Source organism: Psychrobacter sp. NPDC078929, from assembly GCF_050267985.1.
Taxonomy (GTDB): Bacteria; Pseudomonadota; Gammaproteobacteria; order Pseudomonadales; family Moraxellaceae; genus Psychrobacter.
This window is the reverse complement of record NZ_JBNNFX010000004.1, coordinates 57,672-173,014: the sequence shown is the minus strand read 5'-3', so window position 1 is coordinate 173,014 and position 115,343 is coordinate 57,672. Positions and strand designations below refer to the sequence as shown.

Genomic DNA, 115,343 nt, shown 5'->3' with positions numbered 1-115,343 from the left:
AAAGCAGTGAGCGCTTTATCACTGATGAGCTAAAGGAAGTTGAGACAGAATATCTAAGTGCCCAGTCCTTAGCATTAGCTCGTGAAAAGCAGCTGTATCAAGAGCTCTTAAATCAATTAAACCAACACTTGGCTGACCTACAACAGCTTAGCGCGGCTATCGCCCAATTAGATGTGCTAAGCAATTGGGCCCAGCTTGCCATGACGTATAACTGGCAGCGCCCAATCATGGGGCTACATACAAAAGACCAAAGCGAATCGGTGGCCAAAAATCAAACCAACATTGATATTAGTCAAGGTCGTCACGTTGTGGTTGAAGCGGCATTGAATCAAACGAATGCGAATAGTAGGAACGGTAATTCGTTAAGTACAAACCACTTTGTCGCCAATGACTGCACATTAGGTAGTGATGAACACCCTGAAAGATTACTTCTGATTACTGGCCCTAATATGGGTGGTAAATCTACCTATATGCGCCAGACCGCGCTGATTGTACTGCTCGCGCATTGCGGCAGCTTTGTGCCAGCTAAGCATGCGCATATCGGCGATATCGACCGCATTTTTACGCGTATTGGTTCAGCTGACGACTTGGCTGGTGGCAAATCGACCTTTATGGTAGAGATGATCGAGACGGCTAATATCTTAAATCAAGCAACCAATAAATCACTGGTATTAATGGACGAAGTCGGTCGCGGTACTGCCACTACTGATGGTCTTGCCATTGCTCATGCCTGTGTCAATCGCCTAGTCGAGATTGGCTGCCTGACATTATTTGCCACTCACTATTTTGAGCTAACCCAATTAACGAATGATATTGGCAATCATCATGCTGATATCCGTAACGTTCATGTAGCAGCCAGTGAAGTCGACGGTCAACTATTGCTATTGCATCAAATTAAAGACGGTGCAGCGAGTTCTAGCTTTGGATTACATGTCGCAAAAATGGCTGGTATTCCCACCCAAGTACTAGAAGATGCTAAGCGCTATTTAGCAGACAACTTACAGCTAGGCCATTCAACCGTAGATAGAGCAAAAACTATTGATGATAAAAATGAATTAGCTAAGTCAGTAAAGGATAAACGAGAAGAGAGTTATAATGATGCCACTCTCAATCAAGAAACAACTCAAGCGGCAGACATAATGGATAATTCAAAACAAAATCAGCTATTTAGCCTACAAGATGAGTTAAGCATGATTGATCCTGATAGCTTAACACCTAAGCAAGCGCATGATTTACTTTATCATCTGAAGAAAATCATTAGTCATTAAAGGGAATTGTCAAAGCGTAGTAAAGGCGCTAAAATACGCTTTATTTTCCAACTATTCTATGTAGCCCTTATAGTTGATTTAATTTAAAAGAGTTACAATGCAGCTGAGCGCAGAGGTATAAGTAATACTTCATGCAAGGCTGACACAACAATTCTCTTGAAAGAAATTGACTATATCAGCCAATCCAATAACAGGTAGACCTCACTATGACCTTTGTCGTTACAGATAACTGCATTCTTTGCAAATACACCGACTGTGTAGAAGTCTGTCCTGTGGACTGCTTTTATGAAGGCCCAAACTTCCTAGTCATCGATCCTGATGAGTGCATCGACTGCGCACTATGCGAGCCTGAATGTCCCGCCAACGCGATTTTCTCAGAAGATGAGGTGCCGAAAGACCAAGAGATGTTCACGCAGCTAAATGAAGAGTTAGCGCAAAAATGGCCAAACATCACTGAGATGAAAGGGCAAATGCCAGAAGCTGAAAAGTGGGATGGCGTGGAAGGTAAGATTCAGTATTTAGAGAGATAGGTAATACGTTAAGATAACTCAATGTACTGAACCAATAAAAAACCACCTAATGGCGATATGCTGTTAGGTGGTTTTTTATTGCTTAGAGAATATGTTAGCTTTTTTATTGAACAAATGATTATAGGCTATTATTGTAGTCACACGAGTTTGGCAGATATAATGCTTCAATATTACTACTACAGCTCCACGATCCGCTACTGGTACGCAACCATTCTATTTTTTTACCAGCCAGTTTTGGGTTAACTTGATTGGATACAATTGCAGTAATACTAGTAGTCAGAGTCAGCGGACTTGTCATCTGTGCCACACCTGTATTATTAGGTAAAACTACGCCCACTTGTGAGCCCCCTATGATTAAATTAGAAGGCGTAGCACGCGGATCACATTCATCATTGCCTAACCCAATAGCAGTTCTGCCCGTCTGCAAACACTCTTCTGCTGATAATCGAAGTTGACTCAATTCATTGATAACTCTCATCGCTTGAGTCTTGCATACATAAATTTGATACTGAGAAATGGCAACCGCAGCCAAAATACCTATGACAGCAACGACAATCATGAGCTCTATAAGAGTAAAGCCAGACTGTGAACGGGATATAGTCATTAAGTATAAGACTCTGTAAAGTTATAACTTTACTAAGCACAATCTATGCCATGCTTAATATCACGCTTTATTTATACGACTTATTGATAGTTATCTCGCTGCTATCATCTGCTCATAAAGCATCATTTTGACATTATGATCGACACCAGTATTTGGTGTACCGTTACTCAATAATGCCAATACGCTGCCTTGCTCATCTACTGCGACGAGCGATGACAGTCCTAACAGATTGCCGTCGCGATAATATACCGTAGCAGACTTGCCAGTGGGCTGATAAGGCAGCATCGCATAGCCGTAGCACTCAGCTATTTGACTGGCATCACAAGATACCTCAGCATCCAGTGACAAGATATTTGGTGCAAGCTGATTTGCCATTGATTTGACTTGCTTGGCAAGCTCTATCGCATTACCAGACAGTCCAGCAGCTGATGCCAGTCCATCATAATCAAAAGCCGTATAGATATCCGCATAACCCGTCAGACCTGTCTCTACATGGTTGTAAAATACCTCATCCGGCATAGCAGTGTTAGATATAAAACGTAAGCTAGTATTGGCAAAGTCATATTGGTGTGCAATGATGTCGGTGTAAGGTTTATGACTATTCGCCCGACTAATTACCTCACCTAGTAGACAATAACCAAGGTTGGAATAGCTAGTCTTGCTATCAGGGTCAAAGCCTAAGGTAATGTCATTCAAGCCTTCAATATGATTGGGGCAAATGTCCTTTCCAATACCGAACATATCTTGACCAAATACGCTATAGCGGTCAAACCCTGCACGGTGAAGTAGCAGCTGACCGATGGTAATGTCATTGATGCGGGTATCTTTTGGGCTATTGATTTCTGTTATGATGTCCGACACCTTGGTGTCTAGCGATAATTTACCGTCTTTAATCAGCGACAATATCGCATCCGACGTCCACAGCTTAGTGACACTGGCAAAGCGAAAGCGCGTCTGTTCAGTCACAGCATTAGAGAGTAACGGATACTTGCCAACATAGCCGTTTTCACAATGATGGAGCTGGCCTTGCGGGTCGATATAGGCGATTTGATTGGAAGGGGCATTATTACGTACTTGATATTTCAAGATATCTATAAGCCATAACGGACTACTGTCACTGCACTTTATATTAGCAAGTGAAAGTTGCGCACGGACAGGATAAGTTTGTAGCCATAAAACATTGCGAGCTGATATGTTCACATGATAGTAAACAATGAATAGGACTATTATTATTATAGAAAAAAGTTGGATAAAGGAATTAGTATACACTGATTTTATATCAATTTTATTTAAGAACATGACAAAGCTACTTATATTATATCCACAACAAACTTATAAAAAAAGGTAAGCTAAGATTTCTCTCAGCTTACCCATTACTACCATAATATCGTCAGATGATTAACCTAATTTTATGCTACTTATTAAGCTCCAGCTCCAGCAGCTGTCACTGTAGTGCCTTCGCAGCCTGATGGCTTATATTTTGCTTTATCTGTACCAAAGTCAGTATGACAACTCCAAGTACCAGCAGCATCACGTTGCCATGCAATTTTATTACCTTTCAAGTCTGCAGAAGCATTTTGACCAAAAGTAGCGATGATAGAAGCTGTACCTGTAGTGTTAATAAGTACGCTTGGTAAGCCTCCGCTACCTCCAACAGCAGCAGCCGTTGAAGCAGCTCCTGCTTGAATGTTAGATGCTGTTAGACCTAAATCAGCAGCAGTACATGCATCAGCAGCAGCAGTACCACTACTAACCTTTCCTGATAATACACAGTCCTCAACAGCTGTTTTGATAGATGAAGTTTCACCCATCACACGACTTGCTTGTGACTTGGCAATATAAGTCTGATACTGAGGAATAGCGATAGCAGCTAGGATACCGATGATCGCAACGACGATCATGAGTTCGATTAAGGTAAAACCTTTTTGAGCAGTGTTCATAAGAACTCCTTTAGGGGTATATAAAGATAAGTGGCTGTTGTTAACACAGTCGCATTTTATCTTTAGGGATATAATAAATTTCTTTCTTACTATAATTATTGCAGGTATCGTGCCAAAATCATGAAATTATTATTTTCATAACTAAAATAAGGCTATGGTTCCTGATATTGACATTAAAAAGACAATTATTATCTAAACTACCCTAAAACTTATGGTCAATGTTTCTATTAACCTACTAAAAATTGTCATTTAACATTACAACGGTAAGTATATGGTAACCTTAACTGACATTTTTTGTCATTATCTATGATGATGAATATAGTAGTCACAAAAAATGTTACTGATTCCATTCATCGCCTGTACCGCAAATACTATCTCGACACTTCACGTTCTGATAACTCAACGTCAGTGTGCCATCGTTGATGACCTGAGTATTGGCTTGAGGTGTTGCTGTAATGACCCACTCGGATGTCAGTGGATTCGGGCTAAAGGTAATAACATAGAGTGTCGGCCCCTGCCTAGGAAAGTTACCGCCTAATCCTGTAATCAATGCATTACTATAAGTGCCTTGTGCTAACTTACGACTTTCGAGCTGCGATGCTATGTTCTGCATTTCGCTCATAGCGTCCGTGCGCTTTGTCTTTATGACATATTGCTGATAATTAGGAAAGGCGATGGCTGCGAGAATAGCAATGATAGCAACGACTATCATTATCTCTACGAGTGTAAAGCCTGACTGACTGGTAGAAGCTGATAGTGATTGTTTACGATATTTATTCATTACCACTCCTCTTGACCTGTATCGCAGTCAGCATTGGTCTCATCGAAAGTACTCTTGCTAGTGTTTTTACAACGTAGACCTGCACTATTCATCATCATTCTACTGGCGTAAGTAGTTATACCTGAATCTTCGGGTTCGGCAATCATCTTCCATGTGCGCCCTGTAGCATTTACTGCTGTATTTACTAGTGAGTTAGCGGGAGTATCGCCATCGACGAGCGTAATCTTGTATCGATAATTACTGGCATCACTACCATCTGGTACATAGATAGTCTTGTTTGTTGCAGGGCTATCTGCATAACCATAAGTCACTGTATTGTTAGAGCTATTTATGATTCGTGGTTGGAACCCTTGATAAGTTAACGACTTAGCTCGCCAGCGCTCTAGTTCTATCTCTAACTGTAGCATTTTCGCTTGTACCTCATTTTCAGCATTGCGTACAGCGTACTGACGATAGCTTGGTATGGCGATTGCGACCAATATAGATAGAATAATGAGTACAACTAACATTTCTATTAGCGTAAAACCATGCATATCGTTACGCACTGTCGCATTTTCTGCTTTCTTTATATGCAACTTAGTCATGTTTACTGTCTCATTATCAATGTAGGTTAAGTTATTTTTCATTATTAAATACTGATATTAAACAGTTAGAACATCACAGTTACTGTTTTTTTCGTTCATACCAAGCTTTTGGTTGCAAGGTATAGCGTTCATTGAATAAAAATTCAACAGCGGATCCATCACCATTATTTTGTGTGGCACTGTTGTTTTCACCAGGATAAAGATCTTTAATATTACTGTTATCTTTAAATCCATCTGTACCATATTTTGCACGTTTAGCCGCATCTATTCGATCGGCGATTGTTGTCGTACCAATCAGTACTTTTATATCTGTATTATCTGCGTTATAGGCACCAATAGCCAACTCCTGAATACCTTGACCTGCAGGTGTAAATCCGCCTGTACCAGTTATTGAGCTTTCATCCATACATACACCATAAGGTAAACAATATAGTTGACGTTCAGATCCACCCATTATTTTCGCTGAACAGCTTGCCGTATTTCCATATACTTTGTCAGGGTTATATACAGTGGTATAAAGCAAATTATTAATGACTGTACTTTCGCCCACACCTTTGTTATATCTGACATTACTGTAGCCATCAAAGCGAGTTAGTGGATAATACCAGCCATGTTTGGTTGCTGGAACAGCTGGTGTCGAGCCATTCTTTGCGGCCCCTATCATCAACTTAATCGCTTCGTCTTTATTGGTTTCACGTACTGCATCAGTGCCGGAAGCCGATATAGTAGATATTGCAGCACCTAAATCAACCAATTGATTTTCTTTTAGATCTTTAATATTCTTGGTAAAGCCAGTGGTAAACAGATCCTTATTGGTCACATCATTATCAATGATGCCGTACAATCGGTTGGCATAATTATTGTTATTACGCAATGTCGATAGAGGCGCGCTGCGATTACCTGAAATAACGTTGACCATAGCAAAGAGCTTACCGGTATCTGGACCTTTCTCTCTACGATAGAAACTTACGACTGGGCTTTCATAGAAACGATATGCGAGTTTCTTATCTGTAGGAGCTGCATCTAGTATGCGTGTCACGCCTTTATTAGAGAAGCTATTCACAGCTGCAAAGCCAAACTGAGCAATGCGTGCATTCTCAAAGTCTGCACGGAATACTTGCCCACCTAAGTCGGCAGCATAGAGGTGATCCATCAGACCATCATTATCTCTATCAAGCACAGTAATTCCACCAGTGATACTATTAATCATCGTATCTGTTTTGACATTGACACCTGAAGCGCCTTCGCTACTAGTTGACCATATCAGCTTACCTGTTTTGGCATTAATCATATAGATAGCATTGCCTTTGGCAGGGGCGCTAGTAGTGGCTACATAGCCATCAGTTTCATACTGCATGTCGTAACCACCACCGAATATAAGCACGTCTGTTGGCGCAGCATTCTTCTTAGGATCAGAGCCTTTGGTTAGGCGTATTTTTGCAGCAACTGGTTTGTTCCAAATCTGTCCTAAACGAGTAAAACCCTCTGTTGAGGACACACCTGGAATAGTCGAGCTAATACCTTGTGGTGTAATCGTAAATAATATTTTAGGGTCAGTCCTTTGAGTGATATTCATACCATAGAACGCTTTACCACCCATGCGTAGACCACCGTAAGCAAACATACCCTTACCTGATGCTTGATCAACTGTTACCTTTCCTCCTGATAAATCATAAGCGTAATCAGTTTTGACTAACCAGGGAGCATCCACACCAAAATAAGGTTGACCAATTTTAGATATTTCTTTTTTAGAGTTTTCTACTAGAGCTTCTGGTTGATTTATTAACATTTCTCTAGGGATGATAGCAAACTCTTCTTTACCTACTTTTGCATCGACTAAATGCAAAGCTCCATCCATAGAACCAAAGAGTAGATAATCCTCTCGAGGATCGACAATACTACCTTTATCATTTAATTTTGAACCATAAGAAACAGCTTCAGGCTTGGAATGCACAACACCACCTAACAATTTTACTTCATTGGTCGGCTTGGTTAAGCTTAAGTTATTAGTCTCAGTCGTAAGCGGGGTCGTTGGTTGTCCATCATTGGTTAGCACACCACCAAAACCTAAAAAACTCAGCAAACGACGTTGATTTAACTGACTATAAGCATCAGTATCTTTGAGATTATCGAACCCAAATGGTTTGCCGCTACTATCAACACCAATTTTACGCAACATTGGTGTTTTATCAGTAGCCGTCGTGTAATCCTCGACATAGAGAGTACGCACACTACCCAAACCTGCACTTGGTGCTTGTAATTGAGCGTATACACCGCCAGCCGCAATATTATTATTAGCCGCTTTGCCCTCTACTACAAAATTGGCAGTTTGCCATTCATCTTGTGTATTTTCGTCTAGATTGCCAGCGATATCTTTATAAAGTTTATTGCTGCCTCTTCCGAACAATGTCCCTTGATCCAAATTATATTTTTTAAGATTACCTTTCCATATACTTGCTGTGGAAACAATATCAGGATCTAGCATAGGTAAATAGGCATAAGGAAGTTGATTTGCCGCTCGGTAAGGGTCCTCTGGAATAGTAATTGTACCTGAAGGTGCTGTATTAATAATCTGTACAAGGCTAGCTGAGAAGTCAACTATGCTGGCAGCAATTTCCTCAGAGTTCTCAGTATAATAGAAGCCTCCATCGCCATAAGTTTTGACTTCACCATCACCTTTTTGCTCACCTAATTTACATAGATTACGAGTATCATCATTAACATTACCACTATCGCAATCAACGACTGCCTTTACTTCACCATTTACTGTGATGGAGCGTGTCCCTGTCAACCCAGCAAAAGCACTACCAAAGCCAACTGTCGCCGTTTTAATCGGCAATCCTTTTGAGTTGCTAGCATTATTTCGCAATAGGGCAGCATAGCTTGCCATACAGCCCCATGACCTACCGCTGGAATCCCCTTGCAAATTAGTGCAACTGTTGATTGACAATGCTGGACTTGAGCCAGATAAAGAAGTATTCATTAAACTTGTAGCTCTACTAGTGCTACTACCATTTGGCTGACCGTCCGTTAATAGATAAATACCATTACCGCTACACTCTTTATCACTTAAAGGAGATATATAACTATTATCTTTCTTAGAGGTGCTGACAGAGTCATCAAACCCACTATAGTTTCTATAAGTATAACTATAAGTATTTGTACCCATCATGTAGGCACCCGCCTCAGCGAAAGCGTGGGCAGTAGGGGTATTACCTTCTGCCCTTAAATCTATAATCTTCTCAATTAGCTTTACTCGTTGTCCAGCAGTTAGTTCAGCCGTAGGTACTAAAACTACCCCTGACCTACCGTCGCCATCATAACTATAGTTACCCATACCTACGGCATAATCATCTGGAAGCGAGCCAGTATCTTTTACACTACCACTTTCAAAAACTTCATCCGACAATAGTTCTATAAGTGCTACTTGTAAACGAGCTAGCAGTGTACGGGCGATAATCTTACCGCTGCTATCTTTACAGGTAGAATAAGTAATTTCTTGGTTTATAGCAGGTGTTGCTGTCTTATCTATGATGGTATTTCCATCTTCATCTCGCAATAAACCATCAAGAGCATTAGCATCAAGCTTTCGCGGATATACTTTTATACGGGATGTTATGTTGGAGCTACTATAATTAGAGCAGCCACTGCGATCACTCATACTCCCTGAAGTATCCAGCATCATAAAAATAGAGGCCGTACCTGGCTTAGCCGCCTTATATATCTCAAGATCACCGATAGGCTTTCTGTCACTCGTCACTGTAGCACCATTGGCAGGCACTAGACTTGTTATAGCGATTGTCACCGCTGCCGTTAGCGCTTTAATAGGCCATGTTTGTCGTTTAGACCTTTGACTCAATAACTGTTTCATGACCTATTCCTTAATATAAATGATAGCAGAGTAGCGATAACACTATTCAATATGGCAAATAACAAAATATGGTACTTGTTAGCTAGATGGTAAGGTACACAGCAACCCTGCGCCTTCACCAAAATCGACACATTTGGTACGTAACGACTGGTTCTCAACATCGGCCATTTCATAAATGATCTTATTGGGTACACCAGCTTCTGCCATACAACCGCCAATCGTATCTGTATAGTCAGCAGCAGACGCTGTATGCAATCTACTGGTCTGCTTGAAGCAGTCTATATTACCTAGCTTAGTATTTCCGTAAGCGGGTAATACAGCTGTACTGTTGATATCGAACATAAATGCCTTGCTTGATATCAAACTACTTCCTTGCCCTATACTGTAACTACCGAATGCTTCGTTCTCTGCATTTGGTGGTGTTAGCGATACGTTAACCTGCGTCATACTAGTATTACGACTGCTAATATAGTCATTTGATTCAGTAGAATCGCAATAGCCCGTACTTGTTAACGAACCATCTGGCGTTATGATTGAAGTTTTATTGACATTGAATAACTGATCACGTGGACGGAAGCAAAAGACATATTCATTTTCGACACTATAATCAGACAAGATAAAATGACCAAAAGGGCCACCACGCGATATCATAGCATCGTAAGCATCTGCATCACTGCTGCCATTAATACTTTGCTCTATATTTTGGTTAGCATTATCTGCTGACTGTAGTAGTAGTGCATTAATTTGGTCACTAGTGGCGAGCTTCAGGTCCGTGCTACTTTGCTTTACCGCAATAACGCCCCCCAATATAATCAAAACCAAAAACAATAGAACTACGATAAGTACTGCACCTTGTTGGCTAGATGGTGGCACTATGGAGCACTGATATCGCTGATATCGCTGATAATTTGACATATCGCCTCTTTTTTATGACGTGACATTAGATTTTAGACCAGTAACAGACATGACACGGGCACTTCGCAAAGTAATAGTAGATTCATAACTACGACGATAATGATTTTCATTCATACTAGCAGTGTTTAGCTTCTGTTCCGCTCCCAGCACCACAAACTTCCCTTTATCCTCAGTTGCCAATTCACTTTCAGGATCTTCTATTAACGGAGTAATACTACGAACAATTACTCCAAGTTTGATAGTGGTGATTGCAGGTTTTTCTGTGAGCGTTAAATAAGTACTAGCTGGTAAATAGCTAAGCTGATTTACATCAGTAATGGTTCCTAACAATACTTTAAACTGCTCTATTGCAGGTATGATAATTTCACCATTACCAGTAAATGCTGTGACTATTACCCCTTCTTCATCAACTCGACCAGCAGAGCAAGCCAATACTAAATCAGTAGCACTACCACCTGTAGCCTGACGTATAAAATAGCGTTCAACCACCCAATCACTGCTACCTGATGCGATCTCTGTTCCTTCACAATCATATAACGATGCTGAAGTTATGTTTTTATATTGAATAGTTAATTGGTCACTTTCAATACCAACTATATTTGATAAGCCTGTCCAACCGTCACTATCAGCACTTACAGTTAAGTATTTTTCATCAGTAGCATTGCTATTACCTAAATTATTTGTAGTTAGCACAATACCACTATGAGGAGTTGTACTCGTAATATTACTTATTGGGTTCCCTAAGTTCGCTAAGCGAATATGGTCATCAACTGCTTGCAGTGCAAATATTGTAGTATCTTGTACCTCAGAGGCGCTTTGCTGCACCACACTCGTACGAGCACTAATAATATAAACTTGTATTACAGCCGCTGAAACTAGTAGGCCTAATACTAAGGAAATAATCAGCTCAATCAGAGTAAAACCTGAAGAGCTATTATTGAAATAGCTTACCTGGTTATTATTCATTAGTATGCCTCCGAGATAAGGCATTGACTGCCGATATGATAGGTACCATTTACCTTTCCACAAGCATCTACCTCTGTATCGTCTAATATTGGCTTAGTACCATTCCATGCGGTAATAATACACATTTGTTGTTGTATAGCATTCGCAGAGCTTCCAGGACAGGTAGCAATACCGACAGCAATATTTTCATCAGCTGCCATTTTTTTGATCATAAGCCCATCACGAGCAGCAAGCTCATTAATAGTACAAGATTGTTTTGGTACAACTTTGCCACCTATATTGCTAGTAGTAGTAGATAAGCAGTTTTCACCACTAGCTAAAATACTTACTGTTTTACTGACGGTGGTCTTGGTACCATCGTTATTAGTTTTAACATATGAGATAACCACTGTATCAGTAGCCGAACTATTTATTACAGCCTGTATAGTTGGAGTTACTTTTGCTCGTTCAGCTAAGGATAACTCAGAAAACTCTGTCGAGAGTATGCTTTCAAAAGGAGGTGCGCTACTATCTTTAATATATGCCTCTGGATAGCCACGCATCACTTCAGCTAAATTGCGAACCACTGTTAAAGATTTGGTTCTAACTAAACTCTCGTCAGTGGCTGTAATTGCACGCATTTGTAGCGCACTAAAGCCCAATATCGCAATGGATAGTAGTAAAACAGCCACTAATACCTCTACTAAACCAACACCTCGTTGAAAGCTTGACCCATTCATTGACAGCTACCTCCTACTTGGTCAGTAATATTAGCAACTCTACTCACTGAAATTACTCTTGGTTGCACTGAAGTATTGCTATCACAGACAGTGTAAGTGACTGTAGCAGTGACTCGTTTGCTAGGTTCAAAGGTTATAGTTTCTGGTGCTGATACAATTTCACTTTCATCATTATAGCTATAGTTAGCAATAGGATCTGCTTCTGATCCTGAAATGGTAATGACTTTAGGATTACTATCATTATCATAGCTTAAAGTAATGTTTTGACGACGAATAATACTTTCAGCTTTGGCTTCTTTCAGTGCATTAACTAAAGTAGCTGTTGTCGACTTCACGCGCTGGTTTGCAAGTTGGGTGCTAATATTAGGCGCCGCAATACCTGCAATAATGGCAAGAACAGCAATGGTTACCATTAATTCAATTAAGGTAAAACCTAAGCTTACGTTCTTCAGCTTAGGTAGTGGAGTGTTCAAAGATGCATTCACATCGTGTTCCTATTTAAAACTGCGATTATCTGTCTTTTACTTATAGCATATTGATTATGAGTATCTTATATTGTTGCCTTACTACCATGATTTTCTACATATATTTATTTAATAACATGCAATTTTCATTCCACGATATCTAATAAATACCATCTAGAAATAACTACAGGCGCTTCCTAGCCTCCTTCACTCATATATTAGTCCGCCAAAAGATAACTTAGACATTTAGTTCAGAACAACAAATTAGTATACATAACTATAATAATATAGCGTTAAGGAAATATATTAGCAATAATTAGATATTGTTGACAAAGATGTATTGAGCTTAGGATTTGCTGCCATGTGCTAATACGTAAGCAGAAATTTGATAGCTACTATGGCTGCTATCCGTTGCTGGCTTTACTTCCGCAGATTGAATGAACGCTCGCGCTAATGCTTGTAAGCTTGCACCTGTGGTAGATACATCGTCGAATAGTAGTAAGCGTTTTGTCGGAGGGCTTTCGATTAGAGCAAAGGCGTTATCTAAGTTACTAAGACGTTCGGCACGAGACAGTCCCTGCTGACTAACTGTATCGTCAATACGCTTGATGCCTTGCCATAAAGGAATTTGCCAATGTTTAGACAATTGGGCAGATAGAATACTGACAGGATCGAACCCACGTTTGACTAATCGTTGACTTGTCGTTGGCATAGCAACAATCACGCTGTTATTGCGATGACAACCGTGTGGACGCGGTAATTGACGTATGGCATGTAATAGTAACGGCAATTTCGTCATATCTTCTTGATGCTTAAATGCTCGGATAGCTTGACGTATTGGATACTCGTAGTAAGTAGAGGCTTGGATAGATAGAGATACGCTAGGAGCGATATCAACTTCAAAAGGTCTTGGTAACCAAGTGATATCGTTGTGACAGTGAGCACAAAGTAAACCACTGCTCAAATAGCTGTTTGCTAGATGAATGATATCAGTAAGAAAAGAGTGTTGCTTTAAAGCTGTCCGTGTAGGCGGCGTATCCGTTATATTATGTAGGCTAGATGGCGCTTGATGGTGCAGTAGTTGAGATTGTGGTGTACTACGATAAATACGACATAGTTGGCAGCGCATATCCATATACTCTGCCAACCACAGTCCAGTTTGATAAGGCGCTAAGCGGCGCATAAACTATTATTTGTCATAACTTATCATAAATCTCACCTATGTTAGAGCCTTTCCTAAATTGATGTCCTTTCTAAATTAAAGCCCTTTCCAATCGTTCAGTACGATACCAAAGCCGATAGAGGTATTTTCATGATTATAATCAATGATCGACTCACCATAGCCTTGGAATAGCTGAACCATACCATTAACGTTCTCTGAGATAGGATAGATATAGTCGATTTGCGCAGCACCTTTGTTGGTACCTGGATTGTAGCGCAAGGTACCGCTAATGCTTTGATCAGCCGGCAAGTCATATAAGAATTTGATATCACCGTAGCCCATGTAGTCTTCGATATCTGGATTATCGTCATCGCTACTACTTTCGTTATTTACTCGAGCCCATAAACGCGGTATGACCGAGAGTCTGCCCCACTCTGCGCCCGCCATGAGGTAGGCACGATTCCATGAACGTGATAATGGATCATCTTGTCCATTCGAGTGATGCACAGCACCTGCGCCCAACATACGCAGACGTCCACCAAAAGGCAGATCTGCTGTCACAGGTTGGGTTAAGAATATTTCAGGTTGATAATCGGTAGCACGGAATGGACGTGAGTTGTCTTCGTTATAAACTTGCCAATGTGATTCTTGAGTATAGCCAAACCATAGGTCAGCACTGGTATCAAACAAATCTTCTGCGACTTTTGTTTTTAAGGATAATTGGAACTTTAACTCAGTCTCACGTATATCATTAGAATCAAAAGGATCTGTTTCTTGCGATGGTGTACTTGGATTTAAATTGGGATCGAAGGTATAAAATAATGGCAACAGATATGTCGGTCGATACGGTCTGACCGTCCAAGTACCACGCTCACTGTTTTTATCTAGGTCGTAAGATAGACTGAGTGGCGAGAATTTTTCGATGTCTGTTTGAGTAACACCTATATTTTCTAAAATCTGTTCTTCACTATTTGTCTCAGCATCTATTTCTACGTTGCCATTTGCCTTCAATTTGCTGGCTGCTGTTTGCTGATTGGTCATTAAAATGGTGTCTGCATCTTCAACTGTCGTACCACTCATCGCCGTTTGAGACTCAGCCAATATCACTTTTGGATTACCTGAGACCGTACTTTGAAAGGTTTTTGCCAAATCAATTGGTTGTTTGGTCGAGGTATAGCTTGGTGTCTTACCTTGTTCAGCTACTTTATCAAAACAAGCGAGGCGAGCAGCACTAGACTGAACTTGGGTACATTCAGAAAATAGCTTGGCTTGCTGAGCAATAAATTCTTTGCTAATTATTTTGCCACTTTGTGTACTCATATCAGAAGATATCGCACTGTTATCAAGACTCTGTGATAGGTCAAGATCCTCGTATTCAAACGCAGCTTCGGGCGCTGGCAGTTCGTTATAAGTCTGAGAATCATCAGCAGCTTGTACTTGTATCGCGGTACAACTCAACGCAAGAGCAACTGCAATACGAAGAGGCATATGCGCATTCTGGTAAGACGGCTGTTGGTGACGCTGAGTAATGGTATGGGCAAACATAAGTGTCCTTTATCTAACTAGCATTAGCGCTAGCAGAGTATATGAGGTAATTAATATAGCCATTAGCGTTATCGCTAAAATAGAATTGACTGATACTATCAGCTAATCGCAGATATTAGGAGCGGAAAAAATGACAATTAGTGCCCCTGCTGCATTGTTTCTTTATTGTAATGAAAATATAAGCACGATACTAGCTTTATCGATAGTTAAAATAACCACCTATCAATATAATTGCTTATATAACAAATACTTAATAAATATTCTATAGTATGAATTTAATGGCATCAAAAAAGCCAGCATACTTTCTCAGTATACTGACCTTCTTAACATTCTTAAGAGTTTTCGAAATATTACACTGGTTTCTTAAGTGTTCATTATTAAATGTTAGTTGTTCAACGCCGATAATGTTTGCTCAAACTCTGAGCGACCGATCTCACCAACTTGCTGATTTACTAGCTGACCATCAATATAATACAGTAACGCTGGTGGACCAAAGAGTTGGTAACGAGACAACACGGCTTTTGAGTCTGCTGTTGTTTCAGTTATGTCGAGCTTCACTAATTGCCAACCTTGCATCTGTGCTGGACGATTGTGAAACAGATTCTTGTCCATAATGCGGCACTCAATACACCACTCTGCTGTCAGATCGACAATGACATTCGGATTGGCTGCGACAATGGCATCTAGCTCTGCAAGCGTCGTGATCGTCTTATCAGTGGTGCTACCACTATTCACTGGTTGACCAGACGTTGACTGTACCATCATCGGTGCTGCACCCAATGACGCTAATGGATGTAAGCTATCGTCATTACCCAGTGCAGCGCCAACTATTAGGCAAGCCGCCCAAATACCAGCGATAAGGCTTAATGCTTGGGTCAGCATACGACCTTTACCTAGCCAACTCCATGCCCATGTTGCCACGACCATAAACCATAACGCCCATACCATAAGCATGATTGGTGATATAAACACGCGCTCAATCAATAGCAGTGCCACAGCAAACAGTAGTAAAGCAAAGCCTTGCTTGACCCAATTCATCCACTCGCCTGCCTTTGGCATAATCTTGCCTTGGGTAGCACCGATTAGAATAAGCGGCGCTGATAAACCAAAACCTAGCATAAATAAAGCGGCAAAGCCGAGCAACGGACTACCAATGGTAGAAACCGCTAATAATGCCCCAAATAATGGTGCAGAAACACAAGGTGACACGACTAGCGCTGATAAAAACCCAGCGAGCAAACTGCCGCCTGTACTACCAAGCTTACTGTCACCTGCTTGGCTTAAGCCTTGCATCTTTCGACTGATTGTATGCGGCAAACGTATACTAAAAAGCCCCAACATATATAGCGCGAGCAATATAAAAACGATAGCAAAGCTGATGAGAATGATCGGGTTCTGCAGCCAACCAATAATACCTAAAGACTCACCGAATACTGCAATGACAGCGCCCAAAATACCATAAGCAGTCGCTACCCCAATCGCGTAACTGGTGGTCAAGATGACACCGCGTTTGACCGTTGGGTTTTGTTCGCGGGCTACAATGTTGGCCACGATAGGTAACATCGGTAACACACATGGCGTCAAGGCCAAGCCTAAGCCTGCTAAAAATAATAGTACTAATGCCAGCCAAGGGTGAGAAGCCAAACCAAAAGGATCGGTATCAACAAAACTATTGTTTGATGCGTTTTCGCTATTGGCCGTCTCGCCTGTTACGCTGCTATTTGCTGCAGAAATCGTATTCGTCGCTACATTACTATCTAAAGAATCATACTCTACAGCGCTGTCATCAATGAGATCATAATCAATAGCCCCATCGTCTGTCAGTGCTTGCGCCTCATCAGGCAAAGTATTATCAAGAGCTGTTGAGCTTGCTTCCTCTGACGTCTCAGTAGCATTTATCGCTGAATTGGTCGAGCTCGCACTACTCTCACTATCTGCTGATACCTGCGTCGATGAAGCTGCAATATCGACAGTCGTATTAATCTTTTCAGGTGGATAGCACAGTCCTGCTTTTGCACAGCCTTGCCAGCCGACGACGATAGCGGCGTCTTCTATATTCTTGCCACTATTGTTTGTCAGTGTGGTGGTAGCGACCATATTCGCTTGGTCAAATACCAGTACTTTGCCAAATGTTGGATCATCTATCGAATATGGTGTCTGGCTAAAGGTAAAAGGTGCAGCCGTCACGCCAGCGGGTAGCGTAAGCTTAATTTGCTTTTTATAGACGTAATGTTCAGGAGTGATATCAAAATTAACAGATAACCGCGTACCTGCTTTAACAGGGGTGCTATCTGTACTCACCTGAAACGCTTGATCTACTGGCAAAAACTTTGACTTCGATGAGCTTTCACTACTACCAAAAAGGTCGCCTAACCCTGCCGCTTGTACCGTCGATGTCGCTGATAAACCTGTCAACAATGAGCCACTAGCGATGGCAAGCGCTAAGATATGGGATTTTTTCGAATGGGTAGATACGCTAAATGATAAAGACTTTGGTGATGTCTTGATGGACATGAATGGCTACCTATTATTACCGATATTTTAATCAACCTGCTCGCTATTTATTTGCGCGTCGCAGCAATGTCTATCTTGGTTTTAACTTTTTCTGGTGGATAGCATAGGCCAGCCGTTGCACACCCTTGCCAACCAATAATAACAGGCGCGTTTTTGGCGCCCTTACCATTACTCGTCGTCAGTGTCGTGGTTGCAATGACACTTCTTTGCGTAAACACAGGAACCTGACCAAAGGTCGGATCATTGATTGATACTGGTGCTTGATTAAAAGTGAACGGCGTGGCGCTTATTCCTTTAGGGAAGCTCAACGTAAGCTTATCCTTATAGACATAATGTCCTGGCGTAATTTCAAAACTGATCGACAGCCGTGTGCCTTTGGACGTCGCTTTGGTATTACTTACCACCTGAAAGGCTTCATCCACTGGTAAGAACTTTGATTTTGCCGAGGAGCTATTTTTAAATAAGTCATTTAACCCTGCTGCTTGTACACTGATCGATGTCATTGACAGAACCGTTACTAATGAAGTACTGGCGACGGTTAGAACCAATTTATAAAGGTTTTTAGAAAAATATTTATTAGACTGTTGAATCGACATAGATGATTACCTTTAATTGCAGTTTGCGATGACTATTTTGCTGAGCGCATAGATATATTTATAGCACTGGCTATCAAACTTGTAATGAACAGCAGGCGATTTATCTACTGATAAAAAATATCAACCAATAAGAGAATATTGGTTGATATTTATAAATTGTTGAAAGTGCATGGATGAACGAATGTTTCATTCTACAAAGCTATATCAGTATCAGAATTTGTTCACTATACGTCTGTTATTAAGCCTTATAGCTGAGCATAAAGATCCGCATCTTGACCTTCACCACCTTGTTGACCATCAGCACCTAACGAAAATAAATCGTAAGGTCGCCCTTCACTACCTGGTGCAACATATTGCATCTCATTTTCCCAGCCATCAGTTGGATAACCACCTTTGATATACCCACCTTCAGGATAGTTTTTTGCATCAGCTGGCGGTGTCGTAAGCGCCTCTAACCCTTGAGCGGTCGTTGGATAGCGCGAATTATCAACCTTGTACATATCTAGCGCATTTGAGACAGTAGCAAGCGCCGTTTCAGTTGTTTTAACACGGGCCTTATCACTTTGACCAACTACTTTTGGTACCACTAATCCAGCAAGAATGGCTAGGATCACAATGACGACCATAATTTCGATAAGAGTGAATCCTGATTGACCAGACTTTTTTGTCGCACTGCGCTGCATAGCTGAAGAAGCGGTCTTATGGTCACTTACAATATTTGAATGGGATTGCGTATCCTGAATAGCACTTTTTGGCGTTATATTTACTTGGAATTTGTCAGTCATAGTCATCGCATTGGTCATCACAGTTATGTAAATAGTAAAAGTGGCGTTCTATCGTGGCTCTCATCAATGATATATCAATGAGCTCTGAAACTATTGTCACTATAAACCATGGTTTTATTTTTATCCAGCGCTGTACCTAGTTTGGGTTTGGGTTTGGGTTTGGGTTTGGGTTTGGGTTTGCTATCTTAGCCAAAGCTAAATATTGAATGACACCAACTGTATGACTATTAAACCGTGCTTACTATAGCGCGGCGCTTGTGTTTGCCATAGCAAAAATAGCGTTCGTTCAACAATATACAACAGTAAGCAAACCTTAAGAAAGCTAGTCCAAGGTTTAGCAAGCAAGTTAGGTGATATGAATAGAGTAAAAGAGAACTAAATAGAGGTTTTGGAGATAGGAAGCTGTCTGTATGTGAATAGCATAATGAATCATAGGCTAGCGACTGAACCTAGCCTGCTAAATCGTTCATATTAACGATAGGTAGCATAACCGCCATTACAATAATCATAACTACTACGCCCATCAACACCAGCATTAAAGGCTCAAGTAATGATAATAAGGTGCTGATAAAATTGGTTGCTTCTGCCTCCTGCATATTGGCGGCACGGCTCAGCATATTTTCAAGCTCGCCTGAGTTTTCTCCGCTTTTTATCATCTGTACCATCATCGGTGGAAAGTAAGTAGATTTCTCTAGTTGACTAGACAAGCTGGAGCCTTCTGTGACCCTATCAGCCGCAGTAATAATCGTTTTTTGGATATGTAAATTGGTCGTGACCGCAGCCCCAATATGTAATGCCTCAATCAGTGGCACCCCTGATCGTACTAGTATCGCAAGGGTACTGGCAAACCGCGCGGCATTCAGACCTTTGGACAATCTAGCTAGTATCGGCAATCTAAGCACCACGCTATCGATAGTTAATTTACCTGCTTGCGTTTGGGCAAAACGGTAGAATAAAAATGCGGTACTTGCCAATACCAGTAATATTAACCACCACCACTGAGTAATGATATTCGATAGCGTGAGAACGATTTGAGTAATTAAAGGCAGTGCTTGCTCAGACTGTTCAAAGACTTTGACAATTTTGGGCACGACGAAGCTCATCAGCCCCATAATTACCGCAATTGCCATTACCATCAGGACAATTGGATAGACCATAGCCCCTTGGATTTTCTTTTGGAGGGCAAAACGGTTTTCGGTGTAGTCTGCTAGCTGATTGAGGATAAGGTCAAGATGGCCAGATTTTTCGCCTGCAGCAATCGTAGCGATATATAACGGTGGAAAGCTAGCAGCTTGTTGCAGAGAACGTGCTAAGCTGAGCCCTTCCAAGACATGTGAGCGTACCGCAAGCATTAGGGATTTGATATGAGTCTTTGGAGATTGTTTAGCAACCGCTGCCAAGGTTTCCTCAAGTGGGATACCCGCTGCTAGTAGCACAGATAGCTGACGTGTCAGCAATGCCAGCTCGTATGCAGACGGTTTTTTGTAGCGGTTTTTGCTCTGACTCTGTCTGTCATTGACCGGATTGACTTCAACGGGTGTCCATTGCTTATCACGCAGCTGCTGGCGAATTTGCCGCGCAGAGTCCCCTTCTAGCAAGCCTTTTTGGACAACGCCATGGTCGTCAAGCGCTTTGAAATGATAGGCAGGCATGGCAACAGATATCCTAAGAGGCTTACAGGTAGACAGTTATAATTTATGACTTAATAGAAATTTATTAATTTGACATTCAACGCTTAGAGCAGTGGCGTTGAGTCATTACTATCAGGCATTAAACCTTGTAATAATAAGACATCCAAATGCTGCTGCTGTAGCTTTTTATCAAAGTCATTGACCTCAGCGATTAGCATTCTTTCAATACGTTTATCACTCGCGAAAACACTCAAGCGCGCACAAATAACGGCCAACTGATAAATGCGTTTTTTGCAATAACCGTCAAGACCTTGTAATAGCCTAACCATATGCGGGGTTTCAAGACTGGCGTAATCATAGTCAGCCATGACTTGCTGTCCAAGGGCTGTGACGCCATAAGTGATCGACAAGTGAGCACAATAATAACAGCTGAATAAATAACCAACCACATGACCAATATAATAGCCTCGATCGTAGGTAAAGCTACTCACGCCAAAATGTCCAAGCACATAACTATTGAGGCTACCTTGGTCGCGAATTGGCTTGCCGTGCTTTAACTTACCGACCGTAGCAAAGCACAATGGATTGCGACCATCTTGAGTCGTCAGCTGCCAACCGGCGGGCTGCTGTGCAGGCATATGACGCACGATATCTGCAATAATGTCATCGACCACATGCAGCTGCTGCCAGAGTCTTTCGAGCGTATCCGTATCCATCAACCCACGTTTATCGAGCTGCTGCGCAAGTAAATATTGCTGATATTCTGCGAATTGTGGCTTCAGGGTTTGTACTAAGTAAGTAGGACGCGTATTGGCAGATGCCATATATAACAGTCGAGTACGCTCATGCTGAACACGATAAAGCGCAACACGCTGCGTAGCGACATTGGTTTCTTGCGCCACAGGTTTTGCAGCTACTGTAAGACTATCGGATGACTCAGATATTACTGCTTCAGTTGCTACCGCCTCGATATCTGACAAGGTAAACATCGTCAATAATGCCGCCTTATCAGGTGTATCTACCGGCTCATTTTTCGGCGCCTCTTTGCCGACATGCGGGTTCTCTACAGCATTGTTTTTATCAACATTACTTTCTGTTTTAGCAGGTGCAGCAGCCTCTTGTTGGCCATTGTTTCCTGCATTTAGCTTTGCGGTCGGTTCAGTCATAACATACCATCAGCAGCGAAGATAAACATCGTCTCGATCCTTTTATACACCTAGCATATAAGGACATATAACGCGTTATAACACTAACGCTTTTGTCTCGACGACTCATCAACCCATAGTACCTGAACACAGACTCAATGTCAGCTGCCCTTAACTAAAATAGCCATAGCAAGTTACCAAAGGCCTTATAGATATGAGTGACTCAACATCTACAAATAACAAGTATTCACAAATTAAAAAAGCGCCAAGGACATATAAATGACCTTAGCGCTTATCTTCGAGATTCTACTTAAATAAACAGAAACTGGAACTAGAATTTTAATTGTAAAACTATTCAAGATTGTTCTGTCGATACTGCTGGCGGTATACTTTTGGCGAGACACCATACACACGTTTAAATGCCTGACTAAAAGTCGAATCTGAAGCGTAGCCCACCATCTCACTGATACGGCTAATACTGTTTTGCTGTAAGCGTAAATAGCGAGCCGCCAATCGTAAGCGGTAATCAATCAGATAAGTCAGTGGCGGCATACCAACAGTGTCTTTAAAACGCTGTGCAAAGCTAGAACGCGACATCCCTGCGACTTCGGCAAGCTGATGAATGGTCCAGCTTTCACTCGGTGCCCCATGCATCGCGGCTAGCGCCTTGGTCAAAAACGGATCTTTCATTGCTTTGAGCCAGTTTTCTGTGGCTTCAGGCAAGCTTTCAATATACACGCGCAAACATTCAATCATCATGATGCTTGCCCAATGATTGATTACGGCCGTTTTGCCCATACGCTCACGCTCAGATTCTAGTGTTAGCAGCTTTATCTCTACATCGATCACTTCAAACCGACCGTCAGCAGCATCATTGAGCTCCGGTAATATTGGTGGCAGTACTGACAACAGAGGATTAATCATCTCTTTGTCGTACTTACATTCGATCAGTATCAAAGATGAATTGGGGTCGCCATCGCCATCGATATCAAGTGTACGCTCGGTGCAATTACTCAATAGTTCATCAAGCGACTCAGCAACATCGCCATGGTGATTGAGTGCGTAACTCACATGCTTGTGCGCATTCGGAATCATGATCATGTCGCCAGCGCGAGCTTCTCGTAGACCATTACCAACATCGATGCAAAAACCGCCAGACATCACTAAGTAAAATAAAATGGTGTCTTTTCTAGTAATAGAATAAGACCAATTGCCAGTGCCATTTAGACGATAATACTTAGTCTCAAATAAATGCACGTTTTGTAGCAATACACTTAGTGCGTCCATCAATCAATTCCTCAATAATGCAGATTAATAACGATTCATTCTAAAAAGGTAGTGGTGTTCCTAACATCATGTTCTGGCAAGACAATACCACTGCTTTCTCCAGTAAATATTCTTTAGTCAACAAAGTGGCCAAAATAAGACTTAAATATAATGCACGATTTAGAATTTTATGTCTATTTACTTATTAGAATTACTAAACAGTCATAAATTAGACACAGTCGTACTAAACCTTAGGAAAAGTCAGTATGCAGTTTTAACAAAAGGATAGGAGATTATCTAGCATTGAAAATGCTATCAAATTTGATATATTTAGTTTTATGACAATAAAGAGATATAATTAAATAGACATAAAAAAATCGCCGTCAAGGGCGAGTGCTATTATTTATATATGATAGGGTTTGTATGCAGATAAAGAAAAATATGGGGCGACTGATGGGACTCGAACCCACGACAACCGAGATCACAACCCGGGGCTCTACCAACTGAGCTACAACCGCCATAACTATTGCCAAAGAATAGGCAAGATTTGCAGGCTAAATGGTGCGCCTGGCAGGATTCGAACCTGCGGCCACCTCCTTAGAAGGGAGATGCTCTATCCAGCTGAGCTACAGGCGCTCTTAGAGGACTTTTATATACTAAGCTTACCTTGCGATATATTTTACTATATCAGAAACTAAACCGTTATACATAAAAAAAAGCCTGTAAGGCTCTTAAAATAGATGGTCGGAGTGATAGGATTCGAACCTACGACCCTCTGGTCCCAAACCAGATGCGCTACCAAACTGCGCCACACTCCGAAATTCTCTATTATCACGATAGTTTGTTAGTCAACTCGTTGTTGGCAATGCCGCTAACTTGTTAATGTTCCTCGCTATCGAGGTGCACATATTAAGGGGTAAAGGCGATTGTGTCAACACCTATTTTCGATTAATTTCAAATAATCGCTATTTTTTTTAAAATTACGTCAATTTCGCCAAAATAGTGACAGCCAGACCCTTTATGCATCAGTCATTCACGCTGTCATTGATAACGATATTAAGCTTTGTCCAAATGTGGCAGTACTTCACCGTTGAGTGTACCTGTCAAAACATCAAACGGCATTAACCATAAATGGGCATCGGCTGACTCATTGTTTTTAACATCATCACTACTATCACTATCATAATGATTTTGTTGCTTGAGTACCACTGGCTGTCTATCACTACCTAGCACTGGGTAAACCAACCAGACCTGCCCCGCCAAGTAAGCTTGTGCATAGCTGGTCAATTGATAAGCGTCGCTCGCACTAATTGCAGCGGCATGCGGTAAGTACTTCCATTTAATGTCGATGACATGACTGTAACGACCTTTTGTTTTGTCTGTAGTTTGACTAGCTGCTATATCGTTCTGGTTTTGGCAATCATCAGAGACGGGTTCAAATATCAGCAAATCAGGCCGTATAGACAAGCACGCTAGTCCCTCAGCATCATTTAGCCAGACACTTTGAGTTTGATAAAAAGGACGGTAATTGCTACTAATCTGTTGAAACATCGATGCAATACGCTGACTTGCCCATTGTTCAAAAGCTTGATTCATATCAATCAATAAACACAATCTTAGCTCAGAGCAATTTTGTCTATTTGGATCAATACCGTTACCTGTCGCAGCTGTCGTCTGTTTCAATAACCAGTATGCTAGGTCTACTAACTGCTGCGCGGCGTGCAATTTTTGCTTTGGGAGTGGCTGAACGTCTAGCTGACGCTTTGCTTGAGTATATATTACCGCTATCTGCTGCATTTCACGGTTGTTGAGCACAGAGACCTGCTGCCATGGCTGCAACAGTTTTGAAGAAATAAACTGAGGCAATAAAGGGGTCAAGTAAACCAATGCACTCTTAATCAGCCGATTGGCCAACATATCATGACTTAATACGCTACTTTCACAGATGAACTTATGCGGTTGCATACTATTGTGACGCAGTTGCTCTTTGATGAGTAGTCGACCTTGCAGGGATGCCTGATTGTCAATCTGAGCCTGATAATGCTTGGTTGGTTGATAGTCTATTAAACGCTGCAAAAACTGCTCAATCAGCCAGTTTGATATAGGTAATACTTTTAACGGTAAAGGAGTAGACTGGGAACTAAACTGACCTAAATTTTTCGTATTGGGTAGCTTACGATTGTTACGCGTATCAAGATGAATTAAATCCGATAGCATACCCTGTACCCAATGACGAGTCTGGACGATATCATTGGTCTGAGTAGACTGATTGAGCTTTGGCAGTATCTCAAGCGTCATGCCACTGGGCAGTAGAATAATCCCAATATAGTGCCCAACCTTAAGCTGCCATTGGCCTTGCTTACGCTTGATAGTAAATGCTGCAAACTCTTGCGCTATTAGCCAATCGAAGTCAGACGCTTTCAAAAAATCATGCACGGTCAGACGTTGATGCTCAAACACGGTGATAACATTCATGGTAGCGACACTACTATTAGGGATACGAGTCTGACGACTGTTTGCCCTAATAGCGTGCTCTTTGGCGTAATATAGATTATTCGTTATCACTGAACAGTCACCCTGCTAGTACAAACGCTGGTAGATAGCAGCATCATTAAACTCACCATCCCTAGCAATCAGATCAGCATTGATAGTATAACTATTCACATTCATAGACTGACCAAGAAAAGAACCCTGCCCTGCAAACATTTGGTGTTCAGCGGAAGCATTATTTTGGTTGCCCATCGGATTATACAAGTCGTCATTCATCAATACTTGACTATCCTGTACGAACTGCTTACTCGTCGGTTGCTGCTCATCTCTAAAGATATACTGCAGCACCGTAATTTGACCACCAGCTGCTTGAGCCAATTGAGGAATAATTTGTTCAACGAGAGCCGTTTGTAATTGCTCTAACTGAGTGATTGCGAATAAAAACGCATGACCTAACTGTGCTTCTATTCCCAATGTTTGCACGATACGTCTATTTAAACCTATTAATAATTTACTCAAATCTATCATAGCTGCTTCTGAACCGTCAGACAGTCCAATATCAATGTCATTGCTGTCACGAATTGTCGATAGTAAATTAGGCTGCGGCGGACAGTCAATAAACCGAAAACGTCGGCGTAATGCCATATCAAGTGGCGCTAAAGAATGGTCTTGGGTATTCATAGTGGCATAAATATCGACATTAGCAGGAACACTAAAAGCACGCCCAGAATACGCCAAACTTACTGTCATCGCATTCGGCTTGCCCGCTCGTTTATCAGGCTCTATCAAACTGAGAAGCTCGCCAAACACCCGTGACACGTTAGCACGGTTAATCTCATCAATAAGTATTGCATAACGCTGCTGAGGGTCACGGGCGGCGCGTTGGCACAGCTTCAGGAATGCTCCATCTTGCACCGCGTAACTCATTTGAGCTTGACTAGAAGGGCTGTTATTTGCTGGTGCAGCACCATTCATGACAGGGCGTATACCTTCTACAAACTCTTCATAGCCGTAGGCTTGATGGAAGCTCACCATACTAAAACGTTGCTGAGCAATATTTTGATTTTGATGGGGTTGGTTGTCACGCTGGGCCTGCTGAAACTCTGCTAATTGCTGCGATAAATCTTCTAGTAGCACCATACTTTCAGGTAATAAATACCATGCTCCACTGTTGTCTTTATCAAAATAAGCTTGGCTAGCGCGGTTATCAAAGCTGACTGTTTGAGAGTTCGTAGGACTATGTCTGCGTAGCTCTAACCAAGCTGTACTATCCAAATTTTTATCACGTGAGTTCTGAGCAGCTTTGGTCATAAAAAAAGGATGATCAATAATTTCTCGTACCTTTAACAAATCCTGTTGTTCAGCACGTAAATCTAAAAACACCAGACACAATACTTCGCGCCAGCTTAGACCTTGCAGCAGCTGTTCTAATAAGTCTTCATTTTCAGTCTTGGGTAGATAGTCGGTATATTGCTTCGCGATTTGCAGCAATCTATAGGTTTTACCTGTACCAGCAACGCCCGTATAAATAATATTGGTCGGTTCATGAGCAGACATATCAGGCATAACGTTATCCAGCGATTGAAAACAGATTTAAAATAGACATGCTAACATTTTGTCATTATAACGTGGCTGTCTATTGGCATGGTAACTATAGTCAACCCTCTATAAATTAGATACGGTGTCAGTCTCGCTTAGTCTACTATTCGTAGTACTTTCACTCGGCTTCCTTGTATTTAAGTCATATTGAACTGATTATACCAATCACTTAATAATATTAATGCCCAAATGATGCTGATAGATAAGATGACTAGGCTGCTTTAAGTGGCGATCTAAACTGATGACATAACCTAGCAACATAGCCACGCTACTATTGTTTTGTAAGCGCAGCAGTTCATGCTAATAATAGTAGGAAGGCAATGGTTGATGTACCATAGTATTTGTAGCGACTTTCATAACCTATACTTGTGTCGCTATCATAAAAAGCCATGCTAAGAATGTCATTCAACTCATTTACGTTAAGGAATTTTGTATGTCAGGATTATTAAAAAAACTACCCGCCAAGTTGACCAATAAACTGCCAGCCAAAGTATCTGACAGCACAAAATCTTCAGTTGAAAAACCCAGTAGCACGCTAAAACCAATTAGCAATCAATTTACCAAACTGTTATCCGTCACCAAATATCTGCCTGCTGGTGCACGCTCAAGTATTTTATCTAAAGCTTTTGGCAAGGTCGTTCCCTATGTCGGCACAACTGGTATTTACTATGAGACGGTAGAACCAAACCAAGTCGTTGTTAGTTTAAATAATAATAAAGCCGTCCAAAACCATATCGGCTCTATTCATGCAGTCGCCATCACATTACTGGCTGAGACGGCAACGGGGTTTATTTTGGGTTTAAACTTGCCCTCTGATCGTATCCTACTGATTAAATCTTACTCGGTAAATTTCCATCGTCCGATCAAAAAAGGTCAAATTGCTGCTATTGCAAGCTTGTCTGATGAACAGCGTTTGGATATCCTAAACACGCCAAAAGGTGAGATGATTATCCCTTGTGTCATCAAAGATCGTGAGTCTGATAGTGACCGCGATCCAATTGTGGTTGAGATGACGTGGGCATGGATACCAAAAGCGGAACTAGAGGCACGCCGCCAAGGTAAAGCGTCTGAAAAAGTTGCAGAAGATGACACTGAAACCGAGGCACCAATCGAAGAAAGCGATGCATCATCTACTGAAAATGAGAGTGATGCTCCTAAGTAACTAGTGGTAGCGAATAACTGGTTAAGTCCAATACGATGCGCTATTTACTTTTTTAGCGCATCTAGCATATTGGTAGCCAACAAACCCATTATAAAAATATTAAAACTAAAATAACTGGCTATTCACGCCAGTTATTTTTTGTCTGTTATACCGATATCGAGTCTGCAAATTTATACCAGTATTGTCTCGTCCGTTAATGCGCTCTCTTTCGTCACTCGTAGCACTTCTTCCAATGTCGTACGCCCTTCTATGACCTTACGCAAACCATCTGCACGAATAGATGGTGTTTGCTGGCGAGCATACTCTTCCAGCTCATACTCAGCCGTATTGCTATGAATCATACGGCGCAATGTATCGTCGATTGGCACGACTTCATAGATGGCGGTACGGCCTTTAAACCCTGACTGATTACATTTATCGCAGCCAACTGGCTTGGGCAAACGAATCGACTCACTTGCTATATCTTTGGCATTACTCTTCAGCGTTGACCCAATACCAATTTCGGTAAATAGCTTGGCTTGCTCGGTATCGGCAGCCTGCCAGCTTTGACAATGTGAACACAAGGTACGTACCAAACGCTGCGCTACTACGCCAATAAGTGACGACGACAACAGAAACGGCTCAACACCCATGTCCTGTAAGCGAGTGACCGCGCCGATAGCAGTATTAGTATGCAGCGTCGATAGTACCAAATGCCCTGTCAAAGACGCCTGTACGGCAATCTCTGCTGTCTCTAAATCACGAATTTCACCAACCATCACCACATCAGGATCTTGACGAAGCATTGCACGCAAACTTTTAGCAAATGTCATGTCTACTTTATTGTTGACCTGCGTTTGTCCAATACCATCGAGCTGAAACTCAATCGGGTCTTCAGCAGTCAAGATATTACGGGTTTGATCGTTCAGATCAGTCAGCGCCGAATAGAGCGTGGTAGTTTTACCCGAGCCAGTCGGCCCTGTCACCAAAATAATGCCATGCGGACGATGGATTAAGCGTTTTAGCTCAGTATAGTCATTATCAGACAACCCCAAATACGTCATATTCAAACGACCAGCTTGCTTGTCTAATAAACGCATCACCACGCGCTCGCCAAAGCTCGATGGCAAAGTCGATACACGCACATCGACCTCTCGCCCTGCCAGTCTTAAACTGATACGACCATCTTGCGGCACTCGCTTTTCGGCGATATCTAACTTAGCCATTACCTTAATACGCGAGACTAACAATGGAGCCAGTTGTCGTTTTGGTGTGATGATTTCTTTTAGCTCACCATCGACTCGGAAACGGACGACCAAACGCTTTTCAAAAGTCTCAATATGAATGTCTGAAGCACTTAAGCGAATGGCTTCGGACAACAAGGCGTTGATCAAACGAATGATAGGCGCATCATCCTGTTGATCCATCAAGTCTTCAGTTTCAGGAACGCTATCTGCCAAGCTATCGAGATCAGGATGGTCCTCAAGTCCAGCAGCAATATGCTGAGACTCTCCTGTATTGCCAGCATAAGCTGCGTTCATACGTTTTTCAAAATCATCTGCGCTAACACTTTCGTAAGTGGGTACACCGCGAACACCTTGCTGCTGTAAAAACCGTACCGCTTCGTTGATCGCTGACAACGGAGTCGCTTTGGTGAGTACCAATGTTGGCGGCAATTCAGGGTCTATCGCAAGTATGGCCAAAATCTGATGGCGTTTCGCAAAGCTGTATGGCAACTGCATCATAAAGACGGCCCAATAGGTGAGGAGAGGATAAGAAGTACGCACGCCAAGACATGATGGATGCCTTGTCCTTAACAGTTCGAATCAAAAAAGACTGCCAGTAAGGTTGCATGAGTTTGTTATAATAGCATTTTGTTTTAGACGGGTATTATTTTATGTGACTGGCGCTTTATACCTATCGCCCAGCACATATTATTACTATCAGAGTTAGCATATCATGCCTTTTTTTGCAGACCGCTTGCCATTGTCTATTACACCTTTTAGATTACTTAAATTACCCATCATATTTTGTCTGTCCCTTCTCCCGCTCGATATTAGGATTTTCCATTATGTCAGAGAACGTTAGCACTACTCATCCAACACCACTTTTACAAGATACCTTTACTGTCGGTAGCCGTACCTTTTCTTCGCGTCTGCTGGTTGGTACTGGCAAGTATAAAGACATGACAGAGACTGGAGAAGCTATTGCCGCTTCAGCAGCCGAAATCGTGACCGTTGCTATTCGCCGTGTCAATATTGGACAAAATAGTGATGAACCTAACTTATTAGATGTGATTTCACCTGATAAATATACAATATTACCGAATACTGCTGGCTGCTTTGACGCCGAAACAGCCATTCGCACTTGTAAGCTTGCTCGCGAGTTATTGGGTGGGCATAATTTGGTTAAGCTTGAGGTATTGGGTGATGAGAAAACCTTATATCCAAACGTTATGGAAACTTTAAAAGCCGCCAAAGTATTAATCGATGATGGTTTTGAAGTGATGGTTTATACGTCAGATGACCCTATCGTTGCACAAGAATTAGAAAGCATGGGCTGTGTCGCTATTATGCCGCTTGGCAGCTTGATTGGTTCAGGGCTTGGTCTACTCAATCGTCATACGCTTAGCTTGATAATCGAAAACGCTAAAGTACCCGTATTGGTTGACGCTGGTGTCGGCACTGCGTCTGATGCTGCACTTGCAATGGAGCTTGGCTGTGATGGCGTACTGATGAACTCAGCCATTGCCAATGCACAAAACCCGGTAATGATGGCACACGCAATGAAACATGCTATGTGGGCAGGCCGCGCTGCGTTTTTGGCAGGTCGTATGCCTATGCGTAAGATGGCTACTGCCAGCTCACCACAAACTGGGTATTTCTTCCAATAAATTGAAGTATAGATGACATATCATAATAGAGCATGTTGAGTATTTACGTATAGTGCTGTCAGTGCTATGGTTGATTGCTTAACACGCTCTCTAAAATAATAAAAAATGTTATTTGATTGAATATCTACTTATTATAATTTTCACATAACACTTATCGTCATAAAAGGATTTATTATGCGACTTCTCACAGCAGTCGACCAGTTGTTTCTACTTCTTGAGTCGCGTAAACAGCCCATGCACGTTGGTGGACTGTTTGTATTTGAATTACCAGACAATGCGGATAGCGATTTTGTCTATCAATTGGTAAAACAAATGCAAGAGTCTGATGTGCCGCCTAGCTTTCCTTTTAATCAAGTACTTGAGCATTTAGCCTTTTGGAAAAAAGACAAAGACTTTGATGTTGAGCATCATTTGCATCATGTCGCGCTACCAAGTCCTGGACGCGTACGTGAACTATTGATGTACGTCTCAAGAGAACATGGGCGTTTATTAGATCGTGCCATGCCTTTGTGGGAGTGTCATGTCATCGAAGGTATCCAGCCAGAAGTCGAAGGTGGACCTGAACGTTTTGCATGGTATTTTAAGATTCATCATTCTTTGGTTGATGGCATCGCAGCAATGCGTTTGGTTCAAAAATCCTTATCACAATCGCCAGCCGAACCAGTTACTCTCCCTGTCTGGTCGTTGATGGCGCGCCATCGCAACCAAGTAAACGCTATATTACCTGCCGAACGATCTATCAGAGGCATCATAAAAGAGCAGATATCTACCATCAAACCTGTATTTACAGAACTGCTAGATAATGTGAAAAACTACGGTGATGAAGGGTACGTCGGTACTTTTGACGCCCCAATGAGTATCTTGAATAAACGTATATCAGCCTCACGGCGTATAGCCGCACAGTCTTATGATATAAAACGGTTTAACGATATTGCTGAGAGGCTCAAAATTAGCAGGAACGATGTGGTACTGGCGGTCTGTGCAGGTGCTATTCGTCGTTATCTAATATCAATGGATGCGTTACCAAGCAAACCCTTGATTGCTTTTGTACCGATGTCCCTGCGTACAGACAACAGTATCTCGGGCAACCAACTGTCATTTGTATTGGCAAACTTGGGTACGCATTTGGACAATCCACTGCGCAGGATAGAGCTTATTCACCGTAGTATGAATAACGGCAAACGTCGCTTTCGCCGCATGAACCAAGCGCAGGTCATTAACTACAGTATTGTCTCATACGCGTGGCAAGGCATTAATTTGGCGACAGGACTGTTTCCTAGAAAGCAAGCATTTAACCTGATTATCTCTAACGTCCCTGGCTCTGAAAAACCACTGTACTGGAATGGCGCACGTCTGCAATCGTTATATCCCGCTTCTATTGTCTTTAATGGTCAAGCGATGAATATCACCTTAGCCAGTTATTTAGATAAGATTGAATTTGGTATCACCGCTTGTAGCAAGGCGCTGCCTCGCGTACAAGATATGCTGATGCTGATAGAAGAAGAGTTGCAGCTGCTAGAAACTACCAGTAAAGAGTTAGCATTCAAAGGTATTACCGTCGAAGATAAAGCAGGCAATCAGGGTAATAATAAAACAAAAAAGCTGGCTCCATAACGGAACCAGCTTTTTTTCATTCATACTCAATCTAGATATTAACTATATCTAGGCGCTAAACGTTAATACCATTAAGGTTAACGTTTAGATTGCGTCACCCCAAATTGGTACAACTGTTTGCATCAATGGCTTAAGCAATTTCACATTACAAGCGAAGATAGAGCCTGATGTCATAGAGTTGTGCGCGCCAGTGTGATCAACCACCACACCGCGTGCTTCAGTTACGATAAGCTCGCCCGCAGCGATGTCCCAAGGCTTGATAGACATCTCAAAATAACCGTCAAAACGACCAGCGGCAACATAGCACAAATCAAGCGCAGCTGAACCTAAGCGACGAACTTGACCGCCTTCTTCAGAGATTTTTTGTAAACTTTCAAAGTGCTGCTTGGCATAAGAGATGACTTCACCATTGCGTTTACGCTCAAGCGGATGACCGGTGGTAAATAAACCACCGTCAATTGTTTTACGCTCACTGACATTGATACGGCGTTGGTTTAAACGCGCGCCTTTACCACGGCTCGCTGAGAACATCTCATCACGTACTGGATCATAGACCACACCATGTTGGGTAACACCTTTATGCTGTACAGCGATAGATACGCAGAACTGCGGTACACCATGAACGAAGTTCTTAGTGCCGTCTAGTGGATCGATAATCCAGCACCAGTCAGCATCTTCGCCGCGGCCTTCTTGCATACCAAACTCTTCACCCAAAAATGAATGATTAGGATAGCTGGCTTTTAGCGTCTCAATAGTGAGCTCTTCGCTAAAGCGATCAATGCGGGTAACCAGACCATCAAGTCCTTTAGACTCAATATCTAACTCGATTTTGTGGCGGTTTTGATGCGCATATAAAATCTCTTTACCAACTTTTTCAGCAGTACGCGCTGCGATGACTACCATGGGTTCCATAAATAACCTATTTGCTTGATGAATGAATATAAAAAATAACACTAACTTTGTGCCCACAACATGCCAAACAGCCGCCGCATCACACCACATCTATGCGATTAAAAACGTGTCTCTTATAAACGAAAACTTATAAAAGACACCCGCATTATACTAAAATTGTTCGATAAAAACGAAAAAACCGTCACGCTGATCAAGCCGGTACCTTGGCGATCATCTAAACTGCGCAAGTTGTAAAAAAGTTAGCACCTACGGCTAGCAGGCGTCTGCTCTGTTTAAGGAGCTTATATCGGTTTTAATTAACACATTTTTAGTGCATTAATTTCTTAAAATAATATTGTAATGCTTACGATAAAAGAATTTTAAGCTGTTTAATTACGCCTTCGACATCTAAACCACAGTCAGCCAATTGTTCTGCTTGGGAGCCATGAGCGATAAAACGATCAGGAATACCGATATTAGCAATAGCTGGACGACTTTGCTTAAAGGCTGCCGACTCATTGAGTAAATATTCATTCACTGCACTACCCGCGCCGCCCATAATCATGTGCTCTTCTAGGGTTGCTATATGAGTGACCCTTTGCGCTAATAACATCTTAAGCATGGCTGTATCTAGCGGTTTTACCCAGCGCATATTGACCACCTGTATTTGGCAATCTAACACTGCATCGTTATTTATTAAGCTTTCTGCGGCTTGCTGAGCAGTGGCTACCATCGTACCAAAGGCCAATAGCGCCAATTTGTAAGGCGCATCAGTTTTACCTAATACTGACTCGACAACTGCTTCGCCAACTTTATAAGTTTGGGCTGGCTGCTCAATATCAGCACCTGTGCCTGTACCACGCGGATAACGTACCGCCGTGCAACCTGGATACTCATAGCAAGTATTGAGCAAATGGTAGCATTCGTTCTCATCTTTTGGCGCTGCAATCACTATATTAGGCACACAACGCAAGAATCCGAAATCAAACACGCCAGCATGCGTGGCACCGTCTTCACCGACTAGGCCCGCTCGATCTATGGCAAACATTACATCGAGATTCTGTAAAGCCACGTCATGAATCAGCTGATCATATCCACGCTGCAAGAACGTCGAGTAAATTGCGACAATAGGTTTGACGCCTTGAGTTGCCATTCCAGCCGCTAGCGTGACAGCATGTTGCTCAGCGATGGCCACATCAAAGAAACGCTGTGGAAAGTGACGAGCAAAGTCCGTCATCCCTGAGCCTTCTTCCATAGCAGGGGTGACAGCTAGTAGCTTATCGTCTTCAGCCGCTTTATCACATAAGAACTGGCCAAACACTTGCGAATATTTTAACGCTGGCTTTGTACTTGGTTGTTTTTTTAGCTGCTCTATAGAGTTAGCTTTAGACGCTTCATGCTCTTTATGATTTTCGACTGGCAACTTACTAATTGCGTGATAGCCCACTGGATCTAATTCTGCTGGTGCAAACCCTTTACCCTTAGTGGTATAGATATGTACCAATACTGGGCCTTTTACTTGCTTCGCCAGTGACAGTACGCGCTGTAGCTCAGGGATATTATGCCCATCAAATGGACCAAAATAGGTAAAACCAATCGCTTTGAATAAGTTATCTTCTAGCTGCGGAACATCACGCATCTCTTTATGACGCTTGCGGCGATCGAACGCCTGCATATCAGGACGGTGGCAGAGTACTGGCTCACCTAACTCAGAGATATCAACTTGATAACCTGATTCCCAAAGCATCGCTAAATGTCGTGAAAATCCGCCAATAGAGCAAGATATCGACATATCATTATCGTTTAGAATGACCAGCAAATCAGCATCTTGCTGTACTGCATCATTCATGGCTTCAAATGCCATACCGCCTGTCATTGCACCATCGCCGATGACGCAAGCAACCGTTTGCTCGCGGCCTTGATAACGCAGGGCAAGGCTCATGCCCAGACCAGCTGAAATAGAGGTCGATGAATGACCAACGCCAAATGTATCATAGACAGACTCTGCGCGCTCAGGGAACGCTGTCAAACCGTCTTTAGATCTGATAGTACCTAGCTGCTCACGGCGACCTGTCAGCACTTTATGAGCATAGGCTTGATGACCCACGTCCCAGACGATTTGGTCTTGCGGCGTATCTAACAAATAGTGCAATACTATAGTCAGCTCAACCACGCCCAAATTGGCACCAAAATGCCCACCACTCTGACCAGCTGAATATAATAGAAAAAGGCGCAATTCATCAGCCAGCGTAATAAGCTTGGCAGTCGAAAGCGTGCTGAGGTCAGCGGGTGTATCAATTGCATCAAGCAATGGCGTATGAGGACGCACACGTGGAATCACAGTATAGGTCTGCTGTAAGCTCGATAACTGAGCAGCAGAATCCAGCACTGATGTAGATAGGGACTGAGACTTTGGAGAATGAGGTGACTGCTGCATAAACCGTACGATACCTACCAATCTGCTGACAAGACGTGTCTTTAAAATATAGCGTTGACTATAATCAAAAGACGTCAATAATACCTACATCATTATTGATGTAATCGACCATATAATTATTCATGCAACTTTCGTATTTGTATAGCTGCGCTACTTACGACAGTAGACACGCTAGCTCAATAGACTGCGCGTCAATACCAACGTTTTGATATCAAAATATTGATGCTTTTATACTATTGACGACTGAGGGATGACATTATGCCCTATTATTTTGCATCAATAGCGGATGTTAGTGACGACATAGTAATGTAAGGGTAAAGACTTGTCACTGTATCCGTCAAAATAGTATGGCATAATAGCATTTTTTTTTAATTGTCGCTTTAATCATCGTGCGTCGTCTGTGAACTTTGTGTGTTTTTATAAAAAATACAATGAGTACGCTGTCTTTATGAACAGGTTATACTGGTATCATCTCAGTCTTAGCAGTAAAGTTTAGATGATATGCTCATCTCAACTAATATTTATTTCGAAAACAGTAGTTATCTTTAACAGTAACCGGCTCAAACAGCCCTCATCTCGAACAGCAACAACACCCTTTTCACCGCCACGACTTTAGGCTTATGTAGGACAGCAATGTCATATCAATTTATCACTAGTGCCAAATTACCCACTCGTCACGGCGAGTTTGATATTCATATCTTTGAAAATAGCGAAGGTCAAGAGCATGTCATGCTGACCGTTGGTCTAGCTGTGGTCGATCAACAGACAGATGTCATGGCTAGCCAATCCTCAAACGACACGATATTGAACCAAAAGAACGAATCGATAGCGAAGCAAGTACCGCTCATTCGCATTCATTCTGAATGTCTGACAGGCGATGCGTTTAGCTCATTGAAATGTGACTGTGGTCCACAGCTCAATACTGCCATGCAAGCCATCCAAGAGTCAGGGTGCGGTGCGATTTTGTATTTGCGTCAAGAAGGCCGCGGTATTGGTTTGACCAATAAGATTCGTGCGTACGCCCTCCAAGATCAAGGGCATGATACGCTGGATGCTAATCTCATGTTAGGCTTGCCTGCCGATGCGCGTATCTATGATATGTGTGGTCCGATGCTTGCCCATGTCGGTGTTGACGCTGTCAGGCTCATCACCAACAATCCAAACAAAGTCGCTTATCTGACTGAACATGGTATTGATGTTATCGAACGAGTGCCATTGTTAGTCGGTGTTAATGATATGAATGCGGAATATCTAGCAACCAAACGTGATCGCATGGGCCACTTGTTTGATAAAAATATCAATCTTGATATAGATGCTTCTCTCGATACAGACCTTAATACCGCCATACACCTGAATAAATAGATATCTTATGAGTATTACAAATAACGAAACGGACTTATCAACGGTAGCGTCCGTGACGACGCCAACCAATAACGACATCATGCGAGTGCGTGAATTTTTGGTTGATTTACAGGCACGTATCTGTGAATCGCTAGAAGCACAAGAGCGTGACGGCAGCACTAATGACAATGAGCATGCGACCTTTGTACCTGATGACTGGGAACGTCCTGAAGGCGGCGGCGGACGGTCGTGCGTATTGGCAGATGGCGAGGTCATCGAAAAAGCAGGCGTCATGTTTAGCCATATTCATGTACATAACCTCCCTGCTTCTGCGACTGCGCGTCACCCCAATATCGCTGGACGTAAAGCTCAAGCAATGGGCGTATCACTGGTTGTCCATCCCAGAAATCCAAACGTGCCTACGAGCCATGCCAATGTGCGTTTATTCGTAGCAGAAGCGGAAGGCGAAGCTCCTATCTGGTGGTTTGGCGGTGGTTTTGACTTAACGCCATTCTATCCAGTACTCGCTGATTGTGTACACTGGCATCAAGTTTGTCATGACTTGTGTGCGCCTTTTGGGGACAATATCTACGCTGATTTCAAACAGTGGTGTGATGAGTATTTCCATCTACGCCATCGTGATGAGCAGCGCGGTATTGGTGGTCTGTTTTATGATGACGTCAGTGCTGAGAGTCGCGGCTGGGACTTCGAGACCTGCTTTAACTTTATGAAAGCAGTTGGCAACGGTTATCTTGACGGCATTATGCCGATTTTTGAACAACGTAAAAATACGCCTTATACTGAAGCGCAGCGCGAGTTTCAGCTCTATCGCCGTGGCCGCTACGTCGAATACAATCTGGTCTACGATCGTGGAACGCTATTTGGGCTACAGAGTAATGGACGTATCGAATCCATCCTAGTCAGTATGCCACCACTTGCCAGCTGGCATTATCGCTTTGAGCCTGCTGAAGGAACGCCTGAATTTGAGTTGACCGATTATTATCTAAAACCACGTGATTGGTTAGCACTATAAGTTTCGTAAATATCACAGCATTCATATTTTTGGAAAATATTAAAAAGGTCAGCCTCTATTCGCTGGCCTTTTTTATTGTCAGTACCATCCAAACGACCCACTCTCACATTGTTATCGTACAAAAATACGTTGTGTAGCTACTATACGATCATCGCAACCAACTATAAGCAGTAATAACCAAGTTAAGGTATGCTTATCTAAAATATTACGAGGATATAACAACTATATAATTCCCAACGCACAGATAACCGTTACAATAGAAGACGTTCTTTATTAGCAACTGTGCTCAGAAGAATTTTAGGCAGTATTTTGTATAACTATATTTTAAGTCAAAGCGAGCGTTTTCAATCGCGCTTACTATTAGCCAAGTTTAAAGGAGTAAGTCATATGGCACAGGTTCATACCAACAAATCTTTCAAATCTCTGTTTAGCATTACTTTGATGGCGGCTGCACTGGGTTTAACGGCCTGTAGTACCTCAACAGGGTCTAACCCTGACGTGCAAGCGCGTCAAGACACCATGAAAAACTGGGGCGATGCAATGGGCGTCATGGGTGATATGGCAAAAGCACCTGACACATTTGATGCGGACGTATTTAAAGAGCAAGCTGCGTTCTTAGCAGAAGATGCCGCCAAGCCTTGGAGTCATTTTGAAGACCCTGAAGCAGTAGGCAATGCTACTGAAGCAGTTTGGTCTAATGCTGATGGATTCAGTGCTGAAGCGGAAAACTTTCAAAAAGTCACTGCTGAGCTAAACGCCGCCGCCCAAAACGCCACTAGCATGGACGATGTTAAGCCTGCGTTTGGACAAGTTGGTGCAAGCTGTAAATCATGCCATACCGACTTTAGAGCGAAAGACGAATAAGCCTTTATACTTATAGCACGTAGACACGTATAAAAAAACCGCCATATCAATTGATGTGGCGGTTTTTTAGTTTTCTGAATAATGTGGAAATCAAAGTTTTAACACTAATTAAATATTTCACCGAGCGCCCTACTCTGCTACTGTTTTATTCACATCCACAACGTCTTGCTGCTCGTTCATTTTATTAACGATTGCACTCACTGAAGGATCACTCAAATCGATCGTACGTATTGGGAATGGAATATTTACGCCCGCTGCATCCAACGAGTTTTTGATACCTACAATTACTTGATGAATCGAGGCAACCTTATTGGCTTGCGTACCATCTTCGATAAACCAGCGTACCATTAGATCAATGGACGAACCACCAAAACCAGTAGCAATCACGCTTGGCGTTGCTTTCTTCGAGACGCTCTCTATCTTATCTAACGCCTTGATAATCTCAGCTTTGGCCGCTTCGATATCATCTTCATAACCGATACCAACTGCGACTTGCAGACGGCGCTGCTTATAAGCGGTATTGACGGTCAATGCTGAGGTATAGAGATCTGAATTTGGAATCACCACTTGACGGCCATCATAAGTCCTGATGGTAGTTGCGCGAATTTTGATATCTTCGACTGTTCCTTCATAGTCGCCTGAGACAATCTGATCACCGATACGAAACGGCTCTGAAATTAGCAGCAAGATACCAGAGAGTAAGTTTTGGAAGATATCCTTAAAAGCAAAACCGATAGCAACGGAACCAATACCGAGCGCGCCAATCAGCTTAGCAGGGGTGAATCCTGGCACTGCAATAACCATCGCTATCATAAAACCAATAAAGAAAATAAGCGCCCCACCTACTCGCTGAAACACTTTGACCAAGTTCTGATGCCGACTACGGCTACCTAATAATTTGTGAACGATTTTTTTGAAGACAATCGATAAGAACCAAAAAATTAGGATAACGATAATTGATGCGACAAAGTATGGGATGCGTTCAACAAAGCCAACCCATATCTCATTTGCCGAACCAAGGATGCTTTGATAGGTCAATCCATCCGTTGTCGTAGACTGCGCAGCTGTCTCAGCACTCAGTGTCGTTTCTGCCTCAGAGGTAGGCATCTGGGTGATACTCCTTTATTCTATTTATTTTTATTAGCGCACTTATCTTAATAGGTGCTGTCTTTCTGACAACTAGCCCAACAAATCGGCCTGAACAATTTCGATCCAGTAGCCGTCTACATCTTTGATAAAGGCAATGTTTTTCATGCTACCGTCTTCTGGACGCTTTTTAAATTCGACGTCATTTTTATCAAACCAAGCAACCGCTTCATCCAAGCTTGGAACGCTAAAACAAATATGACCAAAACCTTGCGGATCTTGATTGCCGTCATGATAGCTAAAATCAGCCTTGGTTTCGGTGCCGTAGTTATGCGTCAACTCCAAAATACCACGCTGACGGAAAGCAAAGATTTCTAGATCATCGCCAGTTGGCAGGTTTTCGCGCTCGCTCTCGGTCAACTTAGCCAAGAAATATAAATCGAATCCCATGTCAGGGAACTTCTTAACGGCAAGCAAGGTCATACCCAAGACGCCAGTGTAAAACTCAAGCGATTTCACTGGGTCTTTGACACGCAGCATGGTGTGGTTAAAAGTAAAACCGGTCGTCTGTGATGAGATTGGCTGAACACCATCAGTACTGACGCTGCTAGCAGGTTGGTCTATTGCGTCGTTATTGTTGTTAGATGAAGTAGACATAATTATCCTAATATAATTCAGAAAATAAAGGCAAAAACACGCAAATCAAGATTGTCGTAATTTGCGTCGTTCTCTTATCATAATAAAAAATGGCGAAATAACTGATAGGGTTTTGTAAGAATATGAACAAGGTGTGTTCGTCTGTATACCCTAACTAGCTAGTTATCTAAGACTAACTAGCTATCTAAAAAACGCACTTTTCCTGTCTCAAGATCATACTCAGCACCGACTACCAATAGCTGACCACTATTGGTTAAGTCCTCTAATGCACGTGAGCCATGCTTTAGCTGACTGACTGACATACGTACGTTAGCGCGGATAGAACGATCGACCAACTCGTCTGCATCGACGTCTTGACCATTGGCAGTTGCCAGTTCGTGCAAGTTATAAACGCTTGGGCGAATACGATCAACGATAGATTGCAAGTTAGGTGAATAGTTCTGTTCAGGATTAATCAATGTCTCAACGCAAGCCGTGACAGCGCCGCATTTTGAATGTCCAAGTACCACTACCAATTGTGTGCCAAAGGCTTCAGCTGCAAACTCGATTGAACCAATCTGTGATGGTGCAACGACGTTACCCGCGACTCGTATAACAAACAAATCTCCCAAACCTTGATCAAAAACAATCTCAACTGGTACTCGTGCATCTGAACAACCCAAAATAATGGCCAATGGATTTTGATCCTTGACCAACTCTGGACGGCGCTGCATATACTCATCGGTACTGGTGAGGCTATCAACGTAGCGTGCATTACCTGCTTTTAAAAGCTCAAGCGCTTCTTGACCTGTGGTTGGACGTATATCGGTAGGCATGAGAGATCCTTTATCATCAATAATATTAGAGTTATAAGCTTTTTTGCATACATGTATTCAAGCACAGATTGGCTATTTATCGCCAAACTATCAGGCTAATCATGTTTGTCAGCCATAACGTGATTGTATAGCAATAAAAACCAAAAAACGGTAAAAAAATTTGTCTAAATATCTTTAAGTGAATGTAGTCACATCTAAAAATATAGCTGTGCATATCGCTGCTACGATAGTATGACTCGCGTAACTTATAACGAACTTGCACTGACTTATATCAAGGGTTTGTTATAATACGCAGCAATCAGGCAGCAATCAGACCGCGCTTACGTTCATACCAATCCCTATAATGACAGCTAGCTGTATACAGATATTGGACGCTCAGGAACAGATATTATGACCGATTTATCTCAAAATACGTATAACACCTCTGCGTCACCTCATGATGATCAGGTGCTGCTGCAACTGACTGGTCTAAAAAAAACTTATGATCAAACCGAAGTTCTAAAAGACATCAACCTTGATATTAAACATGGTGAGTTTTTGACGCTGCTTGGCCCATCAGGCTGTGGTAAGACGACATTACTACGCTTGATTGCAGGCTTTGAGCAGCCGAACGCTGGGGCGATATATTTGGATGGCGTACAGATGGCAGGCTTATCCGCTGATAAACGTCCAGTCAATACCGTATTTCAGCATTATGCGTTGTTCCCTCATATGAGCGTTGCCCAAAATGTGGCTTATGGCCTAAAGCTAAAGAAAGTCCCAAAAGATGAAATCCAAAGACGTGTCAGTGAGATGCTAGCGATGGTACAGCTAGAGCATTTGGCCAACCGCAAGCCGCAAGATTTGTCTGGTGGTCAGCAGCAGCGAGTTGCGATTGCACGTGCGGTGATTAACCGTCCTAAACTACTATTGCTCGATGAACCATTATCCGCGCTCGATCACAAACTGCGCCTGCAAATGCAGTCTGAGCTGAAGCGTCTGCAACGTGAGTTGGGCATAACCTTTGTCTTTGTCACTCATGACCAAGAAGAAGCGCTCTCAATGTCAGACCGTATTGCCGTAATGAAAGACGGCACGTTCCAGCAAATCGGTACGCCTATCGAAATTTATGAAACCCCTGCCAATTTATTTACTGCTAAATTCATCGGTGAGACCAATTTGTTTAGAGCCGAGGTCAAAGGTGTCCATCCAGACCAGCCAGATCGAGATGGCAAAGTGACCAACGGACGTATCGAGGTCGAAGTCTGTGAAGCGCAAGTGCAAGAAGGGCCGACCACCTTACGCAACTTACGTCGTCCCAATTTTGCCAATGACGTGCAAGTGGGCGATATCGTCAATTTACTACTTCGCCCCGAAGACCTGCGTATCTACGATCCAAAAGACAATGAGCATAGCGGACTGTTGGGCCGTGTCATCGAGAGTAACTATAAAGGTAGCACCTTAGACTCGATTATCGAACTGGCAAATGGTCATATCATTAAAGCCTCTGAATTTTTTGATGAGGATGATCCAAGCTTTGATTACAAACTAAACGAGGGCGTCAAAGTCTCATGGGTAGATGGCTGGGAATGGGTATTGCCAGAAGATCCTGACACTATGAAAAACACGACTGTACAAAAGGATGGTAGCTGATGGCCCGCAACCACTTAGGCAGTAAAAGTCCATTTCGTACCGCTACGCTTTGGCTAATTTGGGGTTGGCTACTGATATTTGCACTATTACCAAATATCCTAGTCATCGCTGTCAGTTTTTTGACCCGCGATAGCAGTGCCTTTATCAGCTTGCCTGTCAGTATCGACAGTTATGTGCGGATGATTGACCCCTTATATTTTGAGGTATTTGTCCACTCATTATGGATGGCAGGTATCACAACGGTTATCTGCCTACTGTTTGGCTACCCTTTTGCATGGCTGGTTTCCAAAGCAAAAGTACGTTGGCAGCCGTTGCTGATGCTACTACTGATACTGCCATTTTGGACCAACTCTTTGGTACGGACGTATGCGCTCAAATTACTATTTGCCAATAACGGTTTGATTAATAAATTACTATTAGCCATCGGTATAATCGATACGCCAATCGATATTTTATATACCCAAGGCGCGGTGATTGCAGGTTTAACCTACTTGTTATTTCCATTTATGGTACTGCCGCTATATGCTGTATTTACTGACTTGCGTAATGACATGCTATTGGCTTCGCAGGATTTGGGTGCAACTAGAACACAGACCTTTTGGCATGTGGTACTGCCATTAACGACACCGGGGATTATTTCTGGTGTACTGCTCGTGCTGTTGCCTGCGATGGGCATGTTTTATGTGGCAGATATCTTGGGTGGTTCTCGTAATTTATTGGTCGGTAATATCATTAAAAACCAATTTTTAGATGCGCGTGACTGGCCATTTGGTGCTGCGGCCAGCGTCTTATTGACACTAGCGATGGCGGTATTATTACTAGCCTACCGTGCCAGTAGCCGCCGCATTGGCAAGACCGACTTCAACGAGGTGGCCTAATGTCTTACAGCTCACCGAATAAAAAAACTCGCCCGCTTAAGATTGGTAGTATCGCTGCCAAAGGCTATCTCGGACTGATTTATACCCTGTTATACCTGCCAATCATTGTCTTGGTGGTGATGTCCTTTAACAAATCAAAAATTGGCTATAACTGGGGCGGTTTTAGCTTAAAGTGGTACGAATCATTATTCAATAACCAAGCAATGCTCGATGCGTTTTGGCACTCTATTGTATTAGGATTGGTGGCAGCCACCGTCTCAACTTTGATAGGTACGCTTACAGCGCTGGCATTACACCGTTATAATTTTCGCGGTAAAGGCTTGCTAAACGGTCTGCTGTTTGTCCTGATGATGTCGCCTGAGATTGTATTGGCTATCTCGTTATTGGCGCTATTCCTACTGATTGGTTTGCAATTGGGCTTTGTCTCACTGCTATTGGCTCATATTACCTTTTGCCTACCCTTTGTTGTCATTACCGTCTTTGCACGATTGAGTAGTTTAGATGAGCGTTTAATGGAAGCGGCACGCGACTTGGGTGCTAACGAATCAACCATGGTGCGCACCGTATTGATTCCCGTTATCTTGCCTGCGGTCATGGCAGGTTGGTTGCTAGCTTTCACTTTATCGCTAGATGATGTAGTGGTGTCGACCTTTGTCACAGGGCCTAGCTATGAGATCTTACCGCTGCGCATTTATTCTATGGTGCGCGTAGGACTCAAACCAGAAGTTAACGCCATTGGTACGTTATTGCTGGTTGCTTCTCTAGTATTGGTCGTTATCTCACAGTTATTATTACGCAAGCGCTAGATGTTGATTGCTGACTAATTGCTTATTAACTGAGCATTAATACCGGACTATGAGTGAAAGTCAGCGCTATATTGACTATAATGAATTTTTCTCACCTTAGCGGTTAGGTTATATTATGCTTGAGCTACGTCATCTTAATACGTTAACCGCGCTACGGGCGCATGGTTCACTTGCAGCAGCGGCGGATGAGCTACACGTTACTGCCTCAGCCGTTTCGCATCAATTAAAAGAGCTTGAGAACTATTACGACATCAGCTTAGTCAATCGTCGGACACGCCCGCTTAGTTTTACGCCCGCAGGTAAAGCAGTATTGGCATTGGCAGACAATATCCTACCGCAAGTTACTCGTACCAAATCTAACCTCAAGCGCTTAGCACACGGTCAAGCAGGCAGATTACGCCTAGCATCAGAGTGCCATAGCTGCTTTGATTGGCTTATGCCGATACTTAACCACTATCGCCGTGAATGGTCGGATGTCGAGCTAGATTTTGCCACAGGGTTTGAGCCTGAGCCGCATCATCTACTCATGGAAGGTGATATTGATCTGCTTATCACTACCAGTGATTTACCGCTCGACGGTATCAGCTATCAGCCATTGTTTGAGTACGAGAGTCGTTTGGTGCTTTCACCAACGCATGATTTAGCTGCTCAAAAATTTATTGACCCTGATGATTTGATTAATGAGACATTAATTGCCTATCCAGTAGAGGCCAAGCGTCTCGACATCATTGCTAATTTTATGACGCCAGCACAAGTAAGCTTTAAGAGTGTTCGTACGACAGAGCTGACCGCAATGCTAATTCAGTTGGTTGCTAGTGAACGCGGCGTAGCAGCATTGCCTGATTGGGTGGTTGCTGAATATGAGAAAAAAGGTTGGGTCGTCTCGCGACCACTAGGTGATGGTGTACATTGTCAGCTGTACGCCGCGACGCGTATTTCTAGTCAAGACATTTCTTATATGCAGGGTTTTGCCAGTTTATTGGAAGCGATTGTAAAACCAGTTTAATACTCCACTGTTTATTACATTTTTTGGTTATAAATATCGTTTGCTTTCTTACGTTATGATAGGCGTTGGGGAAAATGATGGTTCCCTAGTGAGGAATTGAATCTCTGGCTGTAGGTTAATGGTATCAGTATCTTGAGTTACTTAGGTAGTCGCGGTGTACATTGGTAATGTACACGAAGCAAGCTTTTCAAGATTCAATCGAATTACTCTTAATTATCTTAAACAATTTAACAGGTCACTTGTATGAGTGTTTTATTCGATGAAGCTTTAGATGCTCTTAAAGAAGTTAGAATATTAGCCGATGAAGAGTCTAGGAAAGTAATGGATCAGTTTGTTAGCTCATTTCCAATACGAACTAGTGGTAGCGGAGTAATTGACTGGAACAAGGTTGATAAAAAAGTGCTGCTAAACTGTATAGAAGAAACTAAAAATCAAATAAATCTCAGACTGACAGATAGTTGTTTTATTATCTGGAATGATGCAGCATACCCGATTATAGAGACTACTGTTGAAAGTATAGTAAATGCTTTTGACGACGTTACAGCTGTAAGTTTTGATACATGGATATTCATCCCAAAAAATAATAATGTAATTGAAAGTACTCCCTCCAGCTTAAGAATGACTACATTTTTTTAGGGTTTATTTGCATACTCTATTCATGTTCGGTGCGCTATACAGGCATCGATCTGTTGACCTTATAATCAAAGACCAATGGGTGAAAAATAATGTCTATCATAGAAAAAAAATTGACCCAAGCAGAGATTTTTTGCCAAAATTATGAGCCAGAACTTGCTATAAGTATCTTAAATGAAGTAATTACTGATAGTAATTCAACAGATAGTGAAATAGCGGAGGCTTTAAATTTAAAAGGAATAACGGTAGATCTTGCTCCATATCTTTCAGAAGATCAACAAAACTACTCTGCATTAATTTATTTCCAAAGGGCTTTAAAATACGACCCTCACAATATCTATATCCTATTCAACATACTTAGTTCATTTTCTTGTATAGATATGATGCAAGAATATACTCAAAAAAACAAAAGTGCTTTTATATGCGCTTATGATGTCTTGAATAATGACTTGTATGATTCTTTAAACGAAGAATCCAAAAGTAAGTTGCATAAACTTTCTTCTAAATATCATGAATTTCAAGAGGAACGCTTTTAGGGTATATCCCAACGGAACCACCTAAAAAGCCCCTCAAACCTATTAATAGACCACTTAAAACAGACTGTATCTTTGGAACTACTTATAACGGACTATCGCGATTAATATCAACAGCTACAAAACCAGCTTAAAGAAATAGAATCCGATAGCAGTTGCCAATAACGTCAGTCCTACATGCAAACCGATGAGCGCTAAACCTGCTAGCAACCGCCCATCATGAATAAAGCCAAACACCTCTGCACTAAACGTGCTAAACGTAGTCAATCCGCCCAAGAAGCCAGTAATCACAAACACGCGCACGTGATCGGACAAGTTGCTACCCATACGCTCAAACCACACTAGCGCCAACCCTATCAGCAGTCCGCCTAAGATATTGGCGCTCAGGGTACCGAGTGGCACCCAACCGTGCAAGGCATTAAAACGCGATAGCCACGCTCGCAAGCAAGCACCGAATGCTGCGCCCAAACCGATAGCAAGCCACTGCATAGACTGTCCTTAATTCATATAAACGTGTTGGACCAAAGGCTCAATTACACGGCTGGCAACTCTGTCATTGGCCAACGCGGAATACAGCTAACAGCCAAATCATCAGACTGTCCTGCTTGCAAGCGCTCAAAACCTGCATAAGCAATCATCGCGCCATTATCCGTACATAGCGCAGGCGGTGCATAATGAACCGTTGCATTGATCTTAGCCAGTTCAGCCTCTAACATCTCACGCAGATGAGTATTGGCACTGACCCCGCCTGCAATTACTAAGCGGCTCATATCTGCTTGCTTAAGTGCTTTGACACATTTTTTCACTAGCGTGTCGACCACTGCATGCTGAAAACTTGCAGCAATATCAGCACGAATCTGTGGATCGCTGTCAGCGCCATTACCCGACCCTCCTGAGTGTGGCGTATCCTTAATCAGATTATGTACGGCTGTTTTCATGCCACTAAACGAAAAGTCTAGACCCCGATGTAGCATTGGTCTTGGGAGTGCGTAAGCGTCAGGATTACCAGCTTCTGCCAGCTTAGCAATATTAGGACCGCCAGGATAAGGCAGACCCAACATTTTAGCCGCTTTATCAAAGCACTCACCCGCCGCATCATCTATCGACTCACCCAATATCTCATATTGTCCAACACCGTGTGCAGCAATCAGTAACGTATGCCCACCAGACACCAATAGCGAGACAAAAGGAAACGCCGGAGGGTTTGCGCCCATAAGCGGCGCCAAAAGATGCCCTTCCATATGATGAATACCAATCGCTGGGATATCTAAACCATATGCCAAGCTACGTCCAAATAATGCACCTGTCATCAATGCACCAATAAGTCCAGGCCCTTTGGTATAGGCAATCGCATCGATCTCGCTTTTTGTCATATCGCACTGTTCGAGTAGCTCATTAAGTAACGGTACTAGCTTACGAATATGATCGCGGCTAGCAAGCTCAGGCACAACGCCACCATAAAGGGCGTGCAGCTCAATCTGAGAGTACAGTACTTGCCCGACCAAACCTTGGTTGTCGCTATTTATTTGCTCACTATCAAAAATCGCTAGCCCCGTCTCATCACAAGAGGTCTCTAAGCCCAATACTTTCATACTTTTGCCTTTATACTTTCGTTTTCGTGCTATTTTTATCGCACTTTTATCTTACATCATTTTGAGAAACTGGATAACTATAGTCAAAGAACTCTAAAATGAGTACAAGGCAGCCGACTGCAGATTGTACAAGTAGTACATCTAAGGAGGGTAACGCCGTAGCGGTTTAGTAGTTCACCGACTATAATACAATCAGCCACACACTATCTCGAATTCGCTTGATACAGCTGTATATTCTCAGACTGACATGACAAAAAACGTGCATAAAAAAACCGTCATTGTCAGTCACAATGACGGCCAGTTTAGCAAATTTCAATAGCTGACATACTCTAATATAGAGTATCAGCTTACCGACGCTAGCATATAATCAACAGCTGCTTTAACTTGTGCTTCGGTCACACCGTTTACTGCTTGCGCTGGCATTTTATTAAAGCCTTTAGCCGAGTGCATGTACAACGTCTCTTTATCTTTGGTCAGACGAGCTGTCCAAGCCGCTGTATCACCATACTTTGGCGCATCGAGCAAACCTGCAGCATGACACACCTGACAATTTGATTCATACAGTTTGGCACCTGCATCTGCTGCCAACACTTCAGGCTCAGAATCAGTTTCAGGTGTTGCCACTGCGTCATCTACTATGTCGGCAGACTCTGTTGCTGCTTTTGGTTCTGTATCTGTTTCTGGCTCAACCACAGACTCAGGCGTCGTGCCTTCGGTTTCTGCTACAGCTTTCTCTTCTATAGCGGTAACAGGCTCATTGGCTGCTGTAGACTCTTCCGTAGCTGTGTTATCACCGCTACAAGCACTCACAGCAAATACCACACTCATGCTGATCACAGACAATTTCAGCTTGTTCATATACGGTTGTATATCAATCATGGTTTTACCCTTACTTAGTCAGTCTGCAATCAATTAGAGGTGCGTTATATAAGCTTAAAGTACTTACGTATACGACCAACGACTGTTTAATAGTCCATTGAGTTAATAGTCCATTAACCACTAAATTATTCAGCAATGGCTGCAGCTGTATCGTCAGTAGCCGCCATATCAGCGCTGTCAGTAGGAGCAGCGGCTGTATCCATACTATCGGTAGCTGCTGCTTCTGTAGTATCAGCGTCAGCTTCTGTACCCACTGCATCAGCCGCTGGCATTGGTGCTGTCTCTGGGAACTCCATTTCTTCAGCTGGTGGTGCATTTTTGATGGCAAGTTCAGCAGCTTCGTCAACGCGATCGATTGCCATTATTTCTTCATGCTCTTCGCCGCCACTACAAGCGCTCACGCTCATACCTAAAGCTACGATAAGTGCGGTGCTTAATGCCGTGTTAAATACTGTTTTTTTCATTCCAACATCCTCAATAAAATACACACAAGACGGTTCATAGGCTTACTAGGGTCTATTGAACTTTCAAATGGGGTGCTGACAGTCACTATTTTTTAGACAATATGCAGTGAAATTGTTGAAGCCTAGTCATTCTAGGTCAAACTATTTCGCCATATATTGACAAAAAAGAGTACTGCCCTGAAAGGCTGATGCTAAAATTACCCCAACCGTTGTTGAAAACCTAGCTAAGATCTCGACATTATCGTCGGTTTTCGCCTAGTTTAGTGTAACTTTAGCTATCAGCAGTCCTAATATTTGAAAGTTCAATAGACCCTATAATATGGGAATTATCATAGCATAAACTCCAATCAAACCGTTATAGACGGTAGGGATTTTTTATTGATAAAGCGTTGTATATATGTCGAATTCATAGTTTGTGAGCCAAATTCAAATAGCCATCTAATTGAATACCCTATCGGCAATAAATGCTTAAAATCATTGACTTTGTTGGTATTTTTTATTAAAATACCTGCCCTTACGCTAATGCGTGAGAATTGTCCTAGTTTGAGCTGATGCCTGTAATCTTGAGATATTACGGCTAAATACTAATACACAGCCAAACTAATGCCCTTATATCTCATCCTAATCGAGGAGTCTTCATGCCTGCAGTTAAGGTTAAAGAAAACGAACCAGTTGATATCGCTATCCGTCGTTTCAAACGTGCTTGTGAAAAAGCTGGTGTATTGTCAGACGTACGTAAGCGTGAGTTTTATGAAAAACCAACGCAAGTACGTAAGCGTAAAAAAGCTGCTGCCGTAAAGCGTTATAAGAAGAAGTTACAACGCGAAACTATTCGTACCACTCGTATGTACTAATCAGTAATCTGATTAGCTAGGTACAAGCGCTACACTAACGCCACTGTTATCAATCGATATCAGTGGCGTTTTTTATGCTACAATTTTTGTTATTACTGCTGACATAATTTTTTATTAAAACCACTATCAGCAGGTTTGGTTCTAAAAATTTAACAAACGACATCTAACGAATAGCATTTAACAGATCGATAAGGATAATAGCAGTGAGCCAACTTAAACAGACGTTATCAGACAATATCAAAGTTTCAATGAAAGCTCGTGAGCTTGAGCGCGTCAAAGTACTGCGCAATGTACAGTCAGTAGTGAAACAAATCGAGATTGACCGTCAGACAGAACTTGATGACGCCCAAGTATTAGAAGTTTTGCAAAAACAGCTAAAGCAGCGTCAAGAATCACTAACTATCTTTACAGAAAATGGCCGTGATGACTTGGCCACCAAAGAGCAGTTTGAGATTGATATCATCAACGAGTTTATGCCGCAGCAAATGAATCAAGACGAGATCATGGCATTGGTAAATGCTGAAATCGCTGAGCAAGGTGCTACGTCTATGCGTGATATGGGTAGCGTCATGGGTGTCTTAAAGAATAAGACAGCTGGCCGTGCTGATCCTGCTTTGATTTCTAAAATGGTTAAAGACGCGCTACAAGGCTAACACTTGCTATTGATTGGCAGGCTAATCTGTACAACTAACCGCCTAGGGCTTAAAGTCTTTGGCGGTTTTTATTGCTTTAATTTCAGCATTAATATTAGCTAGTAATGGACGAGCACTATTGGCCTGATCTGTGGTTTGCAGATTTTCCGTCAACTGTTTGGCCTGTGTCAGAGAGGTCAGCGCACTCTCATAACGCCCATTCCATAGCTGATCATAACTGCGATAGCGCAATGCATTAATCGTCGCGATATTGGCTAACTGTGGTGATGTGGTGGTCTTAGCAAGTTTTTCATTGGCAAGTTGCAAGCTTTGCCATGCGTAACGGTCGCTTGGCTGCTGTTCTGTTAGTGGCTTCAACAACGCTTGGGCTTTTATCGGTTGATTACTGTTAGTCAGTGCTTCGGCCAGATAAAGACGTAAATCACGGCGCTCAGGATATAGGCGCTGCTGGCTCTCTAAGACATCTACGGTTTGTTGCCACTTACCTTGTTCACTCAATAACTGACTGTGCGTAATCGACAATAGAGGCTCTAAATTTTGACGCTGTGTGCTTGATAACGCATTTATCTCGGCCAATACCTTATTAGCATCTGTAAAGCGCTGCTGCTCTCCATACCAATGCATTAGCGCAAGTTTAGCTCCGAGACTGTTTTTAGCAGCCGTTGTCAGCGTGACTTCAGAGGCATGTTTACCAGTCACTTGCACACGCCAATACAGTAAATCAAACAATGCTTGATGGCGCTGCTGTTGGCTCAATGAGAGCGTTGGATATTGCTGAGCGCGACTTTGTGACTCGCTCAACCGCTCATTACTCAGAGGATGTGAACGTACAAAACTCGGTAAAAATTGATTCTCAACTTGGTTCAACTGACTCTGTTGATTCATCGTGGCAAAGAACCGTGGCATCGCCCGAGGATCATAACCCGCTTGGGTCATAATCTGCATCCCTACTCGGTCAGCCTCACGCTCGTTACTACGGCTAAAGGCCATACTGCTATTCATAGAGGCTGTCTGACTGCCCATCATCACAGCCGCAGCGGCATCACCATCGACAGCTGAGGCGGCAATCGCAGCTAGCATACCGCCTAGCTGCATCAGCAAGGCTTTTTTACGTTCGTCAGCGCCGCTTTCGTAGTGTCGTTGACTGATATGCGCAACTTCATGCGCGACGACGCTCGCCAGCTCATCCATGCTACTAGCTGACAGTATCGTTCCAGTATTGATACCGATTACGCCACCAGGCGCTGCAAAGGCATTGATACTGGGATTATCAATGATAACAACGCCAAGTGGTGCTTGCTGACGAGCTTGGGCATTGAGACGCCACGTCATGTCTTTTATCGTTTCTTGTACCCAAGGATCATGTTCCATTCTGACACGGCCATTGATATTCTGTAATGACCACTCGCCAAGCATTTTATTCTGATATTGCTCAGCAAAGCTCAAGCCTTGCCCGCGCAGATTTGGTAGATCTAGCGTTTGCGGATCTGTGACTTGCCACGAGCTATCAGCAAGTGGCAGCGTTTGACTCTCACGACTATGCGCACCACTAGCCATGGCTAGTAGCATCATTGACAACCCTACTTTGATACTATTTGGCAAAGCTAAACTCATGAAATGACGTTTATCTTTTCGCTTAGATAACATAATTGGTAAGCCTACAGAGTTTTTGGCTACTAAAGAGTTGTTGCTGTCGGGTCGCTTCGTTCTATGAGCATGGTACAAGTGCATATCCTATAAGATAATTGACGACGTCTTTTCGACTATACGAGCTTGTTTATCCAAGGTCAATTCTACAATGCACTTAACTACCAATAACTTAGCCACCCGTCACGATTGCGCAACATGGCTGTGTAATTATTAATTAGGCTACTATTTATGCAGTAAGTCTCAATCGTATAACTATTCATCGGGCAATTGCTAATCGCGCAACTCTTGGTTATATGATTCTAGTGAACCGAACGCAGCGTTGATTATATTCAACTGCAACTATACATTGTCTATTTGGTATAATAAGCAACAATGATAGTAGGTTTAGGTGACTGTGATGACGACCTCATAATTTATGATTGATGGATTATGTTCGTACTCAATAACAAAGCCTATTATTAATAAAGCAAATTAAAATATAGACATCTACAAGGTTTAAGTTATGTCCGCTGCTAGTGAATTAGTCATCGAACGTGTGTCGCATTCTATACAGTTATCAGCGAATTTGACTGATGCACAGCAAAACGACATTGCGAGTCTACTAGAGTTGCTACCGACTGAGAGTCATAATCCAGATGATGTAGCTACAGCGCGATCTGAACTAAATATAAAAGGTTTTGTTGATGGACGCGGTCTTGCATGCCCGATGCCATTGTTAAAAACTAAAGTCGCATTACGTGACGTAACAGTTGGCGAATCGCTGTACGTGGTTGCAACCGACCCTAACTCGCAAGCTGATATCACAGCGTTTTGTCGACAAAGTCAGCAATCACAGGCGGCAGATTGTTTAGAGCTAGTGGTCAATGAAGTTACTGACCACTCGTCAGTTGATGGCACATCATTACAGCGTTTCGCTACAATATATCACTTCATCATTACCAAAACTGATAGCAACTAAGCGCTGCTATCCTTTACAATTAAATCATAAAGATTTTTATCTGACTATTTGCTTAACTATTTAACCAAGGTCAAGAATATGGCTAATACTTCTACTGATGCTGTAAATACAAATAAAAAAGATGGCTCAGCTCCTATAAAAAATGATGCACGCGATGCTGCATTAAAGGCCGCGGCTCAGCGACCACCTTATGATGCGAGTACATTGGGCAATACCAGTACGCGCGACTTAGTACCAGCTATGCCAACTCACCTGTCAGCGCCAGGGGTAAATTTGGGTGCGTATATCAATACTGTCCATCAGATCCCTATTTTGACACCAGTACAAGAGCAAGAGCTGGCGCATCGCTATTATGATGAAGGTGATGTCGAAGCCGCTCGTCTACTGGTGATGTCGCATCTACGTTTTGTGATTCATATCGCGCGTAGTTACTCGGGCTATGGATTGCCGCAAGCAGATTTAATCCAAGAAGGTAACTTAGGATTAATGAAAGCAGTTAAACGTTTTGACCCGAATAAAGGCGTACGTTTGGTATCCTTTGCCGTACATTGGATTAAAGCTGAAATTCATGAGTTTGTGATTCGCAACTGGCGTATTGTGAAAGTTGCGACTACCAAGGCTCATCGTAAACTGTTCTTTAACCTCCGTAGCCTTAAGAAGACCAATAATCAGCTGACACTAGAAGAAGCGGACGCTATCGCTAATGACTTGAATGTCACACGCAAGCAAGTGTTAGAGATGGAATCACGTCTAACTTCTTATGACGCTTCGTTCGAGGCGCAGTCAAGCGACGATGATGATGGTCGCTATGCCCCTCAGCTATTTTTGGAAGACGGTATCGACCCAGCTGAGCAGTTAGAGGAAGCAGATTGGGAAGAAAACAACTCGTCAGCACTTATCGCTGCTATGGGTACCTTAGATGATCGTTCGCGTGATATTGTCGAACAGCGTTGGTTATCTGAGCAAAAATCCACTTTGCATGAGTTAGCTGCGGTTTACTCTATCTCAGCTGAGCGAGTCCGTCAGATTGAGAAAAATGCCATGGACAAGATTCGTGATGCGATGACCATTGATAGTGTGATTTTGCCAGATGATATTCAGTAGCCTTAAGATGATACGAGTTGTTCAATGTTAAATTGGATCGGTATTGCAGCAATTAATATGGCAATTGCTGTTGCTCTGGGCGCGTTTGGTGCTCATGGTCTAGAAGGTCGTGTCAGCACTCAACAACTCGAGTGGTGGCATACGGCAACGCTATATCTTTTTGTACATGCGCTTGGATTATTGCTTGTGGGCTTACTGATTCGTTTGAAATATATTACTCAGACGACCGCTTGGTTACTACAAATTGGCATTATCATTTTTGCTTGTAGTTTGTATGCAATGACGCTTGGTGCACCGCGTTGGTTCGGTGCGATTACGCCTATTGGCGGTGTTCTTATGATTGTAGGTTGGCTATGGCTGGCCGTTTCCGCCTTTCGATTGAAAGACTCAGTTAGCTGAGCTACTCGATAGTAATTGTGATTTTTAGCTCTTTACATTAGCCGCAATGAATTATCAGTAACAAAACAAAAGATACGTAGTGAATAGCGGATACACAGGAATTTTAATTTAGTAGGGAGTATTTAATATGAGCACCATTAGTGTCAATGGTAAAAGCTTGCAAACCACTCATCAGACTGTGCAACTGGTTATCAATGAGCTTGGCCTTAGTCAGGGTCGTTACGCTGTGGAAGTCGACGGCGAGCTGACGCCAAAGAGCGAGCTTGCTCAACTGCGTATCGTAGAAGGTATGAATATCGAAGTAGTACAAGCCGTCGGCGGTGGTTAATAATGTTTAGATAGATAAGCTTGAGCTGATAGCTAGTTCATTTTCATTCTAAGTTTACTAATGCTAAAAAAGACCTCAACGTATTACATGTTAGAGGTCTTTTTTTACGTCAATTACAAACTAATGCAGTAGCTACTTATAAATTTTTTATTCTCTTAGTCTACTTTCACTAGCTTATAACGATAGTGTTCAAAGTTTTAAACCCGAACTATGCTGCTGGTACTGCTTCTGCAGGGGTTAGATCCTGATAGCGACCATCGCGTCCTGCACCCTGAGTCTTTTTGCGCTCTTGACGGGTTTTGTACTTACGTACTTGTCTATCTAGCTTGTCTGCCATCTCGTTAATGGCTTTATACATATCATCTTCATACGCTTGGACAAACATTTCTTGACCCGAGACACGCATAATTGCTTCAGCTTTATGGCTCTTTTTACCGCCAGCGCTAGCACCGCTATTGTCTAACGATAAAATCACTTGAATACTTTGTATCTGATCGAAGTGACGCTCTACTTTTTCAAGCTTCTCGCGTACTGCCGTGTCCATAGCTTCGGTAACGCTGATATGATGACCACTGATAGAAACATTCATATTGTTGTCCTTTTATTTGTAACTTACAATCAACAGATGAGGTAGCATTCTTGCTCTTATCATCCTGCCTTACCACTAACTATCCCAATGCCTCTAGTAATGTGTCGACGTATCCTTTTATCGTCTCCTTTATTAGTTGTAAATAAATACTATAAATCGGCACTTGGTTTTCGTTGTTGGTATGACTCTAATTTGTCATGAAAATCGCCCAGTAGCAAGCCATTAAATTGTAATTAAGTGTAACAATACCTATTATTTCTACTTGGTTTCTATATAATCAAAAAATTTTATTTTTTATATCTGGTTTATACTATACAGACAGGTAGCCATTAACCTTATAGAAAGATGAGCTTAGACAATTAGTATTTCTGTTTGCGCTGAGTAGACGAGCCAATATTCATTGCTTCACGATATTTAGCGACGGTTCTTCTGGCTATATCGATACCATCTGCTAACAGCTCATCTTTGATACGACTATCTGACAATGGTTTTTTGGGATCTTCGTCAGCGATGAGCTTTTTAATCATGGCACTGATAGCGGTCGATGAGATATCTCCATCAGCACTACTTACGTGAGATGAGAAGAAGTGTTTCAAAGAAAACAATCCTTGCGGCGTCAAGATGGTTTTACTGGTGGTAAGGCGTGAGACTGTCGACTCATGCAAGTCAACTTCTTCAGCAATTGCCTTTAATATTAGGGGTTGCATGGCGGTTGCACCATGCTGCAGGAACTCTTGTTGATAGCGTACAATGCTAGTCGCTACTTTGAGTAGGTTTTGATTGCGCTCTTCGATACTACGAATAAACAATCGAGCATCGGTGAGGTTTTCGCGCAGATATTGATTGTCAGGGCTGTCATCGCCACGCTTGACCAAATTGGCATATTCTTGGTTTACGCGTAGTTTTGGTAAGGTGTCTGGATTGAGGCGTACATACCAACCATCCTCTTCAGCTTCAGAGTTACTTGTCGCCTTATTATTCCTAACAGGTGTGACCAACACATCTGGAATATCGTAGCTCTCAGGCGACTGGGCATAGTCAGGCTGGCTAGACTGAAACAGCAGCCCTGGCGAAGCGTTCAAGGTACGTAGTAGCGTAAGTGCAGGTGTGATGTATTCTGGTGCAAGCCCTGTGCGTTCAGTCAGTGCTTTAATATTATTACTGACTAAATGCTCGCTCGCTGATAGCAGCGCTTGGGCTTCTTGTAGGTATTCGGTGCGGGCATCTAACTTAGATAGCTGAATCGATAAGCACTCGCTTAAATGACGCGCCCCCACACCAACTGGATCACAGGACTGGATAATACGTAATACAGTTAAGACTTCTTCTTTTTCAACGCGCTCATCCCATTGATAGAAACTTGCCATCGTATCAAAGCTCTGCAGTAGCTCATCTATATCAATTCGAATAAAGCCCATATCATCCATGGAGTCTATTAAATATTCTGCAATCAGCGTATCGGCCTCTGATAAACGCTTAAAGTTCAGCTGCCAGCGCACATGATCTTGAATGGTAGACGATGTACCGCCTTGGTAACTATCGAAATCTTCATCACCCCTACTATTGCCAGAGCCCGTGGCGGTGGAGGCATAGTTATCCGTTTCAAAGCTACTTATATCAAAGCTATCGGCATCAGAACTGCCGTAGCTATCTACATCTATTGCACTATCATCGATATTAGGCTGTTGTAATTTATCCAAACTATCACTGAAGCTATCGCCACTGTACTCTGTACTGGTAGTAGGTACTGAGTCAAATGAGTCACTGCTACTTTGATTCCAGCTATCAAGCGTCAACGGCTCGCTCCACTCCTCTATTTCATCGTCACCACTGTCGTATTCGTCATCGTTTTCGATACGTTCAAGTAATGGATTACTATCTAGCTTTGCCTGAACCTCTTGTGCGAGCTCAAGACTAGAGAGCTGCAGCAATTTTATGGCTTGCTGCATTTGCGGGGTTAGCTTTTGTGAGTTGCTCAGCGTGGTCGCCAATCCGAACGACATACTCATGGGCGGCTTATTGCACTCCGATCTTAGTGATATTGTGTTTATTCTGTCAGTAAAGGTAACGACATAAATCTTATCAGGACATGACGATAGCATTTTTTGCCACAATTTTGCTATGATAATTTATGTTTTGTCCGGATACGTTTGGTTTGCTATCGCTAGTAAACTAACATCTTGGCAAGGATGAGCAACCCATAAATACGAGCAGTCTGCTCATTACCGCGAAAATATTATAATAAATTACGGTGAATGACCAATACAGCTCACACCCAATAGGAATATTGTCATGAATTCAAGTAACCATCAACTTAACGTCGCTGCTATTCAAATGAACAGTCAGCAGAATGTTGAGGATAATTTAGCAGATATCAAAGCAGCCATCACAGATGCACAAGCTCAAGGTGTTGAGCTTGTTGTATTGCCTGAGAACTGTTGTAGTATGGGACAGCAATCTGCTACTGCCGAGCGTTTTGATGACTTATCAGCGACGATAGCAGATTACGCCCGCATTGCTGGTATCCATGTACTAGCAGGCTCGTTACCCTGCCATTATCGTCCTGATGGTACTGTCGTTCCTGATGGTAGATTGCGCCAAGTGAGCCAGCTGTTTGCACCAGATGGCACTCGCGTCGCACGTTACGACAAGATTCATCTGTTTACCGCAACTGTGGCCGATAAGCATGGCAGCTATAACGAAGCGGCGACCTTTGAGCCGGGTACGCAGACCGTAATTGCACCATTAGCAGTAGGCAATACAGTCTATCAACTCGGCATGATGGTATGTTTTGATTTGCGCTTCCCAGCATTGGCGCAGCGTCTACGACAAGCCGGTGCTGAACTGTTGAGTGCACCTTCTGCCTTTACGTACTTGACTGGGCAAGCGCACTGGTCGTTGTTGTTACGTGCTCGTGCTCTAGACAGTCAATGTATGGTCATTGGCGCAGCACAAGGTGGCGATCATCTCTATAAAGATGGTAGTACCCGTCAGGCATGGGGACATGCAGCCATTACAGCGTTTGATAGTACTGTTATCGCAAGCTATGACGATAGCAAGTTGGATAAACAATATGCCATCGTCATGGCGTCATTAGACAAGCAAGCGCAAGAGCAAGGCCGCCAAAAACTGCCTATCTTTGATTGCCATCGTTTGGCGTAGATTGTGAAATACAGTGGATTTCGTGCCTAATTGCTAGGACAATTCTTCATTTTGAGCATGAGTTGCTCGTGGATGGGCGCGATCATAAACCTGCGTTAATTTTGCAAAATCGACGTGGGTATAAATTTGCGTGGTGCTAATATCACTATGCCCGAGCATCTCTTGTACAGCGCGCAAGTCACCACTGCCTGACAGCATATGTGATGCAAAACAATGACGCAGTAGATGAGGATACATGTTTTGGGCGATACCTGCGCGGGTAGCAGCGACTTTTAAGCGCTGTTGCACTGCCCGTGTTGATAATCTGGTGCCGAGTTTTTCACTGATGAACAATGCGCAATCCATCTGCTCTACCCAAAGGTTACGATGCGGTAGGTAGCGACTAATCGCTTCTGCGGCCTTTATCCCTAATGGTACTAGCCGTGTTTTATTTCCTTTACCTGTGACTCGTACCCGTAAGTCAGACAAATCTACATCTGCCATATCGAGTGCAACCAACTCGCCAACTCGCAAGCCACTACTATAGAGCAATTCGAACATAGCTTTATCACGTAACCATAAGCGCGCTTGCTCTGGTGTATCAGGGATCTCTTGATCGAGTAGCTGAGTCAGCAAATCGACATCAGCGATAGAAGGCAGCGGTCTAGGACTACGCTTCAGCTGATAGCCAGTGGTTGGGTTGATACGTGCTAGCTTTTCTTCAATCATCCAACCATAAAAATGCCGAATCGCAGACAACTCTTGCTGGACACTGGCAAGCGCCAACTTATCTTCATCAAGACGTTGACTGATGTGCTGGGCAAGTTGCCGTTTATCACAGCGTGTCCACGTTAGACGCTTACCACGCAAAAATAACGCCAGTTGATTCAAACCAGCGAAATAAGCGGTCAGAGTATGCGGCGAATGGTTGCGCACAGACAATGTATTGAGCCAACGATGCACAGGTGCGAGCAACTCTCGTAATGCAGCGTCCGACTCTATAGTGGCAGCCAGCTCAGTAGATAGCCAAGGTGCTGAGCTCGCTGCCTGAATGTTTTTATTGGTAGACATAAACATATTAGAACCATCCTTGGCATTTATACGATTGGCCTAACAACAGTTATCAGCCTTCAGCATTGGGTTTAAGACCTGCTTGTGCCATCAGGCCATCTGGACTAAATACGCCTTCATAGACAAAAGCGGTCGGACCCGTCATCGTAACTGAATAGCCTGGCTGCCACTTGATAATCATACTGCCACCATATAGCTGTGCGCGAACTTCCTCACCCTCATCAAGCCAGCCTTCACGTATACCAACGGCTACTGCTGCACACGCGCCGGTACCACAAGCTTGGGTCTCACCCACACCGCGCTCGTACACACGTAGACGAATGTGTCGCTGATTCATCACTTGCATAAAGCCCACATTGACGCGGTCTGGGAAGGCAGGATGCGATTCAATTGCTTTGCCTAAAGTCTCAACCTCAGCATCAAGTACGTCATCGACTTTTATCACAGCGTGCGGGTTACCCATATTGGCAACGTACAGCTGTACCGGTGTACCATTTACATCAAGATGATAGGTGTTTTGGATTTTGGTCGTCGCTCTTGGGCTAAACGGAATCTCATCTGGCTCAAATTTAGGCTTGCCCATATCGACATCTACCCAACCGTAGCGATCAGTGGTCAGAGAAATAATACCGCTAGCCGTCTCAACGCGTAGACGCTGCTTAAATGACAGTTTACGTGCCTGCACAAAACGCGCAAAACAACGCGCGCCATTGCCGCACTGTTCGACTTCGGTACCATCAGTATTAAAAATACGATAACTGAAATCGACATCAGGACGCATCGGTGGCTCGACTACGAGCAGCTGATCAAAACCAATGCCTAGGTGACGGTCGCCCAATAACTGCACCAAACCCTTGGTCAAATCTAAGCGCTGGGTCACTAAATCAATGACCATGAAATCATTACCCAACCCATGCATTTTAGTAAACTCTATTAGCATATCTTTGATGTCCTATCCTATTTTTATGTATGCCTTATATTAGCACGCTGTCAGATACAATCATAATAATACCAATCCCCAAAAATACGATTAGCGGTGTCAAACTTGTTTAGTCTACAGTGAGTAGTACTTGCACTCGTTTTCCTTGCTACTCTAATTTTTGTGAATGGTGTTGCCTTCAACTAAAGGCATGCCTTCAATTAAGAATCAGCTTTAATTAAAAAGCACTTCCCTCAAAATCCAGTCATAAAAAAACCCATTGTCATTATCACAATGGGTTCTCTTCAATCATCAAATACGGCGATAGTTTTGGCTCGTCTTTAATAACCTTACTGCGCCTGCCACAATGTTTCATTTTCATATAATGATTCAATCGTTTCGCGCTTGCGGATTAGCTGATGACTATCACCAGACACCATCACTTCGCTAGCACGTGGGCGTGAGTTGTAATTACTACTCATGGTAAAGCCGTAAGCACCTGCACCCGTGATGGCCAATACATCGCCTGTGGCCAATGACAGTAGGCGGTCTTTTGCCAAGAAGTCACCCGTTTCACAAATAGCGCCAACGATGTCCCATGGCTGCGTGCCATCCGTATCGATACCATCGCTAGGCAATACACTTGGAATCACCGCCATCTCAGCTTGATATAAAGCAGGACGAATCAAGTCATTCATAGCGGCATCAACAATAGCAAAGTTCTTATGCTCAGTCGGCTTGAGTACGTCAACTTGAGTCAATAGCACGCCAGCATTGGCAACGATACTACGACCTGGCTCAAAGAACACGGTCAAACCAAGCTCGCTAAGTTTTGGCAATAATGCTTGGGCAAACTCATCGATAGACACAGGCGTCTCATCAATATAGCGCACACCCAAACCACCGCCCAAATCGATATGCTGTAACTCAATACCAGCGTCACGCAGGCTATGTATCAGCTCAATCACTTTATCTAATGCTGCAACAAATGGCTCTACCTCAGTCAACTGCGAGCCGATATGACAATCAATACCAACGATGTCTATATGTGATAAATCAGCCGCTTGCTGATAAACCGCTAATGCGTCTTCGTGAGTGATACCGAACTTGTTGTCTTTGAGACCTGTTGAGATATATGGATGGGTTTTGGCATCGACGTTAGGGTTAACGCGTAACGAGATTGGCGCAGGCTTATCGAGTGACTTTGCCACTTCATTGATTAAAGTCAGCTCGCTGATAGACTCGACATTGAAGCAGCCAATACCTTGAGTCAGCGCATATTCGATATCACTATACGTTTTGCCAACGCCTGAGAATACTACACGTGATGCTGCGCCATCTGCCGCCAACACGCGCATTAGCTCACCGCGAGAGACAATATCAAACCCAGCACCTGCCTGTGCCAAGACACCAAGCACGGCAAGGTTAGAGTTTGCTTTTACGGCATAGCATACTTGATGATTCAGACTGGCAAAGCTATCGGTATAAGCTTGATAAACGTCCAATATTGCTTGCTGTGAATACACGTAGCATGGTGTGCCATATTGTTTTGCTAGCTCATCAATACTGACCTGCTCCATATTCAATGCATCGCCGCGATAGCTTAGCGCTGGCAAGTGAGCACTCAACGCTTTCGGGTCAACATACAACCCTTGCTCAGTTTGGATAGTAACGGATTCGCCAGTAGCAGAATCGGTCAAGTCAGCAGGTAGTTCAGAATGACTCATATAAACATCTCTAATATAATCAGATTATCAAGGGTGAAAATTAAATTTAGGTAGCAAAGCTATTTAGTCAATCAGGCAGTAAAGAATCGACAGTTAGTGAAACTGTTAATTAACAAGCACCTAACCGCTATCCATTGGCTCAGCTTAACGATTATTAGCCTAGTAATTAATAGCTTAGCAATTAATAGTCGTTGGGATCAGTACTAGGCTCAGGTAGCACCATTTGCTCTTCTAGGTAGCGGTTTTTTTGATAGTTATCATCGTCGATGCCTGCAAAGGCTGCATCTTGTGGATGGCTAGTACTATCCAGTACAGACACACTGCCCTCTATCGTTTGACTACTAGAGTCTGCCAGATATAGATCGCCTTTTTGCCCGCAGCCTGACAATCCTAGCATAACCGCACTGCCAATAAATAAAGTGGCGACAGCCTGACGACTGGTACGAGCGAACGAGCTAGCATGCTTGACTGCTGAGGGGCTGTGTATAGTAGACATATAATAGATAACCTGTGAGCTTACGACGGCATAAGGGCGATAGTAAATCGTGATAAATAAAAACTAAATGGACAACCAAACCGACAGCGAAAGCACTGCCGTTATGACCATTTTCATCATAACATTATTACATAAAGCTGTACGGATACTGAATATGATTGGTGAATAAATTTGCGTGATGTTGGATATTTTCTAAAACATTAGTCGAATTTTTATAGTAATATCGTCTGCGAGCTTAGATATGAATGTATGACATATAGGTATCTCGACAATATTTCTTACAATTTCGTGAGCAATAGCCCTGTTATGCCGCCCATACAAGTTATCCATTTATAATTCTACAACTCATTGAATATAATTGATTTATTTTACATTTAGCCATTTATTAATCACACATTTTAAACCTTGCCCCTGTCGTGGTGTAGAAACAAAAATGTGTTACATTATATTCCCAGTTTGCGGCGGCAATAGGATGCTAGCCTGAGATGCATACGCATTACCTCATGAGCATGGATGCATAGCACTGTCAGAAACAGTAGCCCAAGTATAAACAAAATCGCCAATATATTTGCTTGATATTATCAGCATAGATATGGCTGATTTTTATTTACTCGGCGGTTATCGACTTCATCAATTCCATATAATAATGACATCACATCTCAGTGACCTTTACTACAGCACTGAGATATCAGCGATGTAGCATTTGATGATAATAAAACAGGACGTGGCAATAGACGTCTTTTTTGTATCGAACGAACGATATAATTAATTTGCCCTTTATAAAAACCAATCTAAGGATAGAGTATGAGCGCCAACCTAAGTACCACTTTTGATGATAAGAACAGTGAAACATCAACCCTAACCAGCCCCACTTTAGTCCTCAACTGCGGTTCGTCTTCTATCAAATACGCGTTGATTAGCGATGACAATTCTACTCGTATCACCGGTCTTGCTGAAAACTTAGGTCTCGATACAGCCCGTATCAAACACACCACGCTAAATGGCGATAAGTTAGAGATTTCTATCCCTGGTGGTAGTCACAAACTTGCCCTGCAAAAAATCCTAGAGCTATTAGAGCAATATCATTTCATCGCAGTCGGGCACCGTGTGGTACATGGCGGCCGTGAATACTCTCAAGCCGTTCGCGTTGATCAGCATGCGTTAGAGGAAGTGAAACGTCTAAAGATATTGGCTCCACTACATAACCCTGCCAATGCTTTGGGTATTGAAGCGGTTCAAGCTATTTACCCTGACATTCCACAAGTTGTGGTATTTGATACCGCCTTTCACCAAACCATGCCACCCGTTGCCTTTCGCTATGCGTTGCCAAAATATCTATACGAAGAGCACAAAATCCGTCGTTATGGCTTCCATGGTACGTCTCATGCTTATGTCTCAGAACGTTCTAGCAAAATCACTGAAGCGAAAGGTCCTCATGGTTGGATTACCGCGCATCTAGGCAATGGTTGCTCAGCAACTGCCGTATATGATGGAAAAAGTCTCGATACCAGCATGGGTCTGACCCCGCTTGAGGGACTGATGATGGGCACACGTAGCGGCGATGTCGATCCAAGCTTACATATGCATCTGAAACGTCAGCTCGGTATTAGTCTAGAAGAGACGGATAAGATGCTAAATAGTGAAAGTGGTCTGCTTGGTATCTCTGGTCTATCAAATGATTTGCGTACTATTGAGCAAGCTGCGAGCGAAGGTCATAAAGATGCGCAGCTCGCCATCGAGATGTTCTGCTACCGTGCTGGTAAATACCTCGCCAGCTTAAGCTGTGCACTGCCTGAATTCACCGGTATTGTATTCACAGGTGGTATCGGCGAAAACTCTGTCACCACGCGCGCAAGCATTTTAGCCGTCATGCGTCATTTCGGTATCAAAATGGACGCTGAAAAGAACGCTGGATTGTATGGTGGCCAAGAAGGCAGCTTCCAAGTAGAAGGTAGCAGTGTCGAGCTGTGGGTCATTCCTACAGATGAAGAATACCGTATCGCTCAAGAGACTCGTCAAGCATTGAAATTAGTATAAGACGATTGATTATAATGCCTAGCGCTTATCTTGCGAGACGCTTATAAAAAGCTGAGAACGAACAAGATAAAGCGCTTGGCATTTTTATACTGCGTTTCTCATGCTGCTCAAAATGACTCGACGTCTAAAATAAAATAAATTGTAGGACACATTATGCAAACCATTTTACTTGTTCCCATTAGTCGCGGTATCGGTGTGACATCAGCCGCGCTAGGGCTAATCCGTGCCTTTGATTACAACGGTATCAAAGCGGGCTTTATGAAGCCGTTTTTGCAAGATGATACGCTAGACAAACAACACAGTTTAGACAGCTCAAGCGCATTGACCATGCACGCATTTGGCCTAAATCCGCCTGACTCTATCAGCCGTCAACACGTTGAGCGTATGCTAGGCGATGACAATCTCGATGACTTGATGGAAGAAGTGATTGCCAATTTCCATACGATCGATGATGGTCATGACGTGATTATCTGTGAAGGTCTGGTGCCAACTACTGAGACCTCTTATGCTTCACAAATTAACCGTGCACTTGCTCACGCGCTAGACGCCAAGATTATATTTGTCAGTACCGCTGATATCAGTAAGCCTGCCTATTTAGCAGACAAACTGGATGTCCATGCCCGTGAGTTTGGCGGGGTCATTGATTCACGGACGCTAGGCGTGATATTGATGCGAGTACAAGACGTACCGAACACCTTTGATAATCAACCTGTCGCGCCGGGTGAGGCCGTTGTCAGCTTAGATCCGAACTTCCTGCAAGAGGTTCAGCGTCTATCGCCTTCGTTTAATACCGAAGTATTCCGTCTTATCGGGGTAGTGCCTTTTAGTGATTCCCTATCTGTGCCACGCACGTGGGATATCGCAACGGAGCTTGATGCGACTTGGCTAAATGTTGGCGAAGCAAAGACACGTCGTATCAATCGTATTAGTCTAACTGCTCGTTCAGTGGCGCGCGTCAACGAAGTCTTTAAGCGTGGTACGTTAATGGTCGTGCCCGGCGACCGTGATGACTTGCTGTTGGCTGCTGGATTGGCCTGTATCAATGGGATTCCATTGGCAGGTCTAGTGTTAACAGGTGGCATCACCCCAAGCGATACAGTTGCTGAGCTTTGGCAATCAGCACTCAAAACTGGCATACCAGTCATGAGTGTCGAAAGCGACAGCTACGAGACGGTACAGAGTCTCATGCATATGAGTTCTGAGATTCCAAGTGATGATACAGAACGTGCTGATGAAGTGGCTCGTTATGTGGCGGCGCATTTGGATCTGAGCTGGATTAAAGAATACTTCAGCCGCAATCATGAACCGCGTCTGTCGCCATCAGCATTTCGCCATCAATTGGTCAAAAAATCACAACACGCTAAGAAACGTATTGTATTGCCAGAAGGCGCAGAACCACGTACGGTCGAAGCGGCCTGTATCTGTCAGAGTCGCGGTATCGCCAACTGCGTACTACTTGCTAAGCGTAGTGACGTTGAGCAAGTGGCCAAAAACCGTGATCTAACACTACCTGAAGGGTTGGAAATTATCGATCCTGATAACCTCGATATGAGCAAATATATCGCCGCTGTCGTAGAGCGCCGTAAAGGCAAAACCACTGCAGAAGTCGCTGCTGAATACCTAAAAGATACGGTCTATTTAGGTACTATTATGCTCCAACTAGACGAAGTAGATGGTCTGGTCTCAGGTGCGATTCATACCACTGCCAATACGGTACGCCCAGCATTCCAGTTGATCAAGACCGCGCCGCAGTACTCACTCGTGTCGTCAGTATTCTTTATGCTGCTACCTGAGCAAGTGGTCGTCTATGGTGACTGTGCGATCAACCCAGATCCTAACGCTGAAGAGCTTGCAGAGATTGCCATTCAATCAGCACAGTCTGCTGCTGCCTTTGGTATCGATCCAAAAGTTGCAATGATCAGCTATTCTACTGGCTCATCAGGCGCAGGCGCAGATGTCGAAAAAGTCGCCCGTGCCACACAAATCGTTCGCGAGCGCGCACCAGACCTCAAGGTCGACGGCCCACTACAGTATGATGCGGCGTCTGTCATGAGCGTCGGTAAGCAAAAAGCGCCTGACTCACCCGTCGCTGGACAAGCCAACGTCTTTATCTTCCCTGACCTCAATACTGGTAACACGACGTATAAAGCGGTACAGCGTAGTGCCAACGTCGTCAGTGTTGGCCCTATGCTACAGGGCTTGAATAAACCCGTGAATGATTTATCACGCGGTGCCTTGGTCGACGATATCGTCTATACCATCGCGTTAACTGCTATCCAAGCGTATAGCGATTTGATTTAATCGCTGTAAGGCTCGCTAATTAAAGTTCTATACAAAGCCGACTATCATTATGATGGTCGGTTTTTTATTGGTGCTTTGGTGACAGACAATGGTGACAGATGCTCGTCTGCCCTCTACAATAGCGCTATCATCAAATCATTTAACCTAAAAAGGCCAGACAGTAAAAGAGCAAGGTGCATGAAAGTTTACGTGCGCCCTATCTACTTTTACACATTTATTTATGCCAAATACGAGCAACAGCCCACAAGAAAAAACACCTCCACCTGCCATTCGTGCCTACCTTGGTGGCTCGTTCGATCCCGTACATAATGGACATCTAGAAGTAGCGATGTCGGTCTATCAACACCTACTACCAATTGCAACGCAGCTACAGCGCACGCTGCATGTGTCTTTATTACCCAATGCGCGCTCGCCATTTAAGACCCAAAGTACAGACCCTAATCATCGCTTGGCGATGTTAAAGCTGGCGACAGAGAATACACCGATACAGATTAATGAGCTGGAGCTGTGGCAAGCGCCGCCTGTCTATACGATCGACAGTGTACGCACATTAAGACAACAATATCCTAATGACAGTTTGATATTTATCATGGGTATGGACAGCGCCCATAGTTTAGATAAATGGAAAGATGGCTTGCGTCTCACTGACCATGTCAATTTATGGGTGTTTAATCGTCAGAGCAGTACCGATGTGAGTGATGGTATTAGCGAAAAATTTACTGACCGCACTATCTCTTCTAAAAATAATACAGCGACTACGGAAGATATTGCTACTCTACAATCGCAATTGCCGTTGTCGTTGCAACCTCATATAACAGACTCACCTATCGAGCTGTTAACTCCAACCATTCAGCGCTCGTCAGATAGCTTAAACTCAAATAGTACTAATCCAAATAACACTGATCCGACTAGCACTGACTTAAACAGCTCTGACTTGAAAAACGCGAATCAAGGACGCATTTATATAGATGCGCGACCTATTACTGCGGTATCAAGCACACAAATACGTGAACAACTACAGAAACTAGACGATCTAACAAATAAAATGCCAGTCGCTCAACGGCAAATCGCATCTATAGCATCAATAAATGATATCATTAGCAATACTGAATCTAATCCATTAGCTAAATGGCTAAATCCTGCTGTTTATCAATATATTATCGCCCATCAGCTATATTCTGCTGCTCAATTCCGTTAAAATCGCCTTATCTATGTCATTTTGCCTATCCTGTCTCTATGCGTGACTGACAACATATGATCAGTCGGATAAGACAAATTGACGTTTTACCCCTTTATTTTACATATTTACGATTCAAGAGATTAAAATTTATGACCAACACCATGACTGCAGAACGCCTAACAGAATGCTTGACCCTAGTACAAAGCGCTCTAGATGATATGAAAGCAAAGAACATCACTGTAATGAATGTAGAAGAGTTGACTGACGTAACAGAGCGCATCATCATCGCTGATGGTACCTCAAAGCGTCATGTACGTGCGATGGCTGATATCGTCGGCGCTGAAGCTAAGCAAGCTGGTTTTATGCCACTTGGCCGTGAAGGTGGCATCGACTCTGACTGGACGTTGATTGATTTGGGCGCAGTTGTCGTCCACATGATGACGCCGCAAGCACGTGAGTTTTATGACTTAGAAGGCCTATGGTCATCACCTGAGCAGTTGGCTGAGCTAGTTGCTACCCCTCGCGAAAAGAAAACTGCGGGTCGTCGTAACAAAAACAAATAAGCTTGTCAGTGACGATATTCGTTCAAGATTAAGAAACGCTCCATCAAAAAGACCAGAATACTTATTCTGGTCTTTTTTTATGTAAATTTTATGGTGATGAACCAGTATAATCAGATACATCATTGAGTACAGATAAGCTCATTTCATATTAGTATTTATTGACCACTAAAATTAAGCCGCCTTCGCCTATTCATTCTACTTATTAGGAAACTTTATGAGCGCAGAATCGAACACGTTATCACCTGGGCAAACTTCAACAGACTTTAACCAAGACTTGCCCCTACATATCGCTACCCTCACTTGTGTCCGCGCTGGCAAATCTATGCCATTCGCCCGTGAAGAAATGAGCGCCATTGATAAAGCACCTATCAAATCTCCTGTCGCCGTCAACTTTATGGGCTTAACCACTGATGAACAGGCTGACCGCAAGCATCATGGTGGCCCACTCAAAGCCGTGCATCAGCTAGCGCCTGCAACATATGAAAGAATCAATGCAGAATTCAGTTTAAAGGTTCGCGTCGGTACGCTAGGAGAAAACCTTACGACTGAAGCTATCAATGGTCTGCCTGAAATGACCGAATCTATGGTTTGTATTGGCGATGTTTTTCAATATGGTGGGCATTCTGGAAACGGTCAAGACATTAGTAATGATGATGCTAGCGTTCAGTTACGTATCGTCCAACCGCGACGCCCCTGCTACAAAATCAACGACCAAATTGGCCAATTTACCAAAGTACCAAATATCGCGGCATGGGTCAGCAAGCAAGGTATCTCTGGCTGGTATTTCCAAGTCGTCCGTGATGGCATTATAGAAGCTGATTTACCCGTATATTTGATTGAGCGCCCTTATCCGTTTGCGACATTAAAGACGTTATGGCAATTGGCCAATTCTAAAGAGAAATATGATGCAGATACTATTGAACCGTGGCTCGCGATTGACTGTTTAGAGGACAGTTGGAAAAAGGTTCTGGCTAAAAAAATCCAACAGGATTGAAAAGGTAACACTCAACAAAAACCTTTAATATGACTTTTCTATTTATAAAAGATAGCCACTACCCTGCGTAATGGCGTCACAAGGTTTTTCATGTTCTATGTCAGTTCCATAATAAACACTCTCTCCTTCTACATCTTTGATCGTGAAGGAGCACTCCATGAGTGAACAGACAGGAAGTATCAGCTACCTACAAGCGATAGCGATTAGCGTTGGTGCGATCATCGGCTGGGGCGCTTATGTCATGCCAGGCGATTTGTTTTTGCCACAGTCACAGCTATTAGGCTCTTCTGTTGCTATTATTATCGGTACTTTAGCCATCTATATGGTTGCGCGTGCCTATATTAATTTGCTGACTCAAACGCCAGAAAACGAGTCAGGCGGTATCTATTGGATTGAAAAATACATCAATCGCAAGCATGCCTATATCTATGGTTGGGGCGTCACGATAGGCTATATCTCTATTATCGCGCTCAATATATCAGCCGTCGCTTTGCTACTGCGCTATCTGTTACCTAGCGGCTTACAATTAGGCTATCTGTATACGATTGCTGGTTGGGAAGTCTACGCCAGTGAAGTGTTCTTATGCAGCGCGGCTATTATTTTATTCAGTTATATCAATCTAAAAGGTGTACGAGTCGGCGCAAAAATCCAACTCTATATCGCCCTCTTTATGATTCTATCAGTCACCGCGCTGTTTTTTGCCTCACTTTGGATGACACCAACGAACCAAGCATTTTTGCCAACTGATATGTCTAGCGGCTCTATTACCAGTCTGGCATGGTTACCTATCTTGGCCGTTATGCCGTGGGCGTATGTTGGTTTTGAGACCACACCGCAGATTTCAAAAGCGATTAGTGATTCAAAAACCAAGACCAAAAGTATTATCCTAGTTTCACTCATCGCTGGTGTGTTGTTTTACTTTTTAATCAACTACTTTACCGCGCTAAACATGAGCTTTGACTATCAAGCGATTAAAGACAGCCATTGGGCGACAGGTGAAGGCATAGACAATCGGATTGGTAGCATCGGCATTTGGCTGCTATCGATCGCTATGATTGGCTCGATAATGAGCGGTATCAATGGCTTTATATTGTCATCGGTTAAGCTCTTAGAGTCTATGGGCGATACGTCATTATTGCCCAGTGTATTTACGGATAAACACAACCAATTTAGTAAGCAAAAGACCGTTATATTGATATGTTTGGTGTGCCTACTCTCTCCTTGGCTAGGTAGAAATTATCTACTCGATATCGTGACAATGGCGTCCTTGGGCATCACCGTTGGCTTTGCTTATGTCACGACCGCCGACCTCATCAATGAGCGAAAAAAGAAACAGGCAGGCTTGCTAAATTATCTCTCTGTATTAATCAGTGTGGTCTTTATATCGCTATTGCTACTACCATTTTCACCAGCGGCGCTGTCATTCAATGCTTATGTCTTGCTGGGATTCTTTATTCTGCTTGGGGCAATTGGTTATAAAAAAATCGCAGTCAATCCTAATGTTAATTGAACATAAATAGCATTTGCTAGTTGTGCACAATAAACATCAAACGCAAACGAAGCTATAACCGCAACTCTTCCTATATAGAGCATTTCATGGCAAAAAATATTTCCTCGATGGCATTGGCATCAGTACTAGTATCATGCTCCATGCTATTGCTCGTTGGCTGCGTAACAACGTCAGCGCCGCGTTATGTCATCGACAGCGATAGCTACCAAGCGACTGGCAAAAGCGAGCGCATTAAAACCATCGTCCTGCACTATACGGTCTCTGATAATGAGCGCTCGATAAAGACATTGACCACGGGCAATGTGAGCGCGCACTATCTAGTATTAGACAACGACGACAATAAAATCTATAACTTAGTGCCAGAGAGCGAGCGCGCATGGCATGCAGGTGATGGCGGCTTTGCAGGACGGACGATATTAAACGATACCTCTATCGGTATCGAGATCGTCAATAGTGGCATCAAGCCTGAATATCGAGACGCACTAAAAAATGGCACGCTTGATTATCATCCTTATGAGCATTATGTGGCATTTGATGAATTGCAGATTAAAAAAGTCGCACAACTGGTGCAGGATATCGCCACGCGCTATGACATCTCACCAAAGAATATCATCGGTCACTCCGATATGGCACCCTCGCGCAAGATAGACCCCGGTGCAAAGTTCCCGTGGGAGCGGCTATATTTCGATTACGGTATCGGCGCTTGGTATGATGAGTTTGATAAGCAGTTCTTTATGAACCAAGATGGATTTGCATCGGCCACGATACCTGAGATCAAGCAAGCGTTTCGCAAATATGGCTATCAAATCAACGATACCGATACGTGGGACAAGGCCAGTCGCGATGTCGTCTATGCGTTTCAGCTGCACTTTAGAGCGCAGCAACCAACGGGGAATATGGATAGCGAGACCTATGCGATATTGCAGGCACTAAATAAAAAGTATGCTGGTCGGGATGATTTTTATTGAAGAATACAGACTATCAGGAGACATAAGTCATGAATAATTCTCAAAAAGATGAGCAAGACGATCTGCAACAGTATCTAGAAGAAAAAGCCAAGCAAGAGCAGGAAAAGAAAGAGGAACAAGAACCTGAGCCGCTCTCTGCCTATGATGCTTGTGTGCTAAAGGAAAGTGCCAAGATTCATGAGTTGATCGCTGAGGCTCAGAAGCGTCCCAAAGATGACTAACTGGATAGACGATAGTTAAAGATCAATATTATAAAAATGCGCAAGTTGATGTCTTATGTTTTGAGACATAGCTAAGCCGCTATGAGATCAACACTACAACTAAACAGCACTATATCACTTTATAAAAGAAGGCCTATCTACCGACTATTTAGGCTATTTATTGCGATAGGCTAATGATAAAATCACCGCTCACAAGGTTATAGATAGTATCACTGCTCGCACCATCTCATTGGCTTCCCGCATCTTTGGTTTTATCGTTGATTTTAATGATGGCTAAGATGCTGCGCAGATTCGATATCCTAGCTCTATTACCAATATCTTTATTATCAAACAAACACCAATAATACTAAAAAAGGAATATTTATGTATCAAGACTTTCAAAAACACCTACAGCAAGAAGTCAGCGATATACGCGAGGCAGGGCTGTATAAAAACGAGCGCGTTATTACCTCTCCGCAAGATGCGCTCATCAAGATCGCCGATGGCCGTGAGATGCTTAACTTCTGTGCCAATAATTACCTTGGACTGTCTGACCATCCTGAGATTAAAAAGGCGGCTATTGGGGCCATTGAAAACTCAGGTTATGGCATGTCATCGGTGCGTTTTATCTGTGGTACGCAAGATCTGCATAAGCAATTAGAAGCAGCGATCTCTAAGTTTTTTAATACCGAAGATACGATTCTTTATGCGGCCTGTTTCGATGCCAATGGCGGTGCCTTTGAACCACTGCTAACTGCTGAGGATGCCATTATTTCTGATTCGTTAAATCATGCTTCAATCATCGATGGTGTACGCCTGTGTAAAGCCGCACGTTATCGCTATGCCAATGCAGATATGCAAGATTTAGAGACGCAATTGCAAGCGGCGCAAGCACAACGTTTTCGTTTGATTGTCACCGATGGTGTGTTTTCGATGGATGGTAACGTGGCGCCAATGGATGAGATTTATGCGTTGGCACAAAAATACGATGCCATGGTCATGATTGACGAGTCGCATTCAGCAGGCGTGGTCGGTCGCACTGGTGGCGGCGTGACTGAATTGTTTAATCTGCGTGGTGATATTGAGCTGATCACTGGCACTTTGGGCAAGGCATTTGGTGGTGCTATTGGCGGCTTTACCACAGGTAAAAAAGAAATCGTTGAGATGCTGCGTCAACGCTCACGCCCATATCTGTTTTCAAATTCTATTCCTCCTATGGTGGCTGCCGCTGGGGTAAAAGCGTTTGAAATGCTCTCGCAAGATAATACTCTACAAGATAAATTGCATGAAAATACCGCCTATTTTGTGAAGCAAATGCAAGATGCAGGCTTCGATATCAAACCTACCGAATCGGCCATTTGTGCTGTGATGCTCTATGACGCCAATGTCTCCCAGCAAATGGCAGATGAACTGCTTAGCGAGGGCATTTATGTGATTGGCTTCTTTTACCCTGTCGTACCCAAAGACGAGGCTCGCATTCGTGTCCAGCTCTCTGCCGCCCATACTCGCGAGCAGCTCGACCAGTGTATCGCCGCCTTTATCAAAGTCGCCAAGCAAATGAAAGTGATTGATTAAGCGTCATTCGGTATTTGTTCGGTATTCACTCGCTAGATTCAACCATTAAGTACAACACCGTTAAATAAGAGAAAAGTATGAAAGCACTGGTTAAAGCCCATGCCAAAAAAGGCATTTGGATGCAAGACATGCCAGAACCTACGGTTGGCATCAATGACGTTAAAATAAAAATTAAAAAAACCGCCATTTGTGGTACAGACTTGCACATTTATAAGTGGGATGAGTGGTCAGAAAGAACCATCAAGACGCCGATGATCATCGGGCACGAATACGTCGGTATCATTAGCGAAATGGGCGATGGTGTAAAGCACTTTGAAGTGGGCGACCGAGTCACTGGCGAAGGACATATCGCTTGTGGGCATTGTCGCAACTGCCGCCGTGGCAAGCTCCATGTGTGCGAGAATACTATAGGCGTGGGCGTAAATCGCGATGGCGCGTTTGCCGAATATTTGGTGATACCTGCCGATAATGTCATCAAACTCGATGAGCGTATCAGCGATGAGATGGCCGCCATTATGGATCCCTTTGGCAACGCCACTCATACTGCCCTTTCATTTCCTGTGCTTGGTGAGGATGTGCTAATCACGGGTGCAGGACTGATTGGTTCTATGGCAACAGCGATTTGCCGATTTGCCGGAGCACGTAATATCGTGGTCAGTGATATCAGTGATTATCGCCTAGAGCTTGCCAAAAAAATGGGCGCGACGATGACCATCAACCCAGCCAAAGGTGAAACCATCAAAGGTGCCATTGCTGAGTTAAAAATGCACGGCTTTGATATTGGGCTTGAGATGTCAGGCTCGCCTCAGGCCTTTGATTCGATGATTAGCAATATGTATAACGGCTCTAAAATTGCGCTCTTGGGTATTTTACCTAACACCACCACGGTGGATTGGAGCAAGATTATCTTTAAGGCGTTAACCCTAAAAGGCATTTATGGGCGTGAGATGTGGGAGACGTGGTATCAGATGGAGCAAATGCTGATCAGCGGTATTGATTTGTCACCTATCATTACCCATCGCATGCATATTGATGATTTTCAAGAAGGCTTTGATATCATGGAAAGCGGGCAATGCGGTAAGGTAATTTTAAGCTGGGATTGATGTTTGTGATTCAGCATTTAAGGAGTTGTGGTTAGCCTTTAAATTATCACGACTTATAAAACGGCGCTGATTTCAGTGCCGTTTTTTTTGGGTATTAGAAAGTGATAAGATTCATGAGTTGATTGCTGAGGCTAAAAAATTTTGAAATATACATAGTTCGGTAAAAACATATTAGCTTTCATTTTTAGAGGGATTTCTTAACTATTTCAGTTACGAAAGCTATGTATTGTCTCATACCTTCTCTTTTACTATTTACCTGATCATTTTTAAAAACGTTATATCTTACTCAGCTCTTTTAACGCAGATATCGCCTGCTCCGCCTTATCATCCGACACAAATATATGGTCATGATAATAGGCAGCGATCACATTGGCACTGATACCTTTTGAGGTCAGTTTGGTTGCTATTGCTGCGGTTAGACCTACCGCTTCTAGGCTTGAATGCACCGTCAGAGTGATTTGCTGAAACACGCCTTCATACTGTAAACCTGCTTCGTCAGCTTTGTCTTTTGTTAACACCAGAGTCAGCCCTTCTGACTCTATAAACGTCGCTATTGGCGCTAGGTTTACGTATTCAGCCAATTGACCTTTTACGGTACAAAACACGAATAATTCATCAACCAGTGCTGGCTGCATCGAACTCAATAGCTCATTGATATCTGTAATTCCTGACATTTTATTCTTACTTATTTTGCTTAATGCTAATCTTTATTGACTGGAATTTTAGCATGGGTGTCATTACTTGTACCCGTGAAAACACGATATAAACGCTAGCCTTTATTTCCAAACACTCAAATCTTAAACACAAAAAAGGTGAGCCTAAGCCCACCTTTTATTTTAAACAACAGCTATCTCAAACTATAAGCAATTACTAGAGGTCTGAGTAGCGACTAGCGCAACCAAGCACGAGCGTTGCGGAACATACGCATCCACGCGCCGTCTTCGTCCCACTCTTCTGGTTTCCAGCTGTGGTTATAAGCTTTTAGGTTACGCTCAGGATGCGGCATCATGATAGTGACGCGACCATCAGTGCTACATAGACCCGTGACACCGCCGAGCGAACCATTTGGATTGAGCGGATACGTCTCAGTTGGATGACCTTGGCTGTCGACATAACGCATCGCCAGCTGACCGTGTTTTGCCATACCGTCGATTTCGTTGTTGTCTAGCGTGGCATAACCTTCACCATGCGCCACAGCGATTGGCAAGATACTGTCTTGCATGCCTTTGAACAGGATCGACTTGGTACGCTCGACTTTTACGTTGACCGTACGCGCTTCAAATCGAGCTGATTTGTTCGCGACGAAACGTGGGAAGTTTTCTGCACCTGGGATAAGGTCTTTTAACTGAGCCATCATCTGACAACCGTTACAAACACCTAGTGAGAAGGTATCTGGACGGGCGAAGAAGCGGACAAACTGCATGCGTAGCTCGTCATGGAACAAGATGGAGTTCGCCCAGCCAGAGCCTGCGCCCAGTACATCACCATAACTAAAGCCACCACAAGCGACCAGTCCGTCAAAATCACGTAGATTGATACGGCCACTGAGTAGATCACTCATGTGTACATCGACAGCTTCAAAGCCAGCTTGGGTAAAGCCTGCTGCCATCTCTGTCTGACCATTGACGCCTTGCTCACGCAAGATAGCGACTCTTGGTCTGCTGTTATCAGAATCAGCGCGACTGTTTACATACGGCTCTTCAACCTTTTGATTGAGATCAAAGTTTGGCGCAGCGATCAGACCTTTATGGCTCGCATCAGCAATCAAGTCATACTCTTGCTGTACGCACGCTGGATTGTCACGGCGGCGCGCGATTTGATAGCTGACCTGAGTCCACGCTTGCTGTAATTCGGTACGGCTAAAGCGTAAAGTGTCGGCACCCATGAGCGTTGGCGTTTGGATAAGTAGGCTATCTTCTTCCGAGCTTTGACCCACGAGGCTGAGCATATCAGCAACGTTAAACTCTTCTGCCAATTGCATGAGAGCAGCGACGTTTTCTGGTAATACTTGGATGACGGCACCCAGCTCTTCACTGAACAGCTGACCGAGTAAGTTATCATCGGTCAATGACAGCTTGATACCTTGACGGCTGGTGAACTGCATCTCAGCGATGGTCGCTAGTAGACCACCATCACCGATATCGTGATAGGCGCTGATGACGCCTTGCTCATTGCCTGCTTGGATAAAGTTAAAGAAGTCGACCAAATCGCTTGGCTGCGCTAAATCTGGGCACTCATTACCCAATTGGCTCAGCGTTTGCGCAAGAATTGAACCGCCTAGACGTAGCTTGCCTTTAGACAAGTCAATACGGTAGAACGCGCTGTCGCCATTGATCAGCTCAGGGGTTAGCGTTTTTGCGACGTCAACGACAGGGGCAAATGCCGTCACGACCAAGCTCATTGGCGACACAACGGACTTATCTTGATTTTCACCACTCTCGTTATCAGTCCAGTTAGCACGCATCGATAGCGAGTCTTTACCAACTGGGATAGCGATACCCAGTGCTGGGCAAAGCTCTTCACCGACGGCATGTACCGCGTCGAACAATGCAGCATCTTCTACGTCATCACCACACGCAGCCATCCAGTTCGCCGACATGGTGATATCAGACAATTGAGCGATACGCACACCAGCGATGTTAGTAATTGCTTCACCGACTGCTAGACGCGCAGAAGCTTTTGGACTGATAAGCGCAACAGGCGTACGCTCGCCGACACTCATGGCTTCGCCAGTCATTGGCTGACCATCTAGCGCCACCAAGCCAGAAGCGGTCACCGCACAATCTGATACAGGCACTTGATAGCGACCCACATACTGATCACGCACGACCATACCAGTGATAGAACGATCACCAATGCTAATCAAGAATGATTTGCTAGCGACAGTTGGGTGACGCAATACATCGGTGATTGACTCAGCTAGATTCACATCACCAAGCTCTAATGCTGGTAACGTGCTCTCGGTACGCTCAAAGCTGCGTTGCATTTTCGGTGTACCGCCGAGCAGTACTTGCATCGGCATATCGACTGGTTGCTCAGTTAATAGCTCATCATCAACGATTAGCTGACGGATATCCATCGCCTCGCCCAAGATGGCATACGGGCAGCGCTCACGGGCACAGATGGCATCGAACTGATCTTTGCTCTCTGGGCGAATCGCGAGGACATAACGCTCTTGCGCTTCGTTTGACCAGATGGCCATTGGCGACATGCCAGCTTCTAATGATGGAATCTTACGCAAGTTTAGATGCGCGCCCATTTCATGGTCATTGACCAGTTCTGGCATCGCGTTAGACAGACCACCTGCCCCAACATCATGTAGTGAGACAATTGGGTTGCCGTCTTTACTGTTATTGCTTACATCGACATCATCACCCGCTAGTGCCCAACAGCGATCAAGGACTTCTTGGCAACGACGCTCCATCTCAGCGTTATCGCGCTGAACTGAGGCAAAATCCAAACCTTCATCAAGGTCACCACTATCGACCGACGATGCGGCACCGCCGCCCAGACCGATTTGCATCGCAGGGCCACCAAGGACGATGAGCAAATCACCTTTTTTGATTGCATTTTTTTCAATCAGGTTGCGTTTGATATTGCCGTAACCACCTGCCAACATGATTGGCTTGTGATAGCCGCGCATCTCGCTACCGTCTTTTGCCACAGAGGTATCTAGCTGAAAACTACGGAAGTAACCGCACAGATTTGGACGACCAAATTCGTTTGAAAAATTGGCACTGCCTAGTGGCGCTTCGGTCATGATCTCAAGGCTGGTTGCCATACGATCTGGCGTGCCATAATCCTGTGTGCTCAATTGACCTGACTGCTCCCACTTTTCGCTAAGCTCTGGGATATGCAAATGTGACACATGGAACCCTGTTAGACCCGCTTTTGGCTTGCCGCCGCGACCAGTTGCGCCTTCGTCACGAATCTCACCGCCAGCACCTGTTGCCGCACCCGAATACGGGGCAATTGCCGTTGGATGGTTATGCGTCTCAACTTTCATTAAGATATCGATGTTCTCTTGATGAAAGTCGTAAGGATGGATTGAGTTGGCATCCATCGCGTCGGTTGGGATAGGATAAAAACGCATGCCATCAGACCCTGCCATCACAGCAGCGTTGTCTTTATACGCTGACAAGATACCTTGTGGGTTCGACTGGTACGTGTTTTTAATCATTTGAAACAGTGATTTTGTCTGCACTTCACCATCGACTGTCCATTGGGCATTGAAGATCTTATGACGGCAATGCTCTGAGTTGGCCTGTGCAAACATCATCAGCTCAACGTCCGTTGGGTTGCGTTTCAACTCATTGACATAGGCGTTCATTAAATAATCAATATCTTCACTTGATAACGCAAAGCCGAACTCTGTATTGGCAGACTCTAGCGCTGCCTGACCTTGTCCTATTACATCTATATGGTTCAGTGGTGCTGGCGCTTGATCATCAAACAATTTGCTGACATCGCTCAAGTCATAGACCAAGCTCTGAGTCATACGGTCAAACAATAACTGCTCGGCGTCTACTGGTAGTTTTTCGCCTGCGTCACCGTCTATTTTTTCATCGAGGGTTAACGTATAGACGACGACACGCTCAACACGATTGATCTCGATTTCACAGTTATTAAAGATATCTGTCGCTTTACTTGCCCATGGCGATATCGTACCAAAACGTGGCCCAACGATGACTTGTAGTTGGTTGTCTTGCGGCGCATTTAGCGTTGCTGACTGGTCAACTGCCAGTAAATCTAGCGCTTTTTTATGTTCATCACCAGATAGCTCTCGTGATAGCACATACACTTGCTGAGTACTTATTTGACTGACATTTAGCTCGGTTTTTTGCTGAAACTGACTGATGAGTTGCTGCGTCTGAAAATCGGTAAGAAACGGTTGTCCGGCGATGGTCATCATAAAGGCATAATCCGTAAGATCAAGGCATCTCTGCCATGCTAAGTAAATGGTCTGGGTATTATAACAAGAAGACCTGTAATAAGCAGGTCTAAACCAAGATAAATTGCCGATAAGTTGCATTCTATCGCGACTTACTATTTGCGAATCGATAATTCAAAAAAGTATCTTTTTAAGTCGTTTTTTAATTGTCTATCGAAAAATAGAACGCTCAAATCTACGCTGTCACAATTTTTACCTAACCTTCATATTCCTTACAAACACTCACATCGCATTACTGGGAACCTATATAAATGTAGGGTCACAACTCTGTATTCTAGTCTCAGTTGTTAAGGCGACGATGGCGTTTAACTTTTTGATTTATTCGATGGTTAGACATATCTAGCCTAAAGAAAAATTACTATAAATAATCAACTGTTCAATTCGGCTAATTAAAACAACGCTATATAAGCCCAATTAAAACACTATAAAAAAGGAAATTTATTATGAATAGACAAGATCATATCGATAAAGTACAAGAACTGGTAAAAGAAGTGAAATTTGCTATGATGACCACTCGTACTCACGAAGGCCATTTACATGCCTGCCCAATGACCACTAGCGAGACAAGCATTGGCGCAAAAGAAATTTGGTTAATTGGCGATAAGACTACCGAAACCATCAAAGATATCGAAAAAGACCCACAAGTAAACTTGGCCTATGTCAGTCAAGACTCAAAAGATTATGTCTCAATTAACGGTAAAGCAGAATTGGTAGAAGACCAAGAAAAGTTAGATGAACTATGGTCGCCAATTTACAATGCGTTTTATGAGCAAGGTAAAGAAGATCCAAATGTGCAATTAATCAAAGTCGTCCCACATGGTGCCGAGTACTGGTTAAGCGGTAGCTCAGTAATTAATATGTTTAAGATGACTACTGCTGCAGTAATGGACGGCAAGAAAGCAACCAATTTAGGTGAAAATAACTCTGTGACGTTATAAGTTATCTAATCCATAAATAGTAGAAAAAAAACGCCAGTGGCTAATGCGACTGGCGTTTTTTATTGTCTAAGTTTTGAGCTGATTATTTTCGTTTTATGGAATTATCCGCTTTGCTTTAAATAAGGCCAAGCAGCTTTTAGATAAATCATCATCGACCATAGGGTAAGTATTACAGCGGCGACCATTAATACATAACCGATGGTTTCAAGCGACTGCCAATTAAGCAGTAGTACGGTAATTGCTACCATCTGGAACGTGGTTTTTAGTTTGCCAACATAAGATACTGCGACGCTAGTGCTTTTGCCCAACTCTGCCATCCATTCGCGTAATGCTGATACTGCGATTTCACGCGAGATAATGACGATAGCCGCTATCGCCATAATGATATTAGGATGCCACTGTACAAGGACAATGAGCGCTACAGCTACCATCAACTTATCAGCAACAGGGTCCAAAAAGCGACCAAAGGCTGACATGACATTTAGTTTACGAGCAAAATAGCCATCGAGCCAATCGGTAATTGCGGCAATAATAAAGACGCCAGTCAATAATAAATGGCGCAACAAACTATCACTAAACTCGCTCATCCCAACGCGCGCAATGACATTGTCTGAAATCGCAGGCATACCAATACCCATGGCTGGCGGCCAATAAGCAATCGCGACAAATAGCGGAATCATCAAGATACGCGCAATCGTAAGGTTATTAGGCAAGTTGAAAATACTCTTGGTATTTTGCGAACTTGGCGGTTCTTCCTGCGTATGCAAATGCGTGCTGTCAGTCATGGCAAACCCAGTTTAATATGAACATAATAATGGCAGATAGCTTAGCATTTTTCGGACAAGGCGTCATGCCATCTCTGCAGCGATTGAGTTATCAAAGGTATCAAGATCGACTAGACGCCCTATTATCGACATAAGCTATTGAAATTATTGGCAGCCTTTATTAATGATTTCATCATAAAGCTCCGCTACTTACTCTAAATAACAGTGCTTCATACCAGTCTTGGCGTCTTTTGGACTTTTACAACGTAATATACTGTAACCAAAACCGCCAGACAGTAATCAATTGCGCTATCATAGCGACTGTACCAGAACACTTGTACACTTAAATCAGTAAATGTTAATAGTTAAATATTTCCACCTATTGTATTGATAATTATTACCCTTATAAATAACAGTAGAGAGCACCAATAATTACAACAACTCTTGACCACGGCCTGTGTAGCTAATACATGACCCGCTTTCCTCAGCCCACAGCACCTCCTCTGTGGGCCTTTTTTTGCTTACGTTTTGCTAAACCCAGATATCGTTAAACGATGCAAAATAATGAGCATGGATATTCCGCTTACTGCGTTTGCATGATTGCTTTAACAGTTTGCTGCGCCATTCGATAGCAGCTTTCTATATTACCTTTTGCACACCAGTCACCACTGACGATCCATTGCTTGGTTGCATCGATTAATATGCCTAGCTCTTCAGCATCCTTATTTACAATAGTAGCTGCATAGAGCCAACGATGACAATCTGTTTGGCTAGGTGCGCTGTCTTCATTCCAATTTAATGCTTGTTTTGCCGCCTGTAATAATTGTTTTTCGACTGACTCCATACCATCATCGACGTGGGCTTCTGACCAGTCATTACGTGCATGAATGGTGACACTTGGTAGTAGCTCATCATGAGCCGGTTTTTGATGTTCAATAAATACCCTATCGAGAATAGCGCTATTTAAATAAGCGACATCCCATTGCGGTGTTAGCTGACCCTTTAATGTTTCAGGTAACTTTTGTACATCATCCCAACCAAGCATCAGCGTATAGCAGGCTTGCATTTGCGGTTTAGTAATTTTGTCTTGTTGACTAAAGCCGCTATCTGCCATCAGCTCTACCGCCTGACCATTTGGCGCTGTGCAGATCACCCAATCAAACCAACCGAGACTGGCTCCAGTTTCGTCGAATAGCTCAGTTTGCTTGCTGTTTTGATTAAAAGTTTGGTGCTGAGACTGCTGCTGATTTTGATACTGTAAATACTGAGCGAGCGGTGCGACACGGGTCTTAAATACTATGGTCGTATGCTTAAGCGCGGCAGCCAATTCACGGCCCCAACTGGTCATTTTCGGTGTGCTGATATAGCGTGCATGCACCGCGTCCCATTGTTCTTTGCTTTGGATATTAGGCGGTTGCCCATTGTCACTTGCTGGCGTTAATTCAACCACTTCGGCACACCACGGCTGTAGCAACCCTGTATCTAACCAAGGCGCGATAAACTGTTGAAAGTCAGCAGTTTTCGCAGTAAAAAATTGCGCACCGAACGACCATTGCCAGTTCTTACCAGTCTCACTATCGCTGCGATAGCGGGTCGCTAAACGGCCCACACTACGTGATTTTTCGAAGATAGTGATTTGCGGGGTGTTAGATGACGAGCTTGATTGGTTTGACGCGCGCTCTAATAGTGTTGCGGTAAGCAAACCCGTTAAGCCTCCACCGATGATGGCAATTTTTGGGGCAGATAGGATAGTTGAGCACGAAGCATGATCAGTCATGATGACAGTAGACCTTATAAAGTATTTATGAGTCGCTACTATATTAATTAGCTAGCCTAGTAAGTACCGAGTGGCTCGTCAATTAATCCTCAATTAAAATGGTAACGATGTTGTCTTGTTAGCATTATTGAACCTTCAAAATGAGCCAATATCAATATCGTCTACGTAAAAAAGCCATGCTATTCTCGATAACATGGCTTTTATTTAACTTCGATATATGAATATTAATGGCTAGTACTGAATAACTATCCTTAACAATACAGGGTCGTTAGCAGACTGACTTACTCTCCACGACCCGCTTTTACTTCTTCAACCAAGTCATTAATTACCGAGCTATCGGCAAGCGTAGATAGATCGCCCAGTCCCACATATTGCCCTGCTGCAAGGTTACGCAAGATACGGCGCATGATTTTTCCTGAGCGCGTTTTTGGTAGTGCATCAACCATATAGATGGCATCTAACGTCGCAATTGGTCCAATCTCGGCACGCACATGGCGTTTTAATTCTGCTTTTAGATCGTCGGTTTTTTCTTCACCTGACTTTAGAATGATAAATGCACAAATACCTGTACCGCGTATCTCATGCGGCATACCGACAATCGCAGCTTCAGCAGTTGCAGGGTGCGCAACCACAGCGCTTTCAATCTCTGCTGTGCCCAAGCGATGCCCTGCCACGTTGAGTACATCGTCGACACGACCAGTAATCCAGTAATGCCCATCTTCATCACGTTGAGCGCCATCACCCGTGAAATAATGACCCGGATAATCGCTAAAGTAGGTCTTTAAGAAACGTGGATGGTCATTGTAGATAGTACGCATCTGCCCTGGCCAGCCGCTACTAATCACCAAATTGCCTTCTGCAGGGCCTTCTAAAATCGCACCATCACTATCGACGACTTCTGGTTTTACCCCATATAGCGGTGTCATGGCCGCGCCCGGTTTGAGATCGACCGTGCCTGGTATTGGCGCCATTAAGATACCACCAGTCTCGGTCTGCCACCATGTATCGACGATAGGACATTTACCATCACCGACGACATTGTAGTACCAGTCCCATGCTTCTGGGTTGATCGGCTCACCGACTGACCCTAGCAGACGCAAACTAGAACGATCCGACTCTCGAACAAAGGCATCGCCCTCTTTCATCATCGCGCGAATGGCTGTCGGTGCAGTATATAAAATAGTCACGTCATGCTTATCGATAATATGACCGATACGTGCCCATGTTGGATGCTCTGGCACACCTTCGAACATTACCGTCGTCGTGCCATTGGCCAGTGGTGCATAGGTTGAATACGTGTGGCCAGTAATCCAGCCCACATCTGCTGTACACCAGTAGACGTCATCTTCTTTAATATCAAACACATCACGGAACGTTGAGATAGCATAGGTGATATAGCCACCTGTAGTGTGCACTACACCTTTTGGCTTACCTGTCGAACCAGAGGTATATAATAAGAACAGCGGGTCTTCGGCGTTCATGACTTCAGGCTCGCAGATCTCTGATTGACCATCGACCAAGTTGTGATACCACACATCACGGCGGCCACTCATCGGTATAGAGTTACCCGTACGATGAACGACGATGACTTTTTCGACACTCTCAGTGCCATCCATGTCGAGTGCGTGATCGACATTGGCTTTAAGCGGTGTGTGCTTACCGCCGCGTAAACCTTCGTCAGCGGTAATAACAACTTTTGAGCGACTGTCTATCAAGCGATTACCCAAACTCTCGGCAGAAAAACCACCAAACACCACTGAATGTACCGCACCGATACGCGTACATGCCAGCATCGCTACCATGGCTTCCGGTATCATCGGCATATATAGCGTTACGCGGTCACCTTTTACAACGCCAAGCTTGCGCAATGAATTACCTAAGCGGCAGACAGCTTCGTGCAATTCTTTAAAAGAAATAATTTTGTGCAATGAAGGGTGATCACCTTCCCAGATAATAGCGGGCTTATATGGGTTTTCTTCGAGGTGACGATCGAGACAGTTGACTGAGATATTTAGCTCACCATCTTCAAACCATTTGATGTGAAAATCATCTAAGTCATAATTGACGTTACTGACCTTAGTCGGTTTTTTTATCCAGTCGATTAGCTCAGCACGCTTCGCCCAAAAAGCATCAATTGCTTCGGCTGATTCGATAGATTGCTGGTAATCTGTAAGGTACTTATCAGGTGTGGTATTAGCAGCAGCCATAAACTCGGCTGAGATAGGAAATGATTTCTGAGTCATAGTGTTGGGTCCCTTTTAATTATTATGACCTACACGGATAAACGTCTATGACGCGCCCCATGTAAGCGATAAGAGTCATCTTCCATAATGTGTGACACTCATCGTTAGTTTGACAAATAAGCGTGACGGTTGCAAGACATCAAAAGCCAAACATAACAATTTCACTGTACATCTGTATGTTTAGATAATTATATTAGTACTTATACTGGTACGTATAATGCTATTTATAGGGGCAGCTATCATAACGATAGTACTAAAATGACAGCTGGTTGTGATCACACGGTAACAGCGTATGGCTTAGGGCATTTAATCCTTGTAACCTTTAGTGAAATATGGACAATAGCTACACTAAACATACTGCTTCATTTAACAAAATGTCAGCCGCGTTTTTAATAAAAACAATGCTTGGCCTGGTTATACTTTTTTCACCCCATCGTTTTACGAGACCGCAATGACTAATCAACGCAATGCACAAAACCATACTCACTATGATGTCGTTATTATTGGTGCTGGCGCTTCAGGGTTGTACTGTGCACTGACTGCCGGACGGCGCGGTCGCCGCGTATTGGTTTTGGATCATGCCAATAAAGCTGGTAAAAAGATTTTGATGTCAGGTGGTGGTCGCTGCAACTTCACCAATTACTTTGTAGAGCCTGAGCACTTTATTGGTGCCAATCCCCACTTCTGCAAATCAGCGCTAAGTCGTTACCCAAGTTGGGAGTTTATCGGCATGGTAGAGTCGCATAAGATTGCCTACCATGAACGCGAACACGGTCAGCTGTTCTGTGACGACTCGGCACAAGATATCTTGTCTATGCTCCTAGATGAATGCACGGCTGTAGGCGTACAAGTAAAGCTTAATGCTCAGATTGATCACGTTAAAACTGCTGCTCATGATAACGGTGAGCGCTTTTATCTAACGACGAGTAAAAAGCTTGGTAAAAAAGACATTGCGAACGGCACTCAATCTTCGCAAACAGGCTATAGCTGTGAGTCTTTAGTCATCGCCACTGGTGGACTATCTATCCCGACCATGGGAGCAAGTGGTATCGGCTATGAGTTGGCGCAGCAGTTCGGGCATACTCTTGTGCCAACTGACGCTAGCCTTGTACCCTTTACCTTCACTGACAAAACAGGCGAGCTTATCCGTGCTTTGGCTGGTATCAGTTTGCCAGTTATTGCCAGTAATGAGCGTATCTCTTTTAAATTGCCCGTCCTATTTACCCATCGCGGTCTTTCGGGCCCTGCCATGTTACAGCTCTCCAACTATTGGCAGACTGGGGAAACCATCAGTATCAATTTGTTGCCTGAAATAGACGTCACTGAGCTTTTACTTGCTCGCAAAAAATCACACCCGCGCCAGCTTATTCGTACCGTATTGGCAGAAAACACGGACAATGCGCTACCCAAGAAGTTATTGGCGGCGTTACAGACGCATCTGTGGGAAGACATCAAAGATACAGAACTTGCCAATATCAAAGACGAACGCCTTACAGAACTTGGGGCTACGCTCAATGGCTGGCAGCTCAAGCCCTCTGGTACAGAAGGCTATCGTACCGCTGAGGTCACACGCGGCGGCGTCACAACCGATGAAGTATCCTCCAAAACGATGCAAAGCAACTTGCAAAATGGCTTGTACTTTATCGGTGAAGTGCTTGATGTGACCGGCTGGCTTGGTGGTTATAATTTTCAGTGGGCATGGGCCAGTGGTTTTGTGAGTGGTGAGATCGTCTAATCATGGACACTTATAAGTTTTTAACGTTTGCTTAATCGCTGCCGACAGCAATAGGAATGAAATAGTAATAAAAACTCATACAATCTACTCTTATATTCATAGTAGTATTACTTAACAATATCTTTTCTATTGATAGTAATTCTAATTAGACTAATGAGGTGACCCATGCGTTCAATTAAACACATTCACGGTGAAAAAGAGTCGCACTGGGTAGGTGACGGCTTTTTTGTAAAAACTCTGATCAGTCATCTAGATGATAATCCAGACCTTAATTATAGCCATACTGATCCTTTTTTATTATTTGACTACGGTAAGCCTACGACTTTTTCACCCAATCCTGATTATAAGCTGCAACCACATGGTGTTGGACTGCACCCACACAAAGGTTTTGAGACCGTAACCATCGCTTATTCAGGTGAGATTAGCCATGCAGACTCAACAGGTGGGCGCGGTGATATTTTAGAAGGTGATGTACAGTGGATGACTGCTGGTCGCGGCATTCTGCACGAAGAGTTCCACTCTGAAGCATTCGGTCAGCGTGGTGGTATATTTAGTATGGTGCAGTTATGGGTCAACTTGCCAAGCGCCCATAAACTGACCGACCCAAAATACCAATCTATCAAACGTGCTGATATGCCTATCGTTGATCTGATAGACAATGGCGACGAGCAAACTGTCATTGGCCAAGCTGCCATTATTGCCGGTGACTGGCATGGGATAGCGGGAGCAGCAACGACATTTACCCAGATCAATCTCTGGGATATTGAGCTACATACAGCAGGTACAACCTCGCTACAAGTACCGAAAACGCACAATACCCTACTCCTGGTACAAGAAGGTCAAATATTGGTCAACGGTACAGCCGTCAGCGCAGGCAGCCTAATTGAATTTTCAGCGCCTATTCGAAATCATGTAGGCACTCAATCTGAACATTCATCATTACCTGCTACTGATACTATCGAATTGACCTACCCTGCAACTACCGATGAAGACACACCTATCAAATTGCTACTGCTAAGCGGTGAGCCAATCGGTGAACCTATCGCAGGTCATGGTCCTTTTGTCATGAACACCCAAGAAGAACTGCGTCAAACCTTCCGTGATTATCAAACAGGCAATTTTGGATATTAATCAAAATAAATGCGTAAAAAAAAGCCCTCTAACTATCGATAGTCAAAGGGCTTTTTTATAACGCGTTTGTCTGCCTATTCAGTGATACTGACGGATGGATAATTGCTTACACTTCATTCATAAACGGATAATCAGTGTAGCCAACCGTGCTGCCACCATAGAAGCTCTCTGGATGCTGCTCGTTGAGCGGTGCGCCCTCTTGAATACGTTCAGCGAGATCAGGGTTGGCAATATAATCACGACCGAATGCTACCGCATCGATATAGCCTGCTTTGATGTTCTTCTCAGCTTTGTCCGCATCGTAGCCACCCGCCGCGATGATGGTCTGATCGAACGCATCACGGACACGCTGACGGAACTCATCGCTATACGGCGTACCACCTGCCCAGTCTGGCTCTGACAGATGCAAATACATTAGACCACGCTTATTGATTTGCTCAATCAGCCAAATGTTATCGTCTTCTTCGTAGCCTCCCTCAACATTGTTGAATGTGCCCAGTGGCGAGATACGAATACCAATATGATCTGCATCCCAAGCATCCACACATGCATCAATCACGTCCAAGGTCAGACGCGCGCGGTTTTCGCGGCTGCCACCGTATTCATCGTCACGCTGATTGGTATGCTCGGCCCAAAACTGATGCAGCAAATAACCATGCGCGCCATGAATCTCAATACCATCAAACCCCGCTTCCTGCGCGCACTTGGTTGCATGCGCAAAGTCAGTAACCACTTGCTGAATCTCATCAAGACTGGCTGGGCGCGGCGGCGTGGCATCCGCGCGAATGGCTTGGTTGTCACTATCACGCAATGAGGTACGGATACCTACATCGACATCTGAGGCTGAAATTGGCGCACGGCGTTCAGGTTGTACGCTTTCATGTGAGACAAGTCCTGTGTGCCATAGCTGGACGACGATCTTGCCACCTTTGGCGTGGACATTGTCAACGATGGCTTTCCATGCAGTGACTTGATCTTGAGTATGTAGCCCTGGTGCGCCTGCATAGCCTTTTGCTTGAAACGATACTTGCGTCGCTTCAGTGATGACAAGGCCCGCCCCTGCACGCTGCGAGTAGTACTCTGCTGCCCATGTGATAGGGACATCGCCTGGCTCAACGGCACGCAGACGTGTCAGTGGGGCCATCATAATGCGGTTTTTTAGCGTTTGTGTACCCATTTTTACAGGCTCAAATAAAATATCGTGTGCCATAATCTGTCCTATTGGTTATTGTTGCTATCTATGATCTTTAGTTATAGCAACCATCAATCATACTAATTATTATCGCATGCTGTTTAGAAAAACTTATAATATCATTAGTAAATCTACGTTTAGCGCCTACCTTTATAGGGAACAGATTTCATTATTCCAAGCAATATTTACAAACAGATACAACAATATTCACCTATACAAATCTTCGTACTCGTTTACTACGAAGACTGTTTACTAAGCCTTAAATACTGTTCGTCTGAGTCTTGTCTTTCGGCTTTAGCATTTTCTTAATTGACAGCTCTAGTGACAAATACGTGCCGATCAATATCACAATCGAACCAATGATGGCTTGTATATTTAGCGCCTCGCCAAGCAATAGATAGCCCAAAATAATCGCAAAAATTGGAATGACTAACGTGATACTCGTGGCACGCGTTGGCCCAATATTTTTAATCAACTGATTCATAAAAATAAGGGCAATGGCGGTTGAAAACACACCAATACAGATCACCGAAACCCATGCCTTTATGCTGATATCTTTACCATAAGGGAACTCATTAAAGGCTACAGGCAGCATAATGATACTACCGATAATGAGCGAGCCTGCGGTGATAGCGACTGGCGATACTTCGTACAGATAGTTTTTAGTGATGTTGGCCCCAAGCGCATAACCTACACAAGCTAATAGCGCGTAGCCCATCGGCAATAGACCTTCGACCAATCCTTTGCCTGGCTCACCGCCACCAAATAAGCTTTCGCTCATCAGTATGATTACCCCAATCACCCCGATCACCAAACCAAGTGCTTGTTTTTTCGATAGCCTATCCTTAAAGAAGACTCTAGCGATAAAACCACTCATCATCGGTACAGAAGCATTTAGCACGGCTAGCACGCCTGCGTTCACTGACTGCGCGGAAAATGAGAACAACACAAAAGGTAGCGCTGCCGAAAACAAGCCAACGAGCGCCAGCATTTTCCAATGCTCCTTGATGCCTACTCTGTTTTTCTTGTTGAGCAATACAAAGACCAACATGACCAATCCGGCGAATATCACACGCAAACTGGCGAATGCCAATGAGCCAAACTCAGGGACACCAATACGATAAAAGACGAAAGATAGTGACCACATAAAAGAGAGCGTCACAAAGATGATGAGGTCACGGTTGGTCATTGGGTAATCCTATTAAGCGCTTAGACTGCGTTTGCCAACTCGTGTCGGTCATAAGCATCTGATGCGTTGTAAAAATTATCATGTGATTAAAAACTCATGATGATAACTTTTTAATTGTTTGATGGGTAATTTTTTATAAAATTTATAGTGAGTTTTTATCCACTTATTAATTTTCCTAGCACAGTTTTAAGGTTTTCACCTTTTGATAATTTATAAATCTGGACAAATCCTTTTCATTAAGCAGCATATAGCAAGCAGCATATAGCAAGCAGCGCTGATCCTATATTTTTTATACTTTAGCCTATCCCAGCGCCTTTCTATTCATATACTAAAGAACTCCAAAGTCATCCTTAAATAAACGATCAGTTCAATATCTATAAAAACAGATTCTCGGTCATAGTAAACCCTTCTTATAGCACTACCCTATAACAGCTACTCTTAATAATACTAATGATAAAAGTAGCTCTGATAAATCAATTCAAGTTTTACTTAAAATATTTTAGTTGATATTTGTTTACTAATTTCCTACTATCTACAAGGTATTGGTTAGTATTTGGCAATACAAAAAATAGAGGACAAACGTCATTAGTAGGACTTATAAGTTATTGAGGAATGATTATGAAAAGGATAGCGTTATTTATCGGTATGATGTCAGTTGCAACGGCAGGTTTTTGCGGGGTTGGTCAGTTCTCAGATGAGACCACTTGCTATATTTATAAACAAGATAAACTGCAAAAGAAGTTAAACTGTCAGTATGAGGGCGCTGAGGGTGCAGCGATGAGTTATAGTTTTAGACAGGTCTCCTACAACCTGCCAGGATTTGGCAAAATGGCAACCTCTACCAGTGCAAACTATAATGACCGTAATGAAGTGACTGGATGGACGACGACCGTCAATGACGAGCCCGCGATCATCAGATATCGTCTGCCAACCAATCAGCGTATCGTCAGTGATGCCTATGCGCAGTCTGGTAAAGCAGTTATGCAATGTTATCTTAGTACAAAATCGCAGTGGGAGATTTGTGCTAAATAGAACAAAGTATTCTCAAAATTTATTGTTTTAAACTGTAATAAAGCTGAGCGTTTTGCTTGGCTTTTATTACCGCCCGCTAAAACTGAAGCATCAACCTTAGCACTCTCTTCTATGAAATTTTTTCACCGTTTTTCTATATACTCAACGTCTTCACCACTGTCAAAGCCACTGATAAAATCAACCTCCCTGTTAGACAGCCATTGAATTACAACCCTGCATCGGTAAGAATGATGCTACCTATTTATAAAACCTGCTCAATAACCCCGTTTATTAAAGAGTCAAATACATGAAACTGCGCATCTTAAAGTCTGCGGTGACCAATCCGTGGTTTAATCTTGCCACCGAGGATTGGATATTTAATACGCTCAATCCCGACTCGCACACGCTTTTCTTATGGCGCAACTCTGAGACCGTGGTTATTGGACGTTCACAAAATCCATGGGTAGAGTGCAAAACCGATAAGATGGAAGCAGACGATGTATTTTTAGCACGGCGTCAGAGCGGCGGCGGCGCCGTGTTTCACGATTTGGGTAATACCAATTTTACTTTTTTATCGCCCAGTGATGCTTACGATCAAGAAGCAAACTTCACCGTCATCATCAATGCGCTTCAGAAACTCGGTATAGATGCCACGCTGTCTGGTCGCAACGATATGCAGGTCGGCGACCGCAAAATATCGGGCAGCGCATTTAGACATGCCGCAGATCGCAGCTTTCATCATGGCACATTGCTGGTCAATGCCAATATGCAAAAGCTTGGCGACTATCTGAACCCGCATCCGCTAAAGCTGAAAGCAAAAGGCATCAAATCTGTGCGTGCTCGCGTGGCAAACTTGGTAGATTTTAATGAGACTATCAATCACGAAACCTTGTCTGATGCGATTATCGAAGCGTTCTGTGAATATCATGGAGAGACTGCACAGGTTGAGCAATTAGATGAGGCCAGCCTTGCTAAGCAGCCCACGCTAAACGCTTACTATCAGCAGATGGCAGACTGGGATTGGCGCTTTGGTAAAACGCCTGAGTTTACTCATCATATCGAGACACGCTTTGATTGGGGTATGATGGATGTGCATATGGATGTGAAGCAGGCAATGATTACCGAAGTTGTCATCTTCTCTGATGCGCTAAATGTTGAGCTTATCGACCTGCTTAAGAATACATTGACTGGCGTTAAATATAATAAGCCTGAGATTAAAAATAAACTCGATGACCTAGCAAAAGCGCAACCTGAATTGGCAGCACAGATGGATGATTTTGAGCAGTGGTTAGTTGGCGAGATGGAAGGTTAGATTTTGCGACGTCAGATTTAATATAACAAGTATTGCAGAGTGCGCCGCTTACACTGCTTGATAAAAAATTACTGACACAAATGCGCTGTATATAGTTAATGGTATTGATATCACACGTACGCCATCTTAGATTTTGTATATTAATGATGCATAAAAAGCACCCTGCCATTACTCCATTTTTTATGAATAATCAATATTAAGGTATTTTCATGAAGTACTTACATGCAATGATTAGAACCAACAAACTAGAAGAAACGTTATTTTTCTATTGTGACCTTATGGGCTTACAACTGCTAAGAAAGAGAGACTCTGAATCAGGCAGATTCAGCTTATATTTTTTAGCAACGCATGAGGGTGCGCCAGAGATTGAGGTGACACACAACTGGGATGAAAAAGAGTATACCAATGGCGATAATTTTGGGCACTTTGCCTTTAGAGTCGACAACATATACGCACAGTGCGACACCTTTATACAGGCAGGGGTCAAGATATTAAGACCGCCTAGAGATGGCCATATGGCTTTTATTAAAGACCCTAATAATATCTCAATTGAGCTGCTACAAAGTGGCGAAGACCTAGAGCCTATTGAGCCTTGGATTTCGATGGAGAATATTGGCAGTTGGTAGATGAATGAGGCTGGCTAGTTGGGCTAGGATGGATGGACTGATTCGTTTTTTGTAGAAAGTGATGATGACACATATATCACAGTGGTAGCTTTCTTAAAATACAATCAAGCTCTAAAAAATGAGGGTAATATGAAAAAGTTATGCATCACTACAATCGGTATTTTAGGCACTTGCCTACTCTCCATTTATGCAAATGCAGCAAGTTTTGACTGCAACAAAGCTGCTAGCTGGGTAGAAAAAACCGTCTGTGATAGTCCTGAGCTTTCTAAGCTTGATGACGCAATGGCGAAGAAATATAAAATCAGTCTTGGCGCTGCTCCTGACTATGAAGACAGCAAAGCTTTTAAAGATAGGTTCATTGCTAATCAACGCACATGGCTTACGTTTCAGCGTAATACCTGTAAAAGTGAAGAATGTCTGATACGTGAATATAAAGAATATATCGAAGAGCAAAGCAGTTACGGTGTGGCTTGGAATTTTTCAGATGAGTTAAGTCCTTCTGATTTACCGAGAAAAAGTGCCTTTGGTAAGTTTTCTCAAACCTCTCAAATCTCAATATACAATTCAGGTACTCAACGCTGGGAGGATACAGGAGAGGCGAAAAACACGGTATCGATTCATAGTGTCGCTAATAAACCTTACCTTTCTATTATCGAGGGCGTTTTGATTTTTACCAATGCTCATACTTGTGATTTAGGAGAGAGTAAGGCCGTATGGTCACAGAATCATTGGGTCATCAACGATGATCAGCCAAATAAAACTGTTGAGCTGCGTTTATATCCAGCAACTTATAAAGGCCAAACTCAATTATTATTAAGAGATATGGATGATCAATATAGAAGACTGCATTGTGGTATGCGAGGATATTTTGACGGTATTATATTAGAGCGTGAATAAGTGAACAAAATCACTCTATTCTCTCAAAATAAACATAAGCTGAACTGAATATCCAATTTAATAAGTCAAACTTTCATTCTAAATAAAAAAAGACGGCAAGAGATATCCCTCGCCGTCCATTATTTAACATTCATGCTAAAGAGTTTAGATCTGAGCGGCGACTTCAGCCCCATCACGAATCGCACGTTTAGCATCTAGTTCAGCTGCTAGCTTAGCACCGCCAATTAGGTGATATTGTGCGTCTGGTGCATCACCCACGTTTGGCATCAGCTCAACGACTGATTCTTGACCGGCACAGACAACGACACTATCGACACGGAGTAGCTGGCTTTGACCTTGTGGGTTAGTCACCCAGATACCTTCGTTGGTGATTTTGTCATATTGCACACCAGCGACTTGGATCACGCCGTGAGACTTGATATGCGCACGATGTACCCAGCCTGAGGTTTTGTTCAGACCACTACCCAGACGGCCTTTGCTACGCTGCATCAAATACACTTGGCGAATCGGTTTGATCGCATGTGGTCTGACCAGACCACCATCACTTTGATAGTCGGTATCATTGGTCACACCCCACTCTTCGCGCCATTCGCTGATAGACTGCGGTTCAGGACGATAGCTTGGATCTTTTAGTCCCTCAGGGCCGATCTCATCCAGTGACTTACCATGATTGGCTGTCAGATATTCACTTACATCAAAGCCAATACCACCAGCACCGATGACCGCTACGGTATTGCCCACTGCTTTTTCGCCAGACAGCAGCTCAGCATAGCTCATGACTTGTGGCAACTCAGCACCTTCGAGCTTACCTTCTAGACTTCTCGGTACGACACCCGTTGCCACGATGACATGATGGAACTTGGCTTTTTCAAGCATGTCTTTATCGACTTTGGTGTTCAGTTTAATCTCAACACCCAGGTGCTCAAGCTCATTAATATAGTAGCGAATAGTCTCAAAGAACTCTTCTTTACCAGGGATGACTTTGGCGTAGTTAAACTGTCCGCCAAGCACGTCTTTTGCTTCAAACAGAGTTACGTCATGACCACGTAAGGCTGCCACATGAGCGGCTGACATACCAGCAACACCGCCACCGATGACGGCGACTTTTTTCGGTTTTTTGGTTTTCTTATAGACCAGTTCAGTCTCATAGCACGCCTGCGGATTGACGAGACAAGTCGAGCGTTTATTTTCAAAGGTATGGTCGAGGCACGCTTGGTTACAGGCGATACAGGTATTGATGCGATCTGTCTGACCGTTTTTGGCTTTATTGACCCAGTGTGCATCCGCTAAGAATGGGCGTGCCATTTGAATCATATCGGCCTGACCCGCAGCGATGATTTCTTCTGCTGTGTCTGGCATATTGATACGGTTGGCCGCCATCATCGGGATGCTAATGTGCTTTTTGATTTCAGCAGTGAAATCAACGAAAGCGGCTCGTGGTACGCTAGTGACGATAGTCGGGACACGCGCTTCATGCCAGCCGATACCCGTGTTCATGATGGTCACGCCCGCTTCTTCTAGCGCTTTGGCCACGGTAATGACTTCATCCATGACGTTACCGTCTTTGACCAAGTCAATCACCGATAAACGGAATAGAATAATAAAGTCTTCGCCAGTCGCCTCACGTACCGCTTTGACCACGTCGACAGCGAACTTCATACGACCATGAATATCACCACCATAAATGTCTTTACGCTTATTCACATGGCTTGATAAAAACTGGTTGAGCAGATAACCCTCAGAACCCATGATTTCGACACCATCATAGCCTGCTTGCTTGGCAAGTTTGGCTGAACGAGCATAGTCTTTTACCGTTTGCTCGATGTTTTTGATGCTCATCTTACGCGGTTTAAATGGTGAAATTGGTGACTTGATGGGGCTAGAGGATACGGCAAAAGGATGATAGCCATAGCGGCCACTGTGCAATATTTGCATGATGATTTTGCTGTCGTGCTTATGCACAGCACGGGTTACGCGCTGGTGATTGATAACGTCAGCTTTGGTATTCATCGTTCCGCCAGCAGGCAACAACCAGCCTTCGCGATTGGGCGAGATACCGCCAGTGATCATCATTGCCACGCCGCCCTTGGCACGTTCTGCAAAATACGCCGCCAGCTTGCCATAATTATAAAAACGGTCTTCAAGCCCAGTATGCATTGAGCCCATAACCATACGGTTTTTTAGCGTAGTAAAGCCCAAATCTAGCGGCTCAAATAAATGCGGATAGTGTTCATTGGTGCTAGCGGTTTGGATCGTATTGGCACTATGGCTGGCAGACATATCATTTTCCTTATGAATAGTTTATGAGGCTACTTTTTAAAAACGGCTTTTTAGAATTAGTGGAGCTAAGGGGTTTAGCATCATCGATATCGTAACACACCGCTATTATTGTCAGCTATGCAGACAAGCGACTGATGAGTGAGCACTATATTAATTGCTATAACGAGCGGGACGGTGTATCAGGCGGTACTGTGGCATATGGTTAAGCAAACACCACAAAACCCAGCCAACTTTTGAGGTAGATTATATACCGTTAGCTTAATATCATTGAGAGATTAGACTAAGATATAAATCGATAAATATCGACTTATACCTATAGTTTCTATGCTAGATTACTGTACTAAATAATATACTGACGTTAATGTACTGACGCATTATAGAAATACGATAAAGGACTATCATCATGACAGATTTCCATACAGGCCTTGGCAAAAATGCCGCCAACCATCAACCACTTACCCCTATTGATTTTATCATTCGCAGCGCTCAAGTTTATCCTAATAAGACTGCCATCATTTATGACGACCTAGAACACAACAACCTTACTCAGACGTGGCAACAGACCTATACTCGCTGTCGTCAACTGGCTGACGGCCTGCGCAAATTAGGTATCGATAAAAACGACACCGTAGCCGTAATGCTGCCGAACACGCCTGCGATGGTCGAATGCGCCTTTGGTGTCCCGATGTCAGGCGGTGTCCTCTGTACTTTGAACACCCGACTCGATATCAATGCGCTTACCTTTTGTTTGCAGCATTCCGAAGCGAAGGTTTTAATTTTAGATAGCGAATTTGCTGAGCATGCTGAGATTATCGATGAGACTTTTCCAGACTTAATCGTCATTCACTCAACGGACAAGGCTGTCGATGTCGAGCGCTTTGGGCACATGAGCTATGAAGCATTAGTAGCCAGTTCAGACAGCTTGGATAATTGGGAGATGCCGAAAGATGAATGGGATGCCATTGCGCTGAACTATACCTCTGGGACGACAGGCAAGCCCAAAGGCGTGGTTTATCATCATCGCGGCGCAACTCTCAATGCTATCTCTAATATTTTAGATTGGGACATGCCCAAACACCCGATGTATCTGTGGACGCTGCCGCTGTTTCACTGCAACGGTTGGTGCTTTCCGTGGACCATCGCCGAGCGTGCTGGGGTCAATGTATGCTTGCGAAAAATTGATGCTGATTTGATATTGAAGCTGATTGCCAAGTATCAAGTTAGCCACTACTGCTCTGCGCCAGTCGTGCACAATATGATTGCTGGCGGCAAACCTGAGTATAAAGACGCTATCACCCATACGGTCAAAGGCTGGGTCGCTGGTGCACCGCCGTCTGAAACCATGCTGGCCGCGATGGAAGCAATGGGCTTTCATATCTCGCACGTCTACGGTCTCACTGAAGTATATGGGCCAGTGACGGTTTGTGCGGAGCAGGAAGAATGGAATGAGCTTGATGTGGCCACCCGTGCCCAAAAAAAATCACGCCAAGGTATGACTTCTCACTTGATGGCAGGGTTTGAAGTATTTAAGCAAGGTACTACCGAGCCAGTCGCCGCTGATGGCGAAGAGATGGGCGAGCTGGCGCTACGTGGCAATATGGTGATGAAAGGCTATCTAAAAAGCCGCAAGGCTACCGAAGAAGCATTCACTGATGGCTGGTTCCGCACGGGTGATCTGGGTGTTAAATACCCTGATGGCTATATCAAAATCATGGACAGACTGAAAGATATCATCATCTCAGGCGGTGAGAATATCTCTAGTATCGAGATAGAAAACGTCTTGTATAAACTACCTGCTATTGAAAGCTGTGCTGTCGTCGCCGCGCCACATGATAAATGGGGCGAAGTACCTGTCGCCTTTATCGAGATTCACGCCGGTAGCACGCTGCAACGTGATACGGTGATGGAGCATTGTAGTCAGCACCTAGCAGGTTTTAAAGTGCCAAAATACATAGTCTTTGCAGAAATACCGAAGACCAGTACCGGTAAAGTACAAAAATTTGAGCTACGCCAAGCGGCAAAATCATTGGCACACGAAACGCCAAAAGTAACTGCCAGTGCGAAATAAAACGGCAATCTATTAAGTCATATCATCAATTAACATCCATCAAAAAGGTCAGCTACATATAACTGACCTTTTTTGAGCGCTCGCCTATAGTCAAAGAAGGCTAAAACGGATACAAGGGCAGCCGACTGCAGATTGTACAAATAGTACGTCTAGGGAGGATAACGCCGTAGCCGCTTAGTAGTTCTCTGACCATATTTATGGAAAATTAACGATATTACCCAAGCTTAGGCTCAAGCCATTGATAAGCCAACATCCCTATAATCATCGCAGGAATAAAAACATAGGCTTGCCATTGACCAGTACCGAGCAACACAATTCCTGGTCCTGGGCAAATACCAACTAGCCCCCAGCCGATACCGAACAACATCGCACCGATAAGCAATTTTTTATTAATGATAGTTTTGCTTGGCATATCAATTGGTGTGCCAATCCAGCTGCTCTGTTGACGCTTTGCTAATCGCACACCGAAGAAAGCGACGATCAAGCCACCGCCCATCACCAGTGCAAGGGATATATCCCATGCACCAAATACGTCCAAAAACCCTTGTACCTTTACAGGATCGGTCATACCTGAAACCAGTAGTCCGAGTCCAAACAGCAGTCCTGCTAACAATCCGATTATATTTTTTAGCATCGTCATATCTCGCTATTATTATCTTTTATTAACCATCATATATCGTTCGCGCGTTAGCCCAGCTATCAACCTTCATCTGGCAATCTGCCATGAGTTCGCTATAGCAGGCCTAGTACGTGACGACCGATATAGACGGTCACAATTCCAAACAGCATAAAGGTAACGGTCGCTGCCAATGACCGTGGAGACAGCCGTGCATTACCGCAGATACCATGCCCACTGGTGCATCCTGAACCTAAACGCGTGCCGAAGCCGACCAATAACCCTGCACCAATCAATAATGGCACGGAAGTACTGATAGCTACCTCAGGTAGTGGTCTTGCCAACTGATATAGCAGTGGTGAGATGACCAAACCCAGTATAAACAGCACCTGCCACATCTCTACACGCTTGGGTTTTAGTAGGCTTGAAAAAATACCACTGATACCTGCTATACGACCGATACCTAGCAGTAAGATAACCGTCGCTACGCCTAGCATTAGACCCCCAACTAAGGAGGTCGGCGTAAATGCTTGCCAGTCTATTTGTATGCTCATAACGGACTACCTAATTAAGTTTATTAAATACGTACTTGAGTATTAATTTATAAAAATACATTATATTATAAAATATAATAAAAAGGTAAAAAAATACTGAACCTAGCATGACACTAATGGTTCAGTATTTTTTATAACTGTAAAGACTGTACTGTAAAGGCTTTAAAAAAGGCGGTGAAAAAACTTAATAAGCTATCATATTACTGTCTTTATTAGCTCGTTTAATGGCGATTTTTACTGGCTCAGCACCTTATCAAGTGCCGTTTCAAAACGCGCTACTGTACCATCGATATCAGTCAATTTATCCAAGCCAAATAGACCCAAACGGAAAGTTTTGAAGTTATCAGGCTCGCCCACTTTCAATGGTACGCCAGCCGCGATTTGTACCCCGATTTCAGCGAACGCGCTACCTTTATGCATGTCATCACGCTCGGTATAAGAGACGACCACACCAGGTGCTTTAAAACCTTCAGCAGCGACGCTCTCAACGCCCTTGGCTTCTAGTACTTCGCGGATACGTTTGCCAAGTATCCACTGCGCGTCACACAATTTATCAAAACCGATTGCTTTAGCTTCATTAATGGCATCACGGAACTGACGTAAGCTGTCTGTCGGCATCGTTGCATGGTAAGCATGACCGCCATTCTCGTAGGCACGCATGATGTTTAGCCACTGCTTTAGGTCGATACTAAAGCTATCAGACTCAGTACTGTCTACTTTTTTGACAGCAGCATCGCTTAGCATGACCAAACCAGCGCCCGGTGTACTGCTCCAGCCTTTTTGCGGTGCGCTAATCAGTACATCGATACCCAATGATTTCATATCTAGCCATACGCAACCTGAGGCGATGCAATCAATGACTAACAATCCGCCAACGCTATGCACAGCCTCACTCAACGCTTTGATATAGTCATCTGATAAGATGATGCCCGATGAGGTTTCGACATGCGGCGCAAATACCACTGCTGGCTTTTCTTCTTTGATTTTGGCTACAGCAACGTCGATATCGACTGGAGCAAACGGCTTTGGCGACTCACTATTATCGGCACGATTGGCCGTGAGGACTGTAGATGACTTGGCGATTTTGCCTTTTTCTAAGATTTGCGTCCAACGATAGCTGAACCAACCATTACGAATGATTAGGCAGTCTTCATCATTTGCCAACTGACGAGCGACTGCTTCCATACCATAAGTACCAGAACCAGGAACGATCACCATGGCGTCCGCGTTATACACAGATTTTAGATCACTAGATAGGTCATTCATCACTTGCTGAAAGGCTTTTGACATATGGTTCAGCGCACGATCGGTGTAAACCACTGAATACTCTAATAAGCCGTTTGGATCGATATCTTGACGTAATGCAGGCATTGAACACTCCTAGTGTATGGTTAGATAATATGCGACATGGATTAGATAGCACTATAATCAAGTACTATTATTTTTGATGGTGAGATCTTGCGCTGTCTAGAGATGCATTATTTTTAAACAAACAAAAAACAACGGACACTAATGAGGTCTACTAACGTGAAGTTAATATATTTGTAGTCATATTACGAGCAAACACCAGCACATATCTTGACCTAAGCCATCCATGAGAGCTTGATATTAGCACTGATACTGAAGGTTGACAACGATACGCTCAGGCAACGATATGACTTGCGCTATCGAGCATTTATTGGTAGGTATTGATTGATTGATAAGTTTTGATTTATAAAGCCACGATGAAAGCATCAATGCCCTCGATGAGCATCTTGTAGTCCTGACACTACGAAGTCTAGCAACTCACTATCGCCTTCACGTGCGGCTTTGCGCATCAGTTTCGATGGTGCATGGGTCAATGTTTGAGTCAAACGTCGCGATAGCTCAGTGATGATATCTTCTGGACTAACATCGTCCTGTTGCAGCTTAGCAATAGATTCATGCAGCAGCTTATCCACCTGACCTTGAGTACACGCGCGGTATTGCTGAATATCTTTACCAACTTGGCGAACCTGAAAGCGGCGATCTATTTCAACCACCAATTGACTCACTAACAGTTCAGCATCCACTGCGGCTTGGCGACGCTGCTCGATATTACCTGCAATCACATGCTGCAAGTCATCGACAGAGTACAGATAAACATCATCAATACGGCTAATGGTCGAATCGATATCGCGCGGTACGGCCAGATCTATCATAAGCATTGGCTGATAACGGCGACGTTTTAGCGCTTGTATGGTCATTGTCTTATCAATCAACAAATCCATACTGCCACTACAACTACTAACGATATCGGCTTCCGCCAATACTTGCGGTAACTCTTGTAAGGGTCTAACGTCTACGCGGCGATTAGGGCCACGTAGCTCAGCCGCTAATGCTTCGGCACGTTCGGGATTACGGTTACAGATAATGACTCGTCCGACCCCTAACCCTGCGATATGAGTGGCAACTAAGCGATTCATCTCACCTGCCGCAACGACCAGTAAAGTACGACTAGGTAAATCATCAAATATCTGAGTGACCAGTTTAGCTGCGGCAAAGCTAAGCGATACGGCCTGTGCGCCAACCTGCGTCTCATTACGCACTCGTTTGGCAGCAGCGAATACTTGATCGATGATCCAACCGAGCTGATTGCTGAGTACTTTTTGGTCTTGAGCCAGATGCACAGAGTTTTTGATTTGCCCGAGAATCTGCGGCTCGCCCAGTATCATAGAATCGAGACCAGCCGCTACTCTTAACCAATGAGTCAATGCATGGGTATCACGATGTACATAGAGATAAGGATCAATATCAACGAGTGGCAATTGCTTGAAGTCAGCCAGCCACGTTTTGATTTTGGTAATATGCGCACTAATCGCAGCAGACGAGATATTCATGCTACTACTAAAAGCATTATTAGATAACTGCCCTGCGGCTTTGACATCCTGTATATCGGATGATTGTGAGTCAGATAATTGGCTATTAGCGTGCTGCGACGTTGGCGATTGTGGCACTAGCGCATAGATTTCGGTGCGGTTACAAGTGGAGACGATCACGCTACCATCAGTAAAGGCTTCTATTTGTTTGAGTGCGACATTTACATCGTCACCCACAAGCGCCAAGCGCTCTCGCAGAGCGACTGGTGCAGTTTTGTGATTGACCCCAATGACCACTAATCTCATTATCGATAGACCATAAACATGACGCTCAGTTGCCCCTTACGCTATCTTATTATTTTTAAAAGACAGTTTTTGACGACAGCGCTAAAAAGGAAGACCCTAAAAACCGCCTATTATATCATTATTGCGGGCTTTAATTAACACTCACCCATCTATGATAACCATATCTCTGTATCTGGTCGCAAATGTAACAAATCAACTACTCATACGATTTATAAAATCAATAGCTGGGTTTTGACTTCTGATCAATAATATAATGTTAAATCATTCGCTTACTCTATCTTAACTTGTTATATTTCTATAATATTCAGTTCGACAGACCTATCTATATTTAATCATCTTCAGTGTTGTTCTTTGGCAAAGTACTCGCTACTAGTAGCATATTCATACGGTCAGACATGCCACTATATGAGTAACACGGATGCTATTGTTTATCTCATCGGTCTACTCTTATAATGTTTGTCATGGGTACATATTTCCAATATATAACTTAAAATGATTAAAACAAACTTGCCTTATCTGTGTAGGTAAACCATGGGCGAATACGGCTATCTATGATTTTTTTTGGGTCATTACTTCGGTCACCACATCCCTATAGCGAACACTCTAGCTTCCGTGCTTTATTGCATGTCGCTATTGAGCGCCTGTGTCAACGATATAAGCTAGCGTTGTCTCTAGCTGTGTGCCTGTGTTTGGGAGCCCCTGTTCATGCTAGTCATCCCGATGTATTGCTAGAAACAAAAATTCCTAAAGTATCCGTTGCTACCGATAATAAGGCAGCTGCCAATAAGGTAACTGCCAATAAGCCAAATGGCAATAAAGTAAATGATAGTAGTGCTCCGATTGATACACCTTATAATGAAGATACGCTCACCATAGAAAACGTAAAAAACATTAATGGTCTAGCACCAGCCAGCCTATGGCAGCCTGAGCTTAGTGAACCAAGCTTGTATGCTCTACTGGATGCCGAGTTTGCTGCTGATCGCGATGACAAACGACGTGCAGTTGCTATTTATAAGCAACAGTCTTTTAAAGAAGATGCCACAGCGGTATTTGAGAGAGCGCTTAGCCTTTCTTTGCGTAATGAAAGGGTTGAAGACTCATTACAGTTTGCCAAGACATGGCAGGACCAAAATCCTGACCATGTGCCTGCATGGTTTTATGTCGCGCATTTGGCCTTACGTGCCCACGACTATATATTAGCAGGCGAGACTTTAAACCGTATCTTGCGCTATGACCCACGTGCAGATTTAAGCGAAATTCTCATAGGTATTTATCCAAATAATGATGATGACAAACGTGAGCTTCTTGCCGCGTTGCAGCCGCTAGATAGTGAGCAAAATGCCTCATTGTCAGTGTTAAAAGCGGGCTTACTCTATCAGTTTAACGAACCTGAAGTGGCTATCGTTCATATCAATCGAGCGCTAGAGCGTCAGCCAGACTACGTGCCCTTTATTACGTTAAAAGCGGATATATTGCGCAAAATCGTGACCGCAGAGACTGTCATTAATTATGTCAGTCAAGCTCGTCTACGCAATCCTGATAGCAAAAGCTTATATTTATATGAGATTCGTTATTTATTAGATTTAAAGCAAAGCGAACAAGCTTGGAAGTTACTGCTTGAGGCGCATAGCCGTTTCAGTGATGATTCTGAGATTACTCTACTCGCAGCTTTAGTGAGCTTGGATATTGAAGAGTACGCTAGCGCCGATGAGCTACTCAATATGCTTGCTAAGAGTCCAGCTTATCTTGACCAAGCCTATTATTATCTGGGTATCAGTGCTGAGCGTCAGCAGTTGTTCGATCAAGCCAAATACTATCTCAATGGCGTCATGCAAGAGGATTTGGTATTAGAAGCACGTAGAAAAGTAGTGGCGTTTGAATTACTCGATAACGACGTCGATGGGGCAATCGCGACTTTAGAGAAGCTGCGCAAAGACTTCACGGTATTCGCGCCTGACACTTTTGTCATGCAGGCCGATATCTTGTGGCAACAAAACGAGTCGGATGAAGCACTGCGTCTACTGACCCGTGCCGCTCGTAAATACCCTGATAATGAGATGCTACTCTTTGCACGGGCTCAGCTGTTAGATGATAAAGAAGACTATGTCGTTAAGCGCGCCCTGCTCAACCATTTGCAGGCTTTAGATCCTAGTAACTTATCCTATCAGTTGAGCTATGCACAGTTGCTACTAGCAAATGAGCGCAGCTCAGAGCAAGGTCTGGCGCTAGCTACCGCAATTATTCAGATTCGCTATGATGACCCACGTTATGATAACGACCTACATCTGCAAGCCCTAAATGTCTTGGCGAGTAATGCATTGGCCAAAGAAAACTATCAGCAGGTCATCGACTACCTACAGACCCCCTATGATGTGCTACCGACCTTGCGCTCAGGTGCGCTGTTGTTGCGCGCCTACCAAGGCTTAGGTAACAATGACAAAGTTGTGGCATTACTCGCAGATTTGCAGCAGCGCTTCTCATTCGGACAGCATAATATTAATGACCGCATACAGCTGTATTAATAGTGATGATTTTGGATATGTTATTCGAGCTTTGTAGTCACAGAGATATGATAGTTGATAAGGTTTTTATAAATAACGAAGCATGTATAAATTACAAGGTCGTTATAAGAAGCTAACAGCCGTGCATAACCGAGCAACAAATAACGCTTAAGCTAATATCTTTGTTCATCTTTCCATTTTGAGAAACTATTATGTCAGCATCAATCACTTCTTATAAACCAAATAAATTGGCTCTGTTTACTGCTATAACTGCAGCGCTGGTCATTACCTCTGGTTGCCAATCATTAAAAACAACCAACGCGACCAACCAACCAACGACCACTGTACAAGGTCAAAACGCTGATCAACCAAAAAAGCTAGAGAGCTTTAATATCACTGGTAAAATTGGGGTAACGACGCCTGCGAATGACTCGACCGGTACCCAAGGTGGTAGTGCATTTTATGCATGGGGTCAGCAAAATGACCGATTTGCCATTGAGCTGATTGGCGCACTCGGTATTGGTAAAACCAACATCGAATACAATGGTCAGACCGCTACTCTAGTTAGCGAAAAGACAGGGTCATTGACCGCTGACGATCCTGAAACCTTGCTAAAGAAGGCCACTGGTTGGCAAGCACCAATTTCACAAATGCCTTACTGGATTTCTGGTCGCCCAGCACCTTCAGACAGTGCGCCACAACTGGATGATCAGAACCGTTTAGTTAGCTCAGTCAATGGTGAGTGGACAGCCAGCTTTACTTATAAAGGTACGGATAAGCTACCTAGTAAAATTAGTGCCGTACAACCACAAGGCAACAAAGTTGTAATGACGATTAACCATTAATCCATCCTTCATTAACAACAGAAAGCCTGCTAAAAACCATCATTGCTAATTAAGATAGCTGTTTATAATTGCACCGTATGATAAAAAAATATGACTGAAAATATAGCCGTATCATCTGTTTCTATGATTACTCGTTTATCACCTGCAAAACTCAATCTGTTTTTGCATATCACTGGTAAACGTGCCGACGGCTATCATAATTTGCAAACGGTATTTCGCCTGCTTGACTGGGGCGATTACTTGCATTTTTCGGTCAGCGATGATGCCGTGATTTCTACTATAGCTAGTGAATTAAGTGCTAATCAATTCTGTCATCAGCTACTGATACTAGATGGCGCAGAGGCTATCACTACTAGTATAGAAGACAATTTAATTTTCAAAGCGGCACGCGCATTGCTAGCATTTGCCATACAGTCAAACACTTTACCTGAGCAATTAGCAAAAGTGCATATCGCTTTAGATAAGCACTTGCCAATGGGTGCAGGATTGGGTGGCGGCTCATCTAATGCAGCAACGACTATGCTGTTGCTCAATGAGATTTGGCAGCTTAATTTTACTTGTGATGAGCTTATAAAGATTGGCGTGACTGTAGGTGCAGATGTACCTATATTTATATTTGGCCAAGACGCTATTGCGATGGGTATTGGTGAAGAACTGACTACGATTGAGTTGCCTGACCAGCAATATTTAGTACTGACGCCTAACGCTCATGTAAATACTGCCACACTTTTCGCTCATCCAAAACTACAGCGAGATATCGCGCCCCTATCGGTTGCAACTATCCAAAACCAATACGCTGACTATCTACAAACGCTCACTACGCCTTATCATAATGTCTTTACCCCAGTCGTCATGAGCCTCGCGCCTGCTGTTACAGATGCATTGAATTATTTGCAGGGGTTAGAAGCGCAAGCACTCGGCACAGCACGAATGACTGGTTCTGGTAGTGCCGTGTTTTTGCCTTTAGATGCGAGTGTGGCTACTAATGAAAAACTGTTGGCGAAGTGGATTGCAGATGCGCCTTGTGCGGCATATATCGCTGGAAACTTAAAATAGCACATACAACCTTTAGATTTTTTATCATCTAAATAATGACAACGGTAGGATTGCCTATTTTAATTTGCTAAAATAGCGCCAGCAGTAACCTATAATGAATAAATAGCAGAAAAAGCCGCAAATGACTTGCAAAATCTGAAAATTTACTTATAATAGGTCGCCACAATAGGGGTATAGCCAAGTTGGTAAGGCATCAGGTTTTGATCCTGACATCCGTTGGTTCGAGTCCAGCTACCCCTGCCATTTTTTAGTACGAAGCGTTAGACATACAATAGTATAAGCGGTTTATAAATGACCTCTTATGCTATTGTCATTGACAACGTTATCCCAGTTTCGGTATAGTTCGCAATGGACACCGCTAGGGAAAAGTTATGTTTTAAACGGTTTATCCGTTTTTTAGATAACTGACAGGTCATGACACCATATTAAGAACGACTACTTAGTCGCTATTATATATCGGTTGTTCATAGCCTAGACATTACAGGGGTATAGCCAAGTTGGTAAGGCATCAGGTTTTGATCCTGACATCCGTTGGTTCGAGTCCAGCTACCCCTGCCATTTTTTACTGTAATAGTATACTTCAACACCTTCACCACTCTTTTCTTAATTTGAGCAGTTTGACACTGCTTAGCGGTCGCTGCTTGAGTCAATCAATAGGACTTCTGTCATGCCTTATTTGGCGATTTTTACGGGTAATGCCCACCCAGAATTAGCAAAAACCGTAGCCGATCATCTTCACATACCTCTTGGTAAAGCTGACATCACGCGTTTTTCTGATGGCGAAATTGCCGTGGAAATCAAAGAACACGTACGTGGTAAAGATGTGTTTATTATGCAGCCTACTTGTGCACCGACCAACGACAACTTGATGGAAATCATGATGATGGCTGACGCTTTGCGTCGCTCTAGTGCTGGTCGTATCACAGCTGTCATGCCATATTTTGGTTATGCTCGTCAGGATCGCCGTCCACGCTCAGCTCGTGTACCTATCTCGGCTAAAGTGGTCGCTGACATGCTAAACATCGTCAGTATCGATCGCGTAATGACTGTTGATTTGCACTCAGATCAGATTCAGGGTTTCTTTGATATCCCTGTAGACAACATCTACGGTACACCTGTATTGCTAAACGACCTACAAAAGCAAGACTATGACAATATCATGGTTGTTTCACCTGACGTAGGCGGCGTGGTTCGTGCACGTGCGATGGCCAAGCAGTTAGGCGATACCGACATGGCAATTATTGATAAGCGCCGTGCTCGTGCCAATGAGTCACAAGTAATGCACATCATCGGTGATGTTCGTGACCGTGATTGCGTTATCGTTGATGATATGGTCGATACTGCAGGTACATTGTGTAAAGCTGCCGAAGCATTGAAAGAAAATGGTGCACGTCGCGTCTTGGCTTACATCACGCACCCTGTCCTATCAGGTAACGCACTGAAAAACATCAGCGAATCTGCATTGGATGAAGTGGTTGTGACCGATACAATTCCACTATCCGCTGAAGCCAAAGCCTGTAGCAAAATCCGTCAGGTAAGTATTGCACCGATGCTGGCTGAAAGCTTACGCCGTATCAATAACGAAGAATCTATTAGCGCGATGTTTGACGCTTAATTTGATACAGTTATTTTTAAAACAGCCATTGCGTTAATTTTGAATAGCAATGACTGTCATAAGACATCTTGAATAGTTAAAAAACAGAGCGTCAAGTATCCTTACTTGGCGCTTTGTTTTGTGTAGGCGTTTTACGTAGGTCTTTATTATTGCTACAGAATCACGTATAATGCGCGCCTGTGCTGACCTTTTCGTTGTTTTTATTAGGCTGGCACTATCAAAAGTGCTGATCATGCTTAACAGCAACCATCGTTATGGTAATTATCGTAGCGAGCGCTGCTATAAGCAAATGGCTAAGCTTAGACATTACGAGGTTTATTCGTAACCATAATATTAGCTATCATCACGTATTAGTGGATTGGTCGCAAATCCACTTTTTTATGACCAGACACTTCATCATTTTTTTTATAGGATTATATCCATGAGCATTAATCATTTTGAACTAAACGCCGTTGATCGTGCTGCTGAACTACAAGGTAAAGGTGCGAGCCGCCGCCTACGTAAGCAGAACCTAGTTCCTGCTATCATCTATGGTGGTAACGAAGAGCCAACAGCTATCTCTATCAAGCTTAACGAACTAGTAAAATCACTAGAATTCGAAGCGTTTTTCTCACACATCTTGACTATCAACGTTGACGGTGAAGAGCATCAAGCAGTTATCAAAGACTTGCAGCGCCATCCAGCTAAAGGCTTCCCAATGCATGCTGATTTCCAGCGCATTGTAAAAGGTCAGAAAATTCACATGAACGTTCCTGTTCATTTCACTGGTCGTGAAGATGCGCCTGGTACTGCTGCTGCTGGTGTACTATCTACTCTAGTATCTGATATCGAAGTTATCTGCTTACCATCACAACTTCCTGAATACCTAGAAGTAGATGTGTCTGGCATGGAAATCGGTGATTTGTTCCGTCTATCAGACATCAAACTTCCTGAAGGCGTTGTTATCCATGAGCTTGAGCTAGAAGACGGTCATGACCGTACTATCGTTAACATGCAGCCACCAACAGTAGAAGAAGTTGATGCTGATGCTGACGTTGATGCTGATGAAGTACCAGCAACTGAGCAAAACGACGGTACTGACGAAAACAAAGACAGCGAGTAATATACTATTTCTAACTAGTGCATTATTTTGTGCTGGTTAGTGATACATTCGTTTAGTCAATAAGACAGCAGGTGATTAAAATCTCCTGCTGTTTTTGTAAGTAAGGTTTGAAAATAAACTGTCTATCAGTACTTCAATCCTTACCCCTATTTATCAAATTCAAGCAGGGTGTTTTTATGGCCATAAAGCTTATTGTCGGTCTTGGTAATCCTGGTCAGCAGTATATGTTTACGCGTCATAATGCAGGATTTTGGTTTGTCCATCATTTGGCTCAGCAGTTTAATATCACGCTCTCCCCTGATAAGAAATTTCATGGAGTGACAGGGCGTGGGCAGATTCATGGATCTGATGTGCGTTTACTTATGCCGCTGACGTTTATGAATAAATCTGGTCAGTCAGTGGTGCCTATGGTAAATTTCTATGGCATCAAAAATGATGAATTGTTGATTGCTCATGATGAGCTCGATATTCCAGCTGGTAGTATCAAACTCAAAACAGACGGTGGACATGGTGGTCACAACGGCCTACGCGATATCACGCCGCATATTGGCAATGATTTTCATCGCCTGCGTGTGGGTATCGGCCATCCTGGTCACAAGTCTAAAGTTAGTGGACACGTTCTCTCTAAAGCATCTCCTGATGAGCAGATTGCGATTGATAGCGCGCTGACAGCTGCTTTTGAGGCGCTCCCATTATTGTTAGATGGTGATGTCGAAAAAGCACGTTCACAAATTAATGGCTTTAAATTACCAGAATAATATAATCATTCAATGATAATGACCTTTTATTTTGGCAGTTTTATCCCCATTAACCTTTTGATTTAGTTAATTAATATCAGTTACGCCAAGGAACTAACCTATGCTACTTAATATGCTTAAATGCAAATTACACCGTGCCCGTGTTACCCACGCCGAGCTTCACTATGAAGGCTCTTGTGGTATCGACGGTGATCTATTAGATCTTGCTGGTCTACGCGAAAATGAATCTATTGATATCTATAACGTGACCAACGGTAAGCGCTTTCGCACCTATGCTATCCGTGCTGAGGCGGGCTCTGGTATTATCTCATTAAATGGTGCTGCGGCTCATATGGCAGATTTGGGCGATATCGTTATCATTTGTGCTTACGCGCATTTTGATGAAGTTGAAGCGTCAACGTATCAGCCAAAACTGGTCTATTGCAACGAAGACAACACAGTAAAAGACACTGCAAATATCATTCCTGTACAAGTTGCTTAATATGACAGGATGGTGAGGTTTTGGTAAATTTAAGATAAAAACAAAGTTACATCTTTGAATTAGCTGCTATTATTACTAAAAATCTCGATGCTAAAGGGAAAGCTGAATCTAAATCAAGATTCGGCTTTTTTTATGCCACTTTTATTTATCAAATTCACATTTTTCATCATATACAAGGAAACATACCGATGTGGTTGGCCGCGCTTGCAATACTGATTGGGTTAGCAATTTTAGTTTGGAGTGCCGATGTCTTTATTGATGGGGCGACAGCACTAGCAAAGAAATTTAGTGTGCCTAGCTTCTTAATTGGTGTCTTAATATTGGGTATAGGCACGTCAGCGCCTGAGATGGTGGTATCAGTACTAGCAGCGATAGAAGGCAGCCCTGAGCTGGCTCTAGGTAACGCTTATGGCTCAAATATCATCAACATCGCATTGGTACTCGGTGCAACCGTATTGATTAGCCCTATTATCATCCGTAGAGGCATCGTAAAGCGCGACTTGCCCTTACTGCTGCTAATTACTGTCATCGCCGCTTGGCAGCTACGTGATGGGACATTGAGCCAAGTTGATGGTATCGTATTGTTGATTTTGTTGGTCGCCGTTTTAGGACTACAGATCATAATGAGTATACGCGAAGGCTATCATGAGCACGAAGACGATATGGTCGTGGCTAATGCTGACTCAGCGCACTCAAATAACTTAGAGCACTTAAATAACTCAGAGAGCTTAGAAAAGCTAGAACCAAGCGTAACGCGTGGTCTTGTGAGTTTAATTATCGGTATGCTGATGCTCGTAGCTAGCTCACGTGCTATCGTTTGGGGTGCTGTCGAGTTAGCAACACTATGGGGGCTCAGTGAGCTCATCATTGGCCTAACGATTGTCGCAGTTGGGACCTCATTACCTGAGCTGGTATCGAGCTTGTCAGCTGCCCGTAAAGGCGAACATGATATGGCGCTCGGCAATATCATCGGCTCTAATATCTTCAATACTTTGGCAGTTGTCGGCTTGGCAACGGTCATTGCTCCTATCGCTGCTGATCCAGTGATTCTGTCGCGTGATGTGATGGCAATGGGAGTCTTGACGATATTGCTAGTGACACTATGCGTGTTTGCCTTTAAAACAAAGCGACAATTCGGTCGTACGTCAGGTGCCACATTGGTACTGTTCTTTATGGGCTACACCGCATGGCTGATTCAAAGCGTTAGTATGTAACTGTTTAAGCTGAATTAATTGATCATTAGTACAACTACATTATTACGTCGATAAGAGTTATTACGTTAATAAAATCAGACTACAGTTTCTTCTTACGATTTTTAAAACCGCGCCATAACCCTTCATGTGTTACTTTTGGCATTTTTAGGGTGATGGTGTTGGACAGCATGTCTTGTACTGCCAGACCGCGAGGGTTGAACAGGCAGAACACATAGTTGAATACCAAACCAAGAAACGCGCTGGCCAATAAGGCGGCGCGTGATCCATCAATAAGACTGCCAATAATGCCGAAAATCAGCGGCATCAAACAAGCGGCCAAAATACGCTTAAACGACTGACCCCACGTTAACCATTGACCTGCATCATTAATCGTTTTTAATCGCCACGTCTGCATACCTAATGTCTGACCACCACGGCGCCAGAATATCCCGTAGAACGCCACGAGCGTCAGTAC

The 115,343-nt window shown here is 43.4% G+C and carries 97 protein-coding genes and 5 tRNA genes (2 of these 102 cut by a window edge); 49 read left to right on the top strand and 53 right to left on the bottom strand.

The window, feature by feature from the left end:
• Nucleotides 1–1,268 carry the end of a DNA mismatch repair protein MutS gene (mutS, locus tag ACQKCG_RS04165; RefSeq protein WP_134292388.1) on the top strand. The gene continues 1,837 nt to the left of window position 1, outside the view, so only the last 1,268 of its 3,105 coding nucleotides appear in the window; the start codon falls outside the window, past its left edge; the stop codon is at nucleotides 1,266–1,268.
• A 206-nt stretch (nucleotides 1,269–1,474) separates the two neighbouring features.
• Complete coding sequence (gene fdxA, locus ACQKCG_RS04160; protein ID WP_101205516.1) at nucleotides 1,475–1,798, top strand: ferredoxin FdxA; 324 nt, start codon at nucleotides 1,475–1,477, stop codon at nucleotides 1,796–1,798.
• 118 nt (nucleotides 1,799–1,916) lie between these two features.
• Here the strand turns inward: fdxA and ACQKCG_RS04155 are convergent, their stop codons facing one another.
• The 23 genes from ACQKCG_RS04155 to ACQKCG_RS04045 all read right to left on the bottom strand — a co-directional run bounded on the left by ACQKCG_RS04155 (nucleotide 1,917) and on the right by ACQKCG_RS04045 (nucleotide 27,342).
• Entirely contained in the window at nucleotides 1,917–2,402 is a 486-nt protein-coding gene (locus ACQKCG_RS04155) for a pilin (protein WP_134292401.1), read from the bottom strand.
• Nucleotides 2,403–2,492: 90 nt separating this feature from the next.
• Complete coding sequence (locus tag ACQKCG_RS04150; RefSeq protein ID WP_227543665.1) at nucleotides 2,493–3,602, bottom strand: serine hydrolase domain-containing protein; 1,110 nt, start codon at nucleotides 3,600–3,602, stop codon at nucleotides 2,493–2,495.
• Between the two features lie 221 nt (nucleotides 3,603–3,823).
• A complete protein-coding gene (locus tag ACQKCG_RS04145) occupies nucleotides 3,824–4,342 on the bottom strand; it encodes a pilin (RefSeq protein ID WP_134292386.1) in 519 nt (172 codons plus the stop codon).
• A gap of 337 nt (nucleotides 4,343–4,679) precedes the next feature.
• On the bottom strand, nucleotides 4,680–5,123 hold the full coding sequence (locus ACQKCG_RS04140; RefSeq protein ID WP_134292385.1) for a type IV pilin protein: 444 nt from the start codon (nucleotides 5,121–5,123) through the stop codon (nucleotides 4,680–4,682).
• Nucleotides 5,123–5,707 carry a type IV pilin protein gene (locus tag ACQKCG_RS04135; protein WP_166739230.1) on the bottom strand — a complete coding sequence of 195 codons (585 nt, stop codon included), beginning with the start codon at nucleotides 5,705–5,707 and terminating at the stop codon, nucleotides 5,123–5,125. Before ACQKCG_RS04135 ends, ACQKCG_RS04140 begins: the two co-directional genes overlap by 1 nt.
• Before the next feature lie 79 nt (nucleotides 5,708–5,786).
• Nucleotides 5,787–9,578: a PilC/PilY family type IV pilus protein gene (locus ACQKCG_RS04130; RefSeq protein WP_134292384.1), complete on the bottom strand. Its 3,792-nt coding sequence runs from the start codon at nucleotides 9,576–9,578 to the stop codon at nucleotides 5,787–5,789.
• Nucleotides 9,579–9,656: 78 nt separating this feature from the next.
• Nucleotides 9,657–10,493 (bottom strand): pilus assembly protein PilX, encoded by an 837-nt coding sequence (locus ACQKCG_RS04125; protein ID WP_134292383.1) that lies wholly within the window; start codon nucleotides 10,491–10,493, stop codon nucleotides 9,657–9,659.
• A 12-nt stretch (nucleotides 10,494–10,505) separates the two neighbouring features.
• The gene (locus tag ACQKCG_RS04120) at nucleotides 10,506–11,459 is read right to left on the bottom strand and encodes a PilW family protein (RefSeq protein ID WP_227543664.1); all 954 of its coding nucleotides are present in this window, start codon (nucleotides 11,457–11,459) and stop codon (nucleotides 10,506–10,508) included.
• Complete coding sequence (locus ACQKCG_RS04115) at nucleotides 11,459–12,178, bottom strand: hypothetical protein (RefSeq protein ID WP_134292381.1); 720 nt, start codon at nucleotides 12,176–12,178, stop codon at nucleotides 11,459–11,461. The genes ACQKCG_RS04120 and ACQKCG_RS04115 overlap by 1 nt, the downstream gene beginning before the upstream one ends.
• Nucleotides 12,175–12,663: a GspH/FimT family pseudopilin gene (locus ACQKCG_RS04110; protein WP_227522938.1), complete on the bottom strand. Its 489-nt coding sequence runs from the start codon at nucleotides 12,661–12,663 to the stop codon at nucleotides 12,175–12,177. The genes ACQKCG_RS04115 and ACQKCG_RS04110 overlap by 4 nt, the downstream gene beginning before the upstream one ends.
• Before the next feature lie 325 nt (nucleotides 12,664–12,988).
• The gene (locus ACQKCG_RS04105) at nucleotides 12,989–13,825 is read right to left on the bottom strand and encodes a ComF family protein (RefSeq protein ID WP_227543663.1); all 837 of its coding nucleotides are present in this window, start codon (nucleotides 13,823–13,825) and stop codon (nucleotides 12,989–12,991) included.
• A gap of 75 nt (nucleotides 13,826–13,900) precedes the next feature.
• Nucleotides 13,901–15,349, bottom strand: a complete 1,449-nt coding sequence (locus ACQKCG_RS04100) for a phospholipase A (protein ID WP_134292380.1) — start codon at nucleotides 15,347–15,349, stop codon at nucleotides 13,901–13,903.
• 384 nt (nucleotides 15,350–15,733) lie between these two features.
• On the bottom strand, nucleotides 15,734–17,863 hold the full coding sequence (gene dsbD / locus ACQKCG_RS04095) for a protein-disulfide reductase DsbD (RefSeq protein ID WP_201556079.1): 2,130 nt from the start codon (nucleotides 17,861–17,863) through the stop codon (nucleotides 15,734–15,736).
• Between the two features lie 47 nt (nucleotides 17,864–17,910).
• Nucleotides 17,911–18,459 (bottom strand): protein-disulfide reductase DsbD domain-containing protein, encoded by a 549-nt coding sequence (locus ACQKCG_RS04090; protein ID WP_102090812.1) that lies wholly within the window; start codon nucleotides 18,457–18,459, stop codon nucleotides 17,911–17,913.
• A 245-nt stretch (nucleotides 18,460–18,704) separates the two neighbouring features.
• Nucleotides 18,705–19,142 carry a type II secretion system major pseudopilin GspG gene (gene gspG / locus ACQKCG_RS04085; RefSeq protein ID WP_102090915.1) on the bottom strand — a complete coding sequence of 146 codons (438 nt, stop codon included), beginning with the start codon at nucleotides 19,140–19,142 and terminating at the stop codon, nucleotides 18,705–18,707.
• Between the two features lie 551 nt (nucleotides 19,143–19,693).
• Nucleotides 19,694–20,896 (bottom strand): type II secretion system inner membrane protein GspF, encoded by a 1,203-nt coding sequence (gene gspF, locus ACQKCG_RS04080; RefSeq protein WP_134292378.1) that lies wholly within the window; start codon nucleotides 20,894–20,896, stop codon nucleotides 19,694–19,696.
• Nucleotides 20,897–20,979: 83 nt separating this feature from the next.
• Complete coding sequence (locus tag ACQKCG_RS04075; RefSeq protein ID WP_134292377.1) at nucleotides 20,980–22,041, bottom strand: hypothetical protein; 1,062 nt, start codon at nucleotides 22,039–22,041, stop codon at nucleotides 20,980–20,982.
• Between the two features lie 330 nt (nucleotides 22,042–22,371).
• On the bottom strand, nucleotides 22,372–23,307 hold the full coding sequence (locus tag ACQKCG_RS04070) for an AraC family transcriptional regulator (protein WP_134292376.1): 936 nt from the start codon (nucleotides 23,305–23,307) through the stop codon (nucleotides 22,372–22,374).
• 421 nt (nucleotides 23,308–23,728) lie between these two features.
• A tRNA-His gene (locus ACQKCG_RS04065) sits at nucleotides 23,729–23,804 on the bottom strand.
• Nucleotides 23,805–23,845: 41 nt separating this feature from the next.
• Nucleotides 23,846–23,922: transfer RNA gene (locus ACQKCG_RS04060), tRNA-Arg, on the bottom strand.
• A gap of 105 nt (nucleotides 23,923–24,027) precedes the next feature.
• Nucleotides 24,028–24,104: transfer RNA gene (locus ACQKCG_RS04055), tRNA-Pro, on the bottom strand.
• Between the two features lie 238 nt (nucleotides 24,105–24,342).
• On the bottom strand, nucleotides 24,343–25,851 hold the full coding sequence (locus tag ACQKCG_RS04050) for an McrC family protein (RefSeq protein ID WP_227543661.1): 1,509 nt from the start codon (nucleotides 25,849–25,851) through the stop codon (nucleotides 24,343–24,345).
• A gap of 15 nt (nucleotides 25,852–25,866) precedes the next feature.
• The gene (locus ACQKCG_RS04045; RefSeq protein WP_134292375.1) at nucleotides 25,867–27,342 is read right to left on the bottom strand and encodes an McrB family protein; all 1,476 of its coding nucleotides are present in this window, start codon (nucleotides 27,340–27,342) and stop codon (nucleotides 25,867–25,869) included.
• A 466-nt stretch (nucleotides 27,343–27,808) separates the two neighbouring features.
• On the opposite strand from ACQKCG_RS04045, the gene ACQKCG_RS04040 reads away from it, so the two are divergent.
• Nucleotides 27,809–28,537, top strand: a complete 729-nt coding sequence (locus tag ACQKCG_RS04040; RefSeq protein WP_134292374.1) for a DUF4442 domain-containing protein — start codon at nucleotides 27,809–27,811, stop codon at nucleotides 28,535–28,537.
• Between the two features lie 170 nt (nucleotides 28,538–28,707).
• Here ACQKCG_RS04040 and gspE read toward each other — a convergent pair whose 3' ends face one another.
• The gene (gspE, locus tag ACQKCG_RS04035; protein ID WP_134292373.1) at nucleotides 28,708–30,261 is read right to left on the bottom strand and encodes a type II secretion system ATPase GspE; all 1,554 of its coding nucleotides are present in this window, start codon (nucleotides 30,259–30,261) and stop codon (nucleotides 28,708–28,710) included.
• Between the two features lie 326 nt (nucleotides 30,262–30,587).
• On the opposite strand from gspE, the gene ACQKCG_RS04030 reads away from it, so the two are divergent.
• Nucleotides 30,588–31,409, top strand: coding sequence for a thiazole synthase (locus ACQKCG_RS04030; protein WP_101205496.1), 822 nt, complete (start codon nucleotides 30,588–30,590; stop codon nucleotides 31,407–31,409).
• Nucleotides 31,410–31,583: 174 nt separating this feature from the next.
• Nucleotides 31,584–33,023, top strand: coding sequence for a WS/DGAT/MGAT family O-acyltransferase (locus tag ACQKCG_RS04025; protein ID WP_134292372.1), 1,440 nt, complete (start codon nucleotides 31,584–31,586; stop codon nucleotides 33,021–33,023).
• A gap of 84 nt (nucleotides 33,024–33,107) precedes the next feature.
• Here the strand turns inward: ACQKCG_RS04025 and ACQKCG_RS04020 are convergent, their stop codons facing one another.
• The gene (locus ACQKCG_RS04020) at nucleotides 33,108–33,935 is read right to left on the bottom strand and encodes an inositol monophosphatase family protein (RefSeq protein ID WP_134292371.1); all 828 of its coding nucleotides are present in this window, start codon (nucleotides 33,933–33,935) and stop codon (nucleotides 33,108–33,110) included.
• A 343-nt stretch (nucleotides 33,936–34,278) separates the two neighbouring features.
• On the bottom strand, nucleotides 34,279–36,351 hold the full coding sequence (gene dxs, locus ACQKCG_RS04015; RefSeq protein ID WP_134292370.1) for a 1-deoxy-D-xylulose-5-phosphate synthase: 2,073 nt from the start codon (nucleotides 36,349–36,351) through the stop codon (nucleotides 34,279–34,281).
• 633 nt (nucleotides 36,352–36,984) lie between these two features.
• Between dxs and ribA the strand changes: the two genes are divergently transcribed.
• The 3 genes from ribA to ACQKCG_RS04000 all read left to right on the top strand — a co-directional run bounded on the left by ribA (nucleotide 36,985) and on the right by ACQKCG_RS04000 (nucleotide 39,589).
• Complete coding sequence (gene ribA, locus ACQKCG_RS04010) at nucleotides 36,985–37,713, top strand: GTP cyclohydrolase II (protein ID WP_134292369.1); 729 nt, start codon at nucleotides 36,985–36,987, stop codon at nucleotides 37,711–37,713.
• Nucleotides 37,714–37,720: 7 nt separating this feature from the next.
• Nucleotides 37,721–38,725 carry an oxygen-dependent coproporphyrinogen oxidase gene (gene hemF / locus ACQKCG_RS04005; protein ID WP_134292368.1) on the top strand — a complete coding sequence of 335 codons (1,005 nt, stop codon included), beginning with the start codon at nucleotides 37,721–37,723 and terminating at the stop codon, nucleotides 38,723–38,725.
• Between the two features lie 387 nt (nucleotides 38,726–39,112).
• The gene (locus ACQKCG_RS04000) at nucleotides 39,113–39,589 is read left to right on the top strand and encodes a c-type cytochrome (protein ID WP_134292367.1); all 477 of its coding nucleotides are present in this window, start codon (nucleotides 39,113–39,115) and stop codon (nucleotides 39,587–39,589) included.
• Between the two features lie 129 nt (nucleotides 39,590–39,718).
• Here the strand turns inward: ACQKCG_RS04000 and ACQKCG_RS03995 are convergent, their stop codons facing one another.
• The 3 genes from ACQKCG_RS03995 to ACQKCG_RS03985 all read right to left on the bottom strand — a co-directional run bounded on the left by ACQKCG_RS03995 (nucleotide 39,719) and on the right by ACQKCG_RS03985 (nucleotide 42,147).
• Entirely contained in the window at nucleotides 39,719–40,696 is a 978-nt protein-coding gene (locus ACQKCG_RS03995; protein ID WP_102094685.1) for a mechanosensitive ion channel family protein, read from the bottom strand.
• Between the two features lie 72 nt (nucleotides 40,697–40,768).
• Entirely contained in the window at nucleotides 40,769–41,332 is a 564-nt protein-coding gene (gloA, locus tag ACQKCG_RS03990; protein ID WP_134292366.1) for a lactoylglutathione lyase, read from the bottom strand.
• 176 nt (nucleotides 41,333–41,508) lie between these two features.
• Complete coding sequence (locus ACQKCG_RS03985) at nucleotides 41,509–42,147, bottom strand: carbonic anhydrase (RefSeq protein ID WP_057758161.1); 639 nt, start codon at nucleotides 42,145–42,147, stop codon at nucleotides 41,509–41,511.
• A 390-nt stretch (nucleotides 42,148–42,537) separates the two neighbouring features.
• Between ACQKCG_RS03985 and potA the strand changes: the two genes are divergently transcribed.
• From potA to ACQKCG_RS03955, 6 genes are all read left to right on the top strand, one after another.
• Nucleotides 42,538–43,779, top strand: coding sequence for a spermidine/putrescine ABC transporter ATP-binding protein PotA (gene potA / locus ACQKCG_RS03980; protein ID WP_134292365.1), 1,242 nt, complete (start codon nucleotides 42,538–42,540; stop codon nucleotides 43,777–43,779).
• Complete coding sequence (gene potB, locus ACQKCG_RS03975; RefSeq protein ID WP_134292364.1) at nucleotides 43,779–44,657, top strand: spermidine/putrescine ABC transporter permease PotB; 879 nt, start codon at nucleotides 43,779–43,781, stop codon at nucleotides 44,655–44,657. The genes potA and potB overlap by 1 nt, the downstream gene beginning before the upstream one ends.
• Entirely contained in the window at nucleotides 44,657–45,463 is an 807-nt protein-coding gene (gene potC, locus ACQKCG_RS03970; RefSeq protein ID WP_134292363.1) for a spermidine/putrescine ABC transporter permease PotC, read from the top strand. Before potB ends, potC begins: the two co-directional genes overlap by 1 nt.
• A 115-nt stretch (nucleotides 45,464–45,578) precedes the next feature.
• Complete coding sequence (locus tag ACQKCG_RS03965) at nucleotides 45,579–46,469, top strand: LysR family transcriptional regulator (protein ID WP_134292362.1); 891 nt, start codon at nucleotides 45,579–45,581, stop codon at nucleotides 46,467–46,469.
• 243 nt (nucleotides 46,470–46,712) lie between these two features.
• Nucleotides 46,713–47,105, top strand: coding sequence for a hypothetical protein (locus ACQKCG_RS03960; protein WP_134292361.1), 393 nt, complete (start codon nucleotides 46,713–46,715; stop codon nucleotides 47,103–47,105).
• 89 nt (nucleotides 47,106–47,194) lie between these two features.
• Nucleotides 47,195–47,638, top strand: a complete 444-nt coding sequence (locus ACQKCG_RS03955) for a hypothetical protein (protein WP_134292360.1) — start codon at nucleotides 47,195–47,197, stop codon at nucleotides 47,636–47,638.
• A gap of 114 nt (nucleotides 47,639–47,752) precedes the next feature.
• On the opposite strand, the gene crcB is transcribed toward ACQKCG_RS03955, so the two are convergent.
• The 4 genes from crcB to ACQKCG_RS03935 form a co-directional block, all read right to left on the bottom strand.
• Nucleotides 47,753–48,124 (bottom strand): fluoride efflux transporter CrcB, encoded by a 372-nt coding sequence (crcB, locus tag ACQKCG_RS03950; RefSeq protein WP_134292359.1) that lies wholly within the window; start codon nucleotides 48,122–48,124, stop codon nucleotides 47,753–47,755.
• A 44-nt stretch (nucleotides 48,125–48,168) separates the two neighbouring features.
• Nucleotides 48,169–49,227, bottom strand: coding sequence for a tRNA (adenosine(37)-N6)-threonylcarbamoyltransferase complex transferase subunit TsaD (tsaD, locus tag ACQKCG_RS03945; RefSeq protein ID WP_134292358.1), 1,059 nt, complete (start codon nucleotides 49,225–49,227; stop codon nucleotides 48,169–48,171).
• 342 nt (nucleotides 49,228–49,569) lie between these two features.
• Nucleotides 49,570–50,106 (bottom strand): c-type cytochrome, encoded by a 537-nt coding sequence (locus tag ACQKCG_RS03940; RefSeq protein ID WP_134292357.1) that lies wholly within the window; start codon nucleotides 50,104–50,106, stop codon nucleotides 49,570–49,572.
• 125 nt (nucleotides 50,107–50,231) lie between these two features.
• The gene (locus tag ACQKCG_RS03935; protein ID WP_134292356.1) at nucleotides 50,232–50,570 is read right to left on the bottom strand and encodes a hypothetical protein; all 339 of its coding nucleotides are present in this window, start codon (nucleotides 50,568–50,570) and stop codon (nucleotides 50,232–50,234) included.
• 638 nt (nucleotides 50,571–51,208) lie between these two features.
• Between ACQKCG_RS03935 and rpsU the strand changes: the two genes are divergently transcribed.
• Together rpsU and ACQKCG_RS03925 are read left to right on the top strand one after the other, a co-directional pair.
• Nucleotides 51,209–51,424 carry a 30S ribosomal protein S21 gene (gene rpsU / locus ACQKCG_RS03930; protein ID WP_010195908.1) on the top strand — a complete coding sequence of 72 codons (216 nt, stop codon included), beginning with the start codon at nucleotides 51,209–51,211 and terminating at the stop codon, nucleotides 51,422–51,424.
• 203 nt (nucleotides 51,425–51,627) lie between these two features.
• On the top strand, nucleotides 51,628–52,077 hold the full coding sequence (locus tag ACQKCG_RS03925) for a GatB/YqeY domain-containing protein (protein WP_057758141.1): 450 nt from the start codon (nucleotides 51,628–51,630) through the stop codon (nucleotides 52,075–52,077).
• A gap of 42 nt (nucleotides 52,078–52,119) precedes the next feature.
• Here the strand turns inward: ACQKCG_RS03925 and ACQKCG_RS03920 are convergent, their stop codons facing one another.
• Nucleotides 52,120–53,691, bottom strand: a complete 1,572-nt coding sequence (locus ACQKCG_RS03920; protein WP_227543660.1) for a M48 family metalloprotease — start codon at nucleotides 53,689–53,691, stop codon at nucleotides 52,120–52,122.
• Between the two features lie 538 nt (nucleotides 53,692–54,229).
• Between ACQKCG_RS03920 and ACQKCG_RS03915 the strand changes: the two genes are divergently transcribed.
• The 4 genes from ACQKCG_RS03915 (at nucleotide 54,230) to thiS (ending at nucleotide 56,516) form a co-directional block, all read left to right on the top strand.
• Complete coding sequence (locus tag ACQKCG_RS03915) at nucleotides 54,230–54,685, top strand: sulfurtransferase TusA family protein (RefSeq protein WP_101205099.1); 456 nt, start codon at nucleotides 54,230–54,232, stop codon at nucleotides 54,683–54,685.
• 240 nt (nucleotides 54,686–54,925) lie between these two features.
• Nucleotides 54,926–55,789 carry an RNA polymerase sigma factor RpoH gene (rpoH, locus tag ACQKCG_RS03910; RefSeq protein WP_197099889.1) on the top strand — a complete coding sequence of 288 codons (864 nt, stop codon included), beginning with the start codon at nucleotides 54,926–54,928 and terminating at the stop codon, nucleotides 55,787–55,789.
• 24 nt (nucleotides 55,790–55,813) lie between these two features.
• The gene (locus tag ACQKCG_RS03905) at nucleotides 55,814–56,188 is read left to right on the top strand and encodes a DUF423 domain-containing protein (protein ID WP_101205101.1); all 375 of its coding nucleotides are present in this window, start codon (nucleotides 55,814–55,816) and stop codon (nucleotides 56,186–56,188) included.
• A gap of 127 nt (nucleotides 56,189–56,315) precedes the next feature.
• On the top strand, nucleotides 56,316–56,516 hold the full coding sequence (gene thiS / locus ACQKCG_RS03900) for a sulfur carrier protein ThiS (RefSeq protein WP_101205102.1): 201 nt from the start codon (nucleotides 56,316–56,318) through the stop codon (nucleotides 56,514–56,516).
• A gap of 208 nt (nucleotides 56,517–56,724) precedes the next feature.
• On the opposite strand, the gene hpf is transcribed toward thiS, so the two are convergent.
• Together hpf and rpoN are read right to left on the bottom strand one after the other, a co-directional pair.
• The gene (gene hpf / locus ACQKCG_RS03895) at nucleotides 56,725–57,105 is read right to left on the bottom strand and encodes a ribosome hibernation-promoting factor, HPF/YfiA family (RefSeq protein WP_101205103.1); all 381 of its coding nucleotides are present in this window, start codon (nucleotides 57,103–57,105) and stop codon (nucleotides 56,725–56,727) included.
• A gap of 359 nt (nucleotides 57,106–57,464) precedes the next feature.
• Complete coding sequence (gene rpoN / locus ACQKCG_RS03890) at nucleotides 57,465–59,114, bottom strand: RNA polymerase factor sigma-54 (protein ID WP_101205104.1); 1,650 nt, start codon at nucleotides 59,112–59,114, stop codon at nucleotides 57,465–57,467.
• A gap of 283 nt (nucleotides 59,115–59,397) precedes the next feature.
• Here rpoN and ACQKCG_RS03885 point away from each other — a divergent pair, with 283 nt between their 5' ends.
• On the top strand, nucleotides 59,398–60,267 hold the full coding sequence (locus tag ACQKCG_RS03885) for a nitrilase-related carbon-nitrogen hydrolase (protein ID WP_101205105.1): 870 nt from the start codon (nucleotides 59,398–59,400) through the stop codon (nucleotides 60,265–60,267).
• Between the two features lie 33 nt (nucleotides 60,268–60,300).
• On the opposite strand, the gene ACQKCG_RS03880 is transcribed toward ACQKCG_RS03885, so the two are convergent.
• From ACQKCG_RS03880 to lptM, 4 genes are all read right to left on the bottom strand, one after another.
• Complete coding sequence (locus ACQKCG_RS03880; protein WP_101205106.1) at nucleotides 60,301–61,323, bottom strand: tyrosine recombinase XerC; 1,023 nt, start codon at nucleotides 61,321–61,323, stop codon at nucleotides 60,301–60,303.
• Nucleotides 61,324–61,369: 46 nt separating this feature from the next.
• Nucleotides 61,370–62,257: a diaminopimelate epimerase gene (gene dapF, locus ACQKCG_RS03875; RefSeq protein WP_101205107.1), complete on the bottom strand. Its 888-nt coding sequence runs from the start codon at nucleotides 62,255–62,257 to the stop codon at nucleotides 61,370–61,372.
• A gap of 329 nt (nucleotides 62,258–62,586) precedes the next feature.
• Nucleotides 62,587–63,816, bottom strand: a complete 1,230-nt coding sequence (gene lysA, locus ACQKCG_RS03870) for a diaminopimelate decarboxylase (RefSeq protein WP_198551530.1) — start codon at nucleotides 63,814–63,816, stop codon at nucleotides 62,587–62,589.
• A gap of 328 nt (nucleotides 63,817–64,144) precedes the next feature.
• Complete coding sequence (gene lptM, locus ACQKCG_RS03865; protein WP_101205109.1) at nucleotides 64,145–64,459, bottom strand: LPS translocon maturation chaperone LptM; 315 nt, start codon at nucleotides 64,457–64,459, stop codon at nucleotides 64,145–64,147.
• Between the two features lie 804 nt (nucleotides 64,460–65,263).
• Between lptM and ACQKCG_RS03860 the strand changes: the two genes are divergently transcribed.
• The 10 genes from ACQKCG_RS03860 (at nucleotide 65,264) to tdh (ending at nucleotide 76,890) form a co-directional block, all read left to right on the top strand.
• Nucleotides 65,264–66,496: an acetate/propionate family kinase gene (locus ACQKCG_RS03860; protein WP_134292353.1), complete on the top strand. Its 1,233-nt coding sequence runs from the start codon at nucleotides 65,264–65,266 to the stop codon at nucleotides 66,494–66,496.
• A gap of 153 nt (nucleotides 66,497–66,649) precedes the next feature.
• Nucleotides 66,650–68,797 carry a phosphate acetyltransferase gene (gene pta / locus ACQKCG_RS03855; RefSeq protein ID WP_101205111.1) on the top strand — a complete coding sequence of 716 codons (2,148 nt, stop codon included), beginning with the start codon at nucleotides 66,650–66,652 and terminating at the stop codon, nucleotides 68,795–68,797.
• 220 nt (nucleotides 68,798–69,017) lie between these two features.
• Nucleotides 69,018–69,995 carry a nicotinate-nicotinamide nucleotide adenylyltransferase gene (locus ACQKCG_RS03850; protein WP_101205112.1) on the top strand — a complete coding sequence of 326 codons (978 nt, stop codon included), beginning with the start codon at nucleotides 69,018–69,020 and terminating at the stop codon, nucleotides 69,993–69,995.
• A gap of 131 nt (nucleotides 69,996–70,126) precedes the next feature.
• Nucleotides 70,127–70,540 carry a ribosome silencing factor gene (rsfS, locus tag ACQKCG_RS03845; RefSeq protein ID WP_101205113.1) on the top strand — a complete coding sequence of 138 codons (414 nt, stop codon included), beginning with the start codon at nucleotides 70,127–70,129 and terminating at the stop codon, nucleotides 70,538–70,540.
• Between the two features lie 214 nt (nucleotides 70,541–70,754).
• Nucleotides 70,755–71,534, top strand: coding sequence for an MOSC domain-containing protein (locus ACQKCG_RS03840; protein WP_101205114.1), 780 nt, complete (start codon nucleotides 70,755–70,757; stop codon nucleotides 71,532–71,534).
• A gap of 157 nt (nucleotides 71,535–71,691) precedes the next feature.
• Complete coding sequence (locus ACQKCG_RS03835; RefSeq protein WP_101205115.1) at nucleotides 71,692–73,044, top strand: APC family permease; 1,353 nt, start codon at nucleotides 71,692–71,694, stop codon at nucleotides 73,042–73,044.
• 86 nt (nucleotides 73,045–73,130) lie between these two features.
• On the top strand, nucleotides 73,131–74,012 hold the full coding sequence (locus tag ACQKCG_RS03830) for an N-acetylmuramoyl-L-alanine amidase (RefSeq protein ID WP_101205116.1): 882 nt from the start codon (nucleotides 73,131–73,133) through the stop codon (nucleotides 74,010–74,012).
• 29 nt (nucleotides 74,013–74,041) lie between these two features.
• Entirely contained in the window at nucleotides 74,042–74,233 is a 192-nt protein-coding gene (locus ACQKCG_RS03825) for a hypothetical protein (protein ID WP_134292352.1), read from the top strand.
• A gap of 363 nt (nucleotides 74,234–74,596) precedes the next feature.
• Nucleotides 74,597–75,787 (top strand): glycine C-acetyltransferase, encoded by a 1,191-nt coding sequence (gene kbl / locus ACQKCG_RS03820; protein ID WP_101205118.1) that lies wholly within the window; start codon nucleotides 74,597–74,599, stop codon nucleotides 75,785–75,787.
• 77 nt (nucleotides 75,788–75,864) lie between these two features.
• Entirely contained in the window at nucleotides 75,865–76,890 is a 1,026-nt protein-coding gene (gene tdh / locus ACQKCG_RS03815) for an L-threonine 3-dehydrogenase (protein ID WP_101205119.1), read from the top strand.
• Between the two features lie 275 nt (nucleotides 76,891–77,165).
• Here the strand turns inward: tdh and ACQKCG_RS03810 are convergent, their stop codons facing one another.
• Both ACQKCG_RS03810 and purL read right to left on the bottom strand, forming a co-directional pair.
• Entirely contained in the window at nucleotides 77,166–77,564 is a 399-nt protein-coding gene (locus ACQKCG_RS03810; protein ID WP_101205120.1) for an ACT domain-containing protein, read from the bottom strand.
• Between the two features lie 215 nt (nucleotides 77,565–77,779).
• Complete coding sequence (gene purL / locus ACQKCG_RS03805; protein WP_134292351.1) at nucleotides 77,780–81,802, bottom strand: phosphoribosylformylglycinamidine synthase; 4,023 nt, start codon at nucleotides 81,800–81,802, stop codon at nucleotides 77,780–77,782.
• Nucleotides 81,803–82,284: 482 nt separating this feature from the next.
• Here purL and ACQKCG_RS03800 point away from each other — a divergent pair, with 482 nt between their 5' ends.
• On the top strand, nucleotides 82,285–82,779 hold the full coding sequence (locus ACQKCG_RS03800) for a pyridoxamine 5'-phosphate oxidase family protein (RefSeq protein WP_134292350.1): 495 nt from the start codon (nucleotides 82,285–82,287) through the stop codon (nucleotides 82,777–82,779).
• Nucleotides 82,780–82,880: 101 nt separating this feature from the next.
• Here ACQKCG_RS03800 and pgsA read toward each other — a convergent pair whose 3' ends face one another.
• The 3 genes from pgsA to acs all read right to left on the bottom strand — a co-directional run bounded on the left by pgsA (nucleotide 82,881) and on the right by acs (nucleotide 87,563).
• A complete protein-coding gene (pgsA, locus tag ACQKCG_RS03795) occupies nucleotides 82,881–83,564 on the bottom strand; it encodes a CDP-diacylglycerol--glycerol-3-phosphate 3-phosphatidyltransferase (protein WP_057758088.1) in 684 nt (227 codons plus the stop codon).
• A 562-nt stretch (nucleotides 83,565–84,126) separates the two neighbouring features.
• Nucleotides 84,127–85,320 (bottom strand): NAD(P)/FAD-dependent oxidoreductase, encoded by a 1,194-nt coding sequence (locus tag ACQKCG_RS03790; protein ID WP_134292328.1) that lies wholly within the window; start codon nucleotides 85,318–85,320, stop codon nucleotides 84,127–84,129.
• A 281-nt stretch (nucleotides 85,321–85,601) separates the two neighbouring features.
• Complete coding sequence (acs, locus tag ACQKCG_RS03785) at nucleotides 85,602–87,563, bottom strand: acetate--CoA ligase (RefSeq protein ID WP_101205124.1); 1,962 nt, start codon at nucleotides 87,561–87,563, stop codon at nucleotides 85,602–85,604.
• 451 nt (nucleotides 87,564–88,014) lie between these two features.
• Here acs and ACQKCG_RS03780 point away from each other — a divergent pair, with 451 nt between their 5' ends.
• Nucleotides 88,015–89,298, top strand: coding sequence for an NAD(P)/FAD-dependent oxidoreductase (locus tag ACQKCG_RS03780; RefSeq protein ID WP_101205125.1), 1,284 nt, complete (start codon nucleotides 88,015–88,017; stop codon nucleotides 89,296–89,298).
• Nucleotides 89,299–89,463: 165 nt separating this feature from the next.
• On the top strand, nucleotides 89,464–90,429 hold the full coding sequence (locus tag ACQKCG_RS03775; protein ID WP_101205126.1) for a pirin family protein: 966 nt from the start codon (nucleotides 89,464–89,466) through the stop codon (nucleotides 90,427–90,429).
• A gap of 106 nt (nucleotides 90,430–90,535) precedes the next feature.
• On the opposite strand, the gene ACQKCG_RS03770 is transcribed toward ACQKCG_RS03775, so the two are convergent.
• Nucleotides 90,536–91,639: an alkene reductase gene (locus ACQKCG_RS03770; RefSeq protein WP_058024390.1), complete on the bottom strand. Its 1,104-nt coding sequence runs from the start codon at nucleotides 91,637–91,639 to the stop codon at nucleotides 90,536–90,538.
• Nucleotides 91,640–91,880: 241 nt separating this feature from the next.
• Entirely contained in the window at nucleotides 91,881–92,810 is a 930-nt protein-coding gene (locus ACQKCG_RS03765; RefSeq protein ID WP_101205127.1) for a DMT family transporter, read from the bottom strand.
• Nucleotides 92,811–93,428: 618 nt separating this feature from the next.
• On the opposite strand from ACQKCG_RS03765, the gene ACQKCG_RS03760 reads away from it, so the two are divergent.
• From ACQKCG_RS03760 to ACQKCG_RS03745, 4 genes are all read left to right on the top strand, one after another.
• Nucleotides 93,429–93,842, top strand: coding sequence for a hypothetical protein (locus tag ACQKCG_RS03760; RefSeq protein WP_102090860.1), 414 nt, complete (start codon nucleotides 93,429–93,431; stop codon nucleotides 93,840–93,842).
• A gap of 286 nt (nucleotides 93,843–94,128) precedes the next feature.
• Nucleotides 94,129–95,133 (top strand): lipoate--protein ligase, encoded by a 1,005-nt coding sequence (locus ACQKCG_RS03755; protein ID WP_134292327.1) that lies wholly within the window; start codon nucleotides 94,129–94,131, stop codon nucleotides 95,131–95,133.
• Between the two features lie 209 nt (nucleotides 95,134–95,342).
• Complete coding sequence (locus tag ACQKCG_RS03750) at nucleotides 95,343–95,759, top strand: VOC family protein (protein WP_193834201.1); 417 nt, start codon at nucleotides 95,343–95,345, stop codon at nucleotides 95,757–95,759.
• Nucleotides 95,760–95,888: 129 nt separating this feature from the next.
• The gene (locus tag ACQKCG_RS03745; protein WP_134292325.1) at nucleotides 95,889–96,656 is read left to right on the top strand and encodes a lysozyme inhibitor LprI family protein; all 768 of its coding nucleotides are present in this window, start codon (nucleotides 95,889–95,891) and stop codon (nucleotides 96,654–96,656) included.
• Nucleotides 96,657–96,800: 144 nt separating this feature from the next.
• Here the strand turns inward: ACQKCG_RS03745 and ACQKCG_RS03740 are convergent, their stop codons facing one another.
• The gene (locus ACQKCG_RS03740; protein ID WP_134292324.1) at nucleotides 96,801–98,936 is read right to left on the bottom strand and encodes an NADPH-dependent 2,4-dienoyl-CoA reductase; all 2,136 of its coding nucleotides are present in this window, start codon (nucleotides 98,934–98,936) and stop codon (nucleotides 96,801–96,803) included.
• 403 nt (nucleotides 98,937–99,339) lie between these two features.
• Between ACQKCG_RS03740 and ACQKCG_RS03735 the strand changes: the two genes are divergently transcribed.
• Nucleotides 99,340–101,004, top strand: coding sequence for an AMP-binding protein (locus ACQKCG_RS03735; RefSeq protein ID WP_101205133.1), 1,665 nt, complete (start codon nucleotides 99,340–99,342; stop codon nucleotides 101,002–101,004).
• Nucleotides 101,005–101,218: 214 nt separating this feature from the next.
• Here the strand turns inward: ACQKCG_RS03735 and ACQKCG_RS03730 are convergent, their stop codons facing one another.
• The 4 genes from ACQKCG_RS03730 to hemA form a co-directional block, all read right to left on the bottom strand.
• Nucleotides 101,219–101,638 (bottom strand): DUF6691 family protein, encoded by a 420-nt coding sequence (locus ACQKCG_RS03730; protein WP_101205161.1) that lies wholly within the window; start codon nucleotides 101,636–101,638, stop codon nucleotides 101,219–101,221.
• Nucleotides 101,639–101,736: 98 nt separating this feature from the next.
• Nucleotides 101,737–102,174 (bottom strand): YeeE/YedE family protein, encoded by a 438-nt coding sequence (locus tag ACQKCG_RS03725; RefSeq protein ID WP_101205134.1) that lies wholly within the window; start codon nucleotides 102,172–102,174, stop codon nucleotides 101,737–101,739.
• 234 nt (nucleotides 102,175–102,408) lie between these two features.
• Nucleotides 102,409–103,545, bottom strand: a complete 1,137-nt coding sequence (locus ACQKCG_RS03720; RefSeq protein WP_101205135.1) for an aminotransferase class V-fold PLP-dependent enzyme — start codon at nucleotides 103,543–103,545, stop codon at nucleotides 102,409–102,411.
• Between the two features lie 362 nt (nucleotides 103,546–103,907).
• Complete coding sequence (gene hemA, locus ACQKCG_RS03715; protein WP_101205136.1) at nucleotides 103,908–105,317, bottom strand: glutamyl-tRNA reductase; 1,410 nt, start codon at nucleotides 105,315–105,317, stop codon at nucleotides 103,908–103,910.
• 551 nt (nucleotides 105,318–105,868) lie between these two features.
• On the opposite strand from hemA, the gene ACQKCG_RS03710 reads away from it, so the two are divergent.
• The 10 genes from ACQKCG_RS03710 (at nucleotide 105,869) to ACQKCG_RS03665 (ending at nucleotide 114,889) form a co-directional block, all read left to right on the top strand.
• Complete coding sequence (locus ACQKCG_RS03710; RefSeq protein WP_134292323.1) at nucleotides 105,869–107,839, top strand: tetratricopeptide repeat protein; 1,971 nt, start codon at nucleotides 105,869–105,871, stop codon at nucleotides 107,837–107,839.
• Between the two features lie 191 nt (nucleotides 107,840–108,030).
• The gene (gene lolB, locus ACQKCG_RS03705) at nucleotides 108,031–108,663 is read left to right on the top strand and encodes a lipoprotein insertase outer membrane protein LolB (RefSeq protein ID WP_134292322.1); all 633 of its coding nucleotides are present in this window, start codon (nucleotides 108,031–108,033) and stop codon (nucleotides 108,661–108,663) included.
• 90 nt (nucleotides 108,664–108,753) lie between these two features.
• The gene (ispE, locus tag ACQKCG_RS03700; RefSeq protein WP_134292321.1) at nucleotides 108,754–109,719 is read left to right on the top strand and encodes a 4-(cytidine 5'-diphospho)-2-C-methyl-D-erythritol kinase; all 966 of its coding nucleotides are present in this window, start codon (nucleotides 108,754–108,756) and stop codon (nucleotides 109,717–109,719) included.
• A 167-nt stretch (nucleotides 109,720–109,886) separates the two neighbouring features.
• A tRNA-Gln gene (locus ACQKCG_RS03695) sits at nucleotides 109,887–109,962 on the top strand.
• Nucleotides 109,963–110,201: 239 nt separating this feature from the next.
• Nucleotides 110,202–110,277: transfer RNA gene (locus ACQKCG_RS03690), tRNA-Gln, on the top strand.
• A 109-nt stretch (nucleotides 110,278–110,386) separates the two neighbouring features.
• Nucleotides 110,387–111,334 (top strand): ribose-phosphate pyrophosphokinase, encoded by a 948-nt coding sequence (locus ACQKCG_RS03685; RefSeq protein ID WP_057758042.1) that lies wholly within the window; start codon nucleotides 110,387–110,389, stop codon nucleotides 111,332–111,334.
• A gap of 421 nt (nucleotides 111,335–111,755) precedes the next feature.
• Nucleotides 111,756–112,436 carry a 50S ribosomal protein L25/general stress protein Ctc gene (locus tag ACQKCG_RS03680; protein ID WP_101205141.1) on the top strand — a complete coding sequence of 227 codons (681 nt, stop codon included), beginning with the start codon at nucleotides 111,756–111,758 and terminating at the stop codon, nucleotides 112,434–112,436.
• A 176-nt stretch (nucleotides 112,437–112,612) separates the two neighbouring features.
• Entirely contained in the window at nucleotides 112,613–113,194 is a 582-nt protein-coding gene (gene pth / locus ACQKCG_RS03675; protein WP_101205142.1) for an aminoacyl-tRNA hydrolase, read from the top strand.
• Between the two features lie 100 nt (nucleotides 113,195–113,294).
• Nucleotides 113,295–113,675: an aspartate 1-decarboxylase gene (panD, locus tag ACQKCG_RS03670; protein WP_010196068.1), complete on the top strand. Its 381-nt coding sequence runs from the start codon at nucleotides 113,295–113,297 to the stop codon at nucleotides 113,673–113,675.
• A 188-nt stretch (nucleotides 113,676–113,863) separates the two neighbouring features.
• Nucleotides 113,864–114,889, top strand: a complete 1,026-nt coding sequence (locus tag ACQKCG_RS03665; RefSeq protein ID WP_101205143.1) for a calcium/sodium antiporter — start codon at nucleotides 113,864–113,866, stop codon at nucleotides 114,887–114,889.
• A 79-nt stretch (nucleotides 114,890–114,968) separates the two neighbouring features.
• Here the strand turns inward: ACQKCG_RS03665 and ACQKCG_RS03660 are convergent, their stop codons facing one another.
• Nucleotides 114,969–115,343, bottom strand: partial view of an RDD family protein gene (locus tag ACQKCG_RS03660; RefSeq protein WP_101205144.1) — the 3' portion only. Its footprint extends 288 nt past the window's final position; the window shows 375 of its 663 coding nt (coding positions 289–663); its start codon lies beyond the right edge, outside the window; its stop codon occupies nucleotides 114,969–114,971.

Excerpts from the sequence above, each read along its gene's own strand:
- ACQKCG_RS03790 (WP_134292328.1), bottom strand. The coding sequence starts at position 85,320 with ATGACTGATCATGCTTCGTGCTCAACTATCCTATCTGCCCCAAAAATT.
- ACQKCG_RS03935 (WP_134292356.1), bottom strand. The coding sequence starts at position 50,570 with ATGAAAAAAACAGTATTTAACACGGCATTAAGCACCGCACTTATCGTA.
- gspF (WP_134292378.1), bottom strand. The coding sequence starts at position 20,896 with ATGCCTGCCTATCATTTCAAAGCGCTTGACGACCATGGCGTTGTCCAA.
- ACQKCG_RS03740 (WP_134292324.1), bottom strand. The coding sequence starts at position 98,936 with ATGTCTGCCAGCCATAGTGCCAATACGATCCAAACCGCTAGCACCAAT.
- ACQKCG_RS03760 (WP_102090860.1), top strand. The coding sequence starts at position 93,429 with ATGAAAAGGATAGCGTTATTTATCGGTATGATGTCAGTTGCAACGGCA.
- ACQKCG_RS04115 (WP_134292381.1), bottom strand. The coding sequence starts at position 12,178 with ATGAATGGGTCAAGCTTTCAACGAGGTGTTGGTTTAGTAGAGGTATTA.
- ACQKCG_RS03680 (WP_101205141.1), top strand. The coding sequence starts at position 111,756 with ATGAGCATTAATCATTTTGAACTAAACGCCGTTGATCGTGCTGCTGAA.
- rsfS (WP_101205113.1), top strand. The coding sequence starts at position 70,127 with ATGACCAACACCATGACTGCAGAACGCCTAACAGAATGCTTGACCCTA.
- rpoN (WP_101205104.1), bottom strand. The coding sequence starts at position 59,114 with ATGAGTATGTCGTTCGGATTGGCGACCACGCTGAGCAACTCACAAAAG.
- thiS (WP_101205102.1), top strand. The coding sequence starts at position 56,316 with ATGAGCACCATTAGTGTCAATGGTAAAAGCTTGCAAACCACTCATCAG.
- ACQKCG_RS03850 (WP_101205112.1), top strand. The coding sequence starts at position 69,018 with ATGCCAAATACGAGCAACAGCCCACAAGAAAAAACACCTCCACCTGCC.
- ACQKCG_RS04135 (WP_166739230.1), bottom strand. The coding sequence starts at position 5,707 with ATGACTAAGTTGCATATAAAGAAAGCAGAAAATGCGACAGTGCGTAAC.
- rpoH (WP_197099889.1), top strand. The coding sequence starts at position 54,926 with ATGCCAACTCACCTGTCAGCGCCAGGGGTAAATTTGGGTGCGTATATC.
- ACQKCG_RS03825 (WP_134292352.1), top strand. The coding sequence starts at position 74,042 with ATGAATAATTCTCAAAAAGATGAGCAAGACGATCTGCAACAGTATCTA.
- ACQKCG_RS04145 (WP_134292386.1), bottom strand. The coding sequence starts at position 4,342 with ATGAACACTGCTCAAAAAGGTTTTACCTTAATCGAACTCATGATCGTC.
- ACQKCG_RS04140 (WP_134292385.1), bottom strand. The coding sequence starts at position 5,123 with ATGAATAAATATCGTAAACAATCACTATCAGCTTCTACCAGTCAGTCA.
- dapF (WP_101205107.1), bottom strand. The coding sequence starts at position 62,257 with ATGCTAATAGAGTTTACTAAAATGCATGGGTTGGGTAATGATTTCATG.
- ACQKCG_RS04040 (WP_134292374.1), top strand. The coding sequence starts at position 27,809 with ATGTCAGGATTATTAAAAAAACTACCCGCCAAGTTGACCAATAAACTG.
- ACQKCG_RS03830 (WP_101205116.1), top strand. The coding sequence starts at position 73,131 with ATGGCAAAAAATATTTCCTCGATGGCATTGGCATCAGTACTAGTATCA.
- ACQKCG_RS03735 (WP_101205133.1), top strand. The coding sequence starts at position 99,340 with ATGACAGATTTCCATACAGGCCTTGGCAAAAATGCCGCCAACCATCAA.
- dxs (WP_134292370.1), bottom strand. The coding sequence starts at position 36,351 with ATGCAGCAGTCACCTCATTCTCCAAAGTCTCAGTCCCTATCTACATCA.
- ACQKCG_RS03860 (WP_134292353.1), top strand. The coding sequence starts at position 65,264 with ATGAGCGCCAACCTAAGTACCACTTTTGATGATAAGAACAGTGAAACA.
- hpf (WP_101205103.1), bottom strand. The coding sequence starts at position 57,105 with ATGAATGTTTCTATCAGTGGTCATCATATCAGCGTTACCGAAGCTATG.
- ACQKCG_RS04000 (WP_134292367.1), top strand. The coding sequence starts at position 39,113 with ATGGCACAGGTTCATACCAACAAATCTTTCAAATCTCTGTTTAGCATT.
- ACQKCG_RS04130 (WP_134292384.1), bottom strand. The coding sequence starts at position 9,578 with ATGAAACAGTTATTGAGTCAAAGGTCTAAACGACAAACATGGCCTATT.
- ribA (WP_134292369.1), top strand. The coding sequence starts at position 36,985 with ATGTCATATCAATTTATCACTAGTGCCAAATTACCCACTCGTCACGGC.
- ACQKCG_RS04045 (WP_134292375.1), bottom strand. The coding sequence starts at position 27,342 with ATGCCTGATATGTCTGCTCATGAACCGACCAATATTATTTATACGGGC.
- ACQKCG_RS03985 (WP_057758161.1), bottom strand. The coding sequence starts at position 42,147 with ATGCCTACCGATATACGTCCAACCACAGGTCAAGAAGCGCTTGAGCTT.
- ACQKCG_RS04155 (WP_134292401.1), bottom strand. The coding sequence starts at position 2,402 with ATGACTATATCCCGTTCACAGTCTGGCTTTACTCTTATAGAGCTCATG.
- ACQKCG_RS03745 (WP_134292325.1), top strand. The coding sequence starts at position 95,889 with ATGAAAAAGTTATGCATCACTACAATCGGTATTTTAGGCACTTGCCTA.
- tdh (WP_101205119.1), top strand. The coding sequence starts at position 75,865 with ATGAAAGCACTGGTTAAAGCCCATGCCAAAAAAGGCATTTGGATGCAA.
- panD (WP_010196068.1), top strand. The coding sequence starts at position 113,295 with ATGCTACTTAATATGCTTAAATGCAAATTACACCGTGCCCGTGTTACC.
- ACQKCG_RS03915 (WP_101205099.1), top strand. The coding sequence starts at position 54,230 with ATGTCCGCTGCTAGTGAATTAGTCATCGAACGTGTGTCGCATTCTATA.
- ACQKCG_RS03780 (WP_101205125.1), top strand. The coding sequence starts at position 88,015 with ATGACTAATCAACGCAATGCACAAAACCATACTCACTATGATGTCGTT.
- ACQKCG_RS03880 (WP_101205106.1), bottom strand. The coding sequence starts at position 61,323 with ATGTTTATGTCTACCAATAAAAACATTCAGGCAGCGAGCTCAGCACCT.
- ACQKCG_RS04090 (WP_102090812.1), bottom strand. The coding sequence starts at position 18,459 with ATGTCGATTCAACAGTCTAATAAATATTTTTCTAAAAACCTTTATAAA.
- ACQKCG_RS03730 (WP_101205161.1), bottom strand. The coding sequence starts at position 101,638 with ATGCTAAAAAATATAATCGGATTGTTAGCAGGACTGCTGTTTGGACTC.
- ACQKCG_RS03920 (WP_227543660.1), bottom strand. The coding sequence starts at position 53,691 with ATGAGTTTAGCTTTGCCAAATAGTATCAAAGTAGGGTTGTCAATGATG.
- ACQKCG_RS03965 (WP_134292362.1), top strand. The coding sequence starts at position 45,579 with ATGCTTGAGCTACGTCATCTTAATACGTTAACCGCGCTACGGGCGCAT.
- crcB (WP_134292359.1), bottom strand. The coding sequence starts at position 48,124 with ATGCAGTGGCTTGCTATCGGTTTGGGCGCAGCATTCGGTGCTTGCTTG.
- ACQKCG_RS04020 (WP_134292371.1), bottom strand. The coding sequence starts at position 33,935 with ATGGAACCCATGGTAGTCATCGCAGCGCGTACTGCTGAAAAAGTTGGT.
- ACQKCG_RS03800 (WP_134292350.1), top strand. The coding sequence starts at position 82,285 with ATGAATAGACAAGATCATATCGATAAAGTACAAGAACTGGTAAAAGAA.
- ACQKCG_RS03770 (WP_058024390.1), bottom strand. The coding sequence starts at position 91,639 with ATGGCACACGATATTTTATTTGAGCCTGTAAAAATGGGTACACAAACG.
- purL (WP_134292351.1), bottom strand. The coding sequence starts at position 81,802 with ATGATGACCATCGCCGGACAACCGTTTCTTACCGATTTTCAGACGCAG.
- ACQKCG_RS04030 (WP_101205496.1), top strand. The coding sequence starts at position 30,588 with ATGTCAGAGAACGTTAGCACTACTCATCCAACACCACTTTTACAAGAT.
- rpsU (WP_010195908.1), top strand. The coding sequence starts at position 51,209 with ATGCCTGCAGTTAAGGTTAAAGAAAACGAACCAGTTGATATCGCTATC.
- ACQKCG_RS03940 (WP_134292357.1), bottom strand. The coding sequence starts at position 50,106 with ATGATTGATATACAACCGTATATGAACAAGCTGAAATTGTCTGTGATC.
- ACQKCG_RS03810 (WP_101205120.1), bottom strand. The coding sequence starts at position 77,564 with ATGTCAGGAATTACAGATATCAATGAGCTATTGAGTTCGATGCAGCCA.
- ACQKCG_RS04105 (WP_227543663.1), bottom strand. The coding sequence starts at position 13,825 with ATGCGCCGCTTAGCGCCTTATCAAACTGGACTGTGGTTGGCAGAGTAT.
- ACQKCG_RS03665 (WP_101205143.1), top strand. The coding sequence starts at position 113,864 with ATGTGGTTGGCCGCGCTTGCAATACTGATTGGGTTAGCAATTTTAGTT.
- lolB (WP_134292322.1), top strand. The coding sequence starts at position 108,031 with ATGTCAGCATCAATCACTTCTTATAAACCAAATAAATTGGCTCTGTTT.
- ACQKCG_RS03710 (WP_134292323.1), top strand. The coding sequence starts at position 105,869 with ATGATTTTTTTTGGGTCATTACTTCGGTCACCACATCCCTATAGCGAA.
- ACQKCG_RS04100 (WP_134292380.1), bottom strand. The coding sequence starts at position 15,349 with ATGTTTGCCCATACCATTACTCAGCGTCACCAACAGCCGTCTTACCAG.
- ACQKCG_RS03720 (WP_101205135.1), bottom strand. The coding sequence starts at position 103,545 with ATGCCTGCATTACGTCAAGATATCGATCCAAACGGCTTATTAGAGTAT.
- ACQKCG_RS03960 (WP_134292361.1), top strand. The coding sequence starts at position 46,713 with ATGAGTGTTTTATTCGATGAAGCTTTAGATGCTCTTAAAGAAGTTAGA.
- ACQKCG_RS04025 (WP_134292372.1), top strand. The coding sequence starts at position 31,584 with ATGCGACTTCTCACAGCAGTCGACCAGTTGTTTCTACTTCTTGAGTCG.
- ACQKCG_RS03775 (WP_101205126.1), top strand. The coding sequence starts at position 89,464 with ATGCGTTCAATTAAACACATTCACGGTGAAAAAGAGTCGCACTGGGTA.
- hemF (WP_134292368.1), top strand. The coding sequence starts at position 37,721 with ATGAGTATTACAAATAACGAAACGGACTTATCAACGGTAGCGTCCGTG.
- ACQKCG_RS03750 (WP_193834201.1), top strand. The coding sequence starts at position 95,343 with ATGAAGTACTTACATGCAATGATTAGAACCAACAAACTAGAAGAAACG.
- pta (WP_101205111.1), top strand. The coding sequence starts at position 66,650 with ATGCAAACCATTTTACTTGTTCCCATTAGTCGCGGTATCGGTGTGACA.
- ACQKCG_RS04075 (WP_134292377.1), bottom strand. The coding sequence starts at position 22,041 with ATGACTGAACCGACCGCAAAGCTAAATGCAGGAAACAATGGCCAACAA.
- tsaD (WP_134292358.1), bottom strand. The coding sequence starts at position 49,227 with ATGAAAGTATTGGGCTTAGAGACCTCTTGTGATGAGACGGGGCTAGCG.
- pth (WP_101205142.1), top strand. The coding sequence starts at position 112,613 with ATGGCCATAAAGCTTATTGTCGGTCTTGGTAATCCTGGTCAGCAGTAT.
- ACQKCG_RS03955 (WP_134292360.1), top strand. The coding sequence starts at position 47,195 with ATGTCTATCATAGAAAAAAAATTGACCCAAGCAGAGATTTTTTGCCAA.
- potA (WP_134292365.1), top strand. The coding sequence starts at position 42,538 with ATGACCGATTTATCTCAAAATACGTATAACACCTCTGCGTCACCTCAT.
- ispE (WP_134292321.1), top strand. The coding sequence starts at position 108,754 with ATGACTGAAAATATAGCCGTATCATCTGTTTCTATGATTACTCGTTTA.
- ACQKCG_RS03685 (WP_057758042.1), top strand. The coding sequence starts at position 110,387 with ATGCCTTATTTGGCGATTTTTACGGGTAATGCCCACCCAGAATTAGCA.
- lptM (WP_101205109.1), bottom strand. The coding sequence starts at position 64,459 with ATGTCTACTATACACAGCCCCTCAGCAGTCAAGCATGCTAGCTCGTTC.
- gspE (WP_134292373.1), bottom strand. The coding sequence starts at position 30,261 with ATGATGCAGTTGCCATACAGCTTTGCGAAACGCCATCAGATTTTGGCC.
- ACQKCG_RS03840 (WP_101205114.1), top strand. The coding sequence starts at position 70,755 with ATGAGCGCAGAATCGAACACGTTATCACCTGGGCAAACTTCAACAGAC.
- dsbD (WP_201556079.1), bottom strand. The coding sequence starts at position 17,863 with ATGTCCATCAAGACATCACCAAAGTCTTTATCATTTAGCGTATCTACC.
- ACQKCG_RS03765 (WP_101205127.1), bottom strand. The coding sequence starts at position 92,810 with ATGACCAACCGTGACCTCATCATCTTTGTGACGCTCTCTTTTATGTGG.
- potC (WP_134292363.1), top strand. The coding sequence starts at position 44,657 with ATGTCTTACAGCTCACCGAATAAAAAAACTCGCCCGCTTAAGATTGGT.
- hemA (WP_101205136.1), bottom strand. The coding sequence starts at position 105,317 with ATGAGATTAGTGGTCATTGGGGTCAATCACAAAACTGCACCAGTCGCT.
- pgsA (WP_057758088.1), bottom strand. The coding sequence starts at position 83,564 with ATGACTGACAGCACGCATTTGCATACGCAGGAAGAACCGCCAAGTTCG.
- ACQKCG_RS03725 (WP_101205134.1), bottom strand. The coding sequence starts at position 102,174 with ATGAGCATACAAATAGACTGGCAAGCATTTACGCCGACCTCCTTAGTT.
- ACQKCG_RS03885 (WP_101205105.1), top strand. The coding sequence starts at position 59,398 with ATGAATTCAAGTAACCATCAACTTAACGTCGCTGCTATTCAAATGAAC.
- kbl (WP_101205118.1), top strand. The coding sequence starts at position 74,597 with ATGTATCAAGACTTTCAAAAACACCTACAGCAAGAAGTCAGCGATATA.
- gspG (WP_102090915.1), bottom strand. The coding sequence starts at position 19,142 with ATGCAGCGCAGTGCGACAAAAAAGTCTGGTCAATCAGGATTCACTCTT.
- lysA (WP_198551530.1), bottom strand. The coding sequence starts at position 63,816 with ATGGAGCAGGTCAGTATTGATGAGCTAGCAAAACAATATGGCACACCA.
- acs (WP_101205124.1), bottom strand. The coding sequence starts at position 87,563 with ATGACTCAGAAATCATTTCCTATCTCAGCCGAGTTTATGGCTGCTGCT.
- ACQKCG_RS03755 (WP_134292327.1), top strand. The coding sequence starts at position 94,129 with ATGAAACTGCGCATCTTAAAGTCTGCGGTGACCAATCCGTGGTTTAAT.
- ACQKCG_RS04070 (WP_134292376.1), bottom strand. The coding sequence starts at position 23,307 with ATGGACGCACTAAGTGTATTGCTACAAAACGTGCATTTATTTGAGACT.
- gloA (WP_134292366.1), bottom strand. The coding sequence starts at position 41,332 with ATGTCTACTTCATCTAACAACAATAACGACGCAATAGACCAACCTGCT.
- ACQKCG_RS04125 (WP_134292383.1), bottom strand. The coding sequence starts at position 10,493 with ATGTCAAATTATCAGCGATATCAGCGATATCAGTGCTCCATAGTGCCA.
- ACQKCG_RS03835 (WP_101205115.1), top strand. The coding sequence starts at position 71,692 with ATGAGTGAACAGACAGGAAGTATCAGCTACCTACAAGCGATAGCGATT.
- ACQKCG_RS03995 (WP_102094685.1), bottom strand. The coding sequence starts at position 40,696 with ATGCCTACCTCTGAGGCAGAAACGACACTGAGTGCTGAGACAGCTGCG.
- ACQKCG_RS03905 (WP_101205101.1), top strand. The coding sequence starts at position 55,814 with ATGTTAAATTGGATCGGTATTGCAGCAATTAATATGGCAATTGCTGTT.
- fdxA (WP_101205516.1), top strand. The coding sequence starts at position 1,475 with ATGACCTTTGTCGTTACAGATAACTGCATTCTTTGCAAATACACCGAC.
- potB (WP_134292364.1), top strand. The coding sequence starts at position 43,779 with ATGGCCCGCAACCACTTAGGCAGTAAAAGTCCATTTCGTACCGCTACG.
- ACQKCG_RS04120 (WP_227543664.1), bottom strand. The coding sequence starts at position 11,459 with ATGAATAATAACCAGGTAAGCTATTTCAATAATAGCTCTTCAGGTTTT.